The organism is Alterotamlana spongicola (assembly GCF_035818475.1).
Taxonomy (GTDB): domain Bacteria; phylum Bacteroidota; class Bacteroidia; order Flavobacteriales; family Flavobacteriaceae; genus Cognatitamlana.
The window spans coordinates 422,182-537,524 of the sequence record NZ_JAYMGV010000001.1; the positions used below are offsets into that span (position 1 = coordinate 422,182).

General features: G+C 34.6%; 90 protein-coding genes, 2 tRNA genes and 1 pseudogene (2 of these 93 only partly in view). 31 read left to right on the plus strand and 62 right to left on the minus strand.

Annotation, left to right across the window (positions count from 1 at the left end; translation table 11 throughout):
* The 7 genes from VOI54_RS01780 to mutS all read right to left on the minus strand — a co-directional run.
* Positions 1–549 carry the 5' portion of an integrase core domain-containing protein gene (locus tag VOI54_RS01780; protein ID WP_326281014.1) on the minus strand. It extends 75 nt beyond the left edge of the window, so only the first 549 of its 624 coding nucleotides appear in the window; its start codon is at positions 547–549; its stop codon lies off the left edge, out of view.
* Positions 550–942: 393 nt separating this feature from the next.
* The gene (locus VOI54_RS01785) at positions 943–1,497 is read right to left on the minus strand and encodes a TlpA family protein disulfide reductase (protein WP_326281015.1); all 555 of its coding nucleotides are present in this window, start codon (positions 1,495–1,497) and stop codon (positions 943–945) included.
* A 176-nt stretch (positions 1,498–1,673) separates the two neighbouring features.
* Positions 1,674–2,042 (minus strand): hypothetical protein, encoded by a 369-nt coding sequence (locus tag VOI54_RS01790; protein ID WP_326281016.1) that lies wholly within the window; start codon positions 2,040–2,042, stop codon positions 1,674–1,676.
* A 359-nt stretch (positions 2,043–2,401) separates the two neighbouring features.
* Positions 2,402–2,485, minus strand: a tRNA-Leu gene (locus VOI54_RS01795).
* Positions 2,486–2,536: 51 nt separating this feature from the next.
* Positions 2,537–2,608, minus strand: a tRNA-Gly gene (locus VOI54_RS01800).
* A 117-nt stretch (positions 2,609–2,725) separates the two neighbouring features.
* Positions 2,726–5,056, minus strand: a complete 2,331-nt coding sequence (locus VOI54_RS01805; RefSeq protein WP_326281017.1) for a hypothetical protein — start codon at positions 5,054–5,056, stop codon at positions 2,726–2,728.
* Between the two features lie 13 nt (positions 5,057–5,069).
* Complete coding sequence (gene mutS / locus VOI54_RS01810) at positions 5,070–7,679, minus strand: DNA mismatch repair protein MutS (protein WP_326281018.1); 2,610 nt, start codon at positions 7,677–7,679, stop codon at positions 5,070–5,072.
* Positions 7,680–7,939: 260 nt separating this feature from the next.
* Here mutS and VOI54_RS01815 point away from each other — a divergent pair, with 260 nt between their 5' ends.
* From VOI54_RS01815 to VOI54_RS01845, 7 genes are all read left to right on the plus strand, one after another.
* The gene (locus VOI54_RS01815) at positions 7,940–8,476 is read left to right on the plus strand and encodes an RNA methyltransferase (protein ID WP_326281019.1); all 537 of its coding nucleotides are present in this window, start codon (positions 7,940–7,942) and stop codon (positions 8,474–8,476) included.
* A gap of 87 nt (positions 8,477–8,563) precedes the next feature.
* Positions 8,564–10,105, plus strand: coding sequence for an alpha-L-fucosidase (locus VOI54_RS01820; protein ID WP_326281020.1), 1,542 nt, complete (start codon positions 8,564–8,566; stop codon positions 10,103–10,105).
* A gap of 39 nt (positions 10,106–10,144) precedes the next feature.
* Positions 10,145–10,804, plus strand: a complete 660-nt coding sequence (locus VOI54_RS01825) for a class I SAM-dependent methyltransferase (RefSeq protein WP_326281021.1) — start codon at positions 10,145–10,147, stop codon at positions 10,802–10,804.
* 137 nt (positions 10,805–10,941) lie between these two features.
* Positions 10,942–11,598, plus strand: a complete 657-nt coding sequence (locus VOI54_RS01830; protein WP_326281022.1) for a hypothetical protein — start codon at positions 10,942–10,944, stop codon at positions 11,596–11,598.
* Complete coding sequence (locus VOI54_RS01835; RefSeq protein ID WP_326281023.1) at positions 11,599–12,441, plus strand: GIY-YIG nuclease family protein; 843 nt, start codon at positions 11,599–11,601, stop codon at positions 12,439–12,441.
* Positions 12,442–12,595: 154 nt separating this feature from the next.
* On the plus strand, positions 12,596–13,573 hold the full coding sequence (locus tag VOI54_RS01840) for a GTP pyrophosphokinase (protein WP_326281024.1): 978 nt from the start codon (positions 12,596–12,598) through the stop codon (positions 13,571–13,573).
* Positions 13,574–13,717: 144 nt separating this feature from the next.
* Entirely contained in the window at positions 13,718–15,106 is a 1,389-nt protein-coding gene (locus tag VOI54_RS01845; protein WP_326281025.1) for a purple acid phosphatase family protein, read from the plus strand.
* Between the two features lie 55 nt (positions 15,107–15,161).
* Here VOI54_RS01845 and folK read toward each other — a convergent pair whose 3' ends face one another.
* The gene (folK, locus tag VOI54_RS01850; protein WP_326281026.1) at positions 15,162–16,295 is read right to left on the minus strand and encodes a 2-amino-4-hydroxy-6-hydroxymethyldihydropteridine diphosphokinase; all 1,134 of its coding nucleotides are present in this window, start codon (positions 16,293–16,295) and stop codon (positions 15,162–15,164) included.
* 70 nt (positions 16,296–16,365) lie between these two features.
* On the opposite strand from folK, the gene VOI54_RS01855 reads away from it, so the two are divergent.
* From VOI54_RS01855 to VOI54_RS01870, 4 genes are all read left to right on the plus strand, one after another.
* Positions 16,366–17,070: a queuosine precursor transporter gene (locus VOI54_RS01855; protein ID WP_326281027.1), complete on the plus strand. Its 705-nt coding sequence runs from the start codon at positions 16,366–16,368 to the stop codon at positions 17,068–17,070.
* 125 nt (positions 17,071–17,195) lie between these two features.
* Positions 17,196–19,868 (plus strand): AsmA-like C-terminal region-containing protein, encoded by a 2,673-nt coding sequence (locus tag VOI54_RS01860; protein WP_326281028.1) that lies wholly within the window; start codon positions 17,196–17,198, stop codon positions 19,866–19,868.
* Positions 19,869–19,991: 123 nt separating this feature from the next.
* Positions 19,992–20,186 carry a 30S ribosomal protein S21 gene (gene rpsU, locus VOI54_RS01865; protein WP_136481582.1) on the plus strand — a complete coding sequence of 65 codons (195 nt, stop codon included), beginning with the start codon at positions 19,992–19,994 and terminating at the stop codon, positions 20,184–20,186.
* 137 nt (positions 20,187–20,323) lie between these two features.
* Positions 20,324–20,947, plus strand: coding sequence for a LysE family transporter (locus tag VOI54_RS01870; RefSeq protein ID WP_326281029.1), 624 nt, complete (start codon positions 20,324–20,326; stop codon positions 20,945–20,947).
* Here the strand turns inward: VOI54_RS01870 and VOI54_RS01875 are convergent.
* Entirely contained in the window at positions 20,944–21,738 is a 795-nt protein-coding gene (locus tag VOI54_RS01875; RefSeq protein ID WP_326281030.1) for a DUF2797 domain-containing protein, read from the minus strand. The genes VOI54_RS01870 and VOI54_RS01875 overlap by 4 nt on opposite strands.
* A gap of 42 nt (positions 21,739–21,780) precedes the next feature.
* On the opposite strand from VOI54_RS01875, the gene VOI54_RS01880 reads away from it, so the two are divergent.
* The gene (locus tag VOI54_RS01880) at positions 21,781–23,295 is read left to right on the plus strand and encodes a GH3 auxin-responsive promoter family protein (RefSeq protein WP_326281031.1); all 1,515 of its coding nucleotides are present in this window, start codon (positions 21,781–21,783) and stop codon (positions 23,293–23,295) included.
* Positions 23,296–23,418: 123 nt separating this feature from the next.
* Positions 23,419–24,972: an OmpA family protein gene (locus tag VOI54_RS01885; RefSeq protein ID WP_326281032.1), complete on the plus strand. Its 1,554-nt coding sequence runs from the start codon at positions 23,419–23,421 to the stop codon at positions 24,970–24,972.
* 273 nt (positions 24,973–25,245) lie between these two features.
* Here the strand turns inward: VOI54_RS01885 and clpX are convergent, their stop codons facing one another.
* The 7 genes from clpX to VOI54_RS01920 all read right to left on the minus strand — a co-directional run bounded on the left by clpX (position 25,246) and on the right by VOI54_RS01920 (position 31,346).
* A complete protein-coding gene (clpX, locus tag VOI54_RS01890; protein WP_326281033.1) occupies positions 25,246–26,478 on the minus strand; it encodes an ATP-dependent Clp protease ATP-binding subunit ClpX in 1,233 nt (410 codons plus the stop codon).
* A gap of 74 nt (positions 26,479–26,552) precedes the next feature.
* The gene (gene clpP / locus VOI54_RS01895; protein ID WP_326281034.1) at positions 26,553–27,227 is read right to left on the minus strand and encodes an ATP-dependent Clp endopeptidase proteolytic subunit ClpP; all 675 of its coding nucleotides are present in this window, start codon (positions 27,225–27,227) and stop codon (positions 26,553–26,555) included.
* Between the two features lie 139 nt (positions 27,228–27,366).
* Positions 27,367–28,695 (minus strand): trigger factor, encoded by a 1,329-nt coding sequence (gene tig / locus VOI54_RS01900; RefSeq protein ID WP_326281035.1) that lies wholly within the window; start codon positions 28,693–28,695, stop codon positions 27,367–27,369.
* A gap of 131 nt (positions 28,696–28,826) precedes the next feature.
* Entirely contained in the window at positions 28,827–29,180 is a 354-nt protein-coding gene (locus VOI54_RS01905) for a phage holin family protein (RefSeq protein ID WP_326281036.1), read from the minus strand.
* A 31-nt stretch (positions 29,181–29,211) separates the two neighbouring features.
* Entirely contained in the window at positions 29,212–29,823 is a 612-nt protein-coding gene (locus VOI54_RS01910; RefSeq protein ID WP_326283124.1) for a class I SAM-dependent methyltransferase, read from the minus strand.
* 9 nt (positions 29,824–29,832) lie between these two features.
* Positions 29,833–30,597 carry an alpha/beta fold hydrolase gene (locus VOI54_RS01915; RefSeq protein WP_326281037.1) on the minus strand — a complete coding sequence of 255 codons (765 nt, stop codon included), beginning with the start codon at positions 30,595–30,597 and terminating at the stop codon, positions 29,833–29,835.
* 35 nt (positions 30,598–30,632) lie between these two features.
* Positions 30,633–31,346, minus strand: a complete 714-nt coding sequence (locus VOI54_RS01920; RefSeq protein ID WP_326281038.1) for a pyridoxine 5'-phosphate synthase — start codon at positions 31,344–31,346, stop codon at positions 30,633–30,635.
* Positions 31,347–31,468: 122 nt separating this feature from the next.
* Between VOI54_RS01920 and VOI54_RS01925 the strand changes: the two genes are divergently transcribed.
* From VOI54_RS01925 to murI, 8 genes are all read left to right on the plus strand, one after another.
* Entirely contained in the window at positions 31,469–32,128 is a 660-nt protein-coding gene (locus VOI54_RS01925; protein WP_326281039.1) for a CBS domain-containing protein, read from the plus strand.
* 3 nt (positions 32,129–32,131) lie between these two features.
* On the plus strand, positions 32,132–33,016 hold the full coding sequence (locus VOI54_RS01930; protein ID WP_326281040.1) for an NAD kinase: 885 nt from the start codon (positions 32,132–32,134) through the stop codon (positions 33,014–33,016).
* Positions 33,017–33,140: 124 nt separating this feature from the next.
* On the plus strand, positions 33,141–33,827 hold the full coding sequence (gene porG / locus VOI54_RS01935; RefSeq protein WP_326281041.1) for a type IX secretion system protein PorG: 687 nt from the start codon (positions 33,141–33,143) through the stop codon (positions 33,825–33,827).
* The gene (gene uppS / locus VOI54_RS01940) at positions 33,828–34,568 is read left to right on the plus strand and encodes an undecaprenyl pyrophosphate synthase (RefSeq protein ID WP_326281042.1); all 741 of its coding nucleotides are present in this window, start codon (positions 33,828–33,830) and stop codon (positions 34,566–34,568) included.
* A complete protein-coding gene (locus VOI54_RS01945) occupies positions 34,501–37,140 on the plus strand; it encodes a BamA/OMP85 family outer membrane protein (RefSeq protein WP_326281043.1) in 2,640 nt (879 codons plus the stop codon). The genes uppS and VOI54_RS01945 overlap by 68 nt, the downstream gene beginning before the upstream one ends.
* 180 nt (positions 37,141–37,320) lie before the next feature.
* Positions 37,321–38,322: an OmpH family outer membrane protein gene (locus VOI54_RS01950; RefSeq protein ID WP_326281044.1), complete on the plus strand. Its 1,002-nt coding sequence runs from the start codon at positions 37,321–37,323 to the stop codon at positions 38,320–38,322.
* Positions 38,323–38,355: 33 nt separating this feature from the next.
* Positions 38,356–38,856 (plus strand): OmpH/Skp family outer membrane protein, encoded by a 501-nt coding sequence (locus VOI54_RS01955; RefSeq protein ID WP_326281045.1) that lies wholly within the window; start codon positions 38,356–38,358, stop codon positions 38,854–38,856.
* Positions 38,857–38,925: 69 nt separating this feature from the next.
* On the plus strand, positions 38,926–39,702 hold the full coding sequence (gene murI, locus VOI54_RS01960) for a glutamate racemase (protein WP_326281046.1): 777 nt from the start codon (positions 38,926–38,928) through the stop codon (positions 39,700–39,702).
* A 98-nt stretch (positions 39,703–39,800) separates the two neighbouring features.
* Here the strand turns inward: murI and VOI54_RS01965 are convergent, their stop codons facing one another.
* The 3 genes from VOI54_RS01965 to VOI54_RS01975 all read right to left on the minus strand — a co-directional run bounded on the left by VOI54_RS01965 (position 39,801) and on the right by VOI54_RS01975 (position 43,324).
* A complete protein-coding gene (locus VOI54_RS01965; RefSeq protein ID WP_326281047.1) occupies positions 39,801–40,316 on the minus strand; it encodes a gamma carbonic anhydrase family protein in 516 nt (171 codons plus the stop codon).
* A 20-nt stretch (positions 40,317–40,336) separates the two neighbouring features.
* Positions 40,337–41,071 carry a LytR/AlgR family response regulator transcription factor gene (locus tag VOI54_RS01970; protein ID WP_326281048.1) on the minus strand — a complete coding sequence of 245 codons (735 nt, stop codon included), beginning with the start codon at positions 41,069–41,071 and terminating at the stop codon, positions 40,337–40,339.
* An 81-nt stretch (positions 41,072–41,152) separates the two neighbouring features.
* Positions 41,153–43,324: a histidine kinase gene (locus VOI54_RS01975; RefSeq protein ID WP_326281049.1), complete on the minus strand. Its 2,172-nt coding sequence runs from the start codon at positions 43,322–43,324 to the stop codon at positions 41,153–41,155.
* Positions 43,325–43,533: 209 nt separating this feature from the next.
* Between VOI54_RS01975 and VOI54_RS01980 the strand changes: the two genes are divergently transcribed.
* On the plus strand, positions 43,534–44,691 hold the full coding sequence (locus tag VOI54_RS01980) for a VWA domain-containing protein (RefSeq protein WP_326281050.1): 1,158 nt from the start codon (positions 43,534–43,536) through the stop codon (positions 44,689–44,691).
* Between the two features lie 186 nt (positions 44,692–44,877).
* Here VOI54_RS01980 and VOI54_RS01985 read toward each other — a convergent pair whose 3' ends face one another.
* The gene (locus VOI54_RS01985) at positions 44,878–45,888 is read right to left on the minus strand and encodes a PorP/SprF family type IX secretion system membrane protein (RefSeq protein WP_326281051.1); all 1,011 of its coding nucleotides are present in this window, start codon (positions 45,886–45,888) and stop codon (positions 44,878–44,880) included.
* Positions 45,889–46,021: 133 nt separating this feature from the next.
* Between VOI54_RS01985 and VOI54_RS01990 the strand changes: the two genes are divergently transcribed.
* From VOI54_RS01990 to VOI54_RS02010, 5 genes are all read left to right on the plus strand, one after another.
* Positions 46,022–46,924: a NifU family protein gene (locus tag VOI54_RS01990; protein WP_326281052.1), complete on the plus strand. Its 903-nt coding sequence runs from the start codon at positions 46,022–46,024 to the stop codon at positions 46,922–46,924.
* Between the two features lie 86 nt (positions 46,925–47,010).
* On the plus strand, positions 47,011–47,211 hold the full coding sequence (locus tag VOI54_RS01995; protein WP_326281053.1) for a dodecin family protein: 201 nt from the start codon (positions 47,011–47,013) through the stop codon (positions 47,209–47,211).
* A 77-nt stretch (positions 47,212–47,288) separates the two neighbouring features.
* Positions 47,289–49,394 carry a thioredoxin domain-containing protein gene (locus tag VOI54_RS02000; protein ID WP_326281054.1) on the plus strand — a complete coding sequence of 702 codons (2,106 nt, stop codon included), beginning with the start codon at positions 47,289–47,291 and terminating at the stop codon, positions 49,392–49,394.
* On the plus strand, positions 49,394–49,747 hold the full coding sequence (locus tag VOI54_RS02005; RefSeq protein ID WP_326281055.1) for a DUF1304 domain-containing protein: 354 nt from the start codon (positions 49,394–49,396) through the stop codon (positions 49,745–49,747). Before VOI54_RS02000 ends, VOI54_RS02005 begins: the two co-directional genes overlap by 1 nt.
* A gap of 85 nt (positions 49,748–49,832) precedes the next feature.
* Positions 49,833–50,648 carry a mechanosensitive ion channel family protein gene (locus VOI54_RS02010; RefSeq protein ID WP_326281056.1) on the plus strand — a complete coding sequence of 272 codons (816 nt, stop codon included), beginning with the start codon at positions 49,833–49,835 and terminating at the stop codon, positions 50,646–50,648.
* On the opposite strand, the gene tsaB is transcribed toward VOI54_RS02010, so the two are convergent.
* From tsaB to cyoE, 14 genes are all read right to left on the minus strand, one after another.
* The gene (gene tsaB, locus VOI54_RS02015) at positions 50,645–51,319 is read right to left on the minus strand and encodes a tRNA (adenosine(37)-N6)-threonylcarbamoyltransferase complex dimerization subunit type 1 TsaB (RefSeq protein ID WP_326281057.1); all 675 of its coding nucleotides are present in this window, start codon (positions 51,317–51,319) and stop codon (positions 50,645–50,647) included. The two genes, VOI54_RS02010 and tsaB, sit on opposite strands and share 4 nt — an antisense overlap.
* A 1-nt stretch (position 51,320) precedes the next feature.
* Positions 51,321–52,640: a TolC family protein gene (locus VOI54_RS02020; RefSeq protein WP_326281058.1), complete on the minus strand. Its 1,320-nt coding sequence runs from the start codon at positions 52,638–52,640 to the stop codon at positions 51,321–51,323.
* A gap of 1 nt (position 52,641) precedes the next feature.
* Complete coding sequence (locus VOI54_RS02025; protein ID WP_326281059.1) at positions 52,642–53,760, minus strand: efflux RND transporter periplasmic adaptor subunit; 1,119 nt, start codon at positions 53,758–53,760, stop codon at positions 52,642–52,644.
* A gap of 12 nt (positions 53,761–53,772) precedes the next feature.
* Positions 53,773–55,017, minus strand: coding sequence for an ABC transporter permease (locus tag VOI54_RS02030; RefSeq protein ID WP_326281060.1), 1,245 nt, complete (start codon positions 55,015–55,017; stop codon positions 53,773–53,775).
* 2 nt (positions 55,018–55,019) lie between these two features.
* Entirely contained in the window at positions 55,020–56,249 is a 1,230-nt protein-coding gene (locus VOI54_RS02035) for an ABC transporter permease (RefSeq protein ID WP_326281061.1), read from the minus strand.
* Positions 56,242–56,943, minus strand: a complete 702-nt coding sequence (locus VOI54_RS02040) for an ABC transporter ATP-binding protein (RefSeq protein ID WP_326281062.1) — start codon at positions 56,941–56,943, stop codon at positions 56,242–56,244. Before VOI54_RS02040 ends, VOI54_RS02035 begins: the two co-directional genes overlap by 8 nt.
* A gap of 90 nt (positions 56,944–57,033) precedes the next feature.
* On the minus strand, positions 57,034–57,252 hold the full coding sequence (locus VOI54_RS02045; RefSeq protein WP_326281063.1) for a CAMCR motif-containing small membrane protein: 219 nt from the start codon (positions 57,250–57,252) through the stop codon (positions 57,034–57,036).
* A gap of 11 nt (positions 57,253–57,263) precedes the next feature.
* Positions 57,264–57,797: a DUF420 domain-containing protein gene (locus VOI54_RS02050; protein WP_326281064.1), complete on the minus strand. Its 534-nt coding sequence runs from the start codon at positions 57,795–57,797 to the stop codon at positions 57,264–57,266.
* Between the two features lie 47 nt (positions 57,798–57,844).
* Positions 57,845–58,591: an SCO family protein gene (locus VOI54_RS02055; RefSeq protein ID WP_326281065.1), complete on the minus strand. Its 747-nt coding sequence runs from the start codon at positions 58,589–58,591 to the stop codon at positions 57,845–57,847.
* The gene (locus VOI54_RS02060) at positions 58,575–59,297 is read right to left on the minus strand and encodes a hypothetical protein (protein WP_326281066.1); all 723 of its coding nucleotides are present in this window, start codon (positions 59,295–59,297) and stop codon (positions 58,575–58,577) included. The genes VOI54_RS02055 and VOI54_RS02060 overlap by 17 nt, the downstream gene beginning before the upstream one ends.
* A 95-nt stretch (positions 59,298–59,392) precedes the next feature.
* Complete coding sequence (locus tag VOI54_RS02065; RefSeq protein WP_326281067.1) at positions 59,393–59,773, minus strand: cytochrome C oxidase subunit IV family protein; 381 nt, start codon at positions 59,771–59,773, stop codon at positions 59,393–59,395.
* A 19-nt stretch (positions 59,774–59,792) separates the two neighbouring features.
* Positions 59,793–60,776, minus strand: coding sequence for a cytochrome c oxidase subunit 3 (locus tag VOI54_RS02070; protein ID WP_326281068.1), 984 nt, complete (start codon positions 60,774–60,776; stop codon positions 59,793–59,795).
* 150 nt (positions 60,777–60,926) lie between these two features.
* Positions 60,927–61,508, minus strand: a complete 582-nt coding sequence (locus VOI54_RS02075) for a cytochrome c oxidase subunit 3 (RefSeq protein ID WP_326281069.1) — start codon at positions 61,506–61,508, stop codon at positions 60,927–60,929.
* Between the two features lie 3 nt (positions 61,509–61,511).
* On the minus strand, positions 61,512–62,405 hold the full coding sequence (gene cyoE / locus VOI54_RS02080) for a heme o synthase (protein ID WP_326281070.1): 894 nt from the start codon (positions 62,403–62,405) through the stop codon (positions 61,512–61,514).
* 152 nt (positions 62,406–62,557) lie between these two features.
* Here cyoE and VOI54_RS02085 point away from each other — a divergent pair, with 152 nt between their 5' ends.
* A complete protein-coding gene (locus VOI54_RS02085; RefSeq protein ID WP_326281071.1) occupies positions 62,558–63,412 on the plus strand; it encodes an MBL fold metallo-hydrolase in 855 nt (284 codons plus the stop codon).
* Between the two features lie 16 nt (positions 63,413–63,428).
* Here VOI54_RS02085 and remB read toward each other — a convergent pair whose 3' ends face one another.
* The 13 genes from remB to VOI54_RS02150 form a co-directional block, all read right to left on the minus strand.
* Positions 63,429–65,528: a gliding motility outer membrane protein RemB gene (gene remB, locus VOI54_RS02090; protein ID WP_326281072.1), complete on the minus strand. Its 2,100-nt coding sequence runs from the start codon at positions 65,526–65,528 to the stop codon at positions 63,429–63,431.
* A 220-nt stretch (positions 65,529–65,748) separates the two neighbouring features.
* The gene (locus tag VOI54_RS02095) at positions 65,749–66,489 is read right to left on the minus strand and encodes an energy transducer TonB (RefSeq protein WP_326281073.1); all 741 of its coding nucleotides are present in this window, start codon (positions 66,487–66,489) and stop codon (positions 65,749–65,751) included.
* A 166-nt stretch (positions 66,490–66,655) separates the two neighbouring features.
* Complete coding sequence (locus VOI54_RS02100; RefSeq protein ID WP_326281074.1) at positions 66,656–67,375, minus strand: energy transducer TonB; 720 nt, start codon at positions 67,373–67,375, stop codon at positions 66,656–66,658.
* Between the two features lie 57 nt (positions 67,376–67,432).
* Entirely contained in the window at positions 67,433–67,810 is a 378-nt protein-coding gene (locus VOI54_RS02105) for a VanZ family protein (RefSeq protein ID WP_326281075.1), read from the minus strand.
* Positions 67,803–68,183 (minus strand): glycine cleavage system protein GcvH, encoded by a 381-nt coding sequence (gene gcvH, locus VOI54_RS02110; RefSeq protein WP_326281076.1) that lies wholly within the window; start codon positions 68,181–68,183, stop codon positions 67,803–67,805. Before gcvH ends, VOI54_RS02105 begins: the two co-directional genes overlap by 8 nt.
* Before the next feature lie 70 nt (positions 68,184–68,253).
* Positions 68,254–75,531, minus strand: a complete 7,278-nt coding sequence (gene sov / locus VOI54_RS02115) for a T9SS outer membrane translocon Sov/SprA (RefSeq protein ID WP_326281077.1) — start codon at positions 75,529–75,531, stop codon at positions 68,254–68,256.
* A gap of 6 nt (positions 75,532–75,537) precedes the next feature.
* The gene (gene ruvA, locus VOI54_RS02120; RefSeq protein ID WP_326281078.1) at positions 75,538–76,119 is read right to left on the minus strand and encodes a Holliday junction branch migration protein RuvA; all 582 of its coding nucleotides are present in this window, start codon (positions 76,117–76,119) and stop codon (positions 75,538–75,540) included.
* A gap of 55 nt (positions 76,120–76,174) precedes the next feature.
* Positions 76,175–78,469 carry an NADP-dependent malic enzyme gene (locus tag VOI54_RS02125; protein WP_326281079.1) on the minus strand — a complete coding sequence of 765 codons (2,295 nt, stop codon included), beginning with the start codon at positions 78,467–78,469 and terminating at the stop codon, positions 76,175–76,177.
* Between the two features lie 53 nt (positions 78,470–78,522).
* Positions 78,523–79,449 (minus strand): tRNA epoxyqueuosine(34) reductase QueG, encoded by a 927-nt coding sequence (gene queG / locus VOI54_RS02130; protein ID WP_326281080.1) that lies wholly within the window; start codon positions 79,447–79,449, stop codon positions 78,523–78,525.
* Between the two features lie 36 nt (positions 79,450–79,485).
* On the minus strand, positions 79,486–80,511 hold the full coding sequence (ruvB, locus tag VOI54_RS02135; protein WP_326281081.1) for a Holliday junction branch migration DNA helicase RuvB: 1,026 nt from the start codon (positions 80,509–80,511) through the stop codon (positions 79,486–79,488).
* 205 nt (positions 80,512–80,716) lie between these two features.
* On the minus strand, positions 80,717–82,222 hold the full coding sequence (locus VOI54_RS02140; RefSeq protein WP_326281082.1) for a RagB/SusD family nutrient uptake outer membrane protein: 1,506 nt from the start codon (positions 82,220–82,222) through the stop codon (positions 80,717–80,719).
* Positions 82,223–82,233: 11 nt separating this feature from the next.
* Entirely contained in the window at positions 82,234–85,542 is a 3,309-nt protein-coding gene (locus VOI54_RS02145) for a SusC/RagA family TonB-linked outer membrane protein (RefSeq protein WP_326281083.1), read from the minus strand.
* A gap of 150 nt (positions 85,543–85,692) precedes the next feature.
* Positions 85,693–86,865: a FecR family protein gene (locus VOI54_RS02150; RefSeq protein ID WP_326281084.1), complete on the minus strand. Its 1,173-nt coding sequence runs from the start codon at positions 86,863–86,865 to the stop codon at positions 85,693–85,695.
* A 121-nt stretch (positions 86,866–86,986) separates the two neighbouring features.
* Here VOI54_RS02150 and VOI54_RS02155 point away from each other — a divergent pair, with 121 nt between their 5' ends.
* A complete protein-coding gene (locus VOI54_RS02155) occupies positions 86,987–87,568 on the plus strand; it encodes an RNA polymerase sigma factor (RefSeq protein WP_326281085.1) in 582 nt (193 codons plus the stop codon).
* Positions 87,569–87,819: 251 nt separating this feature from the next.
* Here the strand turns inward: VOI54_RS02155 and VOI54_RS02160 are convergent, their stop codons facing one another.
* From VOI54_RS02160 to VOI54_RS02215, 12 genes and pseudogenes are all read right to left on the minus strand, one after another.
* The gene (locus VOI54_RS02160) at positions 87,820–89,706 is read right to left on the minus strand and encodes an OmpA family protein (protein WP_326281086.1); all 1,887 of its coding nucleotides are present in this window, start codon (positions 89,704–89,706) and stop codon (positions 87,820–87,822) included.
* Between the two features lie 19 nt (positions 89,707–89,725).
* Positions 89,726–90,682, minus strand: a complete 957-nt coding sequence (locus tag VOI54_RS02165; RefSeq protein ID WP_326281087.1) for a PorP/SprF family type IX secretion system membrane protein — start codon at positions 90,680–90,682, stop codon at positions 89,726–89,728.
* A gap of 12 nt (positions 90,683–90,694) precedes the next feature.
* Positions 90,695–95,395, minus strand: a complete 4,701-nt coding sequence (locus VOI54_RS02170; protein WP_326281088.1) for an Ig-like domain-containing protein — start codon at positions 95,393–95,395, stop codon at positions 90,695–90,697.
* A gap of 254 nt (positions 95,396–95,649) precedes the next feature.
* Complete coding sequence (locus VOI54_RS02175; protein WP_326281089.1) at positions 95,650–97,968, minus strand: T9SS type A sorting domain-containing protein; 2,319 nt, start codon at positions 97,966–97,968, stop codon at positions 95,650–95,652.
* Positions 97,969–98,182: 214 nt separating this feature from the next.
* Positions 98,183–99,976: a cytochrome c oxidase subunit I gene (locus tag VOI54_RS02180; protein WP_326281090.1), complete on the minus strand. Its 1,794-nt coding sequence runs from the start codon at positions 99,974–99,976 to the stop codon at positions 98,183–98,185.
* Between the two features lie 27 nt (positions 99,977–100,003).
* Positions 100,004–101,071, minus strand: coding sequence for a cytochrome c oxidase subunit II (locus tag VOI54_RS02185; protein WP_326281091.1), 1,068 nt, complete (start codon positions 101,069–101,071; stop codon positions 100,004–100,006).
* A 30-nt stretch (positions 101,072–101,101) separates the two neighbouring features.
* Positions 101,102–102,454, minus strand: coding sequence for a quinol:cytochrome C oxidoreductase (locus tag VOI54_RS02190; protein WP_326281092.1), 1,353 nt, complete (start codon positions 102,452–102,454; stop codon positions 101,102–101,104).
* A 22-nt stretch (positions 102,455–102,476) separates the two neighbouring features.
* The gene (locus tag VOI54_RS02195) at positions 102,477–103,028 is read right to left on the minus strand and encodes a c-type cytochrome (protein WP_326281093.1); all 552 of its coding nucleotides are present in this window, start codon (positions 103,026–103,028) and stop codon (positions 102,477–102,479) included.
* Between the two features lie 8 nt (positions 103,029–103,036).
* On the minus strand, positions 103,037–103,567 hold the full coding sequence (locus tag VOI54_RS02200; RefSeq protein WP_326281094.1) for a DUF3341 domain-containing protein: 531 nt from the start codon (positions 103,565–103,567) through the stop codon (positions 103,037–103,039).
* Between the two features lie 39 nt (positions 103,568–103,606).
* Positions 103,607–105,028, minus strand: a pseudogene (gene nrfD / locus VOI54_RS02205) (NrfD/PsrC family molybdoenzyme membrane anchor subunit); the annotation flags it as partial.
* Positions 105,029–105,058: 30 nt separating this feature from the next.
* The gene (locus VOI54_RS02210) at positions 105,059–108,175 is read right to left on the minus strand and encodes a TAT-variant-translocated molybdopterin oxidoreductase (protein ID WP_326281096.1); all 3,117 of its coding nucleotides are present in this window, start codon (positions 108,173–108,175) and stop codon (positions 105,059–105,061) included.
* 73 nt (positions 108,176–108,248) lie between these two features.
* Positions 108,249–109,541, minus strand: a complete 1,293-nt coding sequence (locus VOI54_RS02215) for a c-type cytochrome (protein WP_326281097.1) — start codon at positions 109,539–109,541, stop codon at positions 108,249–108,251.
* Positions 109,542–109,755: 214 nt separating this feature from the next.
* Here VOI54_RS02215 and VOI54_RS02220 point away from each other — a divergent pair, with 214 nt between their 5' ends.
* Complete coding sequence (locus VOI54_RS02220) at positions 109,756–110,154, plus strand: SPOR domain-containing protein (protein ID WP_326281098.1); 399 nt, start codon at positions 109,756–109,758, stop codon at positions 110,152–110,154.
* Positions 110,155–110,233: 79 nt separating this feature from the next.
* Here VOI54_RS02220 and infB read toward each other — a convergent pair whose 3' ends face one another.
* From infB to rimP, 3 genes are all read right to left on the minus strand, one after another.
* Positions 110,234–113,035: a translation initiation factor IF-2 gene (gene infB / locus VOI54_RS02225; protein ID WP_326281099.1), complete on the minus strand. Its 2,802-nt coding sequence runs from the start codon at positions 113,033–113,035 to the stop codon at positions 110,234–110,236.
* A gap of 80 nt (positions 113,036–113,115) precedes the next feature.
* Entirely contained in the window at positions 113,116–114,348 is a 1,233-nt protein-coding gene (nusA, locus tag VOI54_RS02230; RefSeq protein ID WP_326281100.1) for a transcription termination factor NusA, read from the minus strand.
* A gap of 12 nt (positions 114,349–114,360) precedes the next feature.
* On the minus strand, positions 114,361–114,822 hold the full coding sequence (rimP, locus tag VOI54_RS02235) for a ribosome assembly cofactor RimP (RefSeq protein WP_326281101.1): 462 nt from the start codon (positions 114,820–114,822) through the stop codon (positions 114,361–114,363).
* A gap of 138 nt (positions 114,823–114,960) precedes the next feature.
* Between rimP and VOI54_RS02240 the strand changes: the two genes are divergently transcribed.
* A protein-coding gene (locus tag VOI54_RS02240) for a universal stress protein (RefSeq protein WP_326281102.1) crosses the window boundary here: on the plus strand, positions 114,961–115,343 show its beginning. Its footprint extends 442 nt past the window's final position; 383 of the gene's 825 nt are visible here — the first part of the coding sequence; the start codon lies at positions 114,961–114,963; its stop codon lies beyond the right edge, outside the window.

A 115,343-nucleotide genomic window follows, 5' to 3' on the forward strand; every position in this document is an offset into this window, starting at 1 on the left:
TACGTTTCTGTAAAATACTTTCCAAATACCATTACCTAGTTCTTCGATTCCTACATATTTACCCTTTAGGGCACTAGTTAGATATACCCAATAATACGATCTCCATCTGATAGCTCCGTTTTGAGTTACTTTAAGAACTTTATGATCTGAATCATAATCAAAGTGAGGTGTTTTTTCAGGAAAAGGTCTAGCCGCAAAATCATGAACAGCAGCAGGTGTTTTCATGTTTAAGGCTTCATGAGGTCTTATATGGTTATACTCCTTTACAAAATAGTTTAATTTTCGTTGTTGGGTTTTTAGATCATAAGCCGAAGGTTTGGCACAGGCCGCCTTTAAGTCACGGTGCATACGTTCGTGCCTCCCATTTTGTTCAGGATGAGCAGGATCAGAAAATACGGGAGTAATCCCAAGTTCAATAAACCAATAAGAGAGTTGAGTATAGCGTTGGATAGCTCTCACAGAACCAAAAGGGCTACCGTTGTCTGTGTGGATTTGTTGAGGCAGGCCATACGAGCAGATCCAGTGATGCAAGCCTATTATAGAAAGCATCAAGGAAAGAACGTAAAGAGTATAATAATTAAAGTGGCCAGAAAGTTGCTTAGTAGAACCTTAGCAGTGATAAAAACAGAGACACCTTATACCATTGGTGTATTGGAATAGATAATAACAGATAACAAAGCTCACAATAAAAGTAGGCAAACCTGTATCACAAAACAACGTGGGTGAACTAAATTCTTAGTATCACATTTTTTAGCAAGTGGCCAGGTTATTATAACTTATAATCATACAGATGCTGGTGACGATCAAGAATCGATCACAAATAGGATGCCGAGCAAGTTATATCAAAAAAGAAAAAAAGTGGTTTAAGTAAAAAAATAAAATATTAACTTTGAAAAACTGGGCTAGTGCTTTTCATAGGATACTATGTTGTAAACCGTTATTTTATTTTTCACTTAATAAATCTTCTATTTCCTTATAAAGTTTTTCTTTGGATGAGGGTCTAGGAGCTTTGAAATTAATTATGTCTCCTTTTTTATTTACCAAAAGATAAGCTGGAATTCCGTATTGTTCACGTTCAGTATATTTATCGGCATATTTTTCAAAAAATCCTTCCATATAACATTGAGGAGACATAAATATATTGAGTCCGCCTAAATTATGTTTAACAATTAACTTTTTCCATAATTCAATATTTAGAGAGTCTCTTTTCATACTATAAGGAGAACAGAGATATAAAAATTCTACTTGCTTATTTTTAAATTTCTCTTTAAGTTCTTTATTATATGCAAATTCTTTTATACAAGGTCCGCATCTTGTTCCCCAAACATCCACATAAATTACTTTTCCTTTGAATTTGTCTAACTTAAAGAAATCGTCTATTTCTTTAAATGTATTAGTAGAATCTTCAATAATCTCAAAGTCAGAAATCGATTTTTGAGCATAGGAGATTTCTTGAGTCAACAATATTCCAATCAATATTAAAAATATTCTTTTCATTTTGGTAATGGTTTACAACGGTTACGTATATGGAAAGTTGCGGTTTTGTGAGCGAGGATTTTCCATCCTGCCACGCTTTCTAGCGTGGAGGAAAATCAGATGCAAGCAAACAAAGCAACTAACTTTGGTTTAGGATAAAACTAGCAATTTTTTATATACTGTGTTGTAGCACGTTTTTATTTTTTCAGATACTGTACTTGAATTTTAGTCAGTCTATTCGATAAAATTCCGAACAATGAGCTAATAGATAGAATTATTCCTGCGCTAATAAACAAATATCGTGATGAATATTCGCGTATTAGTCCAAATCCTATAGCTGTAATAGTTAGTCCAATAATTATTTTCTGAATACATTTTTTATAAGTTTTATACTTAATCTTTAACAAGATGTCTTCATTTATTATTTTTTCAAATTGAGTTTTATCAAGTAATCCTTCTTCTTTTAATTCTGTCAATCTCTTTTTTACTTCAGAAAACCCCAATTCAAATCGCTCATTTGTCAACAGTTTAGAAATACTTTCATTATTATTGGCTTGTTTTATCATTTTCTGTTATGTTTCTGAAATGTGCTACAACAATAGAATAAACACCCTAGGGTGTTTATTCTTATTATATATACACCCAAATATATGCAAATACTTACAAGTCTAAAGGATTTTTAAAAGAACAGAAAATAGTAAACGGCTGGCATAATAACTCTTAAAAATAAAAACCTCTTGAAAATCATTTGATCTACAAGAGGTTTAGCACTGAAAGCAGAAATTGCCTACAACGTACCCTGCCCCAACATGTTGAAAAAGGTCCTCCCTTCGGGTCGCCTATTTTGTTTTCTCTACTCACTGAAACAAGTTCCGTTCGTTCTGAAAACAAAAAAGCCGAAACAAATGTTTCGGCTTTTTATCTGTACTGAAGGCGGGACTTGAACCCGCACGGACTAATGTCCATTGGATTTTAAGTCCAACGTGTCTACCAATTCCACCACTTCAGCGCGCTATGATATGTCCTACATATCATTTGGTATATTTTATGAAAGTATCAGAGCGAAAGACGGGATTTGAACCCGCGACCCCCACCTTGGCAAGGTGATGCTCTACCCCTGAGCTACTTTCGCAGTCATTTTAATGAACATGCAATATCGCTATTGCGGATGCAAATTTAACACATTTATAATAATAGCAAAACCTTTTTAGAAAAATAATATAATTATTTTACAATTGACTGATATTCATCAATTAAGGTTAATCATATCACTGATTAAATGTCCGTCTTTAGAAACGCCTTCAATTAAAAACACATAATTCACTTTGTTCTTATTATGTTTCACTTTAAAATAAACAGTACCTTCCTTATTCGTTTTTAATCTTGGTTTCCAATCAATCTCTTTTACAGGCAATACCGTATTTTCAATTAACGGCGTATAATATTGTTTGCTTTTGCTATACCCATTAAAAATAGTATATGCTTTAAACAATTCCTGTATGTCTTTTTTATAATTTTCTGTAGTAAACACCTGGTAAATCCTATTGCCTCTAATTGGCTGCATCATTATATTTTCCACATCTTCCATATACAATATAACCCCGGGCAGTTCTGCAGACTCAACCCGTTCTCCGTCAATAAACAACAGGGCTTCTTTTTTATAACCCACCTCTAGATACCATTCCACCCCTTTCCAGCTTTTTAAGCTTACACCTTCCAGTTGTGTTAAATAGGTCATTAAATCCTTTCTTTCACCTAAAAAATATTCAGGGATATCCAATACCATGTATTTCCCAATATCAAAAGTGGTTTTTCTATACTTATTTATAAGCCTTTTTCTTTTTATGTAAGCTTCACTTCGTTTTTTCCCAACTACCTTTACAGCATCCAGCCTAGTATGATCCTTATTATAAAAATCTTTCCATATCTCCTTATCAACAAGTGTCTTACTTTTAACAACCTGCTTTGAGTTAAGATAGTTTTTAAAGGGTAAGTGGAAATAATTTGTACTGTCAATTTGTATTTCTTTAGGCTTAATGGCTTCATTTTCCTCGCCAACAAAAGCCAGTTTGACCTTATCGCCTTTATAAACCAAGAGTTTATTAAAATTAAAGGCGCCCTTGTTGTTTAAATAAACTTTATCAATCACCTCATCTTTATCCGTGAGCAACGCCAAGTTATTAGTATATAATGGAGACGCCCTGCCTTTTAAATTAAACCCCAATTCAAAATCATAGTTGTATTTTGGATTTAGATCGGCAATCATCTCTTTTGCAGTGTACTGCACCCAACCCTGATTTAAAAGTAACAGATCAAGAAACTTTAACCTGTTTTTGAATGTCTTGCTAAAATAATAGGCCGGGTTTTCAATAGTTCCTTTTAAATAAGGAGATAACAGAAAAGCACTTTCTATACTAACCTGTTTGTTTAAACTATAATTATTGTCTACTGATAAAACCGAAACACTTAATTGAGAAGCTATAGCTTCCCTTAAACCGGAAGTTTCTACACGAAGCTTATAGCCTATGGAATCTTTCCATTTCTTTTCCTGCTTTAAAGTTAAATTTACCTGTTTATCACTTTTCTCTATAAAGAATTTGCGTTCTAAAACGGGTTGATTAATTTCATTAAAAACCGTAACGGTATTCACCCCATTATAAAATGCTGATTTACCAATTTTTAATCTTAGCCCAAATGTATCTTTTAAAATAATTTGAGCATAATCGATTAACTTATTCTTTTGATGAAATAAAACAGTATAGGTATTTTTATTATTATCAATAGAATACGTATTAGTTTGCAAGTGGACCTGTAATGAATCTATATTGTTAGAATACACCTGTAGCGCCACTCCTGTACGTTTAGATTTGGGAAGCTCTCTTTTAATAACGGTATCTTTTAAAACAAACTTTGCTGTATAGCTTTCTGTGGCTTTATAGTAAAACTTGCATCTGGTCATTCCTAAATGCATATTTGTAAAAGCGGCAACCTCCTTATTATTACTATCTAAAATTTGCCCTGTATAGTCAATACTTTGATTATTCACCAGGACCTTTATACCTGTAACATTTTCTGTATTTTCAATTAAATATCCCCCTTCCGGTAAAATTTGAATATCATAGACAGGTTTTGAGTTTTGGGAAGACTCTGTGTTTACAGGTTCGTTTATAATAGTAAGCTTCTGAACATAATAATTATCATCTCCAAAATTACGCATATAGTTGGTATAAGATTGTATGAAATAGGTCCCTGACTTTAGATTCCCAGTCAATTCAAATTGCCCGGTCCCTACGCCTTTATTAATCAGAACATTTTTGCGCTCCAATACACGTCCTTCTTCATCCAATAAATTAACATAAAGTAACGTGGTTTTTAAAGATGGTATATTTTCACTTGAAACAACATAGGCTTTAAACCAAATGGTGTCATCTAACCAATATATAGTTTTATTAGTATGTACAAATACCTTCTCAAAAAACAACTGATCTTCTAATAAAGGTTTAGCAATTGTAGTTTTGAAGTCTTGGGCCTCACTGTAAAGCGCACATAAGAACAATACCAAAACTAAAACTCTTTTCATAGATATGAAGCTGTTATGCCTTTTTTTTCTTAACCAGCATACGTTTGATCTCATTCAATTTCATAAGTGCTTCTACCGGCGTAAGTGTATCAATATCTGTATGCAATATTTCTTCCTTGATATTTTCAAGTAGCGGATCGTCTAAATTAAAGAAACTGAGCTGCATATCATCAGTTATGGATTTTACCTTATCGGTAAGCTCTTCACTGGAGTGTGATTTTTCTAATTTCTTTAAAATTTTATTGGCGCGATGTAAAACCTGCTGGGGCATTCCCGCCATTTTTGCAACATGAATACCAAAACTATGCTCACTTCCCCCTTCAACCAACTTTCTTAAAAACAATACATTATCCTTCAGTTCTTTTACAGAAACATTAAAGTTTTTAATACGTTCAAAGGTTTCGGTCATTTCATTAAGCTCGTGATAATGCGTAGCAAATAATGTTTTTGGCTTTGAAGGGTGCTCATGCAAGTATTCACTTATAGCCCAGGCTATGGATATTCCATCATAAGTACTTGTTCCACGTCCTATTTCGTCAAGCAATACCAAGCTTCTATCAGATATGTTATTTAAAATGGAAGCGGTTTCATTCATTTCAACCATAAATGTAGACTCGCCCATAGAGATATTATCACTGGCGCCTACCCTGGTGAAAATTTTATCTACCAGGCCTATTCGTGCAGCTTTGGCCGGCACAAAGCTTCCTACTTGAGCCAATAACACAATAAGTGCTGTTTGACGTAAAATAGCTGATTTACCGGACATATTAGGCCCGGTGATCATGATGATTTGTTGTGTAAGCCTGTCTAAAAACACATCATTAGCAATGTATGCCTCTCCTATGGGTAACTGCTTTTCAATAACCGGGTGCCTTCCTGCTTTTATCTCTAAATCATAAGATTCATCAATAGTAGGATACACATAATTGTTGTCTTTTGCCAATTGCGAAAAGCCACACAAACAATCTAATTGCCCGATTAAAAGTGCATTTTGCTGTACTACTTTAATATACTGACTCATCCAGCTTACCAATTCAGAAAACAATTGCTGCTCAATGGCTAAAATACGCTCTTCGGCCCCTAATATTTTAGCTTCATAGGCTTTGAGTTCTTCTGTAATATAGCGCTCTGCATTCACCAGGGTTTGCTTTCTGATCCATTCCTCCGGAACTTTATCTTTATGTGTGTTACGCACTTCAATATAATATCCAAAGACATTATTAGACGCTATTTTAAGAGAGGTAATTCCGGTGCGTTCACTCTCACGCTCCAGCATATTATCCAGATAGTCTTTCCCGGATTTTGACAAGGCTCTTAATTCATCCAACTCTGTAGAAAAACCACTTGCTATAGTATGCCCTTTCAATACATTTACGGGAGCATCTTCATTAAGCGTTTCTTTGATCTTTTCCCTGAGGGCATCACAGCTTTGAAGAGGTTCACCAATATTTTTTAAGGATGCATTTTTACAGCCGGAAGCCAAAGTTTTTATAGGCACTATAGCTTCTAACGAATTTTTAAGCTGAATCACTTCCCTAGGACTCACCTTCCCTGTTGCAATTTTAGAGATTAAACGCTCTAAATCGCCTATCTGTTTAATATGATTCTGAACCTTTTGAAGTACTTCATTTTCTTTAGTCAGAAAACTTACCACATCATGGCGTTGCTTTATTTTGTCTGCGTTTTTTAAAGGTAATGCCAGCCATCGCTTTAACATCCTGCCCCCCATTGGCGAAATGGTTTTATCTATAACATTCAAAAGGGTTACAGCATTGTTATTTGTAGAATGATAGAGTTCTAAATTTCTAATGGTGAACTTATCCATCCATACATAATCATTTTCCGCAATTCTGGAAATAGTAGTGATATGTTGTAATTTATGATGTTGTGTCTCACCCAAATAATGCAGAATGGAGCCCGATGCTATAATACCCTCGTATAAATCTTCAATACCAAAGCCTTTTAAGGTCTTGGTGTCAAAATGCTTGATAAGTGTTTCATAAGCATAATCGGTTTGATAAACCCAGTCTTCTAAATAAAAGGTATGAAAATCTTCACCAAAGGTGTCATTAAAAAGTGTCCGTTTTTGTTTGGACACCAAAACTTCACTCGGACTAAAATTTTGAAGCAGTTTATCAATGTATTCCGCATTACCCTGAGAGGTTAAAAATTCTCCGGTTGAAATATCTAAAAACGAAATCCCAATATATTTTTTATCAAAATAAACGGAGCACAAAAAGTTATTGGATTTTGAAACCAATACCTCATCATTTAATGCCACTCCCGGGGTTACTAATTCTGTTACACCACGCTTTACAATGGTTTTGGTTTGCTTTGGGTCTTCCAGCTGATCGCAAATAGCCACACGCTCTCCGGCTTTCACCAATTTGGGCAAATAGGTATTTAAAGAATGGTGTGGAAACCCTGCAAGAGCTGTTTCACTCTCACTTCCGGCACCGCGTTTGGTTAAAATAATACCTAAAATGCCTGCCGTTTTAACAGCATCTTCCCCAAAGGTTTCATAAAAATCACCTACACGAAATAATAACAATGCATCAGGGTACTTAGCTTTAATAGCATTGTACTGTTTCATTAACGGTGTTTCTTTCTTCGTTTTTTTCATGGTGCCTCTGCCATTCCTATGAAGATATAAATCCCAATGGAAAAGTGGTTTTTTAATGTTATTTTTGACAAAATTGTAGCATGCAATGTACTATTAATTTCATGTTTTCTAAAGTTGATTTTTTAGAAGTTATCTACAATTAGAATGAGATTTCAACAATATTAAAATATGAACCTGTCCTACAAAGCATAGTTGAAACATCTCTCAATCAGAGATTTTTCTAATGATACAAAGCTTCATAACAACATATAAACTGCATAATGCGTAAACTAAAAAACAGCGAATTAAACCGATTGAGTGTTGATGCCTTCAGAACAGCTAAAAAGACACCACTCATTATCATTTTGGACAACATTAGAAGCCTGAATAATATTGGTTCTGTTTTTAGAACCAGTGATGCCTTTTTGATCGAAAAAATTTACCTCTGCGGTATTACAGCAACCCCTCCTCACAAAGACATTCATAAAACAGCTTTAGGAAGTACGGATACGGTAGATTGGGAATATGTTGAAGACACCATAGATCTGGTTCAAAAATTAAAAGCTGAAAACGTAACAATCTGCGCTGTAGAACAAGCTGAACAGGCCACAATGCTAAACAACTTTACTGTTGCTCCTGGCACAACATATGCACTTGTTTTTGGCAATGAAGTAAAAGGCGTTGCCCAAAATGTGGTTAGTGCAAGTCATCACGTTATTGAAATACCACAATTTGGTTCCAAACACTCTTTAAACATTTCTGTAAGCTGTGGCGTAGTGATCTGGGATATGTTTTCAAAGCTCAATCTTACTAAATAAATATACTACAGCCTATAAGCAAAACCTGTAAGTAAATAATCTTATCTTAGTCCGTCAATTTACCTAAACCAATAATATCACTGTATTATGAAAACCAAATTACTGATTTTAGCAACCTTCATTTTAATATTTGGCAGCTGTAAAAACAAGCAAGAGCAAGCAGCTAGTGTTGAAACAGCCACATATGATGAAACCTGGGAGTCCTTAGCCACTAACAATAAAGAACCCGAATGGTTTAAGGATGCTAAATTTGGAATTTATTTTCATTGGGGGGTGTATAGTGTTCCGGCATTTAATAATGAATGGTACCCCAGGTGGATGTACTACCCCAATAGAGGTGATATATGGGGAGGAGGCGTTTATGAACATCATAAAAACACCTATGGTTCTGATTTTGATTACCATGATTTTATCCCCATGTTTAAAGCAGAGCATTTTGACGCTAAAGAATGGGCTGCCCTATTTAAAAAAACAGGCGCTAAATTTGCCGGCCCGGTAGCACAGCATCATGATGGTTTTGCCATGTGGGGCAGTAAAGTAAATCCGTGGAATGCAAACGTTATGGGACCTGAGAAAGATATTTTAGGTGATCTGTTTAAAGAATTAAAAACCCTTGATTTAAAAACTATAGCAACGTTTCATCACGCCAAGTTAGGACAGCGTTATGCAAACGATTCTACAAACTGGATTGGCAAAGGGCTGAAGGTTAGCCCCAATAGTCACTTTCCTTATCACCCGGATTTAGTAACCTCCACTACAGATCCTAAATTAAGATTGCTTTATGGGAATCTTGAAGAAGAGGAATTTAATAGCTATTGGCTGGATCAGGTCAAGGAAGTGGTAGATAGCTATGCCCCGGATATTATCTGGTTTGACTCCTGGCTGGACCAGATTCCTGAAAATTACAGACAAAAAATGGTTGCGCATCATTTTAACAGTGGTACTAAAAATAAGCAGGAACCTATTGTAGCATATAAACAAAAAGATTTACCGACTAACGTAGGCGTTCTGGATATAGAACAGGGCGGGAAAACAGAAATCTCAGAAGACTACTGGCTTACGGATATTACCCTAAGTAACCGCAGTTGGAGCTATATAAAAGGCCAAACCTATAAAGCCCCTGATCTGGTTATTAGAAACATGATTGATGTTTGGAGTAAAAAAGGCATCGTACTTTTAAACATATCTCCGAGAGCAGACGGTATTATTAATGATGAACAAAGAGAGGTGTTAGCCGCTATCGGGGTCTGGATTGACAAACACAAAGAAGCTGTTTACGGCACGAGAACACATACGGTTTACGGTTATGGTGTGGCAGCATTTGAAAAAGGCCATTTTGGAGGACAATCTGCTACCATAAAGTATAGCAACCTGGATTACAGGTTCACCACCTCAAAAGACAAAAAAACACTGTATATCTATGCCCTGGGATTACCGGAAGCTAATACCAAACTACCTATTAAACATGTTGGGGATATTGGTCATTCTCAATCTGTAAAAAAGGTTTCCGTGGTAGGTAGCGGTACGGAACTGGAATGGGCTGTTAATACTGATCAATTAGTTATACAAACCCCTGAAGCTGCTGCTATGGATAACATAGCTACTGTTTTTAAGGTAGAGTTTGAATAGTTAAGATCACACAACATATTTTAGTTTACACCTATTTAAGTGACCAAAAAAGCAAAACAACCTTGGCCGACAAAAAAGGCCATGGACCAGATCTATGACATGAAACTCTGGGGTGGTAAAACCTTTGATTTTTACTCCGGAACCGGATCTCATGACCCCAATATTATAACCCCTTATCTGGATAAGGTCATTACTTTTTTAAACAGCCATAAAACGCCTTTAACTGTTTGTGATCTGGGTTGTGGCGATTTTAATATCGGCAGACACTTAGTAAAACACACTAAAAAATACATAGCCGTTGATATTGTTGAAACACTTATTAAAAGAAACCAAGCGTTATATACGGCCAAAAACCTGGAATTTCACTGCCTGGACATTGCCAAAGACAAGCTTCCGTCTACGGATTGCGTTATACTACGGCAGGTATTACAGCATCTCTCCAATGCCGAAATACTAAGCATTGTCAAAACACTGAAAACCTATAAGTATATTATACTTACAGAACATATCCCAACAGGGAGCTTTACACCTAATATAGACATTATTTCCGGGCAAGGCATCCGGTTAAAACACAACAGTGGGATTGATCTGTTGGAGTCCCCTTTTAACTTAACCATTAAAGACAAAACACTTTTAGACCAGTATAGTTTAGAACCCGGTAAAGGACGTATTGTAACTATAGTATATCAGGTGTTTTAATTGCTTTCTTCTTAACATAATAATTATACAAAAAACCCACTTAACATGTAAGAATTATACTTACATTTATTGCAATAAATTTTTTGGAGATAAAGACGGTTGTTTTTATTTCAGCGTTGTACTGCATTTGAAAAATTATGTTTGAACTTTTAGAAGGACTTATTACCAAACCGTTTAATACATTTTTAGGGATAATTATTCTCTGGGGAATCTTTTATTTAGTTTTTGTTAAACTACTAAAATTAAGAGGTTCTATTTGGCATTGGTTTGAGTATTCTTGGATTTTTGTAGGAGTTTTTGGTGTTTTATTTCTGGTCGCCGAAAACAGAAAAAACAGAAGTGTAAATCGACTAGAATTTATTAATAATCGATTAAAGAATGATGTAAAAGATTTGAAAAACTATTCTGAAATTTCAAATCATTGTTTTAAATACAATAATAGTGGGTTGCTATCTCAAGAAGTGTTTGATAAAAGGCAAGCAGAACAAGATTCTGTTTGCTCATGGATGAAAAAAGTAAAGGCAATGGCAGAAAAATCAATTAATAACAATTATATCTTACTTGATAAAATCCCTGTAATAAACATAGAGAATTATCAAGCACTTGCAGAGTATAAACATGTGCTTATTGTCCATCAAAGAATAAACGAGCAAATTAAAAATCGTGACGAACTAACTAAAATAATAAATGATGACTTCTGGGAAGGTTATAAATATACTTTTGGAATTCTATTTCTAATTATTGCTTTCGCCTTAAGACTAACAATTGTTAGTAAAAAAATATCTGAAAAATAAATGAATAGACCACAAACAATACAAATCTTTTTACCAGATGGTTCACCAAGGAGTGTGAAAATTGCTGAAATAACTAACAGAGTTGTAAAGGCTATTTTAGTCCCACGAAATAAGCTTGAGTACATTTCTACAAGAAATGAATTAAATAATGTTGGTATTTATTTCCTATTTGGTGAATCTGCTGAAAAAGCTAAACCTATCGTATACATTGGAGAGGCTGAAGATTGCTTAGATAGACTTAAACAACATAATAGAATCAAAGAATTTTGGAATTATGCTGTAGTTATGATTTCTAAAATAAATGCTTTTACTAAATCACACGCTAAATACCTGGAACACATAGCTGTCAAACAAGCCAAAGAATCTAACAGATATGAAACCGAAAACCTAACAGCTCCTAGTAAACCTTTCGTAACGGAATCTATGGAAGCTGACTTACTTGATAGCTTTGATACAATAAAAATACTTCTTTCTACCCTTGGTTTTCCCGTTTATGACAAAGTAGGCAAAGAGCAAATCACACCTAAAGAAATATTAATACTAAAAGGACGTAATATAAAAGCAGAAGGAGACTTAATAGATGACGGTTTTGTTGTGTTTAAAGGTTCACAGGTAAAAAAGGACACTGTTCCATCTTGTCATGAATATTTAATTAATTTAAGGCAGAAGCTTATTCAGAATGAAATCCTAATTGAAAAAAATGGCGTATTTGAATTCACTCAAGATTATGTGTTTAATTCACCAAGTACAGCTGGAGGAGTTGTTTTAGGACGTTCAACAAATGGCTGGACTAAATGGAAGAATAAAGATGGAAAAACATTAGATGAGTTAAAAAGGAAATAAAAACGCAGTACAACAATGGATAAGTAATTGCTTGTCCTAGCCTACTTCTGAAAATCTTCGCAGATTTCAGTTTGGCTCATACTTGCAAAATTAGGTGTTAGCCCAAGTAGCTACTCATAGCCAAAACCGTTAGCTACAATTAAATAAACCAACAATGGGAAACCAAATAGTAGAATCATACATAGAGAACAAATCAATTTATGAGGTTTTAGCCATTAAGGTAAAAGACTTACTAGAGGAACTAATAAACGATGAGGGTATAAATGTTCATCATATTACTTGTAGAGCCAAGGATGTCGAGAAGTTGGATGGAAAGCTAAAAAGAAAGAATAATAAATACTCAAATATTGAAGAAATAACTGATTTAGCTGGAATTAGAATCATAACCTTCTTTGAGGATGATGTAGATAAAATTGCGGACATAATAGAACGAGAATATGAAGTCGATAGGAAAAATTCCATCGATAAAAGAGCTCTGGAGAGTGAAAAATTCGGGTATATGTCACTCCACTATGTAGCGTCTCTTACTAAACAACGTCTTCGTCTTACTGAGAACAAGAAATTCAAAGGCAAAAAATTTGAAATACAAGTTCGCTCAATATTACAACACTCTTGGGCAGAAATCGAACATGATATTGGCTACAAAGGGGAATTTGCTATTCCAAGTTTTGCAAAAAGAAGTTTTTCAAGAATTGCTGCCCTATTAGAAATAGCAGATATCGAATTCATAAGATTAAGAAACCAGCTCCAAGAATATGGTGAAAATGTTAGTGAAAATTTAGATAAGAACTCTGAAAGCATACTTCTAGATAAAATTAGCTTATTGGAACTAGTTAAAAGCAATCCTGATATCGATGACATAGAAAAATCAGTTGCTAAGCAACTAAATTGGAGTTATGATAAATCATTTTCTTTTTCAGATAATTTAGTCGAGCATAATCTTAAAAGAATTTCTAAAAACCCAGAATTAAATATAACAAACATCAAACAGATTCAGATTAATCTCAAAAAATATAAGAAAGAAATAATTAAATCAGCAGTAAGTAATGAAGAAAAAGCAACAGAAGGTAAGTCCATTGGACTTGTCAATGGAGCCGCGATATCTTATCTGATAGAGTTTTTAGAGAAATAACCATACGCAAAACGGTGTATAATTAATTCCGGTTTATATGCTAAAACGAAAACGATTTTTATACATTTATGGTCAACATCAAACTGGTATCAGTAAGATTCCGAAGTATAAATGAATTGACATATAAATAAAAACCCTGTAAGGATGAACCCACCTGATTCAAACAAAAAACAATGCTCAGCAAGCTATTTAAAATCCTGCCATTTAGTTTTGAGCCTTGCGTTCATAATTGGCCTTTCATTTACTCCGGCTATGGCTCAACACCATCATGATCATGAAGGTTTGCATCATTGGGAGATTCCCAGTGAGGATCCGGACCGGATCATGCTCACCTTCCATGGTGACCCGGCAACCAACAGAGCGGTGACCTGGCGTACCGATACCACCGTTACCAAGGCAGTAGCACAAATAGCAGAGGCTACAGTAAATTCAGGGTTTACAAATAATGCCGTGACTGTAGATGCTGTTACGGAGCCATTTGATTTAGGTTTATACAAAGGGAATACATCGCTCAAAGTGCATTACCACAGTGTGGTATTTGAAGGGTTCAAACCTGATACACTTTATGCCTACCGCGTTGGAGATGGCAGTACGTATTGGACTGAATGGATCCAGTTTCGCACAGCAAAAACCGACTATTCCCCAACCCAATTTGTTTACTTTGGAGATGCCCAAAATGATGTGCTAGCGCATTGGTCGCGCGTCATCCGTATGGCCTATCAAACAGCCCCGGATGCCTCATTTGTTATCCATGCTGGCGACCTCATCAATAATGCCCATCGAGATTATGAGTGGGCAGAGTGGTATAAAGCCGGTGGTTTTATTCATAGTCAATGGACAGCAATTCCCGTAGTTGGAAATCATGAATTCAGACCCATTGCCAAAGGAGAATCCAAGAAGCTTGCCATTCAATGGCGCCCTCAGTTCACACTCCCCGTTGAAAAAGACCTGAGCCCGGAACTGCACGAAACCGTATATACTATAGATTATCAGGATGTGCGTATTATTGTGCTTAACTCTAACGATAAGCTTGAAGAACAAACCCAATATATTGAAAAGCAACTGAAAGACTCTTCGGCCAAATGGAACATCATCACCTGTCACCATTCTGTATTCTCACCGGCCAAGGGACGCGACTTCAAGTTTGCCCGCCAACACTGGAAACCATTGCTTGACAAATATAATGTTGACCTGGTACTCAACGGACATGATCACACCTATGCACGGGGCCATGTTCCTACCAGAACCGCTGACTCTAATAAAACTAAAGGCCTGGGTACGGTATATGTAACGTCCGTAAGCGGCCCAAAGCAGTATGGTCTGGACCATGAGCAGATGAAAACCTATGCAGCAGATGGCTACCAGCCGGACAAATCTGCTGAGCAAACCCAATTCTTCCAGGTTATTACTGTAGAGGATAACAAACTAACCTATGTGGCTTATACAGCCCTAGGCGAAGAATATGACCGGGCAGTTATTATCAAAAACTTTAAGACCGGTAAAAAGAAATTTGGCAAAAGGAAAAGGCGTTAGACTTTTTTTAGAAGCGAATAAAGAGCGTATCATGTCCACATGATAACATTTATTATTATACCTTAGACGCAATCTCACCTAAGACCCACAAGTAATCGGCTCGGTTTGCTATAAAATCCCTATCTGAAATATCAATGATTTTTACATTGAAATCGGTTTGGGTTTTTAAGAAATCCAGGTACCCCGTATTGATCTTCTCTAAATAGTCATCAGCAATATTTTGCTCGTAATCACGTCCGCGCTTCTTTATATTTTGCTGCAAGCGTTCCGTATTTTGGTATAAATACACATATAGTTCGGGCTTTGCAATGTCCTTATACATCAGATAGAATAACTTTCGGTATAAATTAAACTCATCGTCCTGCAATGTGATTTTTGAAAAGATCAAGGATTTAAACACATCATAATCACTTACTATAAAGTCTTTAAACAGATCGAGTTGTGCCAGATCATCAGATATTTGCTGATACCGATCTGCAAGAAAAGACATTTCCAGGGGAAAGGCATACCTGTTAGCATCGTTATAAAATTTTGGCAAAAACGGATTATCTGCAAAGCGTTCTAATATCAATTTTGCGTTAAAGTCATGGGCTATCCTGGTTGCCAAGCTGGTTTTTCCGGCACCAATATTACCTTCAATAGCTATATAGTTAAACTTAGAAAACTCAAACCCCTTGCCCGGGTTTTTTAACCAGATATTAATGGGTTCCAGAACACTGTCATCATCACATTCGCCCAGCAACACACCAACCTCTTTATTAAATTCAGGATGTTTTACTTTTGAAGCTATATCATTAAGCGGTAATAAAACAAATTTACGTTTATCCATTTCAGGGTGTGGCACTTCCAGAGTTTCAGTGTGTATTATCCTGTCTTCAGCAAAAACAATATCCAGATCTATGGTTCTGGCTTCATACCCACGCCCTGATTTACGCTCACGCCCTAAACCTATTTCAATTTCTAATAAGGCCTCTAAAACCATTTGAGGTTCCAAATAACTTTCTAGGACCAAGCAACAATTCAAAAAATCATCACTCTCAAAACCAAAGGCCGGAGATTTATACACTTTAGAAATCAGTTTAATATTTCCAACCTGCTCATAAATGGCATCAATGGCTTCCTGTAAATTTTTAAACTTATCCCCTTTATTACTCCCCAGGGCAATATGGTATGTTGTTGGTTTTGTCATAAGAAAAGCAAAATAATAAAAAGTAAATGGTTTCTTTTATATTTACAGAACGTATTTATTCACAATTTGTATGACTTTAAAAGACAAACTAGCAGCCCAACGTATTTATATGCTTTTAGGCGCTTTATTTATAACATCGCTTGTGGTTTCCAACCTTATTTTCCAGAAGTTCTTTTATTGGCACCCACTGGACATAGAAGTTTTTGGAAGCAAGCTTTTTGTAATCTCAGTAGGCATTCTACCTTACCCCATTACTTTTTTAATCACTGATTTAATCAGCGAGATTTACGGTAAAAAACGCGCTAATCAAGTGGTTATTACCGGTATTTTTGCTTCCTTATTTTCTGTTCTGATTATTTATGTAGCAGATATTGTTCCTGCCGTAACGGACTCTCCCATTAATGATGCTGTGTTTTCTAATGTTTTTGGAAGGACCATCTTAGCCGTTGGCGCTAGTATGACCGCTTATTTATTTGCACAGTTTATAGATATTCAAATCTATCATTTCTGGAAGCGTTTAACCAAAGGAAAACACTTATGGCTCAGAAATAATTTCTCAACATGGCTATCACAATTTGTCGATACGTTTTCTGTTGTATTTCTACTATGCTTTTTTGACGTTTTACCCTGGAGTCTTTTTAAAGGGCTTTTAATTTCAGGATTTCTTTTTAAAGTATTTGTTGCTGCTTGTGACACCCCTTTTTTATACCTGGGTGTGTATTTATTTAGAAAACGTTTTAATTTAAAAGTGAATGAAGAAATAGACTTGCTTTAAGATTTTTCAGAAAGAATTAACGTTAATTCAAACCGCATTTCATCTTTTAATACCATTTTTGCGTATATAAAACAGCGTGTTTTGTCTAACTACAATTCACTTTCTTTAAGAACATCAAACTACATATGAAAAAGGCTTTAAAAATTATTGGTATCACACTACTTATTATAATGGCATTATTGATTGCCATTCCGTTTGCCTTTAAAGGACAAATAAAAGATCTGGTCAAACAGTTTATCAATCAGAACCTAAATGCCCAGGTAGAGTTTAGCGATGTAAGCCTAAGTTTTATTCAAAATTTTCCAAAAGCCCGTGTAAGTGTAAGTGATTTGGTAATCACTAATTTTGAACCCTTTGAAGACGAAACCTTTGCCACGGTTAAAGACATCTCTTTTACCATGTCTGTGAAAGAATTATTTAAAAATGCCAGCGAAGACCCTATTATTGTCAATGCCATAAATGTTAACGAAGCCCTTTTAACCTTAAAAACAGACAAGTTTGGAAATAGTAATTATAACATCACTAAAGAAGAGCATAATAAAGCTTCTACCAATACTGAAACCGGTAGTTTTGTTTTCAGTATTGAAGATTATAGAATAAAAAACAGTGCTTTAACCTATATTGATGATATTTCTAAAACCCTGATCCACCTTACAGAATTCAATCATGAAGGGCATGGCACATTTTCAGCTGAAGTTTCAGAATTAAATACTAAAAGCAAAACCAATCTGAGTTTTACTTTAGACGGCACAAATTATCTGGACAGTAATCCTATAAAACTGGATGCCCTGATTGATCTGGATTTAAAAAACAGTAAGTACACATTCAAAGAAAACAAAGGTTTTATTAATGATCTGCCTTTGGAGTTTCAAGGGTATGTGCAACAACTTGAAAACGGCCAGGACATAAATATTTCCTTTAAAAATCCGGAATCTGACTTTAAGAACTTCTTAGCCGTAATCCCGAAAACCTATTCAAAAAACATTGAAAATGTAGAAACCACAGGAGATTTTAAAGTTAACGGACTGATAAAAGGCTTGAGTTCAGATACAACTATTCCAAATCTGGATATTAATATTACCTCAAATAATGCCTCGTTTAAATATCCTGACCTGCCCAAAAAAGTAAGCCAAATTACCCTAAATACCTCTATTAAAAACACTACCGGAAACCCTGACCATACCTATATTGATATTGAAGCCCTTAATTTTAAAATAGACGATGATATTTTTAAATCCTCGGCTACCTTAAAAAATATAACAAAGAACATGCTGGTTAATGCCCATATTGATGGCGTTTTAAACTTAGCTAAACTCACCCAGGTATACCCCATAGAATTAGAAAATAAGCTCAGTGGTATTTTAAAGGCAAAACTGAACACAAGCTTTGATATGAAAGCTATTGACACCAATGCCTATAACCGTATTAAAAACAGTGGCTCTGCAAGCATTTCTGATTTTGTATTTTCTTCAAAAGACATAGTAAACCCAATTACTATCTCCCAAGCTAATATGACGTTCAAACCTGGTGCTGTTTCTTTAAATACATTTAAAGCAAAAACCGGTAATAGTGATTTAGATGCCACCGGAACCATAAATAATTTATTGGGTTTTCTGTTAAGTGACAATACTTTAAAAGGCAACTTTATGGTAAACTCCACCCTTTTTAAAGTTAGTGACTTTATGTCTGAAGACCAGGAGAACTCAACAAATAACAAAACTACAGGTGATGAGGAGTCTTTAAAAATACCGGCTTTTTTAGATTGTACAATAAATGCAAATGCTAAAACTGTAGTTTATGATAATTTAAACTTAAAAAATGTAACCGGAAAGTTACTGATAAAGGACCAGCAAGCAACACTTCAGAATATGCAATCTAATATATTTGGAGGTGCTTTGTCTATTTCCGGTGATGTGTCTACAAAAAACGAAACACCAACATTCAATCTGAATTTAGGGGCAGAAGATTTTGATATTTCGCAATCATTTAAAGATTTAGATGTATTTAAACAACTGGCGCCTATAGCAAAAATACTTGATGGAAAATTAAATACAGATCTTATTCTTTCTGGACACTTAGACAATGAATTCTCTCCAAATCTACAAACCATTTCAGGAAACGCTTTAGCCGAATTACTGGCCACCAGCATTAATAAAAATCAGGATGGATTAATAAATAAACTTGACGGTGCTTTAAGTTTTATAGATTTTGACAAACTGGACTTAGAAAGTCTAAAAACGGCCTTAACTTTTGCTGATGGTAAAGTAAGTGTAAAACCTTTTGATTTAAAATACAAAGATATTGACATCAGCATATCCGGAACACACGGTTTTGATCAAACTATAGATTACAATGCTGTATTTAACGTTCCGGCTAAATATTTAGGCAGCGAAGTTAACAGGCTAATAGGTAAAATAGACAATGATGACGTTAACACTATAAGCATACCAATAACGGCAACTATTGAAGGTAATTATACCAGCCCCTCGGTGAAAACAGATTTAAGCAGTGGCATCTCAAACTTAACCAATCAACTTATTGAGGTACAAAAACAAAAACTACTTAATGATGGTAAAGACAAAGTCAATGATTTAATCAGTGATGTTATTGGCGGCAATCAGTCTAAAACAGATTCCATTAAAAAAGAGCAAAATGATGCTATTACTGATGTTTTAACTGATATAATAGGAGATAAAAAATCATCAAATGATTCCACTAAAACGGACAACACAACCGAGGCCGTTAAAAATGTTTTAGGTGGCTTATTAGGTAAAAAGAAAAAGGATACTGTTAATTAAAAACACAGGTTCCTGTATTATATAAAAAAAGCATTTATTTATTAGGTTTTTTTAATAAAATATTAGAATTTTGCAAATCCTATTAGGATACACCAAGAAAATTAAAAAATTAAGTTAGGATATATGTTAAAAATAATTGTAAAAGACGGCGAGAACATAGAACGTGCATTAAAACGCTACAAAAGAAAACACAGAAATATTAAAGTGATGCAAAACCTGAGAGATGGTCAGTTTTTCACTAAGCCTTCTGTAAAAAGACGTCGCGAAATCCAAAAAGCAGCATATATCCAAACATTAAGAGATCAAGAAGATATATAATCTCTTAACATCATTATAAATTAAATCCCATTTACACGATTTGTAAATGGGATTTTTTGTTTTTACAGCATTTGGTTAAAATAACATTTTAATTCTATCAATTGTAAGTTTTCAGATCCACTTACAACAAAAGAATTATGACTTTAATCTACTTATTTATTGGAATTTTAGCCGCTACACTTAGTGCTTTACCTTTAGGAGCCTCTAACATTGCTGTAATAAACACCACTTTAAAGCAAAATGTAAATCAAGCTTTTAAAATTGCTATAACTGCGGGAATTGCAGAAGTTGTTTTGTCTTATTACGCATTACATTGTAATGTGATGATTAAAAATTTTTTTTACAACAATTTATGGGTTCAAATTTTAGTAGCTACCCTCCTGCTCATAGCCGGTAGTTTTCTATGCTTTAAAAAACAGCCTAAGCACAAATCAAAACAAAGAAAGTTTAGCCAATCAAAATACGCCACAGGTTTTATTTTAGGTATAGTAAATCCTCCTGTTTTAATTTATTGGGTTATTGCGTTTGGCGTTTTAAAGAATAATGACATACTCCTTTCTCTTCAATCTTCTTTTTCTGTACTGTTTTTATTCTTTTTGGGGGTTTATTTAGGTAAGTTATTGATCTTATATGGTTATAGTAAAATCAGTCTAATTATAAAGCATAAAGTTCATAATGTCAATACAGCTGTAAACAAAATCACCGGTATACTTTTAATCTGTATTAGCATTATTCAGGCTATTAAAATCTATGCTGTTTAAATGATTGAAATAGTAACAACCAAGCCTTCATTAGCTCTAATATTAAATACGGTATTATCCTCAAAAATAAGATATTGACCTTTAACACCTAGCAATTTACCGGTATACTGTTTCTCTTTTTTAAGATTTAAACTCCTAGGTTTTATCGGATAATTGAGTACAGGAAACTCTAAATGGGTTTCAGAGTTATTTTCAATAAAATAATCTTTTGCCTCCTCAGGAATGTATGATAACAACCGTTCTCTCCATTCAACCAGGTTTTCATCTTCAATATCATTTTTAAGCATTTTTCGCCAATTGGTTTTATCTGAAATATGCGCTTTTAAAGCAACTTCAGTAATTCCAGCTAAATAACGATTTGGAACTTCAACAATTTCAATAGCTTCATGAGCTCCTTGATCTATCCAACGTGTTGGCACCTGACTTTTTCTTGTCACTCCTACTTTTACATTACTTGAATTGGCCAAATACACAATATGGGGTTGTAATTGTGCTTTTTTTTCATACTCCAAATCCCGGTCTTCTTTACCCAAATGTGCTGTACTTAATTCCGGCCTCATAATCCAGTCTCCTGCCTGAGGCGTATCATAAAAACATTGTTTATCAAAACCTTGCCTGTAGATAGGTTTATCCAATCCACAATTCAAACATTGATATTTAACAAATTGAATAGTGATATTTTTACCTAATAATTGATTCATATTCAAAAAATCATTTTCAAATACTAAATAATATTGAATTGGACTGGCAAATTCACTTTCCATTTTTGTTAAAACACCTTGGTAGGTCATAAAAAAAAGTATTATTTTTAAAAACTTAAAGATAGAATAAATATGCCAATACCTATAGTAAATTCGATTGCTTCTTGGTTTTTAAAAAAAAGGTTTCATCAAATTGAGCTATTCTTAAAATACCCTAATGAAGTACAAAACGAATTGCTATTCAGTTTATTAGATTTTGCTAAAAACACCGAAATTGGCAAACAATATGATTTTGCTTCTATTAAAAGTTACCAAACATTTGCAGAGCGTGTTCCTATAAAAAATTATGATGACTGGCAAGATGTTATAGAACGTTCCAGGCAGGGCGAAACTAATATTTTTTGGCCCAGTGCAATAAAATGGTTTGCTAAATCTAGCGGAACTACCAGAGCTAAAAGTAAATTTATTCCTGTCAGTACAGAATCGTTAGAAGATTGTCATTACGCTGCAAGCAAAGATTTGTTATGCATGTATTTGAACAACAATGAAGATTCACAGTTGTTTACAGGTAAAAGCTTACGCCTTGGAGGAAGTAAAGAATTATACAAAGAGAACGGAACTGTTTTTGGAGACCTTTCAGCTATTCTTATTGATAACATGCCCTTTTGGGCAGAGTTTAGCAGCACACCAAGTAATAAAGTCTCTTTAATGAGTGACTGGGAACATAAAATGCAGGCTATAGTTGATGAAACTATTAATGAGAACGTAACAAGTTTAGCTGGTGTTCCGTCATGGATGCTGGTTTTACTCAATAATGTTTTAGAAACTACAGGTAAAAAAAGTTTACATGATATTTGGCCTAACTTAGAAGTCTATTTTCATGGCGGTGTAAGTTTTACGCCCTATACAGATCAGTACAAAAAAATACTTCCGAAAAAGGACTTTAAATATTATGAGATCTATAATGCCTCAGAAGGTTTTTTTGCTATTCAGGATCAAAATGATTCTAATGAATTATTATTGATGTTGGATTATGGTATTTTCTATGAATTTATTCCAATGGATGTTTATGCAACTTCTGAAGAAAAAGCCATTCCACTTAGCCAGGTAAAACTTAATCAAAATTATGCTGTTATTATCACTACCAATGCCGGGCTATGGCGTTATAAAATTGGAGACACTGTAAGATTCACATCATTAAACCCCTATAGAATAAAAATCTCCGGACGTACTAAGCATCACATTAATGTTTTTGGCGAAGAGCTCATTATTGAGAATGCTGAAGAGGCTTTAAAAAAAGTATGTAAACGCACCAAAGCTGAAATTGTAGATTTTACAGCTGCTCCCATTTTTATGGAAGGAAAAGAAAAAGGCGCACATGAATGGTTGATTGAATTTAAAATCCCCCCTAAAGACTTAAATTATTTTAATGAACTTTTTGATAATGCTCTAAAATCTTTAAACTCAGATTACGAAGCAAAACGGTATAACAACATCACCTTAAATAAGCCCAAAATTAATATCGCCCGAGAACGTTTGTTTTATGATTGGCTAAAACAAAACAATAAATTAGGTGGGCAACACAAAATACCGCGACTTTCAAATACCAGAGAGTACATGGACGACCTCTTAAGCCTAAACACATAATGACTCAAAACACCACAAAAACAAGCACTTAACGAATTAAATTGCGATTAATCCGAGAAATTATTAAAAGTGCTAAAGTCTATTCTATATTTAATAAACGAATTCATCCTAACCCTAGATTAAATGAAAACTAAATTTTGTCTTTTCATTTTCTTAACCTGTGCTATGTTTTGCCAGGGACAATCTTCAACGAAAATAGGCCCCAATAGTTTTAAATTTGAAGTACTACCCACCAGCACCAACACACGCTATACAGAAATAGGTTCAGGGTTTTTCAGAAATAAATTCATAATGGTTTCTTCAAAAAAGATTGGGGGCTTAGCTAAGATTGACCTCAATACCAATGAAGCTTATAAAGAACTTTTTTGTTTAGATATTGATGACAACGGTGCTTTGAGCAGGCCGTTATTATTCTCCAGGCTACTAAATACCAGTTCCAGTGAAGACCAACTTTCATTTTCCCCGGATGAGCATACCGTATACTACACCAGAAGCAACAAGCAAAATTCATTAGAATACAAATTATATAAAGCCTCTTTGGAAGAGAACTCTCAAGGTAACTGGATTAACCAAAACCTTACTAGCATTAATAAGCCTGATGTCTCGATTGAAAACCCCTTTGTTAATCATGCTGGTGATAAATTGTATTTTTCAGCTAACTTCCCTGATACTCATGGAGGTTTTGATCTTTACGTTTCAAAAATTAACCCGGATGGAACTTTAGGCCAGCCAGAAAATTTAGGTAAGACCATTAATACCGAACTTGATGATAAATACCCTTCCTTATCCATTGATGACAAGTATTTGTTTTTTTCCTCAAAAGGCCATGATAATATTGGGGGTTTTGATGTATTTAGAAGTAAGATTTCCAGTGAAAATGATTATCAGGCACCTGTAAACCTGGGGAGTTCTTTGAACACTGTTTATGACGAGATTGCTTATTTTTTAGCAGCCAGACACAAGGGGTACCTTACTTCAAACAGGCCTAACGGTAAAGGACGTTATGATATATACACGGCTACCAGTGAAGATGTCTATCAATCTATTGTTGGTAGGGTTGTGGACTTAAAAACTCAAATAAAACTTCCTAATACGCTTTTGGTTTTAAAAGATGAGGATGATAAAGAAATTGCCAGAACTATGACTAAAGAAGATGGCTCCTACAGTCTTAGCGTTTTACCTTTTGAATCTTATACTTTAAATACACATAAGGATGGGTTTAAAGATGCTTCTATTCCCTTTTTCACCAATAGAGGAAACGAAACTACATATAGAAAAAACATAGAGCTGCTTACCACTGAACCCGTAATTGAAAAAGTAGATAATGAATTAAGAATTGTTTTGGAAAATATTTATTTTGATTTTAACAAATGGAATATTAAAGAAGAGTCTTTTATTTCATTAAATAAAATTGTAAAAGTTCTTGATGAAAACCCGGACATGAAATTAGCAATTAATGCGCATACGGATAATAAAGGCCGGGCATCCTACAATATGGGGCTATCTGAAAAGCGGGCTGCTTCAACTGTAAAATACTTAATAAAAAAAGGGATTCCAAAAAGCAGATTACAATTTAAAGGCTTTGGAGAGACAAAACCATTGATAGACTGCAAAAACAATTGTTCAGCTAAAGATTTACAAGCTAACAGACGTGTTGAGTTTGTCATTCAAGAATAAGTTAATTCTTAATATTATCGATTAAGTGCTTTACTAAAAGTTTTTAAACGAATATTTTGTCTAATAATCTAAAAGACCAAAAAAACTTTTGCACTGCAACTTAATAAGTATACTTTTAAAAAGATATTAAGAATAAGGTCAGTCAAAATTTCTATTTCCCTCTTGAAATTTTACTCTAATAAAGAATAAAGATTCCTTTATTAATTAATAATCCATAAAAAATAAAACCACGCTAGAGCGTGGTTTTTTTATATTCAATAACTAATTTAACGTCTAAGAAACTGCTTTTAATTTCTTTAATGTTGTTTTAGTCAATTTTTCTTCAGCATAAGCTTTGGTTACATTTAACGCTTTCTCATCTGTACTTGGCAACTCAAACATGGCATCAGTCAAAATCTCTTCACAAAGTGAACGTAAACCTCTGGCCCCTAGCTTATACTCTATGGCTTTATTTACAATAAAATCCAACGCGCCGTCTGTGATACTAAATTCAATGTTATCCATCAAAAACAGCTTCTTGTATTGCTTGATAATTGCATTTTTTGGTTCTGTTAGAATAGCTCTTAACGTATCTGCATCTAAAGGATCCATATAAGTTAAAACCGGTAAACGTCCAATAATTTCAGGAATCAACCCAAAGTCTTTTAAATCCTTAGGTATAATATACTGTAATAGATGATCTTGATCTACAACATCATCAGACATAGATGCACTATAACCAACTGCCTGCATATTTAATCTCTTGGAAATAACGCGTTCTATACCATCAAACGCTCCTCCAGCTATAAACAGAATATTCTCAGTATTGACTTCAATAAACTTTTGATCCGGATGCTTACGTCCGCCTTTTGGCGGCACGTTAACAACTGTTCCTTCTAAAAGCTTCAATAAGGCTTGTTGCACACCTTCTCCCGAAACATCACGTGTTATTGAAGGATTGTCGCTTTTACGGGCAATTTTATCAATTTCATCAATAAATACAATGCCCTTCTCTGCCTTTTCTAAATTATAATCTGCAGCCTGTAAAAGTCTGGTCAAAATACTTTCAACATCTTCACCTACATAACCCGCTTCTGTTAAAACTGTAGCATCAACAATAGCTAACGGTACGTTTAACATTTTAGCAATAGTTTTTGCCATTAATGTTTTACCCGTTCCCGTTTGCCCTACCATAATGATATTACTCTTCTGAATATCAATCTCATCTTTTGAAGGGGGCTGCAATAACCTTTTATAATGATTATAAACAGCAACAGACATTACTTTTTTAGTAACACCTTGTCCTATAATATATTCATCAAGAAACGCTTTAATTTGTTGTGGTTTGCGAAGTTTTAATTCAGCAGATAAATCACTGCTATCATTTTGTTTTGATTCTTCCAGAACTATACCATGTGCCTGCTCAATACACCTATCACAGATATGTGCATCTAACCCTGCTATCAACAAGTTTGTTTCTGGCTTTTTTCTACCACAAAACGAACATTCTAATTCTTCTTTTGCCATTAATCTAATCTATTTACGGGAATAAATTATTATAAATCCCTCTATAACAATTTTTTAAAATTACAAATTTTTATTTAATTACGAGCTAAAATCTCATCAATCATACCGTATTCCTTGGCCTTATCTGCTTTCATCCAATAATCCCTATCACTATCTGCATATACTTTGTCGTAATCTTGCCCGGAATGCTTACTTATAATTTTGTAAAGTTCTTCTTTCAAGATTAAGATCTCTCTTGCCGTAATCTCAATATCACTTGCCTGCCCTTGTGCGCCACCTAAAGGCTGATGTATCATCACACGTGAATGTGTTAAACCGCTGCGTTTTCCTTTTTCACCTGCACATAAAAGAACAGCTCCCATTGATGCTGCCATACCTGTACAAATTGTGGCTACATCTGGTTTAATAAACTGCATGGTATCATAAATACCCAATCCGGCATATACACTTCCTCCAGGGGAATTAATATATATTTGAATATCCTTGTTAGCATCTGTACTTTCCAAGAACAACAACTGAGCCTGTACAATATTTGCTACCTGATCATTGATTCCTGTTCCTAAAAATATAATTCTGTCCATCATTAAACGTGAGAATACATCAAAAACAGCAATATTCATTTGACGTTCTTCAATAATATTAGGAGTTAGGTTAGTGGGATACATACTACTAATAATTTTATTGTAATATGTACTACTAATACCTTGATCTTTTATCGCAAATTTTTCAAATTCCTTAGCGTAATCCATAATCTTTAAAATTGTTTTAATTAACACATTGACTTACAACAAGATGCCTTAAACCGTGTTTAAATAAATTTCTTTTTGAATAAAAAAGCGCTTAAACCTATTGATTTAAGCGCTTAAATATAAGCATTTATTATTTTAATTATTTGTCGCCGTAAACTTCTTTAACAAAGTTTTCGTAACTTAATTCTTTAACCTTAAGATTTGCTTTTTCTTTATAAACTTCTAATAGTTTTTGGCTAATTAATTGTTCTGAAATTCTACGGGCTTCTTCCTGATTAGACAATACTCTTGCCGCAATATCATCTAACTCTTTGTCTGAAGGATTAGTTTGACCAAACTGTGCCATTTGCCCTTTAATCATTTCTCTTGCATGATTCTTAATATCATCCATAGTAACCTGAATGTTATTATCTGTAATCAATTTACCTTCTATTAACTGGTAACGCAAGCTTTTCTCTGACTTTTCATACTCTTCTTTAGCCTGATCTGCATCCATTTCTTTTTCACCGGCTGTTTGCATCCATTTGGTCAAAAACTCTGATGGTAAATCAAACTTAGTATGCTCAACCAGATACTCAGTAATATCATTTAACAACTTTTGATCTGCCTGTTGCACAAATTGTTTTTCAGCATCTTCTTTTATTTTAGCTTTTAGCTCAGTAACAGAAGTCACTTCTCCTTTAGGAAAAAGTTTATCAAATAATTCTTGATCTAAATCTGCTAATTCACGCTGATTAATTTCTGTAATTGTAAAGTTTACCTCAATATCAAGACCATGAACGTCATCATGTCCTAGTTTTAATGCGTGCATTAAATCATGCTCATCATCAAAAAGCCCTTTTGTTTTCAAGGTAATAACATCGCTTGCTTTTGCTCCAATAAATTGTTTTTCGGTTGATTTCCCCTTAAACTTATCTAAAGTTAAGGTTACAGTATTATCAATCTCCTTTTCTTCATTGGTATATGCTCCGGTAATCTCACTATCTTTAGCAACAACATCCTGAGATATTAATTTCCCATATTGTTTTTGAATACGCTCAATTTGCTCGTTAATCATTTTGTCATCCGCAACAATATTGTATTGGGTAATTGCTTTTTTACTTTTAAGTTCAACTTCAAACTCTGGTGCTAAACCTAATTCAAATTCAAAAGAAAATCCTTCTGCATTCCAATCAATATCATCTTGTGGTTTTGGTAATGGCTGCCCAAGAACATCCAACTTTTCTTCAGTTAAATATTTATTCAAAGCATCTTGTAGTAATTTGTTAACTTCATCAACCAAAACTGCTTTTCCATACTGTTTTTTAACCATACCCATTGGCACATGTCCTTTTCTAAAACCAGGAATATTTGCTGTTTTACGATAATCAGATAAGATTTTCTCAACTTTATCACTGTAATCCTCTTTAGTGATATCAACTTTTACTACAGCATTTAATGCATCAACGTTTTCTCTTGTAATATTCATTTTTAACTATATAAAACCCTCTTTGGGCATTTAACAAAAGGTTTTGAACCGGAATTCACCAAACCAAAATTGGGATGCAAAAGTAATATATTTTTACATCCCAACAAAGTTTTTAATTGCTTGATTATAAGCTATTTTTTATCTTCTTTTAAAAGCGAATGTAGTACAGATTCTAGAAAAGATAATAAGACACTAAATAATATAGCTGTCCATATACTACTCACTGAAAAGCTATCTATTATATTACTGGCTAATAAAATAATTAACGCATTAATTATAAGTAAAAATAATCCTAATGTTAAGATGGTTATAGGTAGGGTAAATATTATTAAGATAGGTTTTACAAATAAGTTTAATACTGCCAAAACCGCGGCTACCATTAAGGCTGTAACCATTTTATCACCTGTTAATGTTACCCCTGGTAAAAAATAAGCTAAGATAAATACTGCTACTGCAGTTATTAAAAGTTTGAGAATTAATTTCATGATCAACTATTCAATTACTTAACTAAAGTACTTAAACCTTTTCAAAAACCACAATATCTTGATATTCTTTTTTTGATTTATCTCGAATATAGTCTTTCCAATAGCCATCTACAATTTTAACACATTTCAAATTAGCTTTATTTAGCATACCCTTCAACGTATCTTCATGAATTGCTATATTTCCAGATTTAACACTTTCATGCATCAGTCTAAAATTTTCTCCTTTGTATGGAAAACTAAAGCCATTTCTTTTGAAAATAGAATCTTCAGATTCTGAATTGTATAAGAAAAATGTGGGAAAACACAATCCTTTGGGTTTTAGTATGCGTTCAATCTCAAAGAAATAATGCTGAATTTCTTCTAATTGCATATGTGTAAACAATGAAAAGGAAAAAACCTTATTAAAATCAGCTGTTTTATAAGGGATTTCAAACTCAGTAGCTTTTACTTCTGCCGTATTGTAGAGATCATTAAAAACTGAAACGTACCTAAAGTTAAAATTAGGAAAATCTTTACCTAAGCCCTTATTACACCATTCAACTCCTTTCTTTACTACATTAAAGCCATTATATGAGCCTTCTTGATTTAGATACGTGCTTAATGCAATTGCTGTCCTGCCTACACCACTTCCTATATCTAAAATAGAATAGAATCACTTCACAAACTGCATCACGGCTTCAAAAAACAATTTGGGGTTTTCTGCATGCAACCAATGCCCTGCATTAGTAACTGTTACAATTTTAGATTTTGGAAAATGATTAGAAATTATAACCTCATCATCAATACCAATATATTCTGAGCGATCTCCGCGTAAAAATAAAGTATCCTTACCAAATGTTGAGTAACCGGGTAATGGTTCTCCTATCTCCTCAACCTCATTTTGTAAAACGTTAATATTAAGTCGTAACCCCAATTTTCCTTTTTCAACCCAATACAGGTTTTTAAGTAAAAATTGTCGCGTTCCAAAATCAGACACATAACCACTTAGCTCCTTATCTGCTTCTCCTCTGGTTTTTATCACACCAAAATCCAATGCACTTAACCCATTTAAAATAGCCTCATGGTGCACAGGGTAAAATCTTGGAGAGATATCTGCTACTATAAGTTTTGACACTAATTCAGGATACAGTGTTGCAAACAGCATGGCCGTTTTCCCCCCCATAGAGTGCCCTAATAGTACAATGTCTGAAAGTTGATTTTCATCACAGTAGGCTTTAAGATCTTCCGCCAGTACTTCATAATTAAATTCATCATCATGAAAGCTACGTCCATGATTACGTTGGTCCACCAGGTGCACTTGAAACCCCTGTTCAGCAAACTGACCTCCAAGAGTTTTCCAATTATCACTCATCCCCAAAAATCCATGAAGGATTACAAATGCCTGTCCTTCCCCTATTATATTTGAATGTAATATCATATTCCAGTTTACGAATTACTTATGACCAAAACCATTTACTTCAACTTACGTAGATACATTTGTATAACATTTTCCACACCCAGATACAAACTTTCAGCTATCAAAGCATGTCCAATTGAGACTTCCAATAAGTTTGGAATATTTTCTTTAAAAAACTTAATGTTATCCAAAGATAAATCGTGTCCTGCATTTACCCCCAAACCTAAATCATGTGCTAACTGTGCGCTTTTTACATATGACTTTATAGCATTAGTATTCCCTAAGCCATATTCATGTGCAAAACGCTCCGTATATAGTTCAATTCTATCTGTTCCGGTAGCTTTAGCTCCTTCAATTTGCTCCAGCACAGGGTCTACAAAAATAGAGGTTCTAATTCCATTATTTTGAAATTCTTTAATCACATCTACCAGGAAGGTTTTATGTTTAATCGTATCCCAGCCTGCATCACTAGTTATAGCATCAACAGCATCCGGAACAAGAGTTACCTGAGTAGGTTTTACTTCTAAAACCAGATTCACAAAAGAATCTATAGGGTTACCTTCTATATTATATTCAGTGTATACTTCTGATTTTAGATCTCTGGCGTCCTGATAACGAATATGTCTTTCATCCGGCCTTGGATGAATAGTCACTCCTTCAGCTCCAAAACGCTGCACATCCTTAGCAAATTGAACCACATTAGGGACATCACCTCCTCTTGAATTTCTTAAGGTAGCAATCTTATTAATATTAACACTTAACTTAGTCATAAATCTATTTTAAAAAACAAAAATACAAAGTAGAACAGGCCTACATACTTTTTTTTTGATTAATTTGCATTTCAGTAATAAGCCAAACACTATCTGACAAAATTAATGACATAAAGCAACAAATGAAACTTTCAGAATTTATTATAAATGACATAAAACCGTTGAATAGTAACAGCGAAATAGGAGAGTTGCAAATGTTATTTAACCAATTAACGTTTTCACATATTCCAATAAAAGATGATAACGGGAATTATATTGGTTGTTTCTCTGAAACTGACGCACACTGTTTTGAAAGCACTAAACTATTAAGCGACTATAAATTTTCAATTGAGAGTTTTTTTGTTCACAATACAACCTTATGGTTAGATGTTCTGGAAGCATTTGCTATAAATCACGCCAATATTATGCCGGTACTTAATGCTCAAAATGAGTATTTAGGCTATTATGAGCTTAATGATATTATTAGCTTATTCAGTCATTCTCCTTTTTTCACGGAAACTGGAGGTATTTTAGTCATTGAGAAAGGGGTTAATGATTATTCATTTAGTGAAATTAGTCAAATTGTAGAATCAAATAATGGTAAACTTTTAGGGGCCTTTGTCTCAAAAATGAATACGGATTTAATTCAGGTAACACTTAAAATTGGAAATACAGGACTTAATGACATTATTCAAACTTTTCGAAGATACAGCTACAATATTGTTTCAGGACATGAAGAAGATACTTATATTGAAAGCTTAAAAGAACGTTCGGATTATTTGAAAAAGTATTTAAATATTTAATATATGAAGGTTGCAGTTTTCGGACGATTTTATAACACAAGAACAACAACGTCAATAGAAAGACTTTCCAATTATTTATTACAAAAGGATATTGAAGTTTATATTGAGCATGAATTTTTCAACCTGCTTACCCAAGAATCTTTTAAAAGTGAAAAATTCAGTTCATTTAAAACTTTTGATACCCTAGACACTTCGTTTGAGTTTCTTATTAGTATTGGTGGAGATGGCACTATTTTAAGAGCTATTACTTTTGTGAAAGATATAGACATTCCAATTATTGGAATCAATACCGGCAGGCTTGGTTTTTTAGCCACCATTCAGGTAGATGTTATTGAGCATGCCCTTCAAAACATTATAGATGGTAACTATAAAATATCTGAAAGAAGTTTACTCTCCGTAGAAACCACTCCTGAAAATGCAGATATTACCGGTTTAAACTTTGCTTTGAATGAAGTTGCTGTTAGCCGTAAGAATACAACCTCTATGATAACCGTTGAAACGCATTTAGATGGCGAATACCTAACATCTTACTGGAGCGATGGTTTAATTGTATCAACTCCCACTGGCTCAACCGGTTATTCTTTAAGTTGTGGTGGCCCGGTGATTACCCCCGGTACAAACAGTTTTGTATTAACTCCTATTGCTCCTCATAATCTAAGTGCTCGCCCTTTAATAATTCCTGATTCAACAGAAATACAACTTAGAGTTAGTGGGCGTGAAGAAAACCATTTGGTATCATTAGACTCAAGAATTGCAACTTTAGATAACGGTACATTAATAAAGATCAAGAAAGCTGATTTTAAAATCAAAATGATCGATCTTTTAGATGAAAGCTTTTTAACTACGCTTCGAAAAAAATTACTTTGGGGAGAAGATAAACGCAATTAAAAGCCATTTAAGTATCCGTTATAAAGCAATAATTCAAAAGAAAATCTGTTTTACACTAAGACTATTTAGTTCAAATTATTATGGGCTAATCTTATTTATTATATTTGCAAACTTTTGAACATCTATGAGGCATTTAACCATATTGATTTTAAGCACCTTAACCATGAACTTAAGCTACTCTCAAATTAACGAAATCGGTGTTTTTGTTGGTGGCAGTAATTTTATTGGAGATTTAGGCGCAACTAATTACATTTCTCCAAATGCCCCTTCTATTGGTTTTTTATACAAATGGAACAAAAGTAAAAGACATTCCTGGAGAGCTTCAGTTATATATTCTGATTTAAAAGCTTATGATTCTAAATCAGATGATCCCAGGCGTCAACAAAGGAATTACGATTTTGACTCAAATTTATTAGAAATCTCGGCCGGTTTGGAATTTTCATTTATGGATTTTGATTTGCATTCAGGAGAAAAAATTGTAACACCATATCTTTATTCCGGTTTAACCACAACCAAGCATGATGACTATTATTACTTAAACGGAACTCAAACTCCCGACAACACTTCTAGCTGGGCTATTGGAATTCCTATGGTTTTAGGCTTCAAAGCCAGTATTATAAAAGGTTTTGTTTTCGGGATTGAAGTAGGTGCTCGTTATACTTTTTCAGATGGAATAGAAGGGAGTTTACCTGCAGATCCTGCTAAGCAAGCTTATCGATTTGGAAATATAAATAATAATGATTGGTATGTCTTTTCTGGATTCACCTTAACCTATACCTTTGGAGAAAACCCTTGCTATTGTTTTAATTAAATGGACTTAAAAGATCACATATCGATAGATGCCTTACCTAAACACGTGGCTATTATTATGGATGGCAATGGACGATGGGCAAAACAAAAAGGAAAATTACGTGCCTTTGGGCATGAAAAAGGAACAAAATCTGTTAAGCAATCTGTTGAAACATGTGCTGAGCTTGGTATTGAAAACCTTACACTTTATGCCTTTTCAACAGAAAACTGGAACAGACCAAAACTTGAAGTACAAACCTTAATGAAACTACTGGTTTTGTCCTTAAAAAAAGAAATTAACACGCTTCAGGATAATAAAATTAAACTTAATGCTATTGGCTGTCTGAGTTTGTTACCGAAAAAAGTTCATAAAGAACTTCTTGATGTGATAGAAAGCACCAAACACAATACCAGAATGACTTTAACACTGGCATTAAGCTACGGATCAAGAGAAGAAATTGCAAGTGCCGTTAAAGAAATTAGCATTAAAGTTAAAAATAATATAATTTCGCCCGAAAATATTGATGAATCAATTATAAATGAGCATCTTTACACGCAAAATTTACCAGATGTAGATTTGCTTATTAGAACAAGTGGCGAACAACGTATAAGCAATTTTTTATTGTGGCAAATTGCATATGCCGAGTTATATTTTACAAATGTATTGTGGCCGGATTTCACAAAGCAACATTTATATGAAGCTATTATTGAATATCAAAAAAGAGAACGACGATTTGGGAAAACAAGCGAACAACTTATTTAAAATACTACCTATAACATCATACTTAAAGTACTTTATAGCTATAATTCTTTTTATAAGCTGTTTTAATATTCAAGCTCAGGATTTAAGCGGTAAATATACTCTTGGTGAAATAACTGTTTCTGGTAATACATCTTTCAGTGAACAAACAATAATCACCTATTCTGGTTTAAGAAAAGGCTCAGAAATAACGCTGCCGGGAGAACAGATAAGTGATGCCATTAAAAAGCTTTGGAACTCAAAATTATTTAGTGATATTGAAGTTTATGTTACTAAAATAGAAGATAATATTGCTTCTCTGGAAATTAGGCTTTCTGATTTACCTCAACTTAATGAATTAAAAATCAATGGTGTAAAAAAGGGTAAGAAAGAAGGCATCATTAAGGACAATAAATTAAATAAAGGAGTAAAAGTTACTGAAAACCTAATTACAACCACCAAAAACTTTCTTTCTAAAAAATATAAGAAGGATGGTTTTTTAAACACAAAAGTGCATATTAATACCATAGAAGTTAAAGACACTCTTGAAACTGCCAGAGTTAACATGGTACTTAATATTGATAAAGGTCAAAAAGTAAAAATTAAGGATATAGTCTTTAACGGTAATGACGTTTTAAGTGATAAAAAGCTTAGAAAAAGTATGAAAAGCACCAAAAAGATAAATCGTCTTAGAATATTAAAGCGTTCTAAGTTTATTGACTCTGCTTATCAGGCTGATTTAGGACATGTTATAGACACTTATAAAGAAAATGGTTATCGAGATGCCAGAATACTATCTGATAGTTTAATTTACAATGATGATAAAACCATTTCGCTACAAATTAATGTTAATGAAGGTGAGCTTTATAAATTTGGCGATATCAAGTTTATTGGTAATACCGTTTATTCTGACCGCGACTTAAGCAGACTTTTAAGAATTAACAAAGGTGATACATATAACGGTATTTTATTACAAGAACGAATAGCCGACAATTCAAAACCTGACGCATTTGATATAACCAATCAATATCAAAATAACGGTTATTTATTTTCCAGTATCAACCCAGTTGAAGTGAGTGCAGATAATAATATTATTGATATAGAGATAAGAATTTCTGAAGGTAAACCGGCCTATTTCAACAGTGTAAGTGTAGTTGGAAATGACAAAACCAATGACCATGTTATTTATAGAGAATTACGTACCCGCCCTGGTCAACTATACAGTAAGGCTAATGTTGTTAGAACTGTTAGGGAACTTGGTCAATTAGGCTTTTTTGACGCCCAGGAAATAACCCCAAACTTTAACAACCCCAATCCGGTTGAAGGAACTATTGATATGGAATACTCCGTCAAAGAAACCGGATCCAGTCAAATTGAGTTACAAGGTGGCTATGGTGGTGGTGGATTTATTGGTACCCTGGGATTATCTTTTAATAATTTCTCCATAAAAGACATCTTTAAAAAAGAAGCTTATAAACCAATACCTATGGGTGATGGACAAAAACTAGCATTGCGTTTGCAGGCCAGCCGCTTTTACCAAACGTATAGTTTCTCATTTTCTGAACCTTGGTTAGGAGGCAAGCGCCCGGTACAGTTTTCGGCATCTTTATCACATACAAAACAGTTTTTATTTAACCCGCTAACCAGAAATGCTGATAAAAGTAGAAGTTTTAATATTACAGGTATCACTTTTGGTTTGGCAAAACGGCTTACTGTTCCCGATGATTTCTTTACCCTGTCTCAGTCTGTTGGATTTCAACGCTATGACTTAAACAATTACAACACCGGGTTATTTACTTTTGGTGATGGTTACTCAAATAACCTATCTTATACAGTAGGTTTAAGTAGAAATAATACGCGTATTGACCCTATTTATCCTACCGGGGGATCAAGTTTTTCAGTAAGCGCTAAATTTTCTCCTCCATATTCATTATTTAATGGTGTTAATTATAAAGCACTAAAAACAGAACGTGATGAGAATGATATTATTAGAAACGACCCTTCAAGGCCTGATGATGAGAGAGCTGCGGCTCAGGCAAGAATTGCTGAGATAGATCAGGAACGCTATAAGTGGTTAGAGTTTTATAAAGTTAAGTTTAAAGGAGATTGGTATACACAAATTACCAAAGATTTGGTTTTAAGGCCTAGTATTGAGTTTGGTTTTTTAGGTGCTTATAATAATGACAGAGGTATCATACCATTTGAACGTTTCTTTGTTGGAGGTGATGGGTTAGGAAACTATAGTTTGGATGGAAGAGAAGCTATCCAGCTTCGTGGTTATCCAAACCAATCCTTATCAAGTCAGGATGGTGGTACCATTTATAATAAGTTCTCTTTAGAGCTACGTTATCCGATTACTTTAAAGGCATCAGCAAAAATTTATGCGCTCACCTTTTTAGAAGCCGGTGCGTCATTTGATAACTTTAGAGATTATAACCCTTTTGATGTAAATAGATCGGCAGGTTTGGGTCTAAGAATTTTCATGCCTGCATTTGGTTTATTAGGTATTGATTTTGGTCACGGTTTTGACCCTTTAGTAGGCGAAACCGGCAAACATGGTTGGGAAACTCACTTTATTATTGGACAGCAGTTTTAGTATGATTATTTATTTTGGCATGATATTTTCTATTAACACAATAATGATTTGCTAATGAATTAAAATTTTTAAGGTTAAATTTCGTTAATTTTGAAGATTAGATTCCAAAAAGGCAGAAATTAAAATCATTTGTCATTTTTAGAATTTATAAAAACAATAAATTATAAAAAACATAAACAGATGAAGTATAACGTTCTTTTTTTATTGACAATAGTTTCTGTTTCTATACTGAGCTTTTCATCTCACGCTCAACGCGGTGTTAGAATTGCCTATATAGATACCGAATATATTTTAGAGAATGTTCCTGAGTATCAGGAAGCAACATCTCAGCTGGATAATAAAGTTCAAGAATGGAAAAATGAAATCCAATTAAAGTTAGCTGATATTGAACAACAAAGAAAAGAGCTAAATAATGAAAAAGCCTTATTAACCAATGAACTCATTGAAGAACGTAAAGAAGATATAGAGTTTGCTGAAAAAGAAATATTAGACTATCAGCAAAAGCGTTTTGGACCTAATGGTGATTTGTTTATTCAAAAAAAACAATTAATGCAGCCTATTCAAGATCAAATTTTTGCTGCAGTTCAAGATCTAGCTAAGGGTAGGAAATATGATTTTATTTTTGATAAATCATCAGATGCCACTATGTTGTTTTCAGCTAAACAATATGATTTAAGTGAGCAAATACTAAGAAGTATAACCAGGTCAGCTAAAAGGACACAAGCACAAACAAAAGCTGAGCGTAAAGCTGCTAAGGAGGAAGAGCTCCTTCCTGAAATAAATGAAGAATTAGAAGCCAGAGAAAAGGCATTAGAAGAAAAGAAAGCGGCAAGGGAAAGTGCTATTGAAAAGGCCAGACAGGAAAAATTAGATGCTCGTGCTGCTAAGGTTAAAGCTGCTGAAGAAAAGCGTCAAAAAACACTGGATGAAAGAGCAAAAGCTAAACAAGCCAAGATTGACGCTAGAAATAAAACTAATGAAGTAGAGGAAACGGCCGAAGAAACAGCTAAAACAGATGAAGCAGAGCCTGAAAAAGAAAAGAAAACCAGAGCACAGCTCATTGAGGAAAACAGACAAAAGAAATTAAAACAAAGAGAAGAACGAAAAAAAGCTCTTGAAGAGCGAAAACGAAAAATTTTAGAAGACCGTCAAAAAGAAAAAGACAGTCTAAATAATAAATAGCAAATTTATAACACACTTAATACTTATTTTAAAATGAAACAATTAAAGACTCTTTTATTAGCAACTGCATTATGTATGGCAACTGTAAGTTTTACACAGGCACAAAGCAAAGTTGCTCATATAAATACGCAAGAATTAATTGCAGCAATGCCAGAAGCTAAGGCGGCACAAACAGAGATTGAAACTTTAGGTAAAACCTACCAAACAGATATTCAAGCCTCAATTAAAGAATACCAAGACACAGTGAAGCAATATGAAGCTGAAGCCGCTACTAAAACAGATGAAGAAAATCAAAAAAGAGGTTTAGAGTTACAGGAAAAGCAACAACGTATTGCACAATTTAGAGCTGATGCTCAAAAAGACTTAGCCGAAAAGGAAGCTGAGTTGTTTAAACCTATTCAAGAAAAAGCTATGAATGCTATCAACGAAGTCGCTAAAGAAAAAGGATTCCAATATGTATTGGATCGTGCTACTTTAATAGTTGCTGATGGTACAGATATTTTAGCTGACGTTAAGAAAAAACTAGGCATCTAAACAATAGATTTTAAATAAATACTTTTAAAGCTGTCTTTTACAAGGCAGCTTTTTTATTTTTGTTAAACTATGAACAAACCTATTGGCATTTTTGATTCAGGTGTTGGTGGTACGTCCATTTGGCGTGAAATACAAAGGCTATTACCAAATGAAAGCACCATTTATTTGGCTGATAGCGCTAATGCACCTTATGGCTCCAAAGGCAAGAAAGCTATTATTGATCTGAGCATTAAGAATACTGAACTTTTACTCAGTAAAGATTGTAAAATCATTGTAGTAGCCTGTAACACCGCTACTACTAATGCCATAAATTATTTAAGACAAACCTATGCCGTCCCTTTTATTGGGATAGAACCTGCTATAAAACCAGCAGCTTTACAGACTAAGACTAATGCTGTGGGAGTATTGGCAACCAAAGGCACATTAAGTAGCGCCTTGTTCTCTAAAACCTCTACTTTATTTGCCAATAACGTTCAAGTCATAGAACAGGTTGGCGATGGTATAGTTGAACTCATTGAACGTGGTAAACTGTATTCTAAAGCTATGGAATCGCTTTTAAAAGTTTACCTAAATCCTATGATTGAGGCCAATATAGACCATCTTGTTTTAGGTTGTACACATTACCCCTATTTAATACCGTTATTAACGGATATGCTCCCAAATCACGTAAAAATAATTGATTCTGGGGAAGCTGTAGCGAGACAGACCAAGGCAGTCATGATAAAAAACAACCTTCAAGCTCTGGATCAAATTATTCCCCAAAATAAATTTTATACTAATAAGAATACAGAAGTCATGGCTTCTTTATTGGGTTCTGAACTTGTTGTTGAATACCTGAACTTTTAATTGAAACCATATTTTTGCGTTAGGGATTGAACGGTTTGTTTGAGCTCCTTAAAAAGAGCGAGTAGTGAAAGCCCGACCCTTGTGGTAACGCTCAAAACCTATTCTTTAAACCAACTGGAGTATTTTATATAATTATCAGCAATCCGGTTGATTTCTCCCGCTATAAGTTCTTCACTGATATCTTTTACTTTTTTTGCGGGCACTCCGGCATAAATGCTTCCTGATTCTACTTTGGTATTTTGGGTAACCACGGCACCTGCCGCAATAATACTATGACTTTCTATTACACAGCCATCCATTATAATACTTCCCATGCCTACTAAAACATTATCATGAATAGTACAGCCATGAACCAGGGCATTATGGCCAATGGATACATTATTTCCAATTGTTGTTGCTGATTTTTGATAAGTACCATGAATAACGGCACCATCCTGAACATTTACTTTATTGCCCATTTTTATGAAATTCACATCACCGCGTACTACAGCACTAAACCAAATACTACATTGACTTCCCATAGTCACGTCTCCAACAATAGTAGCATTTTCGGCTACATAACAATCGTCCGGTATTTGTGGCGAAACTCCTTTTACTGATTTTATAACTGGCATATTGTCTATTAATTAATTTATTATTTAAAATATGATAACACTTCTGATTTTTTTGAGGCAGAGACCATGATTTCCTTTCCGCTGCTGAGTACTACACGACCACCTTTCCCTTTTACATATTTAACAATTTCATTGACATTGACCAAATAAGACTTATGTACTCGTGCAAAACCTGAACCATTTAGTGCTTCTTCAAAATACTTAAGGGTTTTACTTACCAGCTTCTTTTTATTATTATTTAGATAAATCTCTGTATAATTATCATCTGCCTTACAATATAAGATGTCTTTTGTACTAATTACCTCAAAACCGTCTAGCTGAGGAAGGGTTATTTTTCCATCTATACTATTTGTTTTTGGAACTAAAACCTGGTCTTGAAGGGCTTCTTCTTTTACCTTAATTTCTGTAACATAATCAACTGCTTTTATTAACTCGTCAATTGAAATTGGCTTCATTAAATAATAAGACGCATGTGCATTTAAAGCCTCTATAGCATAATGATTATATGCGGTTACAAAAATGGTTTCAAAATTAATGTCCCCTACTTTTTCTAACAAATCAAAAGCATTTCCATAGGGCATTTCTACATCTAAAAAAACAAGATCCAGCTCGTTATTTCTTATTAAGACCAGAGCTTCTTCTATATTTGATGCCTCACCCAAAACCAAAACATTAGGACAATATTTTTTAATGTAATTTTTTAAAATATCCCTACTTGTTTTTTCGTCTTCTACTATAATGGCTCTTAGTTTCATATGTTTTATTATGAGTCTCTCAACTACGCTTGAGGTGGCTTTGTTTTTAATTTGAAATCAAAAATCGTTAATCCTAATTCGTCAATCTTTTTTAAGTGTTACAACTACTTTAGTCCCTGTATCTTCTTCTGCTTTAAAATTGCTTATACATACATCTACTTTATCTTTATACATATCATTTAAAATGAAAACCCGCTTTTTAATATTACCCATCCCTTTTGAGTTTTGCTTCTTTTGATTCGTCGTTTTAAGTGCTTTTGATTTTTCCCTTCCAATACCATCATCTGTTATTGTGATGCTTATGGTATCAGGCTTGGTTTGTGCAATCATTATATCTAATTGTCCTTTAGTTTTCTTATATCTAAGTCCATGCCAAACGGCATTTTCTATATAAGGTTGTAAAAGCATAGGAGGAATAACAAAATCCTGGACAGTTATATTTTCATCAACGTTTATAGTATAATCAAACTTATCCTTAAACCTAAAATGTTCCAGTTTGGTATATAATTGCAATAATTCAATTTCTTTTTCCAACGGAATAAAATCCGCTTCGCTATTTTCTAAAACGGCACGCATCAGCAAAGAAAAATCTGTTAAATACTTATTTGCCGTTCTTTCGTCATTAGAAGCAATAAAACTGTTTACCGAATTTAAAGCATTGAATATAAAATGCGGATTCATTTGGCTGCGCAAGCTTTTTAATGCCAATAAGTTATTTGCTAAACGTTGCTGTTTGATGTACTTAAACATTAAAACTGCTGTAACCAATAATAATAAAAGCCCGCCGATCAATGAATAGATAATTAATTTTTGACGTTTTGATTGTTCAACAGTCAGTTGATATTTACTTTCTGATAAGGCCCTGTCTCCTTCCAAACTGGATATTCTGTTTTGTTTACTTACAAGGTCTTTGCTAAATCTTGCTGCCTGAGAGATTTCTTGTTCTTTTAAAGCATAAAGCTTATCTACCAATTCTACATAATCCTGATAGGCTACCAGAGCCTTATTGAACTGTCCGGCATCTCTATAGACTTCAGACAACTTTCTTGTTGCATCCTTTTGAACTACTAGATCTTCTTTCCTATCGGCTTCTTCAATACTCTTTTGCAAATATGGAATGGCATTACCATAATCACTCTGTGAGGCATAAGCACGTCCAATTTTATAGTTTTGCTTTTGTGGTGTTAGAGCACTTTCGTTGTTTAAAATAGAATCTTGTTCAAGATCATTCAATTCATTTAAAACCTCTTTCCGCAATTCAATTTCATCTGAAAAATTATTTACTTCACCTTGAAAATCAGCAACTTTAACCTTCTCTTCTATAGCACGCTTTTTATTTTCGGTATTTGCCAGTGTCATTGATTTATTAAAAAAGGCTTCAGCTTGTTGTGTTTCTCCTTTTGCATTATAAGCCTGAGCTATTTTAGAGTTTAAGTCTGTGACTTTAGGCGTAATTAAATGTTTCTTGGCTACTTTTAGGCCTTCATCATATGAATCAATAGCCTGTTGATACATTCCCGTTAAAAGGTATACATCACCCAAACCTTCATACAATTGTATTAATTGCCAATTTGACAAAGCATTTTTATCAATGGCGTTATAAACCTCTAAACTTTCCTGGTAGTTTTTGTTTTGTTTATATGCTCTGGCTAATTTTAATTGAACGGTATTGGCTTTTAAGTTTTGAAGACTAATTCTATAGTTTGAAACAGCCAAATCATATTGTCTCCAAAACATATATATATCACCTAAAACCTCATAAGCTTCGCCATTTTGTTTTGCAGATTTACTTTCTGCCAGAGCATCACTTATAAATTGAATACTTTTCTTGGCATCAGCTTTTAAATACGTTTCTGCTGAATCAATTAAAGGCTTAAATAACTCAGCTCTAGAACTGAATGACTTCTTTAACTTATCTGTTTTATCTTCATTTGGTTCTACCTCAACCTTGATACGTTCATTACTTTGAATACTATAATATACGGTCTCAAAATCCTTATGCTTTATAATCAACTCATCTCCCTTTTTGGCCTGAATTCTAAACTCACCAAAAATATCGGTAGTCGTATAAGCGCCTCCATTAACTTGAATATTTACATTCTGAATAGGATCTCTGGTATCACTTTCTATAACTGAACCGCGTATGGTGAATGTCTGGTTTTGATTTAAATAGGACGTACTATCCTGCCCAAACACCAATAAGGTGCATAGTAATAAACATAAAACCCAAAAATATCTAATTGCTGACTGCATGATTTAATAAACTAGATAAACATACGCACTTTACTTGATTTATTAAAATGGCAAGATTACAAAACGGATTGTTTTTGACATAAAAACTCCTCATTTACATATCAAAATATGCTATTTACTCATTCATAGGGTGACTTTGCTCATTCTACTTTTTTTAAGAATTAAGTTGGTCATAATTTTATGCTATTAATCAAAAAACTCAAAACACCATGAAAACAGTATTAAAAATATACTTATTAGGCAGCTTACTTGTTGGAGGAATATCCGGCTATGCAAAAAACGTAAAACAAAATACGGATCAAATTCAGGTTTATAAAACACACCCGGACACCTCAAAACAATACATTAAAGTTGCCCTTTTACTGGATACCAGCAATAGTATGGATGGATTAATTGATCAAGCCAAGGCTCAGCTTTGGGACATTGTTAACGAATTATCATATGCCAAATGCGGTTCTAAAAAACCTAACCTTCAAATCGCCCTTTATGAATATGGCAACGATAGGTTAAATGCAGACGAAGGCTATATAAAACAAGTTATAGCATTTAGTGAAGATTTAGATGAAATATCCAAAGAGCTGTTTTCATTAACTACTAATGGTGGTGAAGAATATTGTGGACATGTTATTCAAACCTCTTTAAATCAATTGAATTGGGGGAGCAATCCTGACGACCTAAAGCTTATTTTTATAGCGGGTAATGAGCCCTTTACACAAGGAAAGATAAATTATAAAAATGCTTCAAGTTATGCCAAGGAAAAAGATGTAGTGATTAACACCATTTTTTGTGGTGATTACAAACAAGGTATATCTACCTATTGGAAAGATGGTGCTCAATTAACAGATGGCGATTATATGGCTATAAATCAAAATAGAGCCACCGTTCATATTGCATCTCCTTATGATGATGACATTTTAATTTTAAACCAAAAGCTAAATAAAACCTATGTAGCTTACGGACATAAAGGACGGCAAAAAATGGCCCTTCAGGCAGAACAGGATAACAATGCCAATTCTTATAGTAAAGCTAATGCCGTTAAACGTACCGTGAGCAAGAGTTCCCATTTATACAAAAACAAAACCTGGGATTTGGTTGATGCTGTAGAATTGGATGAAGTGGTTATTGAAGATATCGAAGAAGAAGCTTTACCTTCTGAACTAAAAGGAAAAAGTAAATCTGAAATCAAAGCCTATATTACTACTAAAAGTAAAGAACGGGAAGCTATCCAAAAAAAGATTCAAGAACTTAATTTAAAGCGTAAAGCATATGTTCTAAAACAGAATAAAGAGCGTAGCAATGGGTTAGAGAATGCTATGATAAAAGCAATAAAAGAACAAGCAGCAAAGAAACAATATGCCTGGGAATAAAAAAAGACTGTCTAGAAAGTGATTTCTTTTGTCATTCAGAGCATTGCTTGAATGAAAGTATACTTTCAAGAGGGCACCCTGCAAGGCAGACAAGAATCTTATTGTTTTGTAAATTAGCGCATTATAGCCTTAGAGGGTTCTTCATTATCATTCAGAATGACACTTTTCAGACAGCCTCTTTTTTTATTAATTTACCGCAGGACAATTACATTCATAACGCTCCCTTCTACAATTAAAATTATACCCTAAACTAAGTTGATGAAAGCCGCCATTAGTAAAAACAACAGCGTTTGTTTGATACATATAGGTATATGCAAACATAAGATTATTATAGTTCACACCTAAAATTGGGGTTATTTGTTGTAATTTTTGACTATTTATACCTCCTGAACTCGTTAAGTACTCAGCACCGTCTAAACTTTGTCGATAAGATAATCCGCCCCAAATTTTACCAAAGTCCATTTGCTTATACACTTTAGCATTGAAGTCAATAAGAGCTTCCTTTGTTCCATCCTTATACTGAAATAATATAGAGGGTTCATAACTCCAGGCACTTCCAAATTTGCTGAATACATTCCCTACAGAAAACAAATAACGTCTTAAGTTGCTTGTTATTTGAATATCATTATTTATACCGGAATTATTAAGTACATTCTTAATTGTACCATGTGCATAAAAATCTAAAAAGTGGTATGAAAACCCAAAATCTATATTAAAATTAGTAGCGCTTTGTACAATACCACCAATAATAGGATCTCGTATTGGGGCATCATTTAAAAAATCAGTTTCATCTAATTGATATTGAATAAAGCCGGCACTTAACCCAAAAGAAAGCATGTTTAAATCTGTTTCACTTCTGGAAAACAGCAAATGATGAGCATACGTAGCATAAGCTCCTTTTTGAGAATGGTATCCATTTTTATCAGCATACAATATCCCTCCAATAGCTGAAGATGATTCTCCTAACCTCCCGTTAATGCTCAATGTTAAAAGCTTAGGGGCGTCTTCCTGTCCAAACCATTGTTGTCTGGCTGTAAGCCTTACTTTAGAGCAATTAGCAATACCAGCCATTGAAGGATGTATCAAATAATAATTATCTGTAAGGTAATCAGAGTATACGGGCAGTCCCTCTTGAGAAGTTACTACAAAAGAATATAGGCTTAAAATAGCAACTACTATAATATTTTTTATTCTCATAAACTAATGTACCAAGTAGGTTTGGTTATATCTAAACGGGTTTATTTTCAAAGTATTGTTAATGGGGCAACAATACCCAAATATATGGATATCTATAGTTTTCTTTTAGTATTTTTGTCAAAAATTAGCTAAAATGAATACTTTCAAGGTTTCTGTGCAAGAAACATCCAACAAGGCCATTATAAAATTTGAATTAAATCAGTTTATTACACAACATCAAAGTTTTGAGTTTAATAATATTGATGACGCTAAAGCATCTCCTTTAGCCCAACAACTATTTTATTTACCTTTTGTGAAAAAGGTTTATATTTCCAGTAATTTTGTTGCTGTTGAGCGCTATAATATTGTTGAATGGACTGACGTTCAAGATGAAGTGGCTCAACAAATAGAAGCTTATTTAAATGATGGAGGTATTGTAGTTGAAGATACTGCTGCTCCAAAAAAAGTTCCGGTAACAGTATATGCCGAAAGCACACCAAACCCTGCTGTTATGAAGTTTGTGGCTAACAAAAAAATAGTAACTGCTTTATTTGAATTCACATCAATTGATGAAGCCAAGCTATCACCATTAGCAACAGAGTTATTTCATTTTCCATTTGTAAAACGTATTTTTCTTGACCAAAACTATGTATCTATTACTAAATATGATATGGCTGAATGGCAGGATATTACTATTGAGCTTCGTGAATTCATAAGAAGCTATATTGAAAGCGGTAAGGAAATTGTGTCTTCAAACGCCTCAGAAACTTTACAAAAATCAACGGAACAATTAGATGATCAATTTGAGAACTTAGATGAGACATCAAAAGCCATTGTAAATATTCTTGAGGAATATGTAAAACCTGCTGTAGCAAGTGATGGAGGAAATATCCAATTTATTTCCTATGACGAGAATACTAAAAATGTAAGTGTTATGCTTCAGGGTGCATGTAGTGGTTGTCCATCTTCTACTTATACGTTAAAAAGTGGAATTGAAAATATGTTAAAAGAAATGTTACCAGGTAAGGTTGAAATGGTAGAAGCCATTAACGGGTGACTTATATATTTAATGCGTGTCATAAATAATAGTTATCTTATAAAAGAAAAGAATTTATAATTATTAATCCATAAAACTATTAGGTCATGTCAGTATTAAAAGTAATAGAGATTCTATCAAACTCAGACAAAAGTTGGGAAGACGCTACCAAAAAAGCGGTAAAGCATGCTTCAAAAAGTGTTAAAAACATTCGTTCAGTCTATGTTCAGGACCAAAGTGCCATTGTAAAAGGTGATGAGGTTACAGAATTTAGGGTAAACCTAAAAATTACCTTTGAAGTAAATTAATTCAAATTTCACTTTAAAATATCAAGCGTTCAAAATTGAACGCTTTTTTTGTATCTAAATTTCGCTAACTTTGAAAAATGAGAAACACCCTATTACTTACTTTCACCATCATAATTTTGGGTTGTAAAGGTCAAAATTCGCAGCTTTCAAAGCATAAGCATACTAATAACCTTATTAATGAAACAAGTCCGTATTTGCTTCAGCATGCACACAACCCCGTAGATTGGAACGCCTGGAATAAAGAAACACTACAAAAAGCTAAATCTGAAGACAAATTAATTGTTATTAGTGTAGGCTACTCAGCATGTCATTGGTGTCATGTTATGGAACATGAAAGCTTTGAAGATAGCTTGGTTGCTCAGGTGATGAATAAAGATTTTATCAATATAAAGGTAGATAGGGAAGAACGCCCCGATGTAGATCAAACCTATATGAATGCCCTTTATTTAATAAATAACGGAAACGGTGGATGGCCTCTAAATATGGTTGCTCTCCCTGATGGAAGGCCGGTTTGGGGCGCAACCTATTTACCCAAAGCACAATGGATGAGCGCCTTGGAACAAATAGCCAAATTATACAAGGATGACCCTGAAAAACTCATCAAACAAGCAGATAATATTGAACGTGGTATTCAGTCTTTTGACGTGGTAACCTTGAATACCGAAGACCCTGTTTTTGAAAATACGGACTTGGAAAACGCGGTTGAAAAATGGTTTGAAAACTTTGACAATCGTTTTGGAGGGCCCAATAGAGAACCAAAGTTTATGATGCCCAACAACTATCATTTCTTACTTAGATATGCCTATCAAAACAAGGATGAAAAACTTATGGATTTCATCAATTTAACACTGACAAAAATGGCATATGGTGGTGTTTTTGATCAAGTGGGTGGTGGTTTTTCCAGATATTCTGTAGATAAAAAATGGCATGTCCCACATTTTGAAAAAATGCTATATGACAATGGACAATTGGTTAGTTTATATTCTGACGCTTACCTGATTACAAAAAATGAACTTTACAAAGACGTGGTTACTCAAACCTTAGAGTTTGTAAAACAAGAGTTAACAACAGATGTTGGTGCGTTTTATTCCTCACTGGATGCAGATAGTAATAATGCTCAAGGCGAATTGGAAGAAGGTGCATTTTACGTATGGAAAAAAGATGAGCTTAAAGCTTTGATCAAAGACGATTTTGAGCTGTTTTCTGATTACTATAATATAAACAACTTTGGGCTTTGGGAACATGATAATTATGTTCTTATTAGAAAAGATGATGACAACACCATTAAAGAAAAACATAACCTAACTAACGAAGCGCTGGTGTTAAAGAAAAATACGTGGAAAACCACACTTTTAGAAGTCAGAAATAAAAGGTCGAAACCCAGACTAGACGACAAATCATTAACATCATGGAATGGCATTATGCTTAAAGGTTATATTGATGCTTATAGAGTTTTTCAAAACCCTGAGTATCTTGAAACTGCTTTAAAAAATGCAACTTTTATTGTTAATGAGGTTTTGCGAAAAGATGGCGGGCTTAATCATACCTACAAAGAAGGGGAAAGCAAAATAAATGGTTATCTGGAAGACTATGCCTCAATTATAGATGCTTTTATAAGTCTTTATGAAATCACATTGAACGAAAAATGGCTTAATACAGCAAGAGATTTAGCGAGTTACACTTTTGAGCATTTTTATGATGAGCAGAGTAAAATGTTCTTTTTTACTTCCAACGAAGATGACTCTTTAGTGTCAAGAAATATGGAATACAGAGATAATGTTATCCCTGCCAGTAATTCTATTATGGCAAAAAATCTATTCAAACTATCTCATTATTTTGACGTACAGCATTACAGCAAAACAGCTATGAGCATGCTTAATAATGTAAAACCTGAAATGCAGGAATACCCATCGGCATATTCAAATTGGTATGATTTAATGTTGAATTATACAAAGCCTTATTATGAAGTAGCTATTGTTGGTGAACAGGCCAAACAAAAAATAACCGAACTCAATAAAACATACATTCCAAATAAACTCATTGCAGCTAGTGTTTCAGAAAATAATATGCCGCTATTAGAAAACAGATTTAACCCGGATAAAACGCTTATTTACGTTTGTGTAAATAAAGCCTGTAAATTACCCGTTTCAGAAGTAAATAATGCCTTAGAACTATTGAAATAATGACAATATTAACCCTTATATTGATTGCCATTGTTGTTCTGGAGCATATATATTTTCTGGTTTTAGAAATGTTTTTATGGACAACACCTAAAGGCATAAAAGCGTTCAGATTAAAATCCAAACAATTTGCTGAAGACACCAAAGTACTGGCAGCCAACCAAGGGCTTTATAATGGCTTTTTAGCTGCAGGACTTATTTATGCTGTTGTTGAAGAAGATATTAAAACCACTATCTTTTTTTTAATTTGCGTGACTATTGCCGGTATATATGGGGCTTATTCCACAAAACAGATAAAACTATTTTATATTCAATCAGTTCCCGCTCTCCTTGCATTGGTTAGTTTTTTGCTTTAAAATTTAATTATTTTTTTATCACCATAAAACGCAAAAACATTTTAAATAGTTTTAATTTTGCAACTCAAATCAACTCTAAAAAAATATGGATTTAGAAAACATTGACATACAAAAATGGATAGACCTAGCAACCGAATACGGACTTAAGGTTCTAGGTGCTATTGTTATTTGGATTATTGGCTCTTGGGTTATAAAAAAACTGTTAAGAGTTACCAAAAAAGTAATGACTAAAGGGAATTATGATGAAAGCCTTCAAAAGTTTTTATTAAACTTATTGGGTTGGGCTTTAAAAATTGTGTTAATTATTGTTGTTCTTGGCACTTTAGGTGTTGAAACTACTTCTTTTGCTGCCATTATAGCGGCGGCTGGTTTAGCTGTTGGTTTAGCCTTACAGGGTTCATTATCAAACTTTGCGGGAGGAGTTTTAATTATGATTTTTAAGCCTTTTAAAATTGGCGATCTAATAGAAGCTCAAGGAGAAATTGGTGTAGTCAAAGAGATTGAAATCTTTACTACAAAATTAACCGGTTTGTCTAACAAAGAAATTATTATTCCTAATGGGTCATTATCAAACGGAAATATTGTAAACTATACCTCTGAAGGCACCCGCCGTGTTGACTTAATTTTTGGAGTGGGTTATGATTCTGATATTAAGAAAACCAAGGATGTTATTATGAACGTACTAACATCTCATCCTAAAGTATTAAAAGACCCTGCTCCTACCGTAAATGTTTCAGAACTTGCAGATAGCTCAATAAATTTTGCTGTAAGGCCCTGGAGTACTACAGATGATTATTGGGATGTGTATTTTGGCATTACTGAGGATGTAAAAGAAGCACTTGATCAAGCCGGTATTGAAATACCTTACCCACATCAAGTTGAAATTCAAAAGAAAGGTTAAGATTTTGGCTTTAAAGCCACAAAATCTTTTAGATAATAAGGTTCAAAATAAGCGACATCTTCAGTGTCGCTTATTTTGTATTTATTAAATGCTAATAAGCCCATTTCATTTGCCGAAGGTAATTTGCCTTCAATAAATATGGCATTTGGATGTGTTATAAGCTTCTTGGTCTTTTCTACTCCGTTTCCTATAAAATATACCTTCCCTTCTTTTAGATAATCCATAAAAGAAGTTTCATCCAAAATTTGTGCCTGAGTTTCTCTTATCTGTTTATGGTTACAATCAAAAACAGCCGAATACACTTCCATGCGTCTGGCATCGAGCATAGCTACAATAACGCCATCATTAACCTTTATCTGATTGGCCAATGCTTCTAAAGTAGCGATTGAAATTAAAGGTTTATTTAAAGCAAAACACAAGCCTTTGGCTGCAGAAACACCAATTCTTAACCCGGTATAAGATCCTGGACCTTTACTTACAGCTATGGCATCTAAATTATTAGCCGAAACTTTAGCCTCCTCTAAAACGGCTTCAATGTATACATGAAGACGTTCTGCATGTGAATAGTTTTTATCATTATCTTCTTTTAAAGCAAGTGTTGATCCGTCTTTTGCAATTGAAACCGAACAATTGGTTGTGGCTGTTTCAATATTAAGTATATATGTACTCAAATTAATTCGTTAAAGGTTTACCCATGTAAAAGTCTAAAACTTTTGTCTTAAATACAAAATCATACTTAGCATTTATTAATGAGGATTGTGCATTTATTAAATTTACCCGTGACTGATCTAAGTCAAAAGAGGTAATAATCCCCACATCAAAACGGTTTTTAGAATTCTCAAAAGCCAATTCTTGAGAAGCTAAAGATTTTTTTGCTGCTTCATAAGCTTTAAAAGCCGCTTGTGCATCAGTAAATGCTCTTTGAATATTAGATTCTAAATCCAACTTGGCTTGTTCCAAATTAAGCAAGCTATTTTCTTCCTGAATTTTAGCCTTGGCAACAGCCGTTTTATTTTGAAATCTTGAAAAAATAGGAATATTTACATTAACTCTAAAACCGTGTGATTTTTGATTGTTTAATTGCTCAAAAAAATCGGCTTCATCTTTTATTAAATTAGAATAAAAGGCATTAGACCCAAATGAATAACCTCCTGATACAGTAGGGTAAAATCCACTCTTAGAAATTTCGGATCCCAACTTTGAGTTTTCAACATTTTTTTCGGCTATCTTAATTTCATTTCTGTTTTCTAAAGCGTAATTTAAAACGGGCTGCACATCATTATATAATAAAGCAACAGAAGGGGTGTCAATATCTATTATTTCAACATCAAAGCCATTGTACGGTACTTGCAATAATTGTGATAAAGTAAGTAACGCCAAATTAAAATTGTTTTCTGCCAGAGTTACAGCTTGTGCATCTGAGCTTACTGTAGCTTCTGTGTCATAAATATTTGCTTTGGGTTGCACACCGGCTTCTACTAATTCCTTAACTTGATTTAAAAGTTTGCTACTAAAATCGTATTGAGCATTAGCTGTCTCTAAACGTTCTTTATTGAAAAGAACATTCAAATAGGCGTTTGTTACATTCAAAGAAATATCATCTCTAATCCTATTTAATTCCAGCTGATTGGTTTCCAAACTCAATTTAGATTGTTTATATAAATTGGTTAACCTAAACCCGTCAAATATGGTTTGATTAACACCAATTCCAAAACTGGTACTATTGGCAGTTCTGTCAACAAACTGCCCCGGAAATATCTCTGCGTTACCAACCGTTAAGCTATGCCCCATGCTTCCGCTTACCGCTGGTAAAAATTGTCCTTTGGCGGCAGCAACATCCTGTTCATTAATCAATAAGGTGTTCTTGCTCTGTTTTACGGTAATGTTATTTTCTAAAGCATGTTGTACACAATCCTGAATAGTCCATAATTTTTGCTGTCCAAATGATACTGAACATCCCAAAAATCCTAAAAATAAAACAATGTACTTCATATTAATCATCTTTTTCATCCTCATTGTCCTTTGACGCTTTATTCCAAACCTTTACTTTATCTCCTTCTTTAACACCTTCTTTTATTTCAACATTAATACCGTCTGATAATCCTAATTCAACATTTTGTTTCTTGAATTTTTTCTCTCCATCCTGTATTTCTACAAAAGGTTTTTCAGTAATTCTATTATATTGCAATAACGCCTCTCTAATAGCTAAAACACTATCTTTGGCTTCCAGGTCTATTTCTGCATTTGCACTATATCCAGCCCTAATATTTGACTCAGAATCTATAGTTACATCTGCCTTTATAGTAAACTGGACTGCACCGTTATCTTCAACTCCTTTTGGTGCAACAAAAGTAAGTTTAGCCGGAAACTCTTCGTCATTAATAGCTCCTAAAACAACTTTTATTTCTTTACCTTCAGTAAGCTTTCCAACTTCAGCTTCATCTACTTTTCCTTCAAAAATCATTTTGCTCATGTCTGCAATAGTTGCAATGGTTGTACCTTCATTGAAATTATTACTTTGAATAACCTGATCTCCTTCTCTTACCGGAATTTCCAGGATAGTACCGGGGATCTGTGCCACAATATTAGTATTAGCAGAGCTTCCCCCTAATATTGAGCCTCGTTTAATAATTTGATAATCATTTTGAGCCTGTATTAATGATTCTTTTGCCTGATTAAAGGACAGCTCACTATTTTCAAAATCTTGTTGGGATATAACTCCTTTATCAAAAAGGGCTTTATTTCTATCATATAATATTTTAGCATTTTCAAAGGATAACTTATTGGTTGCTATTCTACTTTTAGCACTAACCAAATTTTGCTCATTAGGCACGACTCTAATGGTTGCTATTAAATCACCCTTTTTTACCTTATCTCCCTCTTCTACCAAAATCTTATCCACTATTCCTGAAATTTGAGGTTTTAATTCAATTTCCTCCTCGGGATTTAACTTTCCTGTTGCTACTGCTTTGATATTAATGGCGGTATAAAAAGGTTCTTCAACTTTATAATCTACAATATCTTTTGAGTTGGCGTCTTTAAAATACTTTAATACAAAGGCCAATAGTATAATAGCTACTATTATTAAAATAATTTTTACTGTTTTATTCATTTTATTGATTGTTTATTCTTCTCTTAATGCTTCTATTGGTTTTACGCTGGTGGCTTTAAATGCAGGGATTAAGCCTATTAGAGTTCCTAATATGACCAATATGACAAGGGCAATAAAAACTACCGCAATAGATACGGATGCATTTACTATGGCCGCATCATCTCCCTGTCCGAAAAAATGATCTAATAAAATTAAAATCCATCCTCCGCTTATTATTCCAAATATCCCAGCTATTAGAGTTATAAAAACGGCTTCAACCACAATTTGTCTTTTAATTTCAAATGGTGTGGCTCCTAATGCCCGTCTAACTCCTATTTCTTTTGTACGTTCTTTAACTGTAATTAATAATATATTTCCAATGGCAAATACGCCTGCAATCAATGTAGCAATGCCTACAAACCAGGTTAAAAATTGCATCCCTATTAAAAAACCTGTCATTTTAGCAAACTCTTTTCCCAAATTAAAACTTCCAAAGGCACGCCTGTCTTCTGGGTGAATATCATTCAAATTTTTTAATAATAATTTAGCATCTTCTTCTATTTGCTTTATGTCGAATTCCGGCTTACCGGTAATCATCATCCAACCAATTCTATCTCCTCTATTGTATATTTGTTGAAAGGTTGTGAATGGAATATGTACATCTGTAGAGGGCCCCATGTTTACATTCCCATTTTCAAACATCCCAACAACAGTAAAATTAATGCCATTCACCTCAATATATTTTCCTATAACATCTTCATCCTTTTCAAATAATTGCTTGTAAGTATCTTCAGAAATAACGGCTATTTTTTTCCTATCATCAATATCATTTTGATTAATAAACCGCCCATGGATTAATTTTTTCTTTTGTAATTCATCCAGCAAAGGGTAATCTCCTGCCATTCTAAAGCTTCCGGTTAGAAAGTTTCTGGTAATGGTTGCCGATTGTTGACTTCTGGGTAATACAAATTCAATACCTTCAACATTTTCTTCAACTTTTTTAGCATCTGACAAAGACAATCTAACACGTCTTCCTTCCTGAAATCCTTTAAATGGCTCTCCTGTACTCTGCCCCCAAACAAAAACACTATTTGTAGCAAAACTTCCAAATAATCTATTAAATGAGTTTTCTAAACCTCTGGCCGATCCTAATAATCCAATAAGTAACAATATGCCCCACCAAACGCCCACCATAGTAAGTATAGACCTAAGTTTATTTTTACTTAAGCTATCTAAAACTTCTTGCCATGTATCTCTATCAAATAGGAATCTGAACATAATTAATCGTTTCTTAAAGCTACTATTGGTTTTATTCTAGAGGCCTTTTTGGCCGGTAAATATCCTGCTATTGCCCCCGCTATTATTAATGTTATGGTTGCTCCAACTACTAAACTATTACTAACACTGGGGTCTTTTATAAAATATGTTTCTAAAGACGGGCCAACAATTTCCAAAACACCAACACCTATTAACAACCCAACATAACCGGCTATTGCTGTTATTATTATAGACTCTATTAAAATGATGGAAACTATAGATCTGGGAGAAGCACCCAATGCCTTTCTTATACCTATTTCTTTAGTTCGTTCTTTGACTATAAAAATCATGATATTACTTATACCTACAATACCCGCTATTAAAGTCCCAAAACCTATTACCAAAATAATTATGGTTAAACTAAACGTCATAACATCTACTTGCTTAGCTCCCTGTGCCATATTAAATAAGCGAATTGCTCTTTGGTCATTACGGGCAACTTCAAACTTATCTTTTAAACTTTTTTTGATAGAATTCCCAAAGGCAAGTGCTTGATCTGCATTCATTTCTGGGTTGTAGGTCAAATGCATCATATCAATAAAGTCATTATTGCCATAAATAAACTGCGTTGTTGAAATTGGCATATATATAACGTTTTCTTCATTATCTCCTTCATCATCAGTAAATACACCAACCACTTTATATAAAATACCGCCAATATTTATATATTTTCCTATTGGGTTTACTCTATAAAACAATTCATTCTCAACAACTCTACCTATTACTACAACTTTAGATCTCGTATCAATATCGTTCTGGTTGATATAACGTCCGTCTTTCACCTTATTGTTTTCAATAAACATATACTCCGGATAAACCCCTCTTACCTCATAATCGTTTTTTTCACCTTTGAAAGATACGCTTACACTCCTATTTACTTTTGAGGTAAAATATTGAACCTTATTACCAAACTTGTCTAAAATAAAATCGCGATCTTCATTTTTAAACCGGATTCTTCTACCAACCTGATTCCCTTTATATGCTTTTGTAGTTCTTCCCGGATATATAACAATAGAATTATTAGCGTCTGTGCCAAAAGCCTCTTTAAAGGTATTTTTTAAACCATTGGAAATACCAAATAATATAGCAAACAGCAATATGGCAAAGGCTACAGTAAAACCAGACAGCAAACTTCTGGTTCTATTTTTATTAATACTTTGAAAAATTTCCCGCCAAAGGTCTAAATCAAACATATTGTTCCGCTCTCACTTGGTTTACTGTTGAATCTTCCATGATAACACCATCTCTTAAACGCACAATACGCTTACACATATTGGCTATATCTTCTTCGTGCGTTACCATTAAAATAGTCTTTCCTTCATCATTTAATTGCTGAATAAAAGCCATAATATCATAAGATGTTTTGGTATCCAGCGCTCCTGTTGGTTCGTCTGCGAGTAATAATTTTGGATTTGCGGCCAATGCTCTGGCAATAGCAACACGCTGATTTTGTCCTCCGGAAAGCTCCTTTGGCAAATGTTGTGCCCAATCTGCCAAACCTACCTTCTCTAAATGGAAAAGGGCTTTTTCCTGACGCTCTTTTCGTTTCATTCCCTGATAATATAGCGGTAGTGCTACATTTTCAAGAGCATTTTTATAGTTGATCAAATTAAAGGACTGAAAAATGAATCCTAAAAATTTATTTCTATAAACCGCTGCCTTTTTTTCTGTTAAGTTTTTAATTGGCAATCCATCAAGAATATATTCTCCTGAATCTGCCTCGTCTAACATCCCAATAATATTAAGTAAAGTAGATTTTCCTGAACCTGATGACCCCATAATAGCGACCATTTCTCCTTCTTCAACATTAAGGTCTATTCCTTTTAAAACATGTAAACTTGAGTCTCCTATAGGATAGGATTTGTGAAGCTCTTTAATTTTCAGCATTACGTTAATTGGTTGAATAAAGCAAAATAGCTTTGTAGTTAGACTATTAACACAAAGAAATGTTACAAACTTCTAGAAAAAAAGTATTTATTATTTTTTTAACGTTCTGTATTTCTTATAAATATAGTACCCTAAACCACCTATTAGTAAATATGGTATGGCCATAAGATATACAATGCCATCATTTATTCCTTCTGCTGCAGACTGGCTTTCTTCACTTTCTAACACAGCACGGCACATAGCACATTGTGCATTAGTCTCTATAAAAAAGAGAAATGAAAAAAGAATAAAAAATAACCGCTGCTTCATAATTCTATGAATTAAACATAATAAGGTGCTATCATGATATAAACTATAACTCCAGTAACTGCAACATAAAGCCAAAGCGGAAATGTTACCCTGGCTATTTTTTTATGCCTTTCAATATTATTGGTTATGGCTCTAACGTAAGTTATTAGAACAAATGGAATCACTGCTATTGACATTAAAATATGAGTCAATAAGATAAAGTAATAGAAGTATTTTACCAGGCCTTCGCCTCCAAACTTTGTAGAGTCGCTAGTCATATGATAAGCTACATACATCACCAAAAATAATACTGATAATACAATGGCGAACTTCATTAATCGCTCATGCAGTTTTATCTTTTTATTCTGAATAGCAATAAAAGCTAAAACCAACACCAATGCTGTTAATGCATTGATAGACGCATAAACAGGTGGTAAAAAAACGGGTAACTTTACATCAATCTTCACTCCAAAAAGTGCTGCTACCACTAATGGGATTACTACAGACAAAACAACAATTAGTGTATTGTATTTTTTCTCTTTAGATGTCATGTTTTCTTTATCCATAGCTTTCAAATCATATGATTCTGAAATACATTCAGAATGGCGAAAAATTATTCCTTAAGTAACTTTTTAATATCTTCCTTTAATGCGCTTATCTCTTCTTTGACACCATCTTCATCTGTTTTTTCTTCTTCTGAGACTATGCCCCTGTAATAAATAATAGGGTTTCCAAAGCTATCCTTTCTAGAACGTAAAAAGCCATTTTTATCTATTAAGGCAAAATTACCGGAATGCTCAAAACCTCCTGCCACATCTTCCTCTTCTGCAGCGTACAAATTAAAGCCTTCATTTGATAATTTATAAATGGTTTCTTTAGCTCCGGTCATTAAATGCCAATTGGGGTTTGTTATTCCATATTGTTCGGCATAGGCCTTTAAAACCTGAGGGGTATCATGTTCAGGGTTTATAGTAAAGGAAGCTACTCCAAAATCCTGAAAATCTTTAAACGTATTTTGAATTTGAACAAGATTTTTACTCATTCTGGGGCAAATAGTAGGACATGTTGTAAAAAAGAACTCTATCACATATACTTTACCTTCATAATCTTTATTGGTTATGGTTTTACCCTCTTGGTTAGTAAATGAGAATGCAGGTACTTTTTTAGGCTCACCGCTTATTTCAATAAAAGCTAAACCTGAATCATTTGATTTTTTTTCATTGGCAAAATCACTTCTGCTTTCATTTCTAATAATGTCTTCATTGGATATTCTATCTACAATTTTTGGAATAAAAATAATTCCAAAAACCAAAATAATAAAAGCAATACCTATATATGAATAGTTAGTTTTCTTCATCATTATTTTTTAAATCACCAGCTCTTCTGGTATCTGAATTAAATTCGCCTTTTCTTTTCTGTCTGTATTCCGTAAATAAAATGCGTAAATCATCACTCATCTTATTCTTTATTTCTGCTACCTCAATACAATTATATGAGTTTAACTCATAAACTGATTTATTTTTCTCAAGTTCTCTATCTGTCCTGTCATCAAGTCGCCCTCTCTGATTCAGGTCTTTATCAACTACAAATACATAATCAGACGCTAAGTCATGTGCTAAATCAGAATTACTCTTTAAACTAAAATAAACCTGTTGAATATCAGAGGGAGTTCCAAACACAAAATGCCAAAATCTTAAATCTTCATAGGTACTGATTTCTGACTTTAATTGTTTAACAGCTTCTTCCGTCCCGTTAGGCATAACAACTACCAACTGAAAACGTTTGAACCCTTTAAACTTATCATACACTAACTCCTTTAAGTTTAAAGCCACAGTTGTCTTTTGCATAGGTTTTTCTCCTAAAAAGCAAAGTACCGTAATATGTTCTTTAAGTTGAATTTTTTCTTTAGAATCAGAACTAAACTTATTAATATCCAAAACAGATTCATTCACAATATCCAATGGTGTATAGTGGTGAGTAGCCGGATATAAAAACAACAGGAATGTCACAGGGAGGAAGAATAAAATCCCTAAAACCAAATAACGACTTGTTTTTTTATAATTCATTGAAAATAATCTATCTATTCCTTTAAAAACGCTGCAAAAATAAAAAAAGGCGGTTTAAAAACCGCCTTTATATTTCTATTTAACTAATTATTCAGTTAAAAATCTCTTTTTATATAACCTTCATCATAAACGTTAAAAACATAACCACCTTCTTGTAATAAGATGAATATTAAATATAGTATTAAAAATATTGCTGTCCATACCACAGCACGTCTTAATCCTTTAGTTTCATCACGCATATGCATAAAATCCCAAGTGATATAATATGCTTTTACAATGGTAAGGATAATAAATATCCAATTAAGCATTTTCATGCCTAAAACTTTACCCATTAATGCTTCTGGTTTAAAGATACCTAATGCAACTTCTACTATTGTAACAATAGTTAAAAAGATTAAAACACCCCAGATTTTTTGAGTATTAGATTTGAATTTTAATAATCCTCTAAATATTTCTAATTTATGTTCGTGTGCCATTTTTAAAATCTATTATAAATTAAACCAAGTAGAAGAATGTAAATACAAATACCCAAACTAAATCTACAAAGTGCCAATATAACCCCACTTTTTCAACCATTTCATAGTTTTTACGTCTTTCATAAGTGCCTAATACCACATTAAAGAAAATGATGATATTGATAACCACACCTGAAAATACGTGGAATCCGTGAAATCCTGTAATAAAGAAAAAGAAATCTGCAAATAATGGCGAACCGTATTCATTCACTTGAAGATTTGCACCTTCAACTACTAATTTACCATTATCTTTTATTTGTTTTATTGACTCTGCTCTAGACAAAACCGTTTTTTCTCCAGTTTCGGTTAGTGTTTGTGTTCTTACTAAAACATTTTCATTAGCCTCTAAACCATGAAGAACTTCTTCAACAGTATATGATGGCAACGAACCTTCTGAAACAAACCACAGACCACTTTTACGTTCATGCTGTGTTCTGTCTGCATGGGCATCGACTACAGCAAAATCTCTAAGTGCCACACGGTGCCCTTCGGTATCTACAAATTGTAAAATATTCCCGCCTTTTGTCTGTATCGCACCATAATCTCCTTTAATAAATGTGTTCCATTCCCAAGCTTGAGATCCTACAAATATTAAACCACCTATGATGGTCAAAAACATATAAAGTGTTACTTTACCTTTATTTAAATGATGTCCGGCATCAACTGCCAATACCATAGTTACAGATGACATAATAAGAACAAAGGTCATAAACGCCACATAATACATTGGAGCATCTACACCATGTAAAAAAGGAAAGTGAGTAAACACCTCATCTGCAATAGGCCATGAATCTATAAACTTAAATCTCGAAAATCCGTAGGCTGCTAAAAACCCTGAAAATGTTAATGCATCCGATACGATGAAAAACCACATCATCATTTTACCATAGCTTGCTTTTAGAGGTTGATTACCTCCACCCCAAGTTTTGGCTTCTGATTCAGCATTTACAACTGTAGTACTCATATGTAATGGTTGTTATTTAAAAGTTGCACAAAAATAATCATTTTATTTATCTGACGAAATATACATCTGTAAAATTTAAACTATGATAAATATCACTTTTGCCGATTGTTATGCCTCCATGCTTAAAAAAAATTTTAAGAAAAAACGTAATCATCTTACAAAATATAGAAATAAGAAGAGATACACCCACAGTATATCAATAAAATGCCAAAATGTTGCAGCTAGATCAACACCAAGCATATTAGTTGCATTATACTTTTGTTTAAAATGATTATAAATTACTACTAAAAGACAAACTAAACCAACAATGACGTGTAGAATATGCACTATAGCAATGAGGTACACATAAGACATTGTTACATTACTTGTTGGTCCGGTAAAGTTATACCCCATATCAATAATCTGTTGAAACCCGGAAAATTGATTAAAAATAAAAAGGATTCCAAGAATGAGTGTAATACATAGCCACAGAAAAGTAGCTTTTCTATGGTTGTTTTCCAATGCTTTTTTAGCCAAAATAAAAGACACGCTACTTATAACTACAATTATAGTGCTTATTAAAAAGGCATTTGGCAATTGAAAGTCTTTTAACCAATCCGGCCTGGAACTGCTTACCACAAAAGCACTTGTCCATCCAGCAAATGACATCACAAGTGAAATGATACCAAACCAAAGCATCATCTTTTTTGCTCTGTTATTTTTTTCTTCTCTTGTACCCTGAGTTAAATCCATGAATTATCTAATAAATTTATCTATAACGTAAACAATCTGTATCAATGTAATATATGATACGCTGGCTAGCATTAATTGCCTTGCTGCCTTTTCGGTCATTTCCTTAAATAGCCTGATAGCATAATTTAACATACCTAAGCCTAATATAAAAACTATAATGGCAGCCACAATTGATAATTGCAGTTTCCCTGTAAATCCAAATACAGGTATAATTGAAACAATCAATGTCCAAATGGTATACATAATAGTTTGAACCGCTGTTCCCCTGTCCTGCTTTCCAGTAGGCAACATAAAGAATCCACCCTTTTTATAATCTTCAAATAAAAACCAACCTATAGCCCAAAAATGAGGAAATTGCCAAAAAAACTGTAAAGCAAATAACGTCCCCGGTTCTATTCCAAAATCATTAGTTGCTGCCACCCAACCTAACATAAATGGTATGGCTCCGGGAATAGCACCAACAAAAACAGCCAGAGGTGTCTTTGTTTTTAATGGTGTATAAACACAGGTATATAAAAATATGGAAATAGCCCCAAACATGGCTGTTTGCTTATTAATAGTATATAAAATAATGATCCCCAACAGGGTAAATATAGTAGCTATAATAAACGCATTATTTACGGTCATTCTACCAGCAGGAATAGGTCTGTTTTTAGTTCTACTCATTAAGGCATCTAAATCTTTTTCAATAATTTGATTAAATGCATTTGATGCGCCTACCATAAAATACCCACCAAGAGCTAGCAAAATCAAAACTTTTAGATCAATAGTCTCTACCCCTAATAAATATCCGGCAAGTGATGAAAACACGACGCTTAATGACAAACGCATTTTTGTGATTTCTTTAAAATCTGAAATGGCTGAAGGTGCTGTTAATGAAGATTTTGAATTACTCAATGTTCTATGTCCTTGAAGTCTTTTCTATTGCGAGTGCAAAGATACTCTATAAAAGCATTTTAGCAATGTTTTAACGCGTATTTTTAAATTAGTCTCCCACACTAAAAAATTGTATTTTTAGAAGATATAACATTTTTAAGAACTATAAATTCATGAAAACCATATACACCCTTTTTGCTTTTTTTGGGTTAATTACAAGTAATGCTCAAAACAAAGACGTTGTAATTACAACACACAAAGTAACTGATCATATTTATATGCTGGAGGGTAGAGGTGGTAATATTGGAGTATCTTCTGGTGAAGATGGCATATTTATGATTGACAGCAAATTTGCGCCCTTAACACCAAAAATTTTGGATGCCATAAAAGCCATCAGTAACAAGCCTATTAAATTTTTAGCCAATACCCACCATCATGGAGATCATACAGGCGGCAATGAAAATATATCAAAACTGAATACGTCTATTTTGGCTCATGATAATGTTTACAAGCGTATAAAGAATAATAGTAAACAATCTGATGACGCTCTGCCTATAATAACGTTTAATGATAAGTTGAGCTTATACATTAATGGCGACCAAGTATTAATTTTTCATACTGAACATGCTCATACCGACGGAGATGCTTTATTATATTTCACAAATAGTAATGTCTTACATACCGGTGATACTTATTTTAATGGAATGTACCCTTATATTGATCTAAATTCCGGAGGAAGTGTTAACGGCTATATTGCAGCAGCTAAACAGGCCCTGATTTTAATTGATGACAACACTACAATTATTCCCGGGCATGGTAAATTATCTAATAAAAAAGAATACGAGTTTTTTTTAGAAATGCTTGAATCTATAAAAGTTTCTGTTTTAAAAAGCATTGAAAATGGTAAAACAGAAGATGAAGTAGCCTCTGATGCTTCTATTACAAAAACCTATGATGATTTAAACTTTGGTTGCTGCTTTATTTCATCAGAAAAAATTCGCAGAACGTTTTATAAAAGCTTAAAATAATGTTCTTTGTCTTTAGTTAAAAATCAAAATACCAGTTAAACAAATCTGTTCTTAAACCAAAGTTTATCCATATGGTATTATTTTTAAACGTAGAGACTGTATTGGCTTCCGGGTTAAAATCTCTAACAGTAATATCTGTAAACACCTTTAAATTGGAGGACGGATTAATGAGATAGCCGGCCTGTAAATTACCATTAAATATTTTCGTTTTTATTCCCTGTCCTATCTTAACTCCGGTATCAAAAGGCCTATCATTATAATCTCTATAAATATCAGCACCATAGCTAAAATCATCATTTCCATCATTAAAATCTAGCCCTCTAACTCCAAAAATAAGTTTTGCATTGGCAAACCAACGCTTATAGTGATATCTGCCAATTACAATGGCTTCACTGAAATTTGCTCCCCATGGGTGAGCCTTTGATTCATTACTGTGTGCATAATTAAGAACAATAGTATTATGAGAATAGGTATAAGGACGAATTCTATTGTATTCCAATTGAAGCATTAAGTTATCTATCTTAAAAGCATTATAGTATTTAATTCCCAGCTGATATCCATATTTATTCTTCCAACTTTTTTCACCAGCTTTTATATCGTTTAAAGAAAACTCATCCAATATAAACTGACTATACATATTAATATTATCATTCCATTTATATTTAGCAGTAGCTCCTAAAATAGCATTTCCCGCACCCTGCCCGGTTTGGAATTCTATTGCTCTATAAAAAATGATAGGGTTCAGATAGTTTACATCAAATCCCCTGTTATTAGAATTCTCCCAAATAACAGATTCAAAAAAACCTAAATTCAATCGTTTTGAAACATTCCAGCTTAAATAATGATTGGCAATATATTTTGTTAAAAACGATTTGTCTTGCTCTGCTTCGGGGCGAACATCCCTTAACCACATCCAGGTATTGGTATACTTAATTTTCCAAAACTTAGTATTTATTTTAAAGAACGGGTGCGGACTTGCAACATCACTCAATACTAACGACCGATACCCGTCTCCAATAAAGGTCTTCCCATGACCAAACTGAAAGTTAAAATATTTGGACGGTGTATAAGATAAATACGCCTCTGCTACAGGGTAGTCATAAGAATCTGTTTTGAATCGTTTTGCAATGCCTCTCCCCGGAATAATTGCCGGGTCCGGGCCAAATGCTTTTAAGCTTTCGGCATACCTGTTTACATAATCTGCAAATCGCCCCTGACTTTCAAAAACTGCTGTATAAAAATTAAAATTTTTACCTAAACCTCCTTGCACTACAATACCCCTGGTATTGTTATACGTAGATTTAAAATCAGCATCGGTATCTTTTCCTGCCTGAAGATCAAAAACAGGGTCAATAGTAAACCAATAATCTTTTCCCTGCAATTGAACCAAATGTTCATTCCAAAGTTTTCTACCTGCCCAGGTTGTAGCTTCTTTTTGAAGCTTTTCCTTTTCAGTCTTGAAATTATAATACTGAGCTACTTCTTCATAAAGAAACGGTTTAGAAGCTGTATGACTATTTGTTCCTAAAAGATTCATGTTCCGGTCAAACCTTGAATAATCATGATGTGTAAAAGGTATATTCAACTGACTATTATAAGCAGGGGTTTCAAAATTTGTCTTACTACGGGAAACAGAATCAAACTCCCTTTTTGCTTGTTCTTCGAGTTTTGATATTTTGTTGGTTTTAGCTAAATCTTGTGTTACCACAGATTGATTAACTAAAGGTATTTTAATAGGGATACTATATTGCTTAAATGTTTTTCTTGTATTATAAGTAGCTGGTTTTATTTTAGGAAACTCTGAAAACACTCTTATAGCTTCATCTTTTAATTCTTTATACAGTGCATCAGTATAAATCACTCTAAATTGCCCGGTAGTATCTACTTCAAAGAGCACAACAACCTCTCCTTTGTAATTTTCATCAAAAACACGCTGTGGAACCTTAAAATTATTATAAATCTGGTCAAACACGTTTTTGTCAAAGCACTTTTGTAATGAATCTATGGCAACGCCCTCACAATTAGGAAATACAGGAGGTTTTTCAGATAAAAATACGTTTTGGGAATAACTACTATATTGAACTAAAAGTAAAACGAGTACAATGAATTGCTTCATGCTGTTTGTTGAGGTTTAATTTTGGTTTGAAAGATACTATTTTTTTTAGAACCTGTATTTATAGTACAATCCAAAACTATGTTATCTGTAAATAGTCTTTTGCTGAACAAATTGAAGTATATAAACCTGAGCATATTTAGCAATGTCATATTAAAAAAAGCCGCTACCTGCATAGAGATAACGGCTTTTATAATTTTAAATTATACAGTGTTATGCCAGTTTATTCTACCTGAAATATAATTGGTAAATTGTAAATAACACCTACATTTTTATCATGTTGTCTGCCCGGTGTCATTTCCGGAATATAATTAATTACGCGTTCTGCTTCCTCTCTTAACTTAGGGTGAGGTGCTCTGGTTTTAATTCCGGTTACTTTACCCGTTCTATCTATGGTAAACTCCACATCTATTTTTTGCCTCCCTTGTAGCCCATAGCCTGATGCTATATCACTACCATTAAACTTACGTCTAACCAGCTTTGATATTTTCTCTGACATGCATTTTTTTCTTGCTTCATTCCCTTTAGCTTTTTCACATCCGGGATAAATGGGAGCATCTTGAATGGCTACAAACCTAACATTGACTGACTCTTCAGGTTTCTCTACCGGTGGCACAAAATCATCTGGGTTTAAAGGCGGGGTATCTATTTGAGGTTCCTCAAATGCCTCTTTAAATAGATTCTCCGGAGTATCATTCGGTACTTCTTTATAGCTCTCGGGTTGTTTTCTTTGTTTTTGTTGAACCGGTTCAACTATTTCTGGGACTTTAGTTTTAATAAGAGGAACATCTATTGGAATAGGCTCGTCTAACGGAGGTAGACCCTCTCCAAACTCCGGAATAGTAGTTTCAAATTTCATTTCCAGCAATCCAAATGTAGCCAGTAAACACACAATCAGCCCAATTTGAAAATAAAGGGTTGTGTTTTTTTGTAAATTTGCGTCATGCTTTTGTGATTTTTTCACGATTTGCTCATTTTGCCGAATGAGATCGTGAGTTTTCTTTTGATTACTCATAATAATTATAGTTTTGATGTTAATATTATGATAAAATCACAAGAAGCATACCAAAAAAGAAATCCCGTTACAGTTATGTAACGGGATTTTATTTTTAAAGACTTAAGTCTGAAATTTAATCTTGAACCTGGAAAATAATCGGTAAAGAATATGGAACGTTTACCGGCTTACCACGTTGCTTACCCGGTTTCATTTTTGGTAATAATCCAATAACACGCGCAGCTTCTTTTTCTAATCCTGGGTGTGGTGCTCTGGCACGAATTCCAGTAACTGTCCCTGTTTTATCTATCTTGAAAATCACATTAATACGTTGTCTACCTGATAAACCTAAATCACTGGCCAACTCTGTATTAAATTTTTTATTTACAAATTGTTGTATTTTCTTAGACATGCAGTCTCTTTTCTTAGCATTATTACCCTTTTCACATCCTGGGAAAACTGGTACGTTTTCAATCACTGAAAAAGGAACATCAATATCTTCTTCTACTTCAACCACTTCTACTTCTTCTACTTCTACAATTTCAGTTTCCTGATCAACTTCAGTAGACTCTATCACGGTTTCTTCTATCTCAACTTCATCTTCAACAATTTCAATCACTTCCGGTGCAGCTGGTGGAGGTGGAGGTGGAGGTGGTGTCTGGATTTGCTCAGTTAATGGAATTTCCTCTTCTAACTCTTCTTCCATATTTACCATTCCGATATCAATATCTGATTTATCGTATGTTTTAAAATTGATGGCGTAATTTGTTAAGAATAGCATTAAAGCTAAACCAATTGCGAAGTAAAGTGAACTGTTACGCCCTACATTAGCCTTAGGATTTTTTTTAGGTTCCATAATTTAAGTTTTTCAAGATTGCTAAAATAACATTTTATTTACCAAAAAAACAAGTGTTTAATCGTTTTTAACTTGTAATTTGTTTTTAACCTTCAATACAATTGACGCCAATAAAGCTCCCAAAGTATTCGCTACAACATCATACATATCCAATGCTCTTGAATCTGTCATTGTATCTTGTAATACCTCAATAATTATACCAAATATAATAGCTAAGATTGCTGCATATAAAACCGCTTGTTTTTTTTTCAGGTTAAGCGAATAAGAAAATGCTCCAAACCATAATAATGTTAAAAGGGCATAGGCTAAAAAATGAAATATTTTATCAGCAAAAGATATCCCAACATCAGGCAGATTGTTTAGTTTAATTAAACTAACTATTGCCAATATTAAAGAATAACTAATCGCTGCTAAAAGTGCCGCTTTTTTAAGCACCTATGAGTGCTTTATAATCATCCGCAGACATCAATCCTTCAACTTGAGAAAGGTCTGAACATTTTACTTTAATCATCCAACCATTACCATAAGGATCTGAATTCACATTTTCCGGCTCATCTTCTAAAGCCTCATTAAATTCAATGATTTCACCTGACAATGGTAAAAATAAATCTGATACTGTTTTAACGGCTTCAACAGTTCCAAAAATTTCGTCTGCTTCTAAAGTTTCATCAAGAGTTTCTACTTCTACATAGACTATATCTCCTAATTCATTTTGTGCAAAATCAGTGATGCCAATTGTTGCTATATCGCCATCCATTTTTATCCACTCGTGGTCTTTGGTATACTTTAATTCTGATGGAATGTTCATGTTTATTTTTTTAATATCATTTATTCAACAAATGTATTTATTCAAATCTTAAATTCAAATAGATTATTTATTAATTCCCAAAATTATATCTAAGCGTAAATCCTGATCTTATGGTTGTTTGCGGAAATGCTGTTGAGATGGCATATTCTGAGAATGTATAATCAAAATAAAATATCCCGGTCAAATTTTTACTAAATGCATAATCTGCTGAATACTTTACACCCCATATGGTTTGCCCGGATGTAATTTGATTATTTTCCAGATCTAAATACCTTATTATGGTTTTATTATCTCTTACTGATACATCTGCTTTCATATTTAAATCGCTCACAATACGCTTTTGAGGTCCTGCTAACTTAGAACGTATACGCAAATCTTTGATTCTGTAACCTAAACCTATAACATATTCATTTCCTTTAACCTCAGTCATTAGATTATTATCAAAACTTAATGACAGCAATCTGTCCTTCTTAACTTCAGCAAGAATTTTAACGGAATTCTTCATTTCAAAATCTATTCTCACCAAAGGGCTGAACATTTCGGTCAAGTTAATATTACTATACAGTATTTCATTTTTAAAATTCCCGGATTGATCTAATGCTTCCTGAGGCTGATTTGGATAAGGTAATCCCGGAATAGGCTTTTCATTAGCATCTTCATCCAAATTCAAATTCAAATTAGTTGTAAACTGATTAATTGTATATGTTGAACGATACCCATGGGTTAAAGAAAAACGCTTAAATCGTTTTTTGAACCAGTTGAACTTCATAAAGCCCGTATACTTCAAATCCCAATTAGGAATTGGCACATCCCTAAATGCTCTTGTTGATATTTTTTCTGTATCCTGTCCTTTATAAGCTGCCAAAAAAGATGGTAAAAGCACTTTCTGATTGTTTTTACCAAACCCTAATGGGTAGCCTTCATCATCTCTATCATAATTATTATTACCATAGAACTCTTCTGCAAGCCTTTCTGCCACTTTTAATCTATTTGCCCTAAAATCATCAAAAGCATCAGATGTTATTTCATCGCTTTTTTGAAATGCTGTTTTAATTAACAATGTAGATATACTGAAGTTTCCAAAAGTATTTGGTGTTAAAGAATTGTATTGATAAGTACTTGAACCTAATTCATCTACTCTAAAGTTCTCTGCATAATTCTCATGATATGCTCTATTACTTACTATATCTATTTTTAAGTCTCTCACCGGTTGTAAGCTTGCCGAATAATCTAATTGTTCAGTATGTGTTGTAGTGTATTGCTGGTTAAACTCCGGAAAAACGGTTAGCCAGCCTCTTCTGGCTGCCAGATGCCTTATATCACTTTGACTACCAAAGGTAAATCCAACAGAAGGCCTTAGTGTTCCTATAAAACCAGGAGTTTGGGTATATCCAGGCAAAAATGTACCGTTATTCTCAGAATAATTCAGCTGAATCCGTTTTACACTTGTTAAAATATCTATTCCGATATTCATTAGCTTTGTGCCCGTTTGGCTTTTAGGCTTTGAAGGTGCTGATTGCTGGGGGCTACCTCCCGGAGGGCCTCCTGGACCTGTATTTCTGGCTCTTACCCTACGAATTGGCTTTTTTGTCAGGCCAATATATTTATATAAACGATTCATGTCTAACGACGCATTTATATTATGTACACTTGAGTTTTGAATGGTATTACCCAAATCATAAATTCTTGGATCATTTTCAAGCATTATGTTACCATACAAATCCGAGCCTTTTTGCCATAGAAATGTACCATTATATTGATACGTAGCATCAAGAAAACTAAATGTAGGGATTTTATTTAATGGTAGTTGATAGGTAATTCCTAAATTTTGACTCTGTCTATTGGGGTCTCCAAAATCCAACAGCCCATCCCAAATATCTAGAGTTTCATCCTGCTCTCCTGTAATAAAATCGTCATTTTTAAAATAGTTTCTAACTATATTATTGTTTGCCGCTGTAAAATTAAGCTGTAAGGATTTTGTCAAGTTGTAATTAATGGCATACTGAAAATCAAAAGTATAATTTCTTCTGAATAATTCTTCTATAGCTATATTCTCCCCGGTAAGGTCTACTTCTCTAAATCTTTGTTTATTGAACTGTCTATTTAAATCGGTATTAATTGTAAAGCTTGTTGGCATTAAATTAAGGTTGAAATCTTTTAAAAATTTCCAATACTTACCTGTAAATAATGAATCATTCTCTTTAAATGGCTCTATAGGTTTTGCATTAAAATTATGTGCATAATTTGCTCCTAGTCTCAATGCTTTATTTACAGAGTTTTCAATTTCAAAATCTCTGTGTTCAACTTTATTATAAGAATAGTTTAAAGTTAGGTTTTCCACATCATAAAAACGTGGTTCTTTATCTGTGGTTCTAACTTTTCTAACTCCTATAAAGTTAATACTCTGACGTTTGGTATAATCTTCAGAACGTTGCCTTATGATTTCTCTTTCCTCATTGGTATCAGCTGCATCCAAACGAGAATCTAAGGTTAAATCTTTGTAAACCTGATCATACTTAGGCGTAATAAGCTCCTCACTTTGCCCATAATTAAAGGGTAACTGAATTCCCCATTCTTTTGGTAAAAGCTGGCCAATGTTAATATTAGTAACTACATCATACTGCTGTACATCCTCTAAACTACGCTGACTTGGCCCCTGCTCTAAAGATCCAAAACCTGATGTACTTTGTCTTCCTGTAGCACTAATGTTTGCAAAGTCGGCAATATTAGTATCCATACTTACTACTGCTGCCCAACCACCTTCATTATCTAAATCTGATAACCGTAATTCATTAAACCAAACTTCACTACAAAGCTCTTCTCCATTAGGAAGTGAATTATCGATTGAAGCATTTTTTACACCAACCATCAAAGATCTAATATCTCCAAAGTTAGGGTTTCCTTTAATGGCTACACGGTGTTGTCCTAAAACATAGCCTGAGAAAGGATCATCAACTGGAACAATCTCTCCATCAACTACATCATAAAATGTAGGATCTTCATTACCTAAAGTCATCTCAGAAATCCCTTCCGCCTTTATTTTGCCTAAAATTTCTATAGGCAAATTAATTTCATTTTCTGTAGGCCATAAACCCTCTCTAGTCATGTCCTCTGAGACCTTCAATGGTAATTCTATTTGATAAAAATTATCAACTAAATCATTTCCCATTCTAATAAAGCCAACCAAATCTCCATCTTCAAGATTACCCATTACTTTATCTTGATCTTCGGCGTGCATAAACATTCTCATACGCTTATACTGGCGCATATCAATACTTATATTTTTAAAGACTCCTCTGGCGTCTCTTGGTTCTAAACCACATGTATTCACCACTAAAGATTGTTCATTTTGTCGTACCACCGTATTGTTATTAAACAACCGTTCCGGTTCAATTCCCGGGGGACTTTGATATCTTCCGTCATTTTCCAATGTCCCTATAACACCTACTGAAAATTCTGTTTGTGTATCATCCGGATCCGGTGCATTTCTATCCAGTGGTAAAGTAAAACGCCTCCAATCACTTCTAACCAAATCTAAGGTACCAAAGCGAAATACTGTAGGCTCCGTAAATTCCTTTAAATATATTCTTGAAAACCTTATTGATCTTAAATCCGAAATTCTTCCTATTTCCTTAACATGTGGGCCTTCTACCGGAACTCTAAACTGGTACCACCTTACGGTTACGGATTCTCCATTTGGTAAAGCACGGGGGCGTTCTTTAAAATCTCTTAAGAATTTCTTAAGCGGATTAGTATCCGGAAGGTTATCAAAATCGGCTTGAGAGATTGGTAAGTTTTGTCTTGTGACTTCCAACTCATATTCAAAATAACTATCAATCGTATTCATGGTATTATCACGATTAATGTCCTCTACATCGGGTTGCGTATTGGCGCCTCTATCTGTATTTGAGAACGTATCGGGTGTATTGCCCTGAACACCATTATACTTTTTATAACGTTCAAAAATATCACCTTCAGCATTCAGAAAATAGGTGTAATTATCATTTGCAGGGTCTGCTCCAAAATTTGCTCCAAACTCATTAGCTTCTTCCACATCATTATAACCATCATAACCAACATCCTGATTGATTCGTTCTTCTCCGGATGTGTCAAAGGCATAAATTAAGGATTGGTTTTGGGGAGTCACAGTACCCCAGGCTGTTTTTGGCAATAAACTTATATCCCCATCTTTAGGTAATCCATTTTCATACAGTTTTTTACCATCTTTTATAATATCTTCTGAAATATTACCCAAATTAAAAACTAACTTCCCTCCAGGGTTTGTAGGGTTTTCCTGAAACGGATCTTGTAACCAAAAGTCAATATATTCTACATTTTGCTGTTCAAAATCTGTAGACGTAATTTGCCTGGTTATACCCGCCCAACTGTCTTCAGGCGCATCTAAAATACCATCTGCAGATGTTGGATCAAAATTGTATGGTCCTCTTTCCTCAGGATAATACGCCAAATCTAATGTGAAAAGTACGGAGTTTTGCCCCTGAACTAAATCTCTATTCGGAAACAATTCATTAATAAACACACGGCTGGTATATAACCCTGAAAGGTCATCATCTGATATACCGGTTGGCCTTTGACTACTATAAAATATAGGGTCAATGGAATACCAGTTCAGCATAGCTCTTTGGTAACCATTTTGAATTCCATTTTCATCCTCTGTTGGGTTACTTGCAACATTTAAACCTATAGGCCTACTTGACAGGAACCATGATTGTTGTGATTTTAAATCAATACCGTTTTGCGACCCCTCAAAATCATCAATATATGAGGTAGCTTCTCCATTTAAATCTGTTCCTTTTGGTGCTCCGGGTGCTAAATATGCAAATTCACCTCTTAGAGATAAATTAGACTCTACATCTGTATCAATATTAGGTAATTTATTGGCTAACCTGGTTAAGAAAGGCACTTTGGTAGCATAATTACCATTTAATCCAAAAATAGTATTGTTTATAGATTCCGTTCCATAATTAGCTTTTTGGGTAATAGGGCGCTCGTTAAGATTTAAAAAAGTTGCTCCCAACAGGAAATTTTCATTGAATTTATGTTCTACATTTATTCCTGTAAAGCGTCTTGTTTGTTGACCAAAAACTGCATTATTTTCTGTAGATACTTCAATAGGGGTATTTGATGCTTTTAAAGCTTCGTCCAAGATTTGAACACGCCCCAGTTGATAGTTAACCGTATAATCTATGCCTTCTACTAAAACGCGTCCTCCTGCCGTAACTCTTACTGACCCTCTGGGCACATTAAAAGAGCCTATAGGTATGCCGTCTCCCCCACTGGATTTGTAGCGCCCTTTTAGCTTGAACTTGTTTTTTTCAACCTCATCTAAGGCCTTTGTTTTTGTACTTTTATAAAGCACATCATATACATATTTTGCCTGGTCATCATTATAATTAGAACTATTTTCATAATCTCCTCCTCCTAAAACATTAAATAAATATTCTCCAAAGGGCTCAACGCTGGTAAATACCAGTTTTCCATTTTGAGGCATAACCGTTATTCCCGGAACAAAATCAAAAAAACCATCACCTCTGGTCTGCGGATCATTATTAAAGTTCAGTTTGTCTAAATTGAATACTCTTAATAAGGGTACATTTTGAATTAAATCTTTATCATCTGTACTTCCTGACACCGGATTTCCATTTATATCCAAATCAAAGTTATCTCCTACAGGTTTTATGAAGTTTAGCGGTGAAGCTTCGTTATAAAATATATTCAGTTTAAAATCGTCTTGACTTAAATTATAGGCTCCGGTATCATAAATATTCTTCATCATTAAGTCCCATACCTCCATATCAACATTTGTGATACTACTCTTTAGCATTTTCAACACCAAATTGGTATTTATAACGTTTACAACATCTCCATCAGGGTTAGTTTCAACACCTGTGGCATCAATACCATCATTGGCAAACTCTCCTACCTGATAAACCTTCCCACCCAGTGTATATTGAAAAGCTACTGCTAAAACCTCATCATTATTTAGTCTTTGGTTTAATGAGATATATCCTAATTCTACATTCAGCGTATATTCTTGCCCATTTGTTAATTTTCGGGCATTTTCAAGTTTGGCATAGTCAAAGCCTTCATTTACATTAGGGACTAAAATCCCTGCTTGTATGGTAGAGATATCTCTAATGGCTTCGGTAAGTTGTGAATCGGCGTCACCAATAATTGTTGGGTCGTAGGCATTGTTCCCATTATTTGGTAGCTCAATAGCACCTGGTAATGGATTAACAGTAGACCCCAATCTATCTCGTTCTCCTAAATCCTGGAGTGCTACTATATTCCTAACGTTATCCGTTCTATTACTTCTATTGGTTATCCAAGCTTCTAGTCTTGTTATCTGAAGTCCTTTATTGTTTATAAACGGATAATTCTTTAAAGCATCGTCATAATTATCTCTAAAATAATGTGCCAAAAAGAAATGCCTGTTTTCATCATATTCTCTGATAAAAAAGTCAAACTCTTCAAGTGTTCCTCCTCCTTGAGCCACTACGGTATTAGACTGTGATTTTTGTTCAGAAAACACCCCTGTTATTGTTGTTTTCCCAAACTGCAATTGTGCTTTTACACCAAACAAACTTTGTGCACCGGTAATCAGGGAACTGTTTAATGGCATACTTACATTACCAACTTCTATTTTTTGTATAATATCATCTTCTGTAGGTGTATATTCTAACTTAACCAAATTTTGAAAATCAAAAGTAGATTGGGTATCATAATTGGCATTAACCTGTAATCTGGTTCCAACTTTACCTACTAAACTCAGACTTATACGCTGATCAAAATCAAAAGTAAAATTACTCCTGTTTCTTGGAGAAAATGATGGATTGTCCTGTTTTGAAAATAGCACGCCTAAATCCATTTCTACTGATCCCTGTGGAATCACTTCAATGGTGTTTCCTCCAAATATGGATTCAAACAACCCTGATTTTACGTAAAACTCTGGTAACAGGTTCTTTCTTTCTTCTTCAGACCCCGCCTTCTTACCGTCATAAGCATCTATTTTTTCTTTGTAATAACTTCTTAGGTTCTCTTTGGCCACCAAAGCATAATATTCTTCTGGTGATAAAATAACAGGATAATTAATATTGAAACCATCTATTTTTTCAGTATAGATATATCTGTCTGTTATAGGATCATAGGTATATTTAGACTCAATTGAGTTAGGGTTTGGCAAATTTAATTTCCCCAAACTAAAGCCTGTTTTTACTGAATCCTGAGGTGTTTGTTGCCCCCATGACACTATTGAAAAACACAGCACAAAAGCTAATACAAAGAACTGTTTAATGGATTTATAAAATATAAGGTTAGTTAAGTTCAAAATATATTACAAATTTTTTAAAGCCAGTTTGATAATTGTTTCTACGTTAGCATCGGGTTGGGTAATTATAATTTTATCCACTACACGCTCAGCCTGTTTTTTAACAAACCCAAGAACTTCTAAAGCAGATAACGCTTCATCTTTACTGGTATTGCCTTTAGCTACAGAAACTTCATCAATATCATAAATCTTTAAAACTTTATCTTTTAAATCCAGTATTACACGTTGTGCAGTTTTGGCTCCAATACCTTTTATGGATTGAATTAAAGCCACATCACCTGAGGCAATACCCTCTCTCACCTGCTTTGGTGTTAGAGACGATAGCATTGTACGTGCTATACTGGCACCTATACCACTAACAGAAATTAACAACCTGAAAATTTCACGCTCAGCCAAAGAAGAGAATCCATATAGCGTATGTGAATCTTCTTTAACCTGAAGATGTGTAAATAATTTTAAGTGTTCATTATCCGGGATTTGGGAAAATGTATGCAACGAAATATTGAGTAAATATCCCACACCATTACAATCAATAACAACATGAGTTGGATTTTTTTCGGTAAGTTTTCCCTGAATATGAGTAATCATAAATCAACATTGGTTATCCGACCAAATGTAATAAAATTATTTACATTCTATCAGCTTACCGCTCAGCATTTTCCAATTCATATTTTTCCTTATATTGAGCATCAATAACTGCAATAGCCGTCATATTGACTATTTCGTCAACACTAGCTCCTAATTGTAGTATATGTACAGGTTTTTTCATACCTAGCATAATGGGCCCAATAGAATCCGCTTCATGCAGTTCTTTTAATAGTTTATAAGTGATGTTAGCAGAATCCAGGTTTGGAAAAATTAAAGCATTTACTTTTTTTCCTACCAATTTAGAAAACGGAAACCTTTCACGAAGCATCTCATCATTTAAAGCAAAATCTGTTTGCAATTCGCCGTCAACATCTAAATCTGGATAATGGCGATGCAAATATGATACAGCCTCCCGCACTTTTGATGCTCTTTCGTTATCAGAAGACCCAAAATTTGAATACGATGTCATAGCCATAACAGGGTTCAATCCAAACATTTTTATAACCTGAGCGGTCATCTGAGCAATTTTGGCCAAAGTTTTCGTGTCCGGATCAATGTTAATTGAAGTATCACTTAAAAACAATGGACCTCTTTTGGTCATCATAAGGTTAGTTGTAGCAGCCTTACTTACACCTTTTGCCAAACCTATAAGTTCTAGCATTGGTTTTACAACGGTTGGATAATTACGAGAATAGCCTGAAATCAAACCATCTGCATCTCCTTCATTAACCATCATAGCTGCAAAATAATTACGCTCTCTCATTAAGCGCTGTGCCGAATAATAGGTAACACCTCTACGTTTACGTTGTTGCCAGTATACTTTGGCATATCTATTTTTACAATCGTTTTCTTCTTCTGTCTTAGGGTCTCTAATTTCTATATCACCTTCAAATTCTATTTCTGCCATTAATGCCTCAATGGTCTGTTTACGTCCTAATAAAATTGGAATTGCTATACCCTCTTCATAGACAATTTGAGCCGCCTTTAAAACATCTAACTGATCAGCCTCAGCAAAAACAATGCGTTTAGGAGCAAGTTTAGCCCTATTTAACAGTAATCTAACCAATTTATTATCAGAGCCTAAACGTTCCAATAATGCATCTTTATATTTTTCCCAATCTTTAATTGGTTTTCCGGCCACACCACTTTCCATAGCTGCTTTTGCTACAGCTGGCGGTACTTCAGCAATTAACCTTGGATCAAATGGTTTGGGGATAATATAGTCTTTTCCAAAAGTCAACCGGGTTTCACCATAAGCCACATTAACTTGTTCTGGAACAGGTTCCTTAGCTAATTTTGCTAAAGACTTTACTGCAGCCATTTTCATGGCTTCGTTTATTTTAGTAGCTCTAACATCTAAAGCACCTCTAAAAATAAACGGAAATCCTAAAACGTTATTTACTTGGTTAGGATGATCACTTCTTCCCGTGGCCATAATAATATCTTTACGTGTAGCTATGGCCAGATCATATTTAATTTCCGGATCCGGATTAGCCATGGCAAAAACAATGGGGTTTTTAGCCATAGATAAAAGCATTTCCGGAGTCACAATATTTGCCATAGAAAGCCCAATAAACACATCCGCATTTTTCATTGCTTCATCTAAAGTGTCTATCTTTCTGCGTGTTGCAAATTCTGCTTTTTCTTTAGATAAATTCTCTCTATCATCTCTTATCACACCTTTGCTATCCAACATGACCATATTCTCACGTTTGGCCCCACAAGCCTGATATAATCTGGAACAAGAAATTGCTGCGGCACCAGCACCACTTATAACTATTTTTACTTTCTCTATTTTCTTCTTAGCCAGCTCTACAGCATTTAATAAAGCTGCTGCCGAAATAATAGCAGTACCGTGCTGGTCATCATGCATTACTGGAATATCCAACTCCTCCTTAAGACGTCTTTCTATTTCAAAAGCTTCGGGCGCTTTGATATCTTCCAGATTAATCCCTCCAAATGTTGGGGCTATATTTTTTACTGTTTGAATAAACTCTTCAACATTTTCAGTATCTACTTCTATATCAAAAACATCAATATCTGCAAAAATTTTAAACAAAAGGCCTTTTCCTTCCATTACAGGTTTTGAAGCTTCAGGACCTATATTACCTAAACCCAGAACTGCTGTTCCGTTAGAAATAACGGCTACTAAATTACCTTTAGCCGTATATTTATAAGCTGTATCTTTTTCTTTTTCAATCTCTAAGCAAGGTGCCGCTACACCCGGTGAATAGGCCAACGACAAATCTCTTTGACTCGCATATTTTTTTGTTGGTACTACTTTTATTTTCCCCGGAGTGGGTTTAGCGTGATATATTAATGCCTCTCTTCGTTTACTTTCTTCACTCATAATAATGGATAATTATTAAACGAACAAAGATAACAATCCTAATCAAGCTATACCTATTCTTTTAAAAAATTGATATTTCGTTTTAATCCTGAAAACTTAGTACGTTTTACAGCAGATTTTTGAAATACTTTACTGAAAGTTTCCTGAGTAATCTCCTCCCAATCTTTTTTAGTCATTGCTAATAGTTCTGGATGTGGATTAAACAAAGGCTCTTTATGCGGTTTAGAAAAACGGTTCCAAGGGCATACATCCTGACACACGTCACAACCAAACATCCAATTATCAAATTGTCCTTTAAACTCCATTGGAATATTTTCTTTTAATTCAATAGTAAAGTAAGAAATACACTTACTGCCATCTACCACATAGGGTGCTTTGATAGCTTCTGTTGGGCAAGCATCAATACACGCCGTACAAGTTCCGCAATGGTCTGTTACCGGGGTATCATAGTCCAAGTCCAGATCAATAATTAATTCTGCTATAAAATAAAAGGAACCCACTTGTTGCGTGATTAGGTTACTATGTTTACCTATCCACCCCAAACCCGACCGTGCTGCCCAAGCCTTATCTAAAACAGGTGCTGAATCTACAAATGCCCTTCCCTGGACTTCTCCTATTTTTTCTTGTATAAATTGTAAAAGTGATTTGAGTTTATCTTTAATAACAAAATGATAATCTGTGCCGTAGGCATATTTACTGATTTTAGGTGCAGTTTTATCAAGTTGTTTTTCTGAAGGGTAGTAATTAAGCAATAATGACACAACACTTTTAGAGCCTTCTACCAGTTTTGTTGGATCTAAGCGCTTATCAAAATGATTTTCCATATAATGCATTTCACCATGCATATTATTGTTCAGCCATTTTTCTAATCTTGGTGCTTCTTCCTCTAAAAACCGGGCTTTACTTATTCCACAAGACAAAAAACCGAGGCGTTTTGCTTCGGTCTTTATAAGTTGTGTATGTTTTGTTTTTGGATTCATGATATGAAATTCTGAAACAAGCTCAGAATAACAGAATTAATCAAAAAGCCCGCCCTGTGCTGCTCCTTTAACCTTTCCTAAATGTTTATACGCCTGTTCTGTTACCTCGCGCCCACGCGGGGTACGCATTATGAACCCCTGCTGAATTAAAAAAGGTTCATAGACCTCTTCTATGGTTTCAGGGCTTTCACTAACCGCTGTAGCAATAGTAGTAATCCCAACAGGCCCACCTTTAAATTTTTCAATGATGGTGGATAGAATTTTATTATCCATTTCATCCAAACCATGGGCATCTACATGTAAAGCTTCCAGAGCATATTTTGCAATTTTGATATCTATACGCCCATTGCCTTTTATTTGGGCAAAATCCCGAACCCTGCGTAATAACGCATTGGCTATTCGAGGTGTTCCCCTGCTACGCCCTGCAATTTCAACAGCGGCTTCCATTGAAATAGGAACATTTAATATAGTAGCACTTCTTTGTATTATGGTGGTTAATAAATCTGTTTTGTAATATTGGAGTCTACTTTGAATACCAAAACGTGCCCGCATGGGAGACGTTAATAATCCCGACCTTGTTGTAGCTCCTACCAAAGTAAACGGGTTTAAATTAATTTGAACGGTTCTGGCATTTGGCCCCGACTCAATCATGATATCTATTTTATAATCTTCCATGGCCGAGTATAGATACTCTTCTACAATGGGGCTTAATCTATGGATTTCATCAATAAATAACACATCGCGTTCTTCAAGATTTGTCAATAAACCGGCTAAATCTCCGGGTTTATCTAAAACCGGCCCGGAGGTCACTTTTATCCCTACGCTCAATTCATTAGCTAAAATATGAGCCAATGTGGTTTTCCCTAACCCCGGAGGGCCATGAAATAAGGTATGATCTAAGGCTTCTGTTCTTAAATTAGCCGCCTGAACAAATATTTGAAGATTTTCTAATACCTGATCCTGCCCTGTAAAATCATCAAATGACAAAGGCCTTAACTTCTTTTCTACATCTATCTCTTCTGGTGAGAAGCTATTGCTTGTTGGATCTAGGTTTTCATTCATATTGGAGTCCCTTAACTTACATTCAGGGTGACATTTTATTATAATTTAAGATAAATTTCTTTATTAACTTGGGTATTACAAAAGTAATATAAGCAAATATAAACAAAAAGCCTTTCCATAATGGAAAGGCTTTTTCTTCTGCAAACTCTAAACTGCATCTATATAACACTATCTTCTCTCTAAACAGCGTTATTCTTTTATTCTATTAATAATGCGGGTTTTGTTCTATAGACCCCTCTGTATTATCTATTTCAGTTTGAGGAATTGGGAAATAACGATGTTTTACAGCTTCATAATCCGTTATACCTTGTGCATGAAGAAGATCTTCTGCTCTCCCCTGACGAAGAATATCCCAGTATCTTCCTTGTTCCAACCCTAGCTCCACACGTCTTTCGTGCCATATAGCTGTTCTTAAGGCATCTTTATCTGTAGTTGTTACATCTGGCAAAATTGTTGGATTACCATCTCTGGCTCTTTCTCTTACCATATTTAAATAAATTAAAGCCTGTGCAGGGTTTCCATTTTCATTAAGCGCTTCAGCTGCCATTAATAACACATCTGAGTATCTAATAATCCTAACATTAACAGGGTTATTAGCTCCTCCTCCTCCACCGCCTATAGAGACTGATGGGTCAAAAGCATATTTTGGCAAAAGTGCTTTTTGATTCCACATGGTACCATGGTTTGGAGAATTTCTTTTAACCTCCGTTTGCCCATCATATAAGATATCTCCAATATATGCTATTGTATGCTCTCTACGCGGATCATCAGCTTCAAATGCTGCTTCAAATTCAGGTGTTGGAGAGCTAATACCCCAACCTAACCCTTGAGATCCTTGCATGGTACTGTATTTATCAATCCCCAGTTTGGTTCCTGTATCTGAACGCGTAGCTTGAACTTCAAAAACAGAACCTGAGCCATTTTCACCGCTAAGCATGAATACCTCTTCGTAATTAGGGTGTAATTGATATTCACCTGAGTTAATGACTTCTAAAGCATATTTTTCAACATTAGCAAAATCATTTCTAAACAAATATGCTCTGGCTAGCATCGCTTTAGCAGCTCCTTTAGTTACCTTTCCTAATTGAGATTCATGATATTCAGATTTTTCAGGAAGGTTTTCTATGGCGTAATTTAAATCTTCTTCAGCAATTGCCCATGTTTCTTCTTCTGAAGCTCTGGTTAAAAATTCTCCGTCTAATTCTGGGGTAACATCAGTAATTATAGGAACACCTCCAAAGGCTTTTACCAAATTAAAGTATGCAAACCCTCTAATAAATCTTGCTTCTGCTAATATTCTTTTTTGTAATGATTCTTCAAACTCGAAGTAAGGTTCACTATTAATAACCAAGTTTGCACGGGCTATTAATACAAAGTTCCCTGTATACCAATTGTCACAAACAGCACCGCCAAAACTAGCAGGCGTAAAATTAAATTGATCCATCTCTACACCCGGTTTGTTGTTTTTATTACCAAAATAGGTGTCATCAGATGAAATATCTCCCATCATAACATAAGGCCAAACAACAATATCCCAATGACGCAAATAGCTATACGCACCATTAACCCCTGCTTCTGCTCCTTTTGCATCTGTAAAAAAGTTATCCGTGGCATATTGACCCAACGGTGATTTCTCTAAAAAATCATCATTACAGCCCATTAATAAAACTGTAATTAATAAAAGTATACTATGTGAAATTTTATTTTTCATGTTCTCTTTTTTTAAAATGATACGTTTAAACCAAAATTATAGGTAGTTGACAATGGATATACTCCAGAATCTATTCCTGATAACAATACATCACTTGTATCTCCAGTTTGGCTAGGAGTTAATGTTACATCTGGTGTAAACCCAGAATACTTTGTAAACGTAACTAAATTAGTCACTCCTGTAAAAAATCTTACATTAGCTATATTTATTTTTTCTAAAAGCTTTCTAGGTAAAGTATATCCTAATTGAACATTTCTAATTCTTAAGTAAGACCCGTCTTCTAACCAATAATCATTTTGTAGTTCGTTATGTGTATCTGCATTATTTACTCGTGGATGTACATTTGTACTTCCCTCTCCATTCCAACTATGTACAAAGCGCTGTTCATAGTCATATGTTGAGCTCCATCTCTTCTTTGCTTTAAGATTTAAAATTTCATTACCGTAAACACCATTTACATCCATTGAAAAATCAAAATTCTTATAATCAAATGCCACATTAAATCCAAATGTAAAATCTGCTATTGGAGACCCTATAACTGTCATGTCTTCTTCCGTTATAACGTCATCCCCATTGGTGTCTACATAAATTAAATCTCCCGGTGCTTCGCCTCCTAAAGTAGGGCTGTTATCAATTTGGTCTTGATTTTGGAAAATCCCTGCGGTTTTATATCCCCAAAATGCACCTATAGGACCTCCAGTTTGTGTTCGTGTTAATGTTTGAGATTGAAATGAGCCATTTAATACACTTCTTCTATCTGATAATCTCAACACCTCATTATTGATTGTTGATAAATTTGCAGATACACTATAATTAAAATCTTCTGAGCCATCACTCCAGCTTAATACATATTCAAACCCATGATTTTTAACTGACGCTGCATTTACAGTAGGATCCACTCGAATACCAAAATAAGAAGCTATTGGTATATCGATAAGGATATCATCTGTTTTACGATTGTAATAATCAATTTCTGCCTTTAACTTATTATTAAATAAGCCTAGTTCTAAACCGATATCGGTTTGTGTTGTGGTTTCCCATTTTATATTTGGATCTGCCAATATTATTGCCGTTGCCCCCTGATGCGGTGTTTCATCTGGTCCTTGAATAGCCACTATCCCAGATTCATTTCCTCCAATAGTTTCTGTAGTAGAAAGAAATTGTTTTGATGGATAAGGGCTACGAGTTTTATCATTTCCTATTTTACCCCAACTAGCTCTTAATTTTAAGTTGCTTATTGAATGTACATTGTCCATAAAAGATTCTTCTGTTACTCTCCAACCAGCTGCTAAAGAAGGAAAGTGTGCATACCTATTGTCTTTACTGAATTTTGATGACCCATCAATTCGATACGTTCCAGTAAATAGGTATCTATTCTTAAATGAATAATTAGCCCTAAATAAATAGGATAGATAAGACCATGACTCCCCTATATTTTCTGAGACCCTACTTAGCGGATCAAATGTTGCATCTAAATACCATAAATCTTTATTATCTGGAATATTAGTAGCCTGTCCTCGTAATCTTTCCCAATAAGTATCTTGTTTAGTAATACCTGCTAATAAATCTACATGATGATCCCCTATTTCTTTGGTATATGTTAAAATATTATCCCAAATATAGCTTCTAAACCTTCTGTACGTTTTTGTTAACATTGACTGATCCCTAAACTGTATATCTGACACATAAAATTCAGGTGCATACGCTAATGCAAATTGATCACTTTTTTCAAACCCATAAGTTGATCTGAATGTAAAATCGCTTACTGTAACTTCACCAAAAAAGTTCCCAATAAATCGCTCATTCTCTGTCTCTGCGTTGTTATAAAATGTACCTACAAGTGGATTAGAAAAATCCGGATCTCCATTAAATGTTCCATCTGCATTATAGGGTTCAAATACCGCCGGTATTCTGTATGCCGCTTGTGTAGCATCCGGGCCATTTAGTTTTTTAGTCTTAATATAACTAACATTATGACCTACTTTAAAGAGCTTACTTAGTTTATACTCATTGTTAGCGCGTAAAGTTAAACGTTGAAAATCTGTTTTTTCTATTAGTCCTTTTTGATCTTGAAGCCCTGCACTTATATGATAGGTCACGTTATCTGTTGCGCCACTTGCAGAGAGAGAATAATCCTGAGATAATGCTGTAGAATATAACTGATCCCACCAATCAACACCTTCTCCATAGGATTCTGGGTCTGGATACGGCACATCAGCTTCTCCGGCATTAAGAGCTGCTAGGTTTTGTAAAGTGGCATACTCAGTGGCATTCACCATATCAATAACATTTTCTACATGGGAAACTCCTGTGGTAACGTTAAGGTCTATACGCGCTTTTCCTTTTTTTCCTCTTTTGGTTGTCACCATAATAACACCATTTGCTCCACGAGAACCATAAATAGCTGTAGCTGAGGCATCCTTTAAAACCTCAATGGATGCAATATCGTTATTATTTAAAAATGTAATATCATCTAGAATCAACCCATCCACAACAAAAATTGGAGATGAGTCATTCAATGTACCTGTACCTCTAATACGAATTGTAGGAGCTGCTCCCGGGCTTCCATTATTAGTAGTTACTTGTACACCTGCAGCTTTACCACTTATAGCATCTGCTACGTTAAAAAGAGGCGTTTTTGCTATTTCTTCAGATTTAATGGAAGAAACGGCTCCTGTTAAGTCGCTTTTTCGTTGTCTACCATATCCAACTACTACAATTTCATCAAGTGTACTATCTAATTCTAATGCTATTCTAAGAGTCGTTTGGTTTCCCACTACAACCTCAGTGGCTTTGTACCCTACATAGCTTACCACCAATGTGGCATCTGCACTTAATAAGTCTAATGAAAAATTACCATCAAAATCCGTTTGAGCTCCATTAGTTGTCCCTTTCTCTATAATATTAGCTCCAGGTAAAGGCACTCCTGTTTCATCTAAAACTACACCTGTGATGGTATTCTGTAATTCTAGCTCAGATTCTTTTTGAGAATCCCCATTAGAAGCCCCTTCTGGCCTTTTTTTAACTATAATGGTGTTATTTTCTGTAAAAGCATAAGTGAAGTTAATGGATGCTAAACTTTCATTTAGTAAGTCACTTGCTTTAATAACGCCTTTCTTTAAATACAGATTTGGTGCATCCTTTATCAGATCGTGTCGATAAATAAATTTATAATCCGTTTGCTTATTAATAAGCTTAAATATTTGCTTGACACTTAATGTTTGATCTTTTTTAATAGTAACTTCTGCATCCTGGGAAAACCCATTGCCTGGGCTAAAAGCAAACGTTATGGTACAGCATAAAAAAATAAAACTTCTCATAATTAGCTTTAGGAGGCACCTTCCATAAAAGGAGTGTCCTGTTGTAAATTTAAAATTCATAAATTTGCATTGATTTAGTTAAACATAGTTTTAATTAGTTATCGTCTAGGAAAAAGGCTATTACGGTCCAATGTGTAGCCTTTTCCTTTTTTATTTTATGGTAATTGTTTTCTTTTTAATTTCAAAAACTATTTCTCCTTCACTGGTAGCCTCAATAATTTGAAGTATTTCATCAATAGTTTTTGTTCTTTCCAGCACCCCCGTAAATACAAATTGTTTTTTGTCTGCGTTTTCAAATATTACTTCTGCATCATACCATCTGGCTAGCTCTTTCATCATATCATATAAATTGGCTTCACTAAATGTAAACAATCCATTTATCCATGAAATTTCCTGAGAAGCATCAACCTCAACAATGTTAATTATATCTGAATCATGATTGATCTTAGATTGCTGATTGGGTTTTATTTCTTTTTTTGCATCGCCTTTTTGAATAACAATCTTTCCTCCAACCAGTGTTGTAGTAATCTCACGATCATCTTTGTAGGCTTTAATATTAAATTCTGTTCCTAAAACATCTACATTTTGGTTCATTGTAAGCACATTAAAGTTAGCGCCACGATGTTTAGAACTTGGGGATACTTCAAAATAAGCTTCACCATAAAGAAGCTCTACGTGTCTTGGCTCTCCATCAATAAATGCTACAGGGAATTTTAATTTTGATTCTGAATTTAGCCAAACCTTTGTTCCATCAGCCAATACCACAAAATATTGTCCGCCCCTGGGAATAGTTAAATAGTTATAGGCAATTTTCTTCTCAGGGCTTGCTATATCTCCTTTTTGGGTATATACAATTTTATGGCCTTCAACCGATATATTTTCCTTTTGAAACGATTTGTCTTTCTCCAGACTTATTTGATCTCCATTTTCAAATGTTAATATGGCTTTATTTGTACCTGGTTCAACAGCATGATTGCTCTTAGCATTAACTTCTTCTACATTGTTTTTAAAAGTATCAGACCATTGAATATAAGAAAGGCCCATAACCAAAAGAATAGAAGCTGCAACTGCAATTTTTTTAAAGAACTTGATTTTCCGTTTGCGGTTTATTTCTATAAGCCGCTTGTTAATCAATTCTTTTGCCTCATGCAAATTATATTGTCCCATACTATGAGCAGTTAAAAATTCTACTTCAACAAAACGATTAAAAACAGAAGTGTCCTTTTGGTTTTTTAAATAGTCTTCAAGGGTTTCTAAATCGGTTAAACTAGCTTCTTTATTTAGAAATTTAACTATAATTTTATCTATTTCCGGGCGCTTCATCTTTATAGTTTATACTTAGTATTACGTACAAGATTTTCACACCCCTCTATTTTTTCTCATCTTTTTTTATACATTTGTTAAAATTCCCCCTAAATATTTAAAATTTATACAATTTTATATTTTGAACTTTAGCAAAAACTCTCTTTTAGCCCTTCAATTAAAAAATGGTAACGAAAAGGCCTATGATTTTTTAATGACTACCTATTATAAAAGGCTTTGTAGCTATGCTTATACACTCACAACTGATCATGCCATAACTGAGGATATAGTTCAAAATGTTTTTGTAGAAATATGGGTAACCAGAAAAAATATTAACCCTAAATATTCTATCAAAAATTATTTATTTAAGGCTGTCTACAACGAGTTTATAGACCAATTTAGAAAAAATAAGCCTGTAGTTTATTTGGAAAAGAAATATTTGGAAACTTTAGATCTGGTTATTGAAAAAGATCAGAAGGATTTAAATGAAATGATGAAACTGGTTGATAAAGAAATAAACAATTTACCCCCAAAGTGTAAACGCATTTTTTTATTGAATAAAAAAGAAGGTTTAACTCATATTGAAATTTCTGAATACCTAAGTGTTTCAATAAAAACCGTAGAGGGCCATATCACAAGAGCTTTTAAAATTTTAAGCACTAAATTAGACAGCAAGTACGAAGCTATACTTTTTTTATTGTTCAATTTTAAGCAGAATACCTAAGAGGTAATCTACTTAAATGAAGACATTAAGCACAAGAGGCTATCTAAAAAGTGTCATTCTGAATGAAAATGAAGAATCTCATAAAATTATAATATACTGATTTTAAATACAATAAGATTCTTGTCTGCTTCGCAGGGTGCCCTCTTGAAAGTATACTTTCATTCAAGCAATGCTCTGAATGACAAAATGAATCACTTTTGAGATAGCCTCTTGATTACATAATGAATAAAACTTGGTTGGTTATACTATCGTTAATTTAAAATTGTAAATTCACAGCGTCTGTTTATATCATATTCTTCATCATCACAAATACCTTCCTTAATACACTGATTAAGTGGCTGCATTTCTCCATACCCGATACTTTTTAAACGCGCTCTTTCAATACCTTGACTTACTAAATACTCCAAAGTAGAAGTGGCACGACGTTTTGACAACTCTAAATTATATTGATCCGGGCCACGAGCATCAGTATGTGCAGATACTTCAACTTCCATCATTGGATATTTTTTCATTAAATCTACCAATACATTCAATGTTATTGCTGCATCTTCCCTAATAGCGGATTTGTCGAAATCAAAATAAATTTTATCCAGTTGTACCTGAACATCTCCTTTTTCATTCTCTTTTACACGCTCTTCAGCATCAGCATACGATTCTAAACTTAAATAAATATTGTGCTGAACTTTCCCTTGACTATCCGTTGAAAATTCAACATCCTGAGGAATATAGGCTTTTCGGGTTCCTCTGACCTTATATTTTTTATTTGGTTCTATTTTAAACAGGTAATAGGCCTCTTCTCCTACTAAAGTATCTTGTATGACTCTATCGGATTCATCAAACAATGTTACTAATGAGCCAACCAGTAGTTCTTTACTGTTTTTATCCTGTACTATCCCTTCCACCTGGTATTTGGTTAGTATATTATCTTCTCTGGCAAACCCAAAGATTCGGTCATAACCTGACCGGTTTGAGGACACATATCCCATATTGTCTTTTTCTCTGATAACATATGCAAAATCGTCCAAACTACTATTAATGGAACTTCCTAAATTGACCGGTTTATCAAAGTTCTCATTTACCATATTACTCCTAAACACGTCTAAACCACCATAACCCTCATGCCCAATTGATGAGAAATACAATACGTTAAATGCACTGATAAACGGAAATTGCTCTCGGTGTTTTGTATTGATATCTTCCCCTAAATTTTCGGGCTCACCAAAAGTTCCATCTTCATTAATGGCTACTCTATAAATATCAAAACCTCCAAAAGTCCCCGGCATATCGCTGGCAAAATATAGGGTCTTCTCATCCTTACTTAATGCCGGATGCTCAGTGCTGTAAGCGTTTGATGTAAATGGCAAGGCAGTCACATTTGTCCATATATCATTTACCAGTTCTGCCCTATAAATCCTAATATGGGCTATTCGGTTTTCTCCAGCTCCTTTTCGGTTGGTATTGGTTCTGTTAAAGTACATGGTTTTACCGTCTTTAGTGAATACGGCATTACTTTCATGCGAACTTGTGTTTATTGCTTCGGAAAATGGTGTAATAGCTTCCAACGTATTTTCATTTGTCAGGGTAGCACTGTATATATCTAAATATGGCAAGCCATTCCATGAGTATGATGGGTTCTCTGCATTTCTTGCTGATGCAAAAGCCACTTTATTATCACCATAAAATGTCAATCCAAAATCTCCATTTGAATTTTCATTCTTTATTTGTTCCAGTTTGAATGTATGTGGTGTTGTTTTTTCTAATGATTCAAAAAACACTTTAGAATTTACATCTTTACGATAATAACTACTTAAATGTTTATCTGCCTCCTTATAGTTTTTAACCCCTTTTAAAGCTTGTGCATACCTAAAATGATATTCAATATCTATAGAATCTCCGTACTCCACAAACAGTTCTCTATAAGTTTTTATAGCCTTTTGAAGGTTGGTATTGTAATAATAGCTATCTGCCAGGTTTTGAAGGACTTCCTGATTGCGTGTTTTGGTTTCATAAATTTCGGCCGCCTCAGCATAAGATCGCATTTCAAAAAGCTTATTTACGCGTTTTAAATTTTTATTTTGTGCAAATGCCATTCCGTTAACTAATAAAAGGCCTGCAAGTATGTATATATATTTTTTCATGTTTTCCAATTATTAAGTTTTAGAAAAATCTTGGTGATCGATCATAACCTCCTTTGAACCCAAACAAATCCACATCAAACAAAATAAATATTTCATGAGATCCTGAGTTAAAATCTCCAAGATTGGATGTTGTATAATCATAAGCATAACCAATTCTTAAATCCGGTGTTACCCTAAAATTCACTAAAGCACTTATGGCATCATCTAACCTGTACCCCAGGCCTGCTTCCAACTTTTCATTAATTAAAATATTTGCTGTAATATCCAGAGCTAATGGGGCTCCTTTTACAGCTTTACCCATAAAAGCAGGTTTAAACTTCAGGTTTTCATTAATATCAAAAACATATCCTCCTGTAAAGAAATAATGTACATTTTGAACTCCTGTAGCTTTTATACCATTCTCACTTTCTATATGTTTTGTTGATAACAAATTTGGAGCTGATAAACCTAAATAATAATTTTCAGCAAAAAAGAATGTTCCAATACCCAGGTTAGGGAATGTCCTGGTAATATTTTCATTAAATGCCATATCGGTGCTTCTATCTCCCGATTGTAGCATAAAGCCATCAAAATTAGTGTTATAAAACGTGAATCCTCCTTTGACTCCAAAGGATATTTTACTTTCTACCCCAACCGGTAACACATAAGCAAAATCAGCAAAGATATTGTTCTCATCTACTACATCACCGATATTATCATTAGTAAAAGAAATGCCTAATTCTATTTTATCATTTACCGGGGTATGGGCAAAAAAACTGGCTGTTTTTGGTGCGCCATCTACGCCCACCCATTGGGTTCTGTATAATCCCCCTAAGTTTAATATTCCTTCTTCTGCGGTGGCGTAAGCTGGATTTATTATACTCATATTATACATGTACTGTGTAAACTGAGGGTCTTGCTGTGAAAAACTTTGCCATGACAAAAACGTCAAACTTAACAAAACAGCTATTCTATGATATATATTTAAATTTTTCATCTGTTATTATTTTTATCTGCTTAAGTATAAGCGTCCTTGTTCTGGTTTATTTTCGCCATCATTAAAATTGAAAATGTAAAAGTATACCCCTACTGGTAAGTCGCCTTTTGCTATCCCTGATGATTTATTAGAGGTACCATCAAAACTTGGTGAATTGGCATTACCTCTGTAGACCATATTTCCATACCGGTTATAAATTTCTATTTCAAAATTTGGATATATTAAACTTAAATTATCAATTTCGAAGGTGTCATTAACACCATCTCCGTTAGGCGAAAACCCATCCGGCATACTTAGCTTGCCACAAGCTGTTACATTTGGAGTAACTTCTAATCTGACACTGCTCTCACATCCTGTAGTCTCATCAATCAATACAGCATAATATGTTGTGGCTTCCAGTGCTGTACCTTCTGAAATAATTGTACCTCCTATAGCTGAATCATACCATATTACATTATTTGTTGCAACGTTGTATTCAGTGATATTTAATGTCAAATCATTTATGGTTGGGTTATCATTAATGCAATATGTTACTGACGGATCATTCCACGTTGGTGTTGACACATCATTAACCGTTACATTGATTTGAACAGGAACTGATGATTCACATCCTGTACTATTGGTTTGGGTTGCATAATAATCTTCTCCATCTATCAAACTATCTCCATCAGAAAGTGGTAAGGTTAAAGCCATATCTTCATACCAGTTTACTGTTCCGATTGGCCTTATACTTGCTGACAAACTAGCAACCGTAGGATTATCTGACTGACAAAATTCAGGATTAGGTTCTAAAACTATAATCGCAGGTGAATCATTAACGGTTACAGTTACCTCGGCAGTTGCATCTAATACACAAGGTGAAATTGCTGTAACGGTATAGATATAAACTCCTGATACATCAACTGTAGGATCAAAAACACCGGTACCACTTGACAGAACCGGAGACCATACTCCTCCACTTTGTGCTGTAGTTCCTAATAGATCAAACAAATCTGTTGACATGTCACCAACACAAATGGAAAGTGAATTATCAGTACCGGCATCAGGTGCCTGGGTTACTGTAACCACAACCTCACTGGTATCTACCCCACAAGCATTTGTAACTGTATAAGTATATGTACCTCCTAAATCTATTAACGGATCAAATACTCCTGTCCCGCTATCAAGAGCTGGAGACCAGACACCTCCTGTATCTGCTGGGCCAATAAGGGTAAATAAATCTGTTGTACCATTATTGCTACATACATCCAGGGTATTATCAGTACCAGCATTTAATGGTTCATCAATGGTAATTGTAATGGAAGTACTGTCGTCCAAACACGGTGCAGAAGCTGTAACCTCATAGGTAAACTGATAGGTTCCGGCTGATAAGCCTGACACATCATATGCTGTTGGGTTACCTACAACGGTACCCGTATTATCAGTACCTTCATACCAGGTTCCTGTATTATCTTCTGAGCCATCCAGCCCATCAAAAAGATTAACAGTCCCATTATTACAAGCAGTAATAGGAGTAGTATTTAAATTACCTGCATCAGGTGATTGATAAATGGTTACTGTTACGGCTGCTCTTGCTGATGATTCACATCCCATGGTTTGAGTTGCGTAATATACTTGACCATCTACCAATGCATCGGTAGCTGCTAAAAGATTGCCTCCATTAACAGCATCATACCATTGAATGGCTGTTCCTGTAGCTGTTAAATCTGCTACTGTTGCAGCATCACAAAATTCTTGTATTGCTGCTGCTGTTGGTACCGGAGTATCATTAATAACAATACTAACAGTGACATCAACATCATCACATGTTCCAATAGCATCAACATTATAAGTAAAGTTATATGTTCCTGATGTAAGCCCATCTAGTATTACCGTATTACCGGTTAAAGCCATTGTATTGTCATCATCGCTCCAAGAACCTACCTGGTCTTCTCCTTCTAATAACTCAAATAAATCATACGATTGACCTACAGTTATATCTGCTATACAAAATTCTGCCGGAGCATTGACTGTTCCGGATTCCGGAGCATCATCAATTCTAACCAAAACCGTTGAACTGTTTGTACAGCCATTTGCATCGGTTATGGAATATGTAAAATTAAATGTTCCAATGGATAATCCTGTTAAATTAATGGTATTCCCTGTTAAGGCTCCTGTGGCCGGAGAACTGTCATCGGTCCAGGTGCCACCGGCATCCACGGTTCCTGTTAACAATGTAAATAAATCAAAAGTTGTATTGCTTAATGCCGGATCATTTTCACAAAATATAGCTGGTGTTGGTGTTCCGGTATTTGGTAAAGGGTTTATAATAACCTGAACCGTTACCAATTCATCATCACAGCTATTAATATTATCCACATCAAAGGTATAATCATAGGTTCCGGATATTAAAGCGGATAAATCTACCTGATTTGGAGTGGTGCTTCCGGTGTTATCAGTTCCTATATACCAGGTTCCGGTTTGATCTTCACCTTCTAACAGGTCAAAGAGATCATAGTTATTGGGAGCTGTCCCTTCACAAAATTCTGCCGGAGTATTAACGGTTCCGGATTCCGGAGCATCATCAATTCTAACCAAAACCGTTGAACTGTTTGTGCAGCCATTTGCATCGGTTATGGAATATGTAAAATTAAATACGCCAATAGATAATCCTGTTAAATTAATGGTATTTCCTGTTAAGGTCCCTGTGGCCGGAGAACTATCATCGGTCCAGGTGCCACCGGCATCCACGGTTCCTGTTAACAATGTAAATAAATCAAAAGCTGTATTATTTAATACTGGATCATTTTCACAAAATATAGCTGGTGTTGGTGTTCCGGTATTTGGTAAAGGGTTTATAATAACCTGAACCGTTACCAATTCATCATCACAGCTATTAATATTATCCACATCAAAGGTATAATCATAGGTTCCGGATGTTAAAGCGGATAAATCTACCTGATTTGGAGTTGTGCTTCCGGTATTATCAGTTCCTATATACCAGGTTCCGGTTTGATCTTCACCTTCTAACAGGTTAAAGAGATCATAGTTATTGGGAGCTGCCCCTTCACAAAATTCTGCCGGAGCATTGACGGTTCCTGATTCCGGTGCGGGTTCAATGGTTATTGTTATTTGTTCAGTGTCTGTACATGCTCCATTATCAATGGTATAGTTAAAAAGATAAGGGCTTCCTGCTACAGTGAAGTTTGTAATATCCAATACATTTGAAATCACAGTATTTGCAGAGTCCGTCCAGGATCCAAGGTTATTATCTTGTGAATTATCCAGAGCATCAAACAGGTCAAACGGCGAATGAGCTACCAGGTCATTTTCGCAAAAGAACTGATTAACTGCATTTCCGGCATTAGGATCTGCAAGGATATTTATTTGTACTGTTGTAGACGCTTCCGGACATGAGTTAGGTAATATGTTTTGAGTATAGGTATAGAAATATGTTCCGGAAGTTAAACTTGTTAAATCTACTGTTGAAGCTACAACGGGATCTGTACTTAAACTTCCTTCTGTCCATTGACCGTTTATATCATGGTTTTCTATTAAGGTGAACAAATCAAAATCTGAAGGCAAGCCAGACTCACAGAATGATGCTGGATTTGCCGTAGAAGGAGTTCCTGAACTAAACGTTTCATAAATAGTAATTGACACAGTTGCTGAAACATCCGGACACACCCCATTACCGGAAACGGTATATGTAAAGGTATAAGTTCCTGCAGTGGTTAATGTTGAAATATCTACCGTTCCTAAATGACCATTAGCAGTGCCCAATGGCCCGGACCATGTTCCAGTAGTATCAGGTGCACCACCTAACTCATCAAACAAATCAAATGGTGATGGTAAACTTGTATTACAATAGTCTAAACTTCCTGATGTTCCTGAATCTGAAGGGATATCAATAGTTACAGTTACAGCTATTGGATTACTATCACAAAAGGGCTCATCCACCTGAATATAATAGGTGTTTCCATTTGTTAGAGGGGTTAATAAAGATAATGCCGGTAATATAGGATCTCCGGAAAAATCCAGGCTATCATACCAGTTATAATTTGTAGCCAGGGTACCTGTGACCAAGTCACCAACCGTGGGGTTTATATCTGCACAAAAAGTTTGCAGTAATGGTGGCGTTGGATCTTCCGGTGCAGTAAAAACACCTACCTGGCCAATTTCTAATTGACTTTTACAGCCCCCATTATCTACAAAAACAATAAAATATGTGGTTCCTCCTGTTGGAATATCATCGGTTGGGGCGGCCTGATCTGTTAAAGAAAAATCATTATAAACCTCTACCGAGCCTCCGGACGGGATACTGGATTGTAAAACATCATCAATATAAGTTTGAACGGTGGCGTTTTCGTTGCTACAATAAATACGATCCAGATTCTGTCCGGACGGATCAACTGTAAAATTAACAGTTATAGCATTTCTGGTTCCACATGTTCCTGTATTATCGCCTGCATAATAGGTCCCTTCAGAAACCAACTGATTTGATAAATAGGCATTTCCACCGGTAGGAGCATCATACCAAACTATACCATTTCCGCCGTCAATGGCATAACTATTTAAATTGCTGAAATTAAATCCAGCTCCTTCTATACAAATAGTAGGATTAGGATCTGTTATTGTGGGGCATTGTCCATAAAGTGTAAACGATAGCCCAAATAACAATAAAGTAAAGAACGTATTTCTAAATACATGTCCTGGCTCTAAGTTTGTTTTCATAATTGAAAAATTAGAATCTTGATTTGTTAGCTGTATAATAAAAGCTGTATAAATTCTACATTTCAATTATTACGTAGAATCGCACATCAATCTATTAATTGATTGCAATTTAACTGATTTATTTGTATTTCATCGATTTTTTATGAATTATTTTACATTTTGCCGATAAAACAAGTATTTAATCGTAAAACCCACCTGGAATCGGTGGGTTTTTAACACATAATAAGGACTGAATAATGTTAACCTGTTAATATCTATTTTCTAATTATTCTCTTAACAATTAAACCATGTTCTGTTTTTATCTTTAATAAATACATTCCACTGTTAATTCCAGAGAAATCAACAGTATCATTTTTAAGAATAATATTTTTTATTGATTTTCCTAAAACATCTAACAATGTTACTTCCAGAATATTCGGTTTATTTGATTTTATATGCAGTAGGTTGTTAACCGGGTTTGGGTATAAGCTTATTAATTTGTTCAACGATGCATCTTCTAATCCCAAAACGCTAGTAATATCTGCTGACAAAACAGGCTGTGTTAGGCTATAGTTTCCTGAATCTGCACCTGAAATAACATAGCCAGCCCCATTTATTATTATCCCAAATCCTATTTCTGAACTTGCAAATGTAAATACCGGGCTTCCTCCTAATAAAACGGTATCTCCAATCTCCACTCCAGACAGTTCTGCTGTTCCTGAAACTGTAGCATTTGTATTGCCGTCATATACCTTATCATCTCCTGTGATATTGATAATTGCTAGTTCTTTAACATTAATTGTTAATGTAATATCTTTTGTTGTTGAGGAATAAATACCATCAGCAGCCTGAGTTGCTCTAATAGTTAGTCCCCCTACATTTTCTAAATTTACAGTTGCATTATTTGTACCACTCAATGCTGTTCCTGTAGTATTTACTCCTTCTATAGAATAAGTTATTATTCCAGCTGAATTTGAAGTTGCACCTAAAGTAAAATTAGCATCTCCATATGTTTTTGAAATATTAGCAAATGTAATTGTTGGCGTTGTTAAAGACGTTGTTGTAAATGTTTGTACAGTGCCTTCGGTAGTGCCTTCGTTATTTGTTGCATACGGAGCAAAACTATAGCCTGTACCTGCCGTTAAACTGGAAACAACTTGATTAAAAGTTCCTGTGGTTCCAGAAACTATTACTTTGGTTACCCCTGAACCTGAAGACTCGGTTACGGTTGGTGTACCATCTGTTGTTGTGACTGAATATACAAAACCTCTTTCAGTAATGCCAGCTCCTCCATCATCTGTAACATTACCATTTAAAGTCGCACCTGAAACAGTAATTGCTGTAGCTGATGACGAGGTAACTGATGGAGCGGTAGCTAGAGAAGGCAATGTCCCTACTACATATTCTCCTTGATCAATAGGCGTTCCTGTATCATCCGTAAAACAAATTGCAAAAGAATTATCTGTTAAAACCGTTACCCTGTTATCATCTGCCTGAGCTGACAAATAAGTAATAGCCGCTCCAAAAGTAATATTATTACCATTTCTCTCTCCTATAATTACTTTACCTGGGTCACTAGTGGTACTCCCATTATGAACCAGTACAAATTCATTTCCTGAGATAACTTCAATATCAGTATCTCTAACCGAAAAGTTATTTTCATATTCAACGGCTGTACCTCCAAATGTAACATCTGATCCTGTAATAGTACCCACTATTACTTTTCCTTCATCAGAAGAGGAGTCATCACTATAAGCCACAGCAATAGACGAGGAATTAAATACAGCGACTGAAGTTTCTCTAACCGCATTTGTTGATCCACTTGATGCAAAAGTAGCTGCAGATCCATAAGTAATTCCTGTACCAGAAACATCTCCTATAATAACTTTTCCTGGATCAAAACTAGTACCATCCTCTTCATAAGCTATAACAAATCTAGAAGAAGAAACTGCTTTTATGTCTGGTGTTTGAATTCTAACAGAATTATAATTCTGAGGTGAGCCGAAACTAATTGAACTCCCTGTAACATCTCCTATAACTACAGTTCCTTGAGCACTAGCTTCCAAATCATCGTAGGCTATGGCTATTTTACCTGAGCCTAAGTGAATAGCTGAAGCCCAGGTATAGTCTCCAGAAGAAAAATTAGTTGCAGATCCAACACTTGAAATTGTATTACCTGAAATAGTAACAACTCGGGCACGCCCTATATCATCACCTGGAGCATATTCATATCCAACAACTGCTTGAGTAGCTGAAATTGCAACTACAAAAGGTCTGGACTGATCTTCGGCTTCAATTGTAAAACGCGTTCCCCAACTAATTGTTTTTGTATTTGTATCTACAGTTCCTACAATGGCGTATAAATCTGAAGATACTGCAGTTACAGAAGATGAAGCTGATTTATATACTGCAATGATATGGGTGTCATCCAATCTTGCTGTCCTTATTAAATAAGTTGGATTAGTATCAAAAGAATCCGTACTACCTAAAGTAGGTGTTCGCTGCGCTAATCCACTAAAAGTTGTGATAAGAGCTAATATTATTAATATTATAGACCTCTTGTATAAAAAAGATAAATGTAGTCGTTTTTTCATTATTAAGATATTTAGGGTTGATTAGTAGTATTTGGCAATAAAAGTACGAATGTACAACATAAATTATCAAAAAATACATTTTATCGAAAAAATAAGCGTTTAATCTATTTTTTAGATGTGATTAGGTAAATAATTTAGTACAAATTTTAAAACACAAAAAAACCACCTATAATTAGGTGGTTTTAAATATAAAATAAGAAATTATATTATTTTTCTAATGCTGAAGTTCTTCTTCTCCGTCCTTTAAAGGTACATTTTGCGGAACAAAATCTACATCATGACCCGGTTTACTGTAATCATAAGCCCAACGGTGAACATGTGGAATTTCTCCTGGCCAGTTACCATGCATATGCTCAACAGGTGCTGTCCATTCTAATGTAGTAGATTTCCATGGGTTTTGAGTAGATTTTTTTCCAAAGAAAATACTACTAAAGAAATTATACAAATACACTACCTGTACCACTCCTCCTATTAAAGCAAATATTGTGATTATAACATTAACATTAGCTAAATCGTCAAATAATGGAAAATTACTGTTTGTGTAATAACGACGTGGTAAACCTGCCATACCGATAAAATGCATTGGGAAGAATACCCCATAAGCACAAATTGCGGTTATCCAAAAATGTATATACCCCAGGTTTTTATTCAACATACGTCCATACATTTTAGGGAACCAGTGGTAAATCCCTGCAAACATACCATATAGTGCAGAAATACCCATTACTAAGTGGAAGTGAGCCACAACAAAATAAGTGTCATGTACATTAATATCCAAGGCACTGTCTCCCAAAATAATTCCTGTTAAACCTCCTGTTATAAACGTAGATACAAATCCAATTGAAAATAACATAGCTGGATTCATCTGTAAGTTACCCTTCCATAGCGTGGTTATCCAGTTAAATGCTTTTACCGCAGATGGTATTGCAATCAATAATGTTGTGAACGTAAATACAGATCCTAAGAACGGATTCATTCCAGATACAAACATATGGTGTCCCCAAACAATGGTTGATAAGAAAGCAATTGCTAAAATTGAAGCAATCATGGCACGATAACCAAAAATAGGTTTACGTGAATTTGATGCCATAATTTCAGATACCAGACCCATAGCCGGTAATATTACAATATATACCTCCGGGTGCCCTAAGAACCAGAATAAATGTTCAAATAATACTGGTGATCCTCCTTGATAATGTAATACTTCTCCCTGAATAAATATATCTGATAAAAAGAATGAGGTTCCAAAACTTCTATCCATAATTAATAACAACGCCGCAGATAATAATACTGGAAACGAAATTACACCAATTATAGCTGTTACAAAGAATGCCCAAATGGTTAAAGGTAAACGTGTCATTGACATACCTTTAGTACGTAAATTAATTACGGTTACAATGTAATTCAGTGAACCTAATAATGATGAGGCAATAAATATAGCCATAGACACTAACCATAAGGTCATACCCATACCTGAACCACCTTGTGCCATTGGTAATGCACTTAACGGCGGATATATAGTCCAACCTGCTGCTGCAGGGCCTGCTTCAACAAATAACGATATTACCATTACAACACTTGACAAAAAGAATAGCCAATAAGATACCATATTAAGGAATCCTGATGCCATATCACGAGCACCAATTTGTAACGGAATTAATAAGTTACTAAACGTACCACTTAAACCAGCTGTTAATACAAAAAATACCATAATAGTACCATGTATGGTGACTAATGCCAAATAAATATCGGCATCCATAACTCCACCTGGTGCCCATTTACCTAATAATGCTTCAAATAACACATTAGGTTCTTCCGGCCATGCGATCTGCATACGGAACATTAATGACATTAATACTCCTATAACTCCCATAATAGTCCCTGTTACCAGGTACTGTTTAGCAATCATTTTATGGTCCTGACTAAATATATATTTAGTTACAAACGTTTCTTTATGATGATGTCCGTGGTCGTCTTCGTGAGCGTGAGTATCTGCGTGTGCTGACATAATCTTATTTCGTTTTTATCTTTTTAATTAGTTAATTAGAGAATTCTTGAATTGTTTTTGCTCTTTTATCCAAGCATCATATTCTTCCTGAGTTTCTACTATAATTTTCATCTGCATATTATAGTGAGATTTACCACAAATTTTATTACATATCAATAGATAATCAAATTCGTAACGTTCTAATGCTTCTTCTCCTTTAGCAACTAATGGCTTGCTATTTTCAACTCTAATATCATTAATTCTGCTAACTTTTTCTTGAATATCCGGATTTTGACGCATATCGGCTGTAGTTACCGTAGGTGTAAAACCAAATTGTGTAATCATTCCCGGCACACAGTTCATTTGGGCTCTAAAATGTGGCATATACGCTGAATGTAATACATCTTGAGAACGCATTTTAAATAATACCGGTTTTCCAACGGGTAAATGCAATTCTGTTGTAATAACATCATCTTGAGCATTAGGATCAGATTCATCTAAACCTAATATATTAGCACGATCAATATCTATTAAGCGTACATTAGCTTTACCTAATGTATTATCTGCTCCACCATATCTTGCTTTCCAGTTAAACTGCTGTGCGTATAATTCAACAACCAAAGGATCTTCACTTTCATCAACCCCCATAATATTAATCCAGGTGTTCAGTCCATAAATAATCAAACCGGCTAAAACAATTACCGGGATTATAGTCCAGATCGCTTCTAATTTATTATTATCAGCAAAAAACAAAGCTTTTTTACCTTTTTCGCCTTTATATTTAAATGCGAAATAATGTAACAAAAACTGCGTAACGGTTTGTACAAAAAAGATAATGACCAAAGAGATGACCATTAAATTATCAATTGTTGGACCATGCGCAGAGGCTGAATTTGATAATAATGGTAAATCTCCCCATTTTACTATGCATACAATAGTTATCACATAGATGAATGCCAGGAAGCCCATCATTAAATAAGCATTCATTGTATTATCCTTATCAGTGGCTACTTGGGAATTTTCAGTTTTAGCTTGCGCCAAATCAAAAATCTTAACCATTTGCCAAATGGCAATTAAAATAAATACTAAAACTATAATTGTTAATAAAGCAGTCATTGGTATCTTTCGTCTTTATTTATATCTTAATTAATAATGAAATTCTTCGCTCTCTTTCCTGAAAGGGTAACCTTTTACAAGTAATGGTGCTTTTGTAAGTGCTGTGAACACTACAAAAATGAATAAGCCTGCAAAAAGTAAAACTGAACTTATTTCCGGTATACCTATAAACCATCTGTCTCCAACGGTTGCAGGCATAATCATATTGAAAATATCTATGTAATGTCCAAATAAAATTACTAAGCCCGTCATTACAACAAACCATGGAATACGCTTATAATCCGCATTCATTAGCATTAATATTGGAAATACAAAATTTAGTGCTACCATCCCTAAGAATGGTAATTTGTAATCGTTAAAACGTGATACAAAATAGGTTACTTCTTCCGGAATGTTTGAATACCAGATCAGCATGAATTGAGAGAACCATAAGTAAGTCCAGAAAATACTCATGGCGAACATAAACTTAGCGACATCATGTAAGTGATTTTCATTTACAAATTCTAAATATCCTCTGGATTTCAAATAGATTGAAATTAGCGCGATAACGGTAATACCGCTAACAAACATACTTGCAAAAACATACCATCCAAATAATGTAGAGAACCAGTGTGGGTCTACACTCATAATCCAATCCCAAGACATCATGGATTCTGTATAGATAAAGAACACTAAAAATGCGGCCGAAATACGGAATGATTTTTTAAAGTTACTCTTATCTTCAGCAGTATCCTGAGCAATAGAGAATTTACGTGAAAAATGACGATATAAACTCCAACCGGCAATAAAGATAACACCTCTAATAGCAAAACCTGAAAGGCTTAACCATCCTGATTTTCCTTGTAATAGTTTATCATGAGCCACTACCTCAGGATCCATCCAAACAAATAAGTTATAATGTCCTATTGTCCCGGAGGCTATAGCAATTAACAATACAATTACAGCACCAGGTAATAAGTATGCCGTGATCCCTTCCATAACTCTGAAAAGTACTGGCGACCATCCTGCCTGTGATGCAATTTGAATAGCATAAAATGCCAAAACACCTAAAGCTATCATCATAAAGAAAAATGCCGCAACATATAAAGCAGACCATGGTCTGTTAGCTATTTGATGTTGAACATGCTCAATGTGTTTTGCATGCTCATCAACTTCAGCGTGTGCGTCTTCGCCATGGTTATTATCTGCAGGTGTATCATGACCGGAAGCAGCATGCGCAACTTCTTCACCATGTCCGCCACCGTGATGTGATTCTTCTGCAAGTAAGTGCTCAACTTCTTCAAAAGATTTATGAGATGTCATAAAACCATATCCAACTCCCAATGCTCCTAAAATCATTAGAATGAAAGAAAATGTCTTTAATTTATTTGAAAATGTATACATATCTATAATAATCTTATCAATCTTACTTTTCTAAATCTGCTTTCAATTTTAATACATAGGATACCACTTGCCAACGCTCTTCTTCGTTCAATTGGTTAGCATAAGATCCCATGGCATTCTTACCATAATAAATGGTATGATAAATACTCCCTTCGGTTATGGCTCTACCGGCATCATCATAACTTGGTATACCAAGTATTTTTTCTCGCTTCACTAAGTTCCCTTGTCCTTTTCCTTTGTTACCATGACAAATTCCACAGTAAATATCATATAACTCTTTTCCTCTGTTCAAATCTACCTGTGTTGAATCTAACGGACTGGTTAAAGTTGCTTTAGCCAACTCAAAACCTTCAGTTGTATTTTCTATATCAAAAGGCACGAATCCTCTTGGTATTGTTCCTTCTGCAGGTAACTGCGCCTCAATCCCATTAGGAAATGCAGCTTCACCGTACGTTTCATATCCAGCAGACTCATACATATTAGGCATGAATTGATAGTTAGGCACTGTACTCTTTTTACATGATACAGCTACAAAAACAACTGCTATTACTAATATTTTAATTAAGCTTTTCATGTTCTATATTAATGGGCTTTATCAACTAATTTAACTTCTACTGCTCCAGTTTCTTTAAGCAAGTTCTCTAATTCATTTTCATTTCCATGAACAGCAATTTCCATTAAGAAATGATCATCGGTAGTTCTTGGATCCGGATTCTCAGCTTTTTTAAACGGCCACATCCTACTACGTAAATAAAATGTGATCACCATTAAGTGTGCTGCAAAGAATACTGTAAGCTCAAACATAATAGGCACAAACGCCGGCATATTTTCTATATAACTAAAGCTTGGTTTTCCTCCTATATTTTGAGGCCAGTCTTCAATCATTATAAAGTTCATCATAACAATAGCTACAGTTAAACCTACCAATCCGTACATAAATGCAGTAATTGCAATACGTGTTGGAGCAAGTCCCATAGCTTTATCTAGCCCATGAACCGGAAATGGTGTATATATCTCTTCTATATGATGCTTTTCTGCCTTTACTTTTTTAACAGCAGACATTAAAATATCATCATCCGTATAAATAGCGTGAATTACTTTTGAAGCTTCCATATGCTACTTTTAATTTTTTGTTTCTTTATTATTATCTCCAGATGTTCTTGCATCAGCACCAGTTCCTACCAAACTCTTACCTGCTTCTCTTAAGTTTTTATACTTTTCTCCTGAAGATTTTAAAATGGTTTTAACCTCAGCCTGTGCTATTACCGGGAATGTTCTTGAATACAATAAGAATAATACAAAGAAGAATCCTATTGTTCCTATAAAAATTCCAATATCAACAAACGTTGGCGAGAACATAGTCCATGATGATGGTAAGTAATCTCTATGTAATGAGGTTACAATGATTACAAAACGCTCAAACCACATTCCTATATTTACTACTATTGAGATAAAGAAGGAGAACATAATACTTGTTCTTAACTTCTTGAACCACATAAATTGTGGTGAGAATACATTACAGGTCATCATTGCCCAATACGCCCACCAGTAAGGTCCGGTTGCTCTGTTCAAGAAAGCATATTGTTCATATTCAACACCTGAATACCATGCAATGAACAGCTCTGTGATATAGGCTACACCAACTATTGAACCTGTAATCATTATTACTATGTTCATTAATTCAATATGCTGTACTGTAATATAATCTTCAAGGTTACATACCTTTCTCATGATGATAAGTAGGGTGTTTACCATTGCAAATCCTGAGAATACCGCCCCGGCAACAAAGTATGGCGGGAAAATAGTGGTGTGCCACCCCGGAATAACCGATGTTGCAAAGTCAAACGATACTATGGTATGTACTGAAAGTACTAATGGCGTAGCTAAACCTGCAAGTACTAAAGATACTTCTTCAAAACGTTGCCAATCTTTGGCTCTACCAGACCAACCAAAACTTAATAAGGCATATATTTTCTTTTGGAATGGTTTAATAGCTCTGTCTCTTAACATGGCAAAATCCGGTAATAAACCTGTCCACCAAAATACCAGCGATACAGATAAATAGGTTGAGATTGCAAATACATCCCAAAGTAAGGGTGAGTTAAAGTTTACCCATAACGATCCAAATTGATTTGGAATAGGAAGTACCCAGTATCCTAACCATGGGCGACCCATGTGAATGATTGGGAATAATCCTGCCTGGACTACCGAGAAGATTGTCATAGCTTCTGCAGAACGGTTAATTGCCATTCTCCATTTTTGACGGAATAATAAAAGTACAGCAGAAATAAGTGTTCCTGCGTGACCAATACCTACCCACCAAACAAAGTTAGTAATATCCCAGGCCCAACCTACGGTTTTATTTAAACCCCAAGTTCCAATACCTGTAGCTATTGTATAAATAATACATCCAATTCCCCAAAGAAAAGCTGCCAGTGAAATTCCAAAAACAATCCACCATTGTTTATTTGCTTTTCCTTCTACAGGTTTAGCCACATCTACGGTAACATCGTGATATGATTTTTCGCCTGTAACTAAAGGTCTTCTAATAGGTGCTTCGTAATGAGACGCCATAATCCTTTTATAATTGTTTCTTAATTAATTTTATGCTTCCGTTGTATTTCTCACTTTTGTTTGATACTGTACGTTAGGTTTTGTCCCTACATGCTCTAACAAGTGATACATACGATTATCTTCTTTAAGTTTTGCAACTTTACTTTCCTTATCATTGATATCTCCAAATAGCATTGCACCACTACTACAAGCTGCAGAACATGCTGTCTGGAATTCTCCGTCTTTGATCTGACGTCCGTCACGTTTAGCATCAAGAATTGTTTTTTGTGTCATTTGAATACACATAGAACATTTTTCCATAACACCACGAGAACGCACAACTACATCCGGATTTAATACCATACGCCCTAAATCATCATTCATATAGTAATCAAACTCATCATTACCATTGTATAAGAACCAGTTGAAACGACGTACTTTATAAGGGCAGTTATTAGCACAGTATCTTGTACCTACACAACGGTTATAAGCCATATGATTTTGACCCTGACGTCCATGAGACGTTGCAGCCACCGGACATACGGTTTCACAAGGGGCATGATTACAATGCTGACACATTACCGGTTGAAATGCTACCTGAGGATTCTCTGATGCATTTTCCATTTCACCAAACTCACTTAATGAGCTTCCTAAACCGGAAATATCATCTTTTTTCTTATTATCTCCTTCAAATGAGTCTTCAGATGAATAATATCTGTCAATACGTAACCAGTGCATATCGCGACTACGACGTACTTCTGTTTTACCTACTACAGGTACATTATTTTCAGCATGACAAGCAATAACACAAGCCCCACATCCTGTACAGGCATTTAGATCTATTGATAAGTTGAAATGATGACCTATTGAACGATCAAATTCATCCCATAAATCAACTTCTGGCGACGTTACCGGAGTTTCTTCATGGTTTAAAGACACTACAGGAATCGCATTCCAATATTTTTTATCTTTAGTATTGAATATCTCTAAAGTAGTTTCTTTAATGATATCCCCACGTCCCATTAATGTATTATGAAGCTGTACACAAGCAAATTCATGCTCGCCTGAAGCAGGTTCAATAGTTACATTCTGAACATTATTAAAGTTTTGATATAACGGATATCCGTTAACACCGGTTTGCATCTCTTCTTTTAAACCGGCTGTTCTACCATAACCCAGCGCTAGTCCTACAGAACCTTTAGCTTGTCCTGGTTGAATGATTACCGGAGCTGTTATAGTAACTCCATTTACAGTAACATTTGCATAACTACCGTTTAAGGCACCATTGGCTACATGAGTATTTGCTAAACCTATCTCAGCAGCATCAGCTTTTGAAACCGTTAAATAGTTATCCCAGGTTGTTCTGGTAATCGGGTCTGGAAATTCCTGTAACCATGGGTTATTGGCCTGCTGACCATCTCCCATACCTGTTTTGGTATATAAGGTTAATTCTAAACCGTTTGATTTGGCTGCAGAGGCTAATGCCTGAGCTGCAGATCCATTAGCTGAAGTAGTTTCGGTTGCATCTGAGTCTGACTCAGTTGTTTCTGTAGTATCAGTTGTATCCTCCCCGGCAGAATCATTTACAAAGAAACCATCATGCAAGGCCTGATTATAAGATGCTCCGTTAAGAATATTCTCATTCCAGGTCAATTTAATATAATCACTATAGGACTGATCATTATCTGTCCACTTTAATAAAGCGTCCTGAAACTGTTTGGTGTCAAATAACGGACGAATAGCTGGCTGTGTTAGTGCATAATGCCCGGTTTTAACCTCAACATCACCCCATGCTTCTAAATAGTGAGGTGCTGCAGCAAGGTATTGTGTTTGTTTAGAAGTTTCGTCTTCTTTCATAGAAAACGCCACTGACAATTGTGTATTCTTTAATCCTTCGGCAAAATCAGCTGCATTGGCTAAAGTATAAAGTGGATTAACACCACTCATGATGATCGCTCCTACTTTACCGGCTTTCATATCGGCCACTAACTGAGCTACATCTTTATCATTTCCTCCTCTTGTTTTGACAACAGTATTACTGTTAAACGCTTTACTTGCTAAATACTCATTAAGCTCTAAAGCAACAGTTTGCGCATTAACATCCTGAATTCCGGTTACCACAATACCTTTGCTTCCTGCTTTTTTCAATTGTGACGCAGCGCTTTTTACAGCAGCTTCAACATGCTCAGGTAAGCCATTTACTGAAACATTGTTTCCGGTAACCAAACTATATAATTTAGCTAAAGCTAATTTTTGTTGTGTTGGTGTTAATGGCACGCGCTTATCGGCATTAGCACCGGTAAGTGACATATTAGATTCAAACTGTACATGACGTGACATTTTACCATGATCAGGAATTCTGTTTTTTGCATATCCCGAATCAAAACCTCCGCCTTGCCAGTCTCCAAGAAAATCAGCTCCAACAGATACAATAGTCATGGCTTCTGAAAAGTCATAATCTGCTAATCCTCTTTTATTATATTTCTTTTGAAAAGCCTCAATCGCAGCTGACTCAGAAACAGCATCATAAACTACATGACGTACATTTCCATAGGTTTCTTTAAAATCAGAAATTAAACGATTGGTAGATGGACTTGCAAAAGTTTGTGTTAATAACACAATCTCTTTATCTGATCCTTTTAAACCATTTAAAACTTGCTTGGTTTTAGCATCAAAATCACTCCAGGAAATTGAAGTCCCTTCTTTTTTAGGCCCCTGAACTCTTAAGCTGTCATACAAACCTAAAACTGAAGCATTCACTCTGGCATTTGCACTGCCATGAGTAGTTGCCAAGTTATTGTTTTCAATTTTAATTGGACGACCTTCACGTGTTTTAACTAAAACACTCGCAAAATCAAAACCATCTGCAATTGTAGTTGCATAGTAATTAGCCACACCAGGAATAATCTCTGTAGGCTGTACTACATAAGGAATTGATTTTTTCACAGGACCTTCACAAGCAGCCAAAGATGCAGCCGCTGTACTAAAGCCTACATATTTTAAGAAATCGCGACGCGTTGTAGCAGTAGACTCTAATGTGTCTTTATCACCTAAAAACTCATCAGTAGGAATCTCTGATACAAACTCGTTTTGTTTTAGCGTCTCAACAATAGAGCTATCTTCATTTAGCTCTTCAACACTTTTCCAGTATTTCTTGTTTGATGACATATTATATAATTGAATTACTTCTTATTATTTATTTTAAAGTTTTCCGTTTTTACGGAAAAGAAAAATCACCGTTTTAGTAGTGACACTTACCACATTCTAAACCACCCATTTGAGCAGCAGTAAGATTTTCTACACCATACTTTTTAGACAGTTCTTCATGTATCTTCTCATAGTATGCATTATCCTTCACATTAACATTAGTTTCTCTGTGACAGTTAATACACCACCCCATAGTTAATGGTGAATGCTGATACATAATCTCCATTTCTTCAACAGGCCCATGACATGTTTGACATTCAACACCCGCCACTGTTACGTGTTGCGAATGGTTGAAATATGCAAAATCCGGCAAGTTATGAATACGCACCCATTTTACCGGCTGAGATTCTCCTGTATATTTTTGATCCTCATCACTCCATCCTGCAGCAGCATATAATTTTTTAATTTCTCCGTCATAGAATTCTTTAGAATACTCCGGAGTTGTTTCTCCATTATACTCATAAATTGATTTATGACAGTTCATACACACATTAAGCGATGGAATCCCTGAAGTTTTACTAACTCTTGCCGAAGAGTGACAGTACTTACAATCAATACCATTATCACCAGCATGTACCTTATGTGAAAAATGAATAGGTTGTACCGGTTGGTACCCCTGATTAACATCAATCTGCATAAAATAACCATACACAAAATAAGCACTGGCCAACAAAAAGAATATAGCTGTTACCAACATCAAGAATTGATTTTGAACAAAAGCTTTCCATAACGGTGTTCTACCGGTTTCAAGTTCAAAATCTATATTCTGTGCCGTAGCAAAACGGCGCAGCGTTTTATTAACCAGGTACAAGCCTAATGCTAATAAAACAAATAAAATAGCTAATGCCCCTAAAATAAGTTCATTTGAAATGCCTCCTGAATTATCAGCAGCTTGCCCGCCTGCTACAGCTGTTGCAGTAGCCGCCGGAGCTTTCTTTTCTTCAGCAGTATACGCTAAAACATTGTTTAAATCTTCATCTGACAATTGTGGAAATGCCGTCATAGCAGCTCCACTATACTCATTGTAAACTTTGTTAGCATAAGCGTCTCCAGACTTTATTAAGCCCGAACTATTACGAATCCACGCATAAAGCCAGTCTCTATCCAATCCTTCTTCATCAGATAAACGAGTCTCGACATGACGCAATGCAGGCCCTGTCATTTTCTTATCTAATTGATGACAAGCAGCACAATTGGCATTAAATAAAGATTTTCCTTTTGCTGGATCTCCTTCCTGAGCAGAAAGCGAGGTTGTAAACGCTAATAACATAATTAAGCTTAAACGAAGAAAGTTTTTGCTTAATTTTCGGTGAATCACCTTTCTCATATTACTGGTTAAATTAACTTCTTAACTTTGGTATGACTTTTGTCATTTATTGGATGAAAAAATCATAGTTATAAATGTCACGCAAAAGTAATACTTAAAGTCGGTTTCCAAAATTTAAAAGAAACGTTAACCATTAATTTAGAGAGATTCTAAATAATAAATCAACCCGAATTTAAGTTTAATACTTATACATTTGCATAAATATAAATAAAAAATGATATCTACCAGTTTTAAAACCGTTATTCTAGTAACTGTATGTTATGTATTTACAACAACTTACAGTTATTCTCAACAAGGTAATGTGACTATTAATCAAGATGAAAAAATAACAACATTGCTAGAGCTTAAAAAGACTATGAATAAAAACGAAAACGATTCAGAGCGTTATAAAATTCAGGTTTATTCAGGAAACAGATCCGGAGCACATGACGCTAAAAAAGAATTTAGTAACGCTTTTGCCAGTTGGAGGCCGGTTATACAATATGAAACACCTAATTTTAAAATTTGGGCTGGAAATTTCAGAACCAGATTGGAAGCAGATCGTGCTTTAAAACAAATTAAAAGCAAATTTCCCAGTGCTTTTATTTTCAAACCAAAAAAAGAAAAACGCTAATTAAAAATAGTCCTGCATAAAAAAAAGGCAACCCATTGGGTTGCCTTTTTTATTTCTATAATTCTATTAAAACTATAAGTTATTTTAGTGTCTTTTTAACTTCTACTTCATGGAATGCTTCAATGATATCACCTTCTTTTATATCATTATAGTTCTTAATTTGCATACCACAATCATAACCTTTTGTTACTTCTTTAGCATCATCTTTAAATCGTTTTAACGACGCTAATTCACCTGTGAAAACTACTACACCGTCACGAATCAATCGAATTCCGGAATTCCTCAGTATTTTACCATTGGTAACCATACATCCGGCTATACTTCCAATTTTTGATACTTTAAAGATTTCTCTAATCTCTGCCGTTCCGGTAATTTCTTCTTTAAGCTCTGGAGACAACATACCTTCCATAGCATCTTTAAGATCGTTTATAGCATCATAGATAATAGAGTAGGTTCTGATATCTATCTCTTCCTTATCAGCAATGGTTCTTGCATTTCCAACAGGACGCACATTAAATCCAACAATAACTGCATCAGAAGCCGAAGCTAATAACACATCACTTTCAGTAATTGCCCCTACACCTTTATGCAGAATATTTACCTGAATTTCTTCTGTAGATAGCTTCTGGAATGAATCTGTTAAGGCTTCCACAGAACCATCCACATCCCCTTTAAGGATAATATTCAATTCCTGGAAATCACCTAAAGCAATACGACGGCCAATCTCATCTAGAGTAATATGACGTTGTGTTCTAACGGATTGCTCACGTTGTAATTGAGCACGCTTAGCAGCAATTTGTTTTGCCTCACGCTCATCTTCAAATACATTAAACTTATCTCCTGCCTGTGGTGCACCGTCTAATCCTAAAATGGATACAGGTGTTGAAGGCCCTGCCGCAATCACATCATTTCCACGTTCGTCATGCATCGCTTTTACTTTACCACTGTGCTGACCCGCTAATACATAATCCCCCACTTTTAAAGTACCTGCCTGTACTAAAATAGTTGACACATAGCCACGCCCCTTATCCAAGAACGCTTCTACAACCGTACCTGCTGCCGGTTTATCTGGGTTTGCTTTTAACTCTAATAACTCTGCCTCAAGCAATACTTTTTCTAAAAGTTCTTTAACACCAGTACCCATTTTGGCCGAAATATCATGAGATTGGATTTTTCCTCCCCAGTCTTCAACAAGTAAATTCATTTGAGCTAACCCCTCTTTAATCTTATCTGGATTAGCATCTGGCTTATCTATCTTATTAATCGCAAAAACAATAGGCACTCCTGCTGCCTGAGCATGCGAAATAGCCTCTTTGGTTTGTGGCATAATATCATCATCTGCTGCAGCTACAATAATAGCAATATCTGTAACCTGAGCACCACGTGCACGCATAGCGGTAAAGGCCTCGTGACCTGGTGTATCTAAGAATGCTATTTTCTGACCATTTTCTAACTCTACACCATAAGCTCCAATATGCTGCGTAATTCCACCGGACTCTCCCGCAATTACATTTTCTTTACGGATATAATCTAAAAGCGACGTTTTACCATGATCTACATGCCCCATTACGGTTACAATTGGCGCGCGAGACTGTAAATCCTCTGGCTTGTCTTCTACTTCTTCTATAGCTTCTTCTATATCAGCAGTAACAAACTCCACTTTATAACCAAACTCTTCAGCAACAATAGATAAGGTTTCTGCATCCAAACGTTGGTTCATGGTTACCATCATACCTAAAGACATACATGCCGATATAATTTCGGTAACTCCTACACTCATCATAGTAGCAACCTCACTGGCAGTAACAAACTCCGTTACTTTCAGGATTTTGCTTTCTGCAGCTTCTAATTGCTGATCAATCTCAGATTGTTCTCTATGCTGATCTCTTTTATCTCTTCTGTATTTAGCTCCTTTTCCTTTGTTAGATTTCCCTTGAAGTTTTTCAAGTGTTTCACGCACTTGTTTTTTTACATCTTCCTCACTAGGTTCTTCCTTTACTATATTACGACGCCCTTGAGCTTTACCTTTTCCTTTAAAACGATCATTTGCACCTGATCTTCCTCCTGGTCTGTTTTGACCTCCTCCGTTTGGAGCACCGGCTTTACTTATTCGGCGACGCTTTTTCTTGGCTGCATCTCCTTGTTTTGCTTCCGGTTTTTTCTCTTCCTTCTTTTTCTTTGGTTTATTAAACTGCGATAAATCAATTTTATTACCGGCAATTTTTGGCCCGGTAAGCTTTTGATATTGCGTCTTTACCTTTTCTTCAGGAATCACATTCCCATCTTCATCTGTAGTTGTGCGTTGCTCTTTTACAGGCTTTGCAGGCTCCTCCTTAACAACTTCCTTAACCGGTTCTTTAACAGCTTCCTTTTTAGGCTCTGTTTCTATTTTAGCTACCGGCTTTAATCCTATCTTTGGAGCTTTTGCCTTTATAACCTCTTCCTTAACAGGCTTTTCAACCGGTTTAACCGGTTCCTCTTTTTTCTCAACAGGAGGCTTTTCTTCAATTTTCTTTTTGGGATCTAAATCAATTTTCCCAACCTGTTTAGGCCCTGAAAGTGTTTTTGAAGCTTTAACAACCTCTTCTTTGGCTTTTTCTATGGCTTCCTGAGCTTTTTGCTTAGCTTCCAATTCCTGTTCACGCTTTATACGTAAATCTTCCTTTTCTTTAAGCTTAGCCTCACTTACTTCCTGCGATTTCATTTTCTTATTAGCATCCGTCTCAAACTCATCTGAAAGAATCCTATACGTTTCTTCAGAAATTTTTGTGGTTGGACGCTTCTCTATAGACACCCCTTTAGAATCTAAAAACTCTACAGCACGGTCCAGAGAGATATTAAGCTCGCGTAATACTTTATTTAATCTAATTGTTTCAGCCATAAATTGCCTTTAAAATACTCAAATATATACATTATACCTCCTCAAGGCATAATAATCATGCAAATCTGCACTTTTATTTACTATTCTTCAAATTCTTCTCTCAGAATTCTAATAACATCCTGTATGGTTTCTTCTTCCAAATCTGTTCGCTTAACAAGATCCTTAACATCTTGTTCCAGAACACTTTTGGCTGTATCCATCCCTGCTTTACTAAACTCTTCTATGATCCATCCTTCTATTTCATCTGAGAACTCTCTTAACTCCACATCTTCTTCTGCTCCTTCTCTAAACACATCAATCTCATATCCTGTTAACTGACCGGCTAATCTAATATTATGGCCACCTCTACCTATAGCTTTACTTACCTCTTCCGGTTTTAAAATAACTTCTGCACGCTTAGTATCTTCATCTATTTTAATAGAGCTTACCCTTGCCGGACTCAAAGCTCTTGTGATAAATAACTGCAAGTTATTCGTATAGTTAATCACATCAATGTTCTCATTACCCAATTCGCGGACAATACCATGAATTCTTGATCCTTTCATACCCACACAGGCTCCTACCGGGTCAATTCTATCATCATATGAATCAACAGCCACTTTGGCTTTTTCTCCTGGTATTCTCACTACATTTTTAATGGTGATCAGGCCATCAAAAACTTCCGGAATCTCCTGTTCAAATAATTTTTCTAAAAATACAGGGGAACTTCTGGACATGATTATGGTTGGTTTTGCTCCTTTTAGCTCCACACTATCAATAACTCCTCTTACATTATCTCCTTTTCTAAAGAAATCAGACGGGATCTGTCTGTCTTTTGGCAATACAATTTCATTGCCTTCATCATCCAATAATATCACGGCTCTATGGCGAATATGGTGTACTTCTGCCGTATAGATCTCTCCTACTAAATCTTTAAATTGCTTGTAAATTATAGTATTGTCATGTTCATGAATTTTAGAGATCAGGTTTTGACGTAATGCTAAAATAGCACGTCTCCCTAAATCAACCAACTTCACTTCTTCTGACACATCCTCACCTACTTCAAAATCGGGTTCTATTTTACGAGCTTCAGATAATGAAATTTCCTGGTTAGGCTCCTCTACGTCTCCATCTGCAACCACAATTCTATTTCTCCATATCTCTAAATCGCCTTTATCCGGATTTACAATGATATCAAAATTATCATCATCCCCGAATTTTTTCTTTAGAGCACTTCTAAATACGTCTTCTAAAATGGCCATTAACGTTACTCTGTCAATTAGCTTATCGTCTTTGAATTCTGAAAATGATTCAATTAACGCGACATTCTCCATATCTCTTTTAAATTAAAATTTAATCATAACTTTTGCTTCTACTATATCCTTATAAGGAATATGTGCTTCCTTTTTTACTGTAACTTTACCTTTACCTACCGGCTTTGGCTCTCTGACCTTCCATTGCAATGTAATAGCGTCATCAGTGGCTTCAGCAAGCACACCTTCTATCTCTTCAGAACCTGTTTTCACCTTAAGGGTTCTTGTGACATTCTTTTTATACTGACGTTGATGCACCAATGGCGATGCGGCACCGGCTGACATGACTTCTAAAGAAAAATCTTCTTCTTCTCTGTCTAAATGATGCTCAATAGCCCGGCTTACAAACATGCAATCTTCAACCAAAACGCCCTGATCTCCATCAATAATAACCTTGATATGATTCTCATTATTAACGGTAAAATCAATAAGAAACAAATCCGGCCTTTCATTCAAAGCTCCTTCTAATAATTCTGTGACTTTGGTTTTAAACATTTTTTAGTATAAAAAGAGGGGACTTCCCGTCCCCTCAAATCTTTAATTTTGCCTTTCAACGGTGCAAATATATAACATTTTATTGATTTTTAAAGGATTATTTCATAAATTTAAGTACACCAGAGAACCTTATTCACCATGAAAAAAATACTTGTTCCCACCGATTTTTCAGATCAGGCAGAAAACGCTTTAAAAGTTGCTGCTCAATTAGCCAGAAAACACAATTGCGAAATCTATTTATTGCATATGCTTGAGATTCCCCTACAGGAAGTAGACCCCTTAAACTCGCATAGCAGTTTACCTGAAGCTGTCTTTTTTATGAAACTGGCTCATAAACAGTTTGAAGAATTAAGGGATAAAATTGATTTACAAGGCCTGGTGATCCATGAAACTGTAGATTTCCAGGAAATCTTTAAAGGGATCTTTCATGTGTGTAAAAAGAACGCTATTGATCTGGTTATTATGGGGTCAAACGGTGCCAGTGGCCTCAGGGAAATGCTTATTGGAAGCAACACCGAAAA

What these genes read in the sequence shown, in the direction of transcription:
- VOI54_RS02190 (WP_326281092.1), bottom strand. Translation starts at nt 102,454, where the DNA reads ATGTATACATTTTCAAATAAATTAAAGACATTTTCTTTCATTCTAATG.
- VOI54_RS02010 (WP_326281056.1), top strand. Translation starts at nt 49,833, where the DNA reads ATGGATTTAGAAAACATTGACATACAAAAATGGATAGACCTAGCAACC.
- tig (WP_326281035.1), bottom strand. Translation starts at nt 28,695, where the DNA reads ATGAATATTACAAGAGAAAACGTTGATGCATTAAATGCTGTAGTAAAA.
- VOI54_RS02060 (WP_326281066.1), bottom strand. Translation starts at nt 59,297, where the DNA reads ATGAATTATAAAAAAACAAGTCGTTATTTGGTTTTAGGGATTTTATTC.
- VOI54_RS01990 (WP_326281052.1), top strand. Translation starts at nt 46,022, where the DNA reads ATGAATACTTTCAAGGTTTCTGTGCAAGAAACATCCAACAAGGCCATT.
- VOI54_RS01815 (WP_326281019.1), top strand. Translation starts at nt 7,940, where the DNA reads ATGCGTAAACTAAAAAACAGCGAATTAAACCGATTGAGTGTTGATGCC.
- infB (WP_326281099.1), bottom strand. Translation starts at nt 113,035, where the DNA reads ATGGCTGAAACAATTAGATTAAATAAAGTATTACGCGAGCTTAATATC.
- VOI54_RS02210 (WP_326281096.1), bottom strand. Translation starts at nt 108,175, where the DNA reads ATGTCATCAAACAAGAAATACTGGAAAAGTGTTGAAGAGCTAAATGAA.
- VOI54_RS02035 (WP_326281061.1), bottom strand. Translation starts at nt 56,249, where the DNA reads ATGTTTGATTTAGACCTTTGGCGGGAAATTTTTCAAAGTATTAATAAA.
- clpX (WP_326281033.1), bottom strand. Translation starts at nt 26,478, where the DNA reads ATGGCAAAAGAAGAATTAGAATGTTCGTTTTGTGGTAGAAAAAAGCCA.
- VOI54_RS02065 (WP_326281067.1), bottom strand. Translation starts at nt 59,773, where the DNA reads ATGGCACACGAACATAAATTAGAAATATTTAGAGGATTATTAAAATTC.
- murI (WP_326281046.1), top strand. Translation starts at nt 38,926, where the DNA reads ATGAACAAACCTATTGGCATTTTTGATTCAGGTGTTGGTGGTACGTCC.
- ruvB (WP_326281081.1), bottom strand. Translation starts at nt 80,511, where the DNA reads ATGAATGAAAACCTAGATCCAACAAGCAATAGCTTCTCACCAGAAGAG.
- VOI54_RS01835 (WP_326281023.1), top strand. Translation starts at nt 11,599, where the DNA reads ATGAATAGACCACAAACAATACAAATCTTTTTACCAGATGGTTCACCA.
- VOI54_RS02140 (WP_326281082.1), bottom strand. Translation starts at nt 82,222, where the DNA reads ATGAAAAATAAAATTTCACATAGTATACTTTTATTAATTACAGTTTTA.
- VOI54_RS01905 (WP_326281036.1), bottom strand. Translation starts at nt 29,180, where the DNA reads ATGAAATTAATTCTCAAACTTTTAATAACTGCAGTAGCAGTATTTATC.
- VOI54_RS02045 (WP_326281063.1), bottom strand. Translation starts at nt 57,252, where the DNA reads ATGAAGCAGCGGTTATTTTTTATTCTTTTTTCATTTCTCTTTTTTATA.
- VOI54_RS01975 (WP_326281049.1), bottom strand. Translation starts at nt 43,324, where the DNA reads ATGCAGTCAGCAATTAGATATTTTTGGGTTTTATGTTTATTACTATGC.
- VOI54_RS01880 (WP_326281031.1), top strand. Translation starts at nt 21,781, where the DNA reads ATGCCAATACCTATAGTAAATTCGATTGCTTCTTGGTTTTTAAAAAAA.
- VOI54_RS02020 (WP_326281058.1), bottom strand. Translation starts at nt 52,640, where the DNA reads ATGAAGTACATTGTTTTATTTTTAGGATTTTTGGGATGTTCAGTATCA.
- VOI54_RS02185 (WP_326281091.1), bottom strand. Translation starts at nt 101,071, where the DNA reads ATGACTGCTTTATTAACAATTATAGTTTTAGTATTTATTTTAATTGCC.
- VOI54_RS02050 (WP_326281064.1), bottom strand. Translation starts at nt 57,797, where the DNA reads ATGGATAAAGAAAACATGACATCTAAAGAGAAAAAATACAATACACTA.
- VOI54_RS02100 (WP_326281074.1), bottom strand. Translation starts at nt 67,375, where the DNA reads ATGGAACCTAAAAAAAATCCTAAGGCTAATGTAGGGCGTAACAGTTCA.
- rimP (WP_326281101.1), bottom strand. Translation starts at nt 114,822, where the DNA reads ATGTTTAAAACCAAAGTCACAGAATTATTAGAAGGAGCTTTGAATGAA.
- VOI54_RS02200 (WP_326281094.1), bottom strand. Translation starts at nt 103,567, where the DNA reads ATGGAAGCTTCAAAAGTAATTCACGCTATTTATACGGATGATGATATT.
- VOI54_RS01930 (WP_326281040.1), top strand. Translation starts at nt 32,132, where the DNA reads ATGAAGGTTGCAGTTTTCGGACGATTTTATAACACAAGAACAACAACG.
- VOI54_RS02215 (WP_326281097.1), bottom strand. Translation starts at nt 109,541, where the DNA reads ATGAGAAAGGTGATTCACCGAAAATTAAGCAAAAACTTTCTTCGTTTA.
- ruvA (WP_326281078.1), bottom strand. Translation starts at nt 76,119, where the DNA reads ATGATTACTCATATTCAGGGAAAACTTACCGAAAAAAATCCAACTCAT.
- VOI54_RS02075 (WP_326281069.1), bottom strand. Translation starts at nt 61,508, where the DNA reads ATGGATTTAACTCAGGGTACAAGAGAAGAAAAAAATAACAGAGCAAAA.
- VOI54_RS02165 (WP_326281087.1), bottom strand. Translation starts at nt 90,682, where the DNA reads ATGAAAAATTTAAATATATATCATAGAATAGCTGTTTTGTTAAGTTTG.
- VOI54_RS02170 (WP_326281088.1), bottom strand. Translation starts at nt 95,395, where the DNA reads ATGAAAACAAACTTAGAGCCAGGACATGTATTTAGAAATACGTTCTTT.
- VOI54_RS01855 (WP_326281027.1), top strand. Translation starts at nt 16,366, where the DNA reads ATGACTTTAAAAGACAAACTAGCAGCCCAACGTATTTATATGCTTTTA.
- VOI54_RS01915 (WP_326281037.1), bottom strand. Translation starts at nt 30,597, where the DNA reads ATGATATTACATTCAAATATAATAGGGGAAGGACAGGCATTTGTAATC.
- VOI54_RS02025 (WP_326281059.1), bottom strand. Translation starts at nt 53,760, where the DNA reads ATGAATAAAACAGTAAAAATTATTTTAATAATAGTAGCTATTATACTA.
- VOI54_RS01920 (WP_326281038.1), bottom strand. Translation starts at nt 31,346, where the DNA reads ATGACTAAGTTAAGTGTTAATATTAATAAGATTGCTACCTTAAGAAAT.
- porG (WP_326281041.1), top strand. Translation starts at nt 33,141, where the DNA reads ATGAGGCATTTAACCATATTGATTTTAAGCACCTTAACCATGAACTTA.
- VOI54_RS01885 (WP_326281032.1), top strand. Translation starts at nt 23,419, where the DNA reads ATGAAAACTAAATTTTGTCTTTTCATTTTCTTAACCTGTGCTATGTTT.
- folK (WP_326281026.1), bottom strand. Translation starts at nt 16,295, where the DNA reads ATGACAAAACCAACAACATACCATATTGCCCTGGGGAGTAATAAAGGG.
- VOI54_RS02125 (WP_326281079.1), bottom strand. Translation starts at nt 78,469, where the DNA reads ATGAGTGAAGAAAGTAAACGAAGAGAGGCATTAATATATCACGCTAAA.
- VOI54_RS02175 (WP_326281089.1), bottom strand. Translation starts at nt 97,968, where the DNA reads ATGAAAAAACGACTACATTTATCTTTTTTATACAAGAGGTCTATAATA.
- VOI54_RS02030 (WP_326281060.1), bottom strand. Translation starts at nt 55,017, where the DNA reads ATGTTCAGATTCCTATTTGATAGAGATACATGGCAAGAAGTTTTAGAT.
- VOI54_RS01785 (WP_326281015.1), bottom strand. Translation starts at nt 1,497, where the DNA reads ATGAAAAGAATATTTTTAATATTGATTGGAATATTGTTGACTCAAGAA.
- VOI54_RS01820 (WP_326281020.1), top strand. Translation starts at nt 8,564, where the DNA reads ATGAAAACCAAATTACTGATTTTAGCAACCTTCATTTTAATATTTGGC.
- remB (WP_326281072.1), bottom strand. Translation starts at nt 65,528, where the DNA reads ATGAAGCAATTCATTGTACTCGTTTTACTTTTAGTTCAATATAGTAGT.
- VOI54_RS02160 (WP_326281086.1), bottom strand. Translation starts at nt 89,706, where the DNA reads ATGAAAAAATATATATACATACTTGCAGGCCTTTTATTAGTTAACGGA.
- VOI54_RS01870 (WP_326281029.1), top strand. Translation starts at nt 20,324, where the DNA reads ATGACTTTAATCTACTTATTTATTGGAATTTTAGCCGCTACACTTAGT.
- VOI54_RS02150 (WP_326281084.1), bottom strand. Translation starts at nt 86,865, where the DNA reads ATGAAGCGCCCGGAAATAGATAAAATTATAGTTAAATTTCTAAATAAA.
- VOI54_RS02070 (WP_326281068.1), bottom strand. Translation starts at nt 60,776, where the DNA reads ATGAGTACTACAGTTGTAAATGCTGAATCAGAAGCCAAAACTTGGGGT.
- VOI54_RS02195 (WP_326281093.1), bottom strand. Translation starts at nt 103,028, where the DNA reads ATGAAAAGCTTAATTAAAATATTAGTAATAGCAGTTGTTTTTGTAGCT.
- VOI54_RS01985 (WP_326281051.1), bottom strand. Translation starts at nt 45,888, where the DNA reads ATGAGAATAAAAAATATTATAGTAGTTGCTATTTTAAGCCTATATTCT.
- VOI54_RS01830 (WP_326281022.1), top strand. Translation starts at nt 10,942, where the DNA reads ATGTTTGAACTTTTAGAAGGACTTATTACCAAACCGTTTAATACATTT.
- rpsU (WP_136481582.1), top strand. Translation starts at nt 19,992, where the DNA reads ATGTTAAAAATAATTGTAAAAGACGGCGAGAACATAGAACGTGCATTA.
- VOI54_RS01950 (WP_326281044.1), top strand. Translation starts at nt 37,321, where the DNA reads ATGAAGTATAACGTTCTTTTTTTATTGACAATAGTTTCTGTTTCTATA.
- VOI54_RS02055 (WP_326281065.1), bottom strand. Translation starts at nt 58,591, where the DNA reads ATGATGAAGAAAACTAACTATTCATATATAGGTATTGCTTTTATTATT.
- gcvH (WP_326281076.1), bottom strand. Translation starts at nt 68,183, where the DNA reads ATGAACATTCCATCAGAATTAAAGTATACCAAAGACCACGAGTGGATA.
- VOI54_RS01790 (WP_326281016.1), bottom strand. Translation starts at nt 2,042, where the DNA reads ATGATAAAACAAGCCAATAATAATGAAAGTATTTCTAAACTGTTGACA.
- uppS (WP_326281042.1), top strand. Translation starts at nt 33,828, where the DNA reads ATGGACTTAAAAGATCACATATCGATAGATGCCTTACCTAAACACGTG.
- VOI54_RS01970 (WP_326281048.1), bottom strand. Translation starts at nt 41,071, where the DNA reads ATGAAACTAAGAGCCATTATAGTAGAAGACGAAAAAACAAGTAGGGAT.
- mutS (WP_326281018.1), bottom strand. Translation starts at nt 7,679, where the DNA reads ATGAAAAAAACGAAGAAAGAAACACCGTTAATGAAACAGTACAATGCT.
- VOI54_RS02145 (WP_326281083.1), bottom strand. Translation starts at nt 85,542, where the DNA reads ATGAGAAGTTTTATTTTTTTATGCTGTACCATAACGTTTGCTTTTAGC.
- VOI54_RS02005 (WP_326281055.1), top strand. Translation starts at nt 49,394, where the DNA reads ATGACAATATTAACCCTTATATTGATTGCCATTGTTGTTCTGGAGCAT.
- VOI54_RS01845 (WP_326281025.1), top strand. Translation starts at nt 13,718, where the DNA reads ATGAACCCACCTGATTCAAACAAAAAACAATGCTCAGCAAGCTATTTA.
- VOI54_RS01860 (WP_326281028.1), top strand. Translation starts at nt 17,196, where the DNA reads ATGAAAAAGGCTTTAAAAATTATTGGTATCACACTACTTATTATAATG.
- VOI54_RS01980 (WP_326281050.1), top strand. Translation starts at nt 43,534, where the DNA reads ATGAAAACAGTATTAAAAATATACTTATTAGGCAGCTTACTTGTTGGA.
- VOI54_RS01945 (WP_326281043.1), top strand. Translation starts at nt 34,501, where the DNA reads ATGAAGCTATTATTGAATATCAAAAAAGAGAACGACGATTTGGGAAAA.
- VOI54_RS01965 (WP_326281047.1), bottom strand. Translation starts at nt 40,316, where the DNA reads ATGCCAGTTATAAAATCAGTAAAAGGAGTTTCGCCACAAATACCGGAC.
- VOI54_RS01840 (WP_326281024.1), top strand. Translation starts at nt 12,596, where the DNA reads ATGGGAAACCAAATAGTAGAATCATACATAGAGAACAAATCAATTTAT.
- VOI54_RS02180 (WP_326281090.1), bottom strand. Translation starts at nt 99,976, where the DNA reads ATGTCAGCACACGCAGATACTCACGCTCACGAAGACGACCACGGACAT.
- VOI54_RS02040 (WP_326281062.1), bottom strand. Translation starts at nt 56,943, where the DNA reads ATGCTGAAAATTAAAGAGCTTCACAAATCCTATCCTATAGGAGACTCA.
- VOI54_RS02220 (WP_326281098.1), top strand. Translation starts at nt 109,756, where the DNA reads ATGATATCTACCAGTTTTAAAACCGTTATTCTAGTAACTGTATGTTAT.
- VOI54_RS01925 (WP_326281039.1), top strand. Translation starts at nt 31,469, where the DNA reads ATGAAACTTTCAGAATTTATTATAAATGACATAAAACCGTTGAATAGT.
- VOI54_RS01995 (WP_326281053.1), top strand. Translation starts at nt 47,011, where the DNA reads ATGTCAGTATTAAAAGTAATAGAGATTCTATCAAACTCAGACAAAAGT.
- VOI54_RS02000 (WP_326281054.1), top strand. Translation starts at nt 47,289, where the DNA reads ATGAGAAACACCCTATTACTTACTTTCACCATCATAATTTTGGGTTGT.
- VOI54_RS01875 (WP_326281030.1), bottom strand. Translation starts at nt 21,738, where the DNA reads ATGACCTACCAAGGTGTTTTAACAAAAATGGAAAGTGAATTTGCCAGT.
- queG (WP_326281080.1), bottom strand. Translation starts at nt 79,449, where the DNA reads ATGAATCCAAAAACAAAACATACACAACTTATAAAGACCGAAGCAAAA.
- clpP (WP_326281034.1), bottom strand. Translation starts at nt 27,227, where the DNA reads ATGGATTACGCTAAGGAATTTGAAAAATTTGCGATAAAAGATCAAGGT.
- VOI54_RS02085 (WP_326281071.1), top strand. Translation starts at nt 62,558, where the DNA reads ATGAAAACCATATACACCCTTTTTGCTTTTTTTGGGTTAATTACAAGT.
- VOI54_RS01805 (WP_326281017.1), bottom strand. Translation starts at nt 5,056, where the DNA reads ATGAAAAGAGTTTTAGTTTTGGTATTGTTCTTATGTGCGCTTTACAGT.
- nusA (WP_326281100.1), bottom strand. Translation starts at nt 114,348, where the DNA reads ATGGAGAATGTCGCGTTAATTGAATCATTTTCAGAATTCAAAGACGAT.
- VOI54_RS01955 (WP_326281045.1), top strand. Translation starts at nt 38,356, where the DNA reads ATGAAACAATTAAAGACTCTTTTATTAGCAACTGCATTATGTATGGCA.